This window comes from Sorangium sp. So ce367 (genome assembly GCF_051520455.1).
GTDB lineage: Bacteria > Myxococcota_A > Polyangia > Polyangiales > Polyangiaceae > Sorangium > Sorangium cellulosum_B.
In genome coordinates, this window is record NZ_CP150334.1 from 1,726,112 (window position 1) to 1,841,454 (window position 115,343).

Genomic DNA, 115,343 nt, shown 5'->3' on the forward strand with positions numbered 1-115,343 from the left:
CGAGCTCCGGCTCGAACCCCCGCGCGAACCCGTCCACCAGGGCCGACGCGGTCCGCTTCTCCTGGGGATCGAGGCGGGTCGCATCGACGTAGCGGCTCGGCAGGGACGCGGCGCCGCTGAACATCGGGATCTTCCTAACGATGTCGTCGGCGCGCTCCAGGTCCTGCGACGGAAGCCGCCGGAAGCGGACCTGGACGGCCGGGCCGCGGAGGCCCTGCGGCGTGCTCCTGGGCCCCACGCGCTCCGCGTAGGCGAGGAGCCGCCTCACGAGATCCGCGTTCTGCTCGCCCCCTTCGGGCATCTCGCTCTTGTACCGATCGAGCGCGCGCGCATAGAGCGCGTGCCTGGCGTCGTTGAACGTCTTGTCCAGGCCGTGCTTCGGGTAGCGCTCCGCGAACGCCAGCAGCGCCGCGAGCGTACCCACCTCCCGCGCCCGCTCGAGCTCCGCGGCGAGCGCGGCGCGGCGGGCCGCGTCGACCTCGGCCTGGATGCCCGTCCTGGGGTGGGCGCGGAGGAAGTCGTCGATGGCCTCGACCGAGCCCTTCGCCACCGCGAGGCGCAGCTCGGCCCGTGGCAGCAGCACCTGGGAGACGACCTCCGCGTGGCCGCGGCCGCGCGCGATGTAGCTCTGGTACGCGGCCACGTCGTCGCGCTCCCGCGCCGCGGCGTACATCCGCGCGTCGCTCATCCGGTTGCGGAGGAAGAAGAGCCCCAGGCCGAGGGCCACGCCGATCGCGGCCGCGAGGAGCCACGCATAGCTTTGCCACCCCGGGACCTCGCGCGAGAGCGGGATCGGCGACGCGAACGGGCTCTGGATGGCAGGCGGCTCGAAGGGATCGAGCCGGCGCAGCTCCGCGGCGTCGGGCTTCGCTTTCATGCGGCTACACGCCGCTTCGACCTCCCGGATCACGTCGTCCGAGCGCGACGGGTCCTCGAGGGGAAAGGCGTGCTGCGTGCCGCCGAACGTGAGGACCACGGCGCCGCGAGGGCCCGCCGAGACGCGCGAGAGCTCCGCGAGCGAGAAGACCCGGAGCTTGTGGTCGCGCGCGTCGACCAGGTTCGCGGGGAAGACGAACAGGCCGGGCGCGAACGGCAGCGTGACGAGGTCGGCGTTGTAGGCGAGCGCCCGGAGCACGCCGATGACGGTGGTCGCGGCGAGCAGCACGTACGCGGCGGCCGCCGACCTTGGGTGGAGCGCGAGAACGCTGTTCACGTCGCCCAGGCCGGCCGCACAGAGCGCCGCCAGCAGGAGGCCCGAGGCGGCGCTGACCGTGAGCCAGGCCACGATGGTGCGCCGAGTGCCGAAGCGGCTGACGATCGGCGCCGGCGCGAACCGCCCGCGGAACGCCTCGAGCACGCCGTCCTGGATGGTACGCGGAAGCTTGTAGAAATTGATCTCGTTCATCGCGCTGCTCCCACCCGGCGCCGGAGCTCGGCGCCCTTCCACGCCTCGACCTGCCGATCGACTCTAATGCATTTCGCCCCGACCTCCGAGACCGGAGATGGCAACTCCTTGCAGCAGGAGCGTGCGGCGATGCGTCGACTTCTGCTCCTCTGGCACTTATGCAGTCTCGTCGGCGCCGGCGCTGCGGTGGGCTGCCGCGATGACGAGCCCCGGAGGGACGGCTCGAGCGCGCCGGGGCTGCGGCTCCGGCGGTCCGGCGGCTCGAGCTCGGGCAGGCCTCCCCATGACCCTGCGACGTCGCAGAGTCCGAACCCCGCTGTCCGCCGGCGACGCTGCCGGCGAGGCCGCGGCACCGGCGCACACGGCCACGGGCCCTCTTGCCCGCCGAAGCTCGGGTTTGCGTCGGCGATGCGAGGCCCGCGAGGGACGACGGCCGAGCTGGGCCATCCGACCCTCGCGTACCCGACCCGCTGGCGCGTGGGGCTGCGACCCGCACGCCGGCGTCCTCGCGTTCGAACAGGCGTAATGACCGGACCAACGCATGGGACGCGAGACATCAGCCGACCAACAGCACATTTTCGACGCTTCCAAACAAGGAATGAAGAGTCTAGCTTGAACGCTTAAGGCGAACGCTCCTAGCGAAGGAGGAAGAGCCGGAGCTTCCGACGTGTTCGTATGAGGCAAGGTGAACGCGCAGCGTGCGTTCACGACAAGAGACCACTTCAGTAGACCACGCATCACCGCGGCAAAACGCCGTTTCTTACAGACCACACGCATGACGCGTAAAAGGAGAGGTAACCCAGCATGAAGATCGTCATCAAGAGCGCGGGCTCGGTTCGCAACGCGGGCTCGGTTCGCAACGCGGGCTCGGTTCGCAACGCGGGCTCGGTTCGCAACGCGGGCTCGGTTCGCAACGCGGGCTCGGTGCGGAACGCGGGCTCGGTTCGCAACGCGGGCTCGGTTCGCAACGCGGGCTCGGTTCGCAACGCGGGCTCGGTGCGGAACGCGGGCTCGGTGCGCAACGCGGGCTCGGTGCGCAACGCGGGCTCGGTGCGCAACGCCGGCTCGGTGAGGAACGCGGGCTCGGTGAGGAACGCGGGCTCGGTGCGCAACGCCGGCTCGGTCCGTAACTAGCGACCGCGACTACAGGGACATTGGTCGCGCCGCGGCGGCGATGAACTCGCCTCCGCGGCGCGCCGCCGTCACCAGGACAATCACGACCAGGCGCGATGACGTCCCTCGTAGCGCAGCCCATCATTGACCACCTGTCTTCCATGGCGGATCGACGTGCACCGTGAGGGCGAGTTGCCGTCCATTTTGCGCTTGAATCGACCTCGATGGATTGATAGTGTCGACACGTCCCAATAGGAACTCCATGTCCACCGTGTCAGAGCACATCGACATCCCCCTCGCCCCTGCGCCGCCGCCGAGGATGGGCCGATTTCTCGCTCTCGACATGCTCTTCGAGGGCGGACGAATGTTCGTCGGCGCAACGTCGGTGCTCTACCTCCTGTCCCGGGGCTTCCAGCTGCAGGACATCGCGACGTTGAAGTCGGTCCAAGCGGCCGTGATTCTCGTCGGCGAGTTTCCTACTGGTCTCGTGGCAGACGTGGTCGGGCGGCGGCTTAGCCTTGCGCTCGCGCTGCTGCTCGGCGGCGCAGGGTTCTTGCTCTTTTTCACTTGCGATACCTGGGCGTGGTTCTGCGTCGCTGAATGCCTGACCGCCCTGTCGCTCTGCTTCTGGTCCGGCTGCTACGAGGCCTACGCCATCGACTCGTCGGGGCTCGCGAGCTCACCGCAGCACCTCGATCGCTTCTTTTACCTCAACCAGACGTGCAACAGCGTTGCGGTCATGGCGTTCGGCTTCGCTGGCGGGCTCATCGCAGCCCGCGGCGTGGGGCTGCCATACCTGGGCGCGGCGCTCACCTTCGGTGCCGCGATGGCATGGCTCGTGTTCGCGCTCCCTCGCGACGTGCAGGGTTCTCGCGTCGCGGCGGAGCACACGCCGCTCCGTGTGCACCTGCGCAACGCCTTCGCCGACGGCATCCTGCGGCCGGCCGTGCTGCCGCTGTTCCTCGCGAGCCTGCTGGTGCAGCTCGTGATCCAGCCGATCCTCCACTACTGGCAGCCGCTCTTCCAGGAGCTCGATCCTTCCGTCGAGACCACTGCCCTGGGCACGACCTTCATCGCTTATGCCGGCGCCTCCGCCGTGTTCGGGTCCGTTTACGCTGCCATCGCCAAGAGAGCGTGGGTACGCAGCGCGTCGTTCATGCTGACGCTCTTCATGAGCTTCTCCGTCCTGTACATGCTCGTCGGCCAGATGCGCGCCTGGCTTCCCGCGCTCGTCGTGTTCTGCTTGCTCCAGGGCAGCCTTGCCTCGGTGCGGAGCTTCCTGAGCGCCCGCATCAACGAGCGCATCACCTCCTCGTCGCGCGCATCGGTCCTGAGCTCGTTGAGCCTGTTCTCTCGCGTCGGCATGATGGGCGCCCTCGCCATCATCCACTGGCAGCTCTCGGGCCGGGACGGCGAGCGTCTATCTGTCGTGAACCTCTACAACCTCTTCTCGACCGTATCCATCGGGTTGTGCGTGCTCATGGTGATCTTCCTGCTCGTGGTGAAGAATGACAAGAAGCGTACATGAACTGGATGTCTCACTGCGTCCGCTCTGCGCGGGTGATCTGGACGCATTCATGACGTGGGCGTCCGACCCTGAGGTGACTCGCTCATTGTTCTGGGACAGCTACCAGGACCGTGAGCTTGCCCGCCGCTTCCTCGCAGACGTCGCTGAATCACACCCGTGGTTCATGGCCATCTGCCTGGACGCTACGCCGGTCGGCGCCATCACCCTCGACCGCCGGTCCGGAGCGGCGTCCTGCAGGGCGGAGCTGGGGTATGTCCTCGCCCGCAGACACTGGGGGCGGGGTATCACGACGAGGGCGGCCTCGCTCGCGCTCGAACGAGGCTTCTCCGATCTGGGCGTGGCGCGTATCGAGGCCTATGTCGATCCGGACAACGTCGCCTCGATGCGCGTCCTCGAGAAGGCCGGCATGGTCCGGGAAGGGCACCTGCGATGTTATCTGATGCACCGGGGAGCGGTGCGGGATAGGTATCTCTATGCAAAATGCAACCAAAGCACGCAGTGAGCGCGCATCGAGGCTTCAGATCCCACGCTACCTCGGGCTGGAGCGCGCTGAAGCGACGCGAGACGGAGCTGTTCAGCTCACGCTGGGTCACACGGATCGGCTGCGAAAGGAGCTCACGCTCGACAGCGAGGGGCTCGACTTCCTGCTCGGCTTTCTGAAGCCCACCACGCTCTCCTCAGCGGCTCGGCGCGTGCGCGAGCGCCCCGCCAAGGCGCAGCGGCTCGGACGAGACCTGAAGTCCGCGGGCATCCTGCGCCCGGCCAAGCCCGTTCCAGAGCGCTTTCGCCGGTACGATCGCCATCTTCTGTTCTACGATCTCGCGGGCGCCGACCCGGTCGCCGTGCAGGCCAACCTCGCGCGGCGGCGCGTCGCGCTGGTGGGCATGGGCGGAATCGGCAACTGGGTCTCGATGGCGCTCATCGGAGCCGGCTTCGGCGAGCTGCGGCTCATCGATTTCGACGACATCGAGCTCAGCAACCTGACCCGTCAGGTGCTGTTCACGGAGAAGGACGTCGGGCGACCCAAGATCGACGTGGCAGCGGAGCGGCTGGCCGAGCGAAACCGGGGCACGCTCGTCCGTCCGGTCCCGCTCAAGGTGAGCAGCGCGCGAGAGCTGAGCGCCGCGCTGAAGGGCGTTCACTTCGTCGTGCTCTCTGCGGACCAGCCAGCCACCATCCACGAGTGGGTCGATCTCGCCTGCGTGAAGCGACGCATCCCCTATGTGAACCTGGGATACCGCGACGCCACGGGCGTCATCGGGCCGATGACCGTGGCGGGGCGGACGTCGTGCTACCACTGCTTCAAGCCGCGCTCCGAGAAGCGCCGGGCCAAGGGCGGCGCGCGCGACATGGCGGAGCTGCACGAGGCGCTCAACCGTCGCTATCAGGCGCCGTCCTTCGGTCCCGTCAACGCGCTCGTGAGCTCGATCGGCGCGCTCGAGATCATCAAATATCTGGGCGGCTTCGCCGAGTGTGCTTCGATGGGCACCGAGCTCACGGTGGATCCGTTCACGCTCGAGATCGACCGCCGCGCCTACCGCCGTGATCGCTCGTGCTGGAACTGTGGCCACATCGAAGCATGAAGCGTTCGGTCCATCGCATCCAGGCGCGGAGCGTGAGGGACTTCCGCTGGCAGCGCGGTCGTCTCATGTTGACGCGAGCGAGGTTGGAGGCGAACTTCTGGCAACGGACGGCTTCCGGGCACGTTCGCAGCGGGACGGCGGACGCCCCGTCTGCCGGCGGGCTGAGGGCTCCTGCGCTTTATGAGGTGGCCAGCGACCTCGCCCGCTCCTTCGACGCCGTGCGCCTGGAGCTGCGTGACGAGGTGCGCGAGCTCCGCCGGCCCGCCCGACCGCCGCTGCGGCGCAGGAGCGCGTACCTCGATGTCTCTCGCGACGGCGAGAGCTACTCGTTCCTGAGCGTGTGGGACCGCGGCAGTGCCCAGCGCGTGCGGCGCTGGGCGCAGGCGCTCGTGGAGCACCTGGACCTGCCCGCCGCGAACGCAGGCGAGCTCGACGCGGAGGTGCTCGAGCTGCGGCCTCCCGCGTTCGGCTACCTGCTGCATGAGGCGCTGGGCCACCGCCTCGAGGGGGACGACCATGTCGGGCCGATCGTCTGGCGCCGGTTCAAGGCGCTGAGCTTCGATGTCTGGGATACGCCAGGTCATCCGGAGTGGATCGGCTTCACGCCCTGGGATGACGAGGGCACGTCGGGCCGGCCCGTCCGGCTGCTCGCGGGTCGCGACGGGCGCCAGGAGCTCCTCCGTGCGGGGACTGGCAATCTGCGGGCGGTCGACGCCTCATGGCATCCCCTGGTCCGCCAGCGCTGCCTGGAGGTGCGGCCTCTCTGCCCTGGCAGGCCGCCGCCTCGGCGCTCGGCGCTCGTGATCGGAGACATCGCCGAGGGTTCTTTCCACGGCGATCACGTCGTGCTGCGCTCGAGCCGCCAGCTCCTGCGCCAGCGTGATGGCCGCGTCCTCCGCCTACCGCCGCTGCGGCTCACCCTGCCGCTCGACGTCGTGCTCGGCTTCTCCCACGACGGCGACGTCGAGGTGTGGAACCCCGGCGCAGGTTGCCACAAAGGGTTGCAGCGCGGGCTGCCGGTGACGTTCTCCTGCCCGTCCGCCTGGCGAGCGATCTCGGACGATCATGAAATGCAAGTCGAGGTGCTCGGTGAAACCTAGCCTTCGCGCGGCGTGGGGCTCGCTGCTATTCCTGGGGATCGTGGCCTTGCAGACCGGGGCCAGCGCGACGCGCGAGAGCCTTTACCCGCTCAACGCCTATCGCATGTTCGATCGACACTGGCCCGACGGGATCGTGATGGAGCGCGTCCTCTACGTCGACGAGCACGGACGCCGTCATCGGCCGTGGGACGTGGTGCACGTGCCGTTCTTCCAGGCAAACCACGCATCCTACGCCACGTTCCTGGATCCGGCCCCGCCGGAGCAGCGCGCGGATCTCTGCCGTTCGGTCCTGGCGGGTCGCTTCCGCCGGCTCTCGATCGTGGCCGAAGAGGTAGAGTTTGTCCGGTCTCCGAGCGGCGCCATGACCGAGAGGGTCGTGCGCTCCGAGGAAAAGTACGTTTGCGCCGTCGAGGGCTCGGCGCCGTGAGCGCCGCGGAGCACCTCTGGCGGCGGTGGCAGGAGTTCCTGCTCCACGCCCCGGCGTCGCGGTTCCTGGACCGGTTCCGGTTCGTCCTTTATCCGTACGGCCTGTGGGAGGTCTGGCGGTGGGACTGGTCGTTCTACACCGCGATGAGCCCGCACCTCTATCGACCTATCGGCCTCGCTGCGGTCCTCGGCCTCCCGTTCCCCTCCCACGGGGTGCTGCTCGGCGTCAAGCTCATCGCGACGCTCTGCGCGGCCGCGGCGCTCTTCAATGTGGCGTTCCGGCTGGCTGCGTTCGGGTTCTTCGCCAGCATGCTCCTCCTGGACGCGTGGCATAACATGTTCGGGTTCGTCGACGCGCGCATCCATGTGGTGTGGCTCTGCGGGCTCATGGTGCTGCATCGGCCTGGCGCGCGGTCCGACGCGTGGGCGTCCAGCGCGTCGTTCCGCTGCATGGAGCTCGTCGTGGTTCTCGTGTACTTCCAGTCGGCTGTCGCGAAGCTCATGCGATCGGGCTGGGACTGGGCGCTCGAGGGGACCACCATGCAGATCGCCATGCTGAGGCAGGGAGAGCCGCTCGGTCTCCTTCTGGCCCGGTCAGCGGAGATATCACGCGTGTTCTCCTGCGCTGCCCTGCTGATGGAGCTCGCGTTCATCCTCTATTTCCCGGTGCGCGGCGCGCGCAAGTACCTCCTCGGCGTGGCGCTGCTGTTCCACATGGGCACCCTCGCGACGCTGAGCATCGACTTCAGCCACCTGTGGGTGTTCCACGCCGCGGTTCTGATGCTTGGACGGGAGCTCATCATGGATGTCCGCCCGACCGCGCAGCCTGACGCTGGTGCCCCGGCTGCACAGGTCTCGCGGGCGTGACGGCACGCCACAGCGTGCAAATGACGGCGCCGTTCACGGCGGTGGACGCGCAGCGAACGGCCGAGCGAGCTCACGGGTTCGCGTAGAAGTAGTAGGTCGCGCTGTAATCGATGCGCGCTTCGGCGCCATCGTGCGCCTTGTCGCAGCCGTCCGCCGGAGCTTTGCCGCCCACGGTCTCGACGCGCTGAATCCACGCGACGTGGCTGAGCACGCCTTGCCCCTCGGTCGACTTGATCTCCAGGAGCAGCCAGGGGATCGCGGTGGCGTCGGGAGCATCGACCTTGGCCTTCATGGCACCGACGATCTTGCTGCCGTCTGCCGCTTCCCACGTCGGGCCGCCGTAATGCTTGCCGAGCGTCTTTCCTGCCTCGTCCGAGAGCGTCGCGTCGGGGGCTTTGAGCGTCCATTCGAATTTCGCCTTGGGCTCCTTCTTCTTGCCGCACACGTAGATCTGTGCGCCCTTGGCGTTCGCCTTCAATACGAGGTTGGCCGTGCTCGGCGCCTTGATTGCATCGGGTGTTTCGGGGGGCGCCAGCCTGGGGACGCTCGCAGTCGCTGCGGGCTCGGCCGCGGGCGTCGTTTGCAAAGGTGCCGGCGGCGCGGGCGCGGCGGGCGCGGGCGCTTCGGCGCTCGCGAGCGGTTCGCTCGGCGGCGCGCTCGAGGCGCTCGGCGTCGAGCCCGCGCAACCACAACCAACGACGATGAGTCCAATCGCATAACGCGCATTCATGATGAATTCCTCTCCGATCGCGGCGGCACAGGGGGCCAGGAAATCCAAACGCGATCCGAAAGTCAATCGCCTCGTGGTGGCAGTCCGACCGCACAGCCACGCTGCATGCGCTGGCGCAAATTTCTTGACAAGTTGAAATGGGTTTGCGCGGACTATCTTCCCAATCGCCGAGGAGGACGGCGGGTTCTCGCTGGTGGCGCCAAGGGGCTCTGTGCCATGACGGCCGCGGCACACTCCGCGACGCGGATGTCGCGGCTGCGGCCCTTCGAGCGCCGCTTCCGGTAGCGACCAGCGCGGCCGCCGGCCTGGCATCACGCTTGCTCGGCTCCGGCCACGTCGGGGAGGGAAACCCAATCGATGCAACCCAGGACCTCGGCGCGAGTATCGGTCTTGCTTTCGGCGGTCGCGTTGACCGCATGTGGCGATTCCTCGGCCGTGAACGCCGCCGGCGCGGGGGGAGCGCCGGGGGCTGACTCGGAGTATCTCACGGAGCTCGTCACGCGCGACGACTACACTTCCCTGGCAGGCGAGGGCGCGGAGGTGAAGTACCTGGCGATCGTCGACGGCCGCGGGCCTCCGGCGGTGTTCGCCGGCGCAGCGTGCCTGTTTCAGAATACCGACGACCACCCGTACCATTTGCAGTTCCTTCGTACCTTCCCGGAGTACGCGGCGCTCGCGCCGGAGCGTTATGCGGACATGGTGCTGCGCCGCGCCAGCCGCGTGATGTGGGGCGGCGGCCTGAAGCTCTACCCGGCCACGCCCCATCCTCTGACCGGAGCGGCGGGCGTGCTGGCGTACACGGTCTACAGCGAAGCCGCGCCCGATGAGCTCCTGACGGTCGACGACATCGTGCAAGCCGACCGGCGGCTCAAGGGGTGTAGCCCGTTCGCCGAGCGCTTCCTGGTGTTCTCACCGGATGGATCTGCCCAGACCGCGGCGGTGCAAGCCATCGCCGACGAGCTCGTGGCAGCAGGCGTCGCGCTGGTCGACCCGGATGCGCTGTTGAGCGGGCTGTCCGCCGAGACGTACAGCGAGGGCGAGGCGTACGGTTACCTGAAGATCGTGGACGGCGTCGCCGCAGGCAGCGCCGGACCGCGCGACGTGCTGGTGATCGACGCGGCGCCGAGCGATCTGGGGCTGGTCGCCGGCCTCGTCACGCGGCAGCCGCAGAGCCTGGCCAGCCACGTGAACCTGCGCCTGCGCGAGAAGGGGATCCCGAGCGCCGCGGTGCCGGGCGTGTTCGACAACAGCGTGCTCCGCGCGCTGGCCCATGGCCTGGTCCACCTCACGGCCCGGGGAGCCCACGTGGAGATCGAGCCCGCGCGCCTGGAGGACGCCGAGGCGTTCTGGAGCGCCCGCCGGCCGCCGCTCGGCGATCCAGCCGCGGACCTGGAGGTCGCCTCGCCGGCAGCCCTGGCCTCGCTCGGCTCGGCGGATGTCGCGGCGTTCGGCACCAAGGCCGCGAACCTCGGAGAGCTGTCCCGGATCCTGCCCGAGCAGAACCGCGTGGACGGCTTTGCGATTCCGTTCCGCGCCTATGCAGATTTCATGGAGCGGCGCGGGTTCAACGCCGAAGTCGCGGCGCTGCTGGCCGATCCCCGGGTGTTCACGGACGCCGATACCAAGCAGCGCCGCCTGTCGGAGCTCCGGGGCCGCATGCGCGCCGCCGAGCACTTGCCCGAATTCGGCGAGGCGCTCGAAGCGGCCGTTCGCCAGGCCCATGGCGCCGCGGGGCTGGTCACCCGGCTGCGTTTTCGCAGCAGCACCAACGCCGAGGACCTGCCGGGTCTGTCGGGAGCTGGTCTCTACGACTCCCGGAGCGGCTGCCTGGCCGACGACCTCGACTCGGACACGCTGGGACCGTCGGCCTGCTTGAGCCCGGAGCACGAGGCCTACCTGCGCGCCGAGCTCGAGCGGCGAGAGCTCGAGCTCGCCGAGCACCCTGACCGGAGCCATCTGCTGCCGATCATCGAGGATCTGGAGCAGGACTTGACCGAAGAAAAGAGCGCCTTGCTCGCGGTGCGCCGGGTCTGGGCCAGCTTGTGGAACGAACGCGCGTTCGACGATCGCGAGTACTATGGCATCGATCACACCAAGGTGTTCATGGGCGTCGCGGTCCACCCCACGTTCGTCGGTGAACGCCTGGAAGCCGTCGCGCTCACGGGGCTCGAACCCGACGCGCCGGAGCCTCTGTATCGTGTGGTCAGCCAGGTGGGAGAGGTCGGCGTCGCCGAGCCGCTGGATCCTACCGCCAGCCCTGAGATCCTGACGTTCCGGCGCGCTGCCGGCGGGTCGCCGAGCGAGGTCACGCTCGTGTCACCGTCCTCGCTGGCGGCGGGCGGCGCTCGGCTCTGGTCCGATACCGCGTTGAACGAGCTGGCGGGGCTGTTGTTCGTGGTGCAGGACCATTTCGCGGCCAGCGTGTATCCGAGCCTCGCCCCGCTGTCGCTCGACGTGGAAGTGGACGTCACGATGGACGGGCGCACGGTGATCAAGCAAGCCAGACCCTACACGCCATGATGGAGCCAGACATGACCTTGAAAACGATCCTGTACGGCCTCGGGTTCTCGCTGGCGTGCGCCGGCTGTCCCAGCTCCGAGCCGGGGAACGGAGCGAGCGCGGGCGGAGCCGGCGGAGCACCGCCGGACTCGAGCGACGCGCTGTGCGGCGAACGTCCCGGCGGCCGGCTCGGCGCGACTCACGTGCTGCGCTTCGAGACCTCTGACGGGCGCGCGGTGGTCCAGCTCAGGCGGACCTGGGAAGACTTCGGTGCCGGCGAATCCTCCTTGTATCGATTGGACGGTTTCAGCGTATCGCTCGACGGAACGACGGCGTGCGTCACCGAACCGAGCCGCCTCGAGTACGTCAACAGCCATCATAACTGGGCAGACGTCGCGCGAGCCGACGCGGGCACGGCTCGCTACGAGCTCAAGTTCGATCTCGGCGCTCCGTTCACGTTCAGCGCCTTCGCCGCCGACGGCTCCGTGCTCGTCGACGCCGTCCCGATGATCTCGACCGGCAGCCCGGCGTTCTGTTGGGGGTGTCCTGCGCCGCTGGCCGTGTCGATCTCGGAGGTCATGCTCAACAACACGAGCACGCTGGCGGATGAATCCGGCGAGTACGAGCCGTGGATCGAGCTGTTCAATCCGTCGGCGGAGGACGTCGATCTGACGGGCTGGACGCTGTCCGACGACTTCACCGAGCGCGGCAAGTGGCCGCTGCCCGCCGTCACCCTTCCGCGTCACGAGGTGCTCGTCCTGTTTGCCGACGGCGACACGGACCAGGGCGAGCTCCACACGAGCTTTGCGCTCGATCCGAGCGGCGGCGAGCTCGTGCTGACGGCACCCGGCGGGGTGAGCGATGGCGGCCTCGTGCTCGAAGCTCAGGCACCCGGCGTGAGCCTGGCCTACCAATGGGCCGCGAACGGCTACGTCGTCGGGCAGCCGACCCCCGGCGTGAAGCCGCCGGAGGAATGATCGCGCCTTCACGCCGGACCGTGCTGGCCCTGCGCGCGCGGCCACGCGCTCGCTCCCGGGACCCTGCCCGCCGGCCGAGCTGGGGCATGGCTCGGCGTCAGCGAGGCGAGGATCGCAGGATGAGCAGGCGGCCGTCCGCCGTCCCAGCTCCGCCAGCGTCGTCGAACTCGGTGAGCAGCAGCGCCTCTCCGTATCGCATTGCGGCGTGCGGCGACCTCAAGCCCTCGGGGGCGGCGAGGACCGCGCGGACGGTCAGGTCCTCCGGGTCGAGCAGCCACGTGCGACCCGATTGGCCCACGGCGATGACCTCGTCCCCCGTCTGCCGGAGCACGGAGACGGGCTCGCCGAGCGCGACCTCGTGCGTGGCTCTGCCGCTCGCCGGATCCAGACGGACGACCCCGGAGCGCACATCCGTGAACACCGCGCCCGGGCCGGCGGCGATGCGCCGGTGGAGGTCGCCGATGTGGAGATCGTCGCGCGGCTCCAGCGAGGTCTGGTCGACGACGCTCACGTCTCCATGGCCGTGCGCCACCCAGATCCGGCCGTGCCCGACGGCGAGCGCGAACGCGTCCCGGCCGAGCGCGGGCGAGCGGCGTTGAGCTCCCGTGGCCGGATCGATCCGCACGACCGAGGAGTCCGTCGAGCTCCCCTTGCTCCAGAGCAGCACCCAGAGCGCGTCGTCCGCAACCACCATGTCCTGGGGGGAGTCGGGCAAGCGCGCCAGCGCGCGGGCACGCGCCGTCTGCCCGTCGATCACCCGGACCGCCTGATCGGTGTGGCTCAGCGTGTAGACCACCCCCGCGGGGGACGCGACCACCTGCACCGGGAGCCGGCCAACCGCCACGTGCGCCGTCACCTCTCCTCGCTTCAGGTCGACGCGCGCGACGCGCCGGTTCCCGCTCTCCGCGACCCACGCCGTGTCGCCGACGACCGCGACGCCTTCAGGCCACTTGCCGATCGGGATCGCCTTGTCGACGGTGAGCTGCGCGGCGACGGGCGCCGTTGCGCGCGGCGGCTCCTCCGGGGCGGCGGCGGGCGCGCCCTGCGCTGCAGAAGCCGCCGGCGCGACCGCCGGCGACGCCGGCGGCTGGGCTTCCTGGGATGCAGCGGCCGCCGGCGGAGGCGCCGTCACGGGCGCCGCGCCCGAGCAGCCCGCCAGCGTCACGGCCATGATCGCGAGGGCCCCTGGCCATCGGTGGAACGGGCGGCGAGCCGCGCGTGTACGCTCCATGGACTGGCGCTCTCCTTAGCTCTCGGATGTAAATGCGGTACGGCGATCTCGACGACCTGTACTGGGCCTGTCAGCTCTCTAGTGGCAATTGCGGCGTTCGCAACCAGCAACGTCGCAAGCGCGAGCACGAGGGCCACGCCGCGAGAGCTCTCGGGCACCCGAGCGTCCACTCTGGCACGACGGACGAGCTGCACGGCCACGCGGAGGGGCTGCACCACCGCCGGCGGGTGCCGCGTTTGCCCCGCCGAGCGCTGCCCGCCGGGGCTGTTCTCTACGCCCGCGCGCCGCTCTTGAGCTCTGCACGCGCGGCGCTGACCACGGACATGAACTCACGCGCGCGCTCCGTGAGGACCTCGTCCTTGCCCGCCGCCAGCGCCGCGGCGTCCACGAGCTCGCCGCCGACCCCGAGCGCCACGGCGCCGGCCTCGATGAAATCCCTGGCTGTCGTCAGGTTGACCCCGCCGGTCGGCATCATCTTCACCTCCGGGAGCGGCGCGCGCAGGGCGCGCAGGTACTTCGCGCCCCCCATCGCGGAGCACGGGAACACCTTCACCGTGTCGGCGCCGGCGTTCCACGCGGTGATCACCTCGGTCGGCGTGAGCGCCCCCGGGAAGACCGCCCTCCCGAGATCGTGCGCCGCGCGGATGACCTCCAGGTCGAGCCCCGGGCTCACGATGAACTCGGCGCCGGCCTCGATGCACGCGCGGGCCGCGTCCGCGGTGAGCACGGTGCCGGCGCCGACGAGGACGTGGTCCCCCATCCGCGAGGCGATCTCGCGCATCACGGACAGGGCGCCGGGGACGGTCATCGTGATCTCGACGACCTCGATGCCGCCCGCGCAGAGCGCGCGAGCGGCCCGCACGGCGAGCTCTCCGCTCGGCGCGCGCACGACGGGGACGATGCCGATGTCCTCGATGCGGCGGACGACTTGCTCCCTGTTCATCGCTCGATCCTCGCGCCGGCTCCGCTCATGGCCCTCCGTACCTCGGCGAGCGACGCCATGGAGGTGTCCCCCGGGGTCGACATCGCCAGCGCGCCGTGCGCGACGCCGCACTCGAGCGCCCACTGCGGGCTCTGCTCGGCCAGGAGGCCATAGATGATCCCCGAAGCGAACGAGTCGCCGCCGCCCACGCGGTCCAGGATCTCGATGTCTCGCTGCGGGACCTCGTGGAACTCGCCCTTGTAGTACAGGACGCCACCCCAGCCGTTCACGCTGGCGGTCCTGGCCGTCCGGAGGCTCGTGGCGACGACCGAGATGTTGGGGTACGCCGCGACGACCTCGGAGATCATCCGGCGGAAGCCGCTCGTGTCGAGCTGGCTGTAGCTGCTGTCCACGCCGGAGACCTCGAAGCCGAGGCCGGCGACGAAGTCCTCCTCGTTGCCGAACACGCAGTCGACGTACGGCATGAGGGCGCGATTGACCTCGCGCGCCCGCCGCTGGCCGCCGAAGTTCTTCCACAGCGAGGGCCGGTAGTTGAGGTCGTAGGAGATCCGCACGTCATGCGCGCGCGCGACCTCCATGGCCTCGTGCGCCACGCCGGCCGTGGTCTCCGATAGAGCGCAGAAGATGCCGCCGGTGTGGAACCAGCGCGCGCCGCGCTCGCCGAAGAGGGCCTTCCACGGCACGTCGCCGGGCCTGAGCTTGGACGCCGCGCTGTGGCCGCGGTCCGAGCAGCCGGCGGCCGCGCGGGGCCCGAAGCCGCGCTCGGTGAAGTTGAGGCCGTTGCGCACGTCCCGGCCCACGCCGTCGTAGTCGACCCAGCGCAGGAAGGACGTGTCGACCCCGCCCTGGAGCATCAGGTCCTCGATGAGGCGCCCGACGGCGTTGTCCGCGAGCGCCGTGACGATGGCGGTGCGGAGCCCGAAGCAGCGCCGGAGCCCCCGCGCCACGTTGTACTCGCCCCCGCCTTCCCAGACGTCGAACGTCCGCGCCGTGTGGACGCGGCGCTCACCCGGGTCGAGGCGCAGCATCACCTCGCCGAGGCTCAGCTGGTCCCACTGGCAACCCTTTGCACTGCGAATCTGCATCTTCTTCTCCTCGACGGCTCATCCAGCCGCCGTCGATGGATAAGTTGTTGAACTGGTGGGGCTGTTCGGCAAGGCTCTCAACACAGCCTCCGATGCCCCGTGCCGTGCGCGTGGGAAGCGAGCCGGCAGCGTGAGGCGCCGGGCTGCGACTACGTTGGAAAACTTGTCGAACAGTTCTCCAGCGTCGCTTCTCCAGGGTTGGTGATCGATCCCGAGCCCAGGGATGAAGGGCCGCCGCGCAGGATGGCCTGTTCAGGGGAGAGCGAAAAAAAACCCCAAGGCAAATTGTGAACGTTCACATACCGGGTGTCAACCAAATTGGATCGGCGCGACGCCATGCTCGATCCCGATGGGCGCGCAGCGGCGGCCGGCCGCGGTGCCCATGACCCGGGTCGAGGAGATGGCGGGTCGCCGTCGCGCCGTCGCGTTGGTCGACGGCGACCACCGGGACCGAATCGTCCAGCCCGCCCGCGACAGCCGTGATCCCAGATGCTCCTTACAGGGATAGGCCCTTGACCGGGGGCAAGCGGATTGGAAATTGGAATCTACATCGAACATCACCGGGGCCCGGTGTCTGCCTCTCTCGCCGCGGCGCTCCGGAGGAGGCTTGCCCGCCACCCGAGTCCGAGCTCGGCCTCAGCGGCGGATTGGTGTTGACATCGTTCATGTGAACGTTCACATTAAAGGCCTCCTTATTCCGCTTTGCCATGAGGGGGTCGTCATGCGCAGCGACACCTTCGCTATCGGGATCGCGTTCGGCACCGACTCCAAAAAGACTCCACCATGAAAATACTCACGAGTATTCCGACGACTTTCGCCAAGTTGTGCCTGATGATGACGCTCTCGCCGCTCGCGGCGTGTGCGTCGTCCTCCGCGACCACCGCGACGCCACCCGAGACGGCGGGCGACACGAGCAAAGCGGCGGCACCGCTGGCCGTGCCGGCGGAGCAGCGGCGGCCGATCCTCGACACGCACATCCATCTCTACCAGGTCACGCGTCCGGGCGGCGTCGTTTGGCCGGAAGCCAAGCAGAAGCCGATCTACCGCGACGTGTTGCCCCCGGAGTATGAAGCCGTCGCCAAGCAGAATGGCATCATCGGCACCGGCATCGTCGAAGCCAGCCCCGCCGTCGACGACAACTTCAAGGTCCTCGAGATGACGAAGGGCAACGACTTCTTCAAGTTCCTCGTCGCGCAGCTCGAGATCGGCTCGCCGAGCTTCAGCGCCGATCTGGCGCGCCTCGCCGCGGACCCGCGCGTGGTCGGCATTCGCGGCTTCCTCTGGAGTCCGAAGCTGACGCTCGACGCCAAGCAGCTCGCCTCGCTGGAGGAGCTCTCGGCCAAGGGCATGACGCTCGACATCATCAGCCGCGGCGCCCTCAACCCGAAGGACAAGGTCGAGGCGCTCGCGACCGCGGTGCCCAAGCTCCGTATCATCATCGACCACCTGGCGGGCGCGAAAGGGCCGACGCCGGATCCGGCCTGGGTCGATGCGATGCAGCGGCTGGCCAGGCACCCGAACATCTACATCAAGTTCTCGTCGTTCTTCGACATGTACAACCCGGCCGCCACCGAGGACGATCCCTGGAAGGCGCCGACCGATCTCGCGGCGTACAAGGCGCACTTCGATGTGCTGATGAAGGCCTTCGGCGAAGACCGGCTGATCTGGGGCAGCAACTGGCCCGTTGTCGACATGGGCGGCAGCCTCGCTTCGGAGATCGAGGTCGCCGAGCGCTACCTCAAGGAGTTTGGTCAGGAAGCACGTGACAAGGTCATGTACAAGAATGCGCAAAAGTTCTACGCGCGTCACCCCTGAACAGCGGCGTCCCGAGCGCCACGGCGAAGGCGGCGCCCGCCGCCCCGCTCACGGATCGTGAAGCAACGCCACGTCGCTTCGGCTTCGGCCCTTCGACATGGCGCTCTGTCCCTTGGCAGAACGAAGCGGCCCCGGCTGCGGAGCGCGCCGTGAAAGCCGCGAGTGAACGAAGTCGCTCAGTGAGGCAATGACAGCATGAAAGCCCTGACGATCACGGGTCCGTCGGTTGCACAGGTGAGCCAGATCCGCGAGCCCAAACCCGCGCACGATGAGGTGTTGATCCGCGTGCAGCGGGTCGGTCTGTGCGGCTCTGACTTGAACACGTTCTTGGGCAAGAACCCGATGGTGACGTACCCTCGGGTGCTGGGGCACGAGGTGGCCGGCACCATCGTGGAGCTCGGCTCGGGCGTCGAGGCGGACTGGCGCGTCGGTGCCGACGTCACGTTCACGCCGTACACGGCGTGCGGCGGGTGTCCCTCGTGCCGCGCGGGACGGCGCAACGCCTGCCGCGACAACAAGACGATGGGCGTACAGCGCGACGGCGCGCTGACCGAGCTCGTGGCCGTGCCGTACCAGAAGCTCTTCACGTCACGGAAGTTGAGCCTCACGGAGCTCGCGCTCGTCGAGCCGTTCTCGGTAGGCTTTCACGCGGCGGCGCGAGGGCGCGTCGAGGCCGAGGAGACGGTGCTGGTGATGGGCTGCGGCGGCGTGGGGCTCGGGGCCATCGCCGGCGCGGTGAGCCGCGGCGCGCGCGTGATCGCGCTCGACACGCAGGAAGAAAAGTTCGCGCTCGCCAGGGCGCTCGGCGCGCGGGAGGCGGTGCTCGGGGACGCCGATGCACGCCAACGCGTGATGGACCTGACGAACGGCGACGGGCCGGATGTCGTGATCGAAGCCGTGGGCGCGACCGCGACGTACCGCAACGCGGTGGAGTGGGTGAAGTTTTGCGGCCGAGTCGTGTACATCGGGTACGGCAAAGAGCCGGTGAGCTACGAGACAAGGCTGTTCGTGATGAAGGAGCTTGACATCCTCGGCTCGCGCAACTGCCTGAACGAGTTCTCGGACGTGATCGCCTTCTTCGAGCGACGCACGTTCGACCCGAACATCCTGATCTCGAAATCGATCCCCATCGAAGGCGTTCCCGAGGCGCTCGCCGACTGGGCTGCCCACCCCGGTCGAACGTCCAAGATCATGGTGGGCATGTCGTGAGCGCACACGAGCCTCGCGCGGGTACGCGCCCGCTGAGCCACCGGAGCACTGACATGGGCAATCCGATTCTTCAGTTCGGCACGAGCCGGTTCCTGCAGGCTCACGCGGACCTTTTCATCTCGGAGGCGCTCCTCGCCGGCCGCGCGCTCGGGACGATCACCGTGGTGCAGACCACGTCGAACCCCGAGAGCCGCGCGCGCATCGACGCGCTGCGCGCGCAGGGGCGTTACCCCGTGCGGATCCGCGGGCTGCGCCGCGAAGGGGTCGTCGACACGACGACCGAATGCGGCTCGATCACGGAGGCGCTCGACGCGAACACCGATTGGCCGCTCGTGCGCGAGCGCTTCGCGAAAGATGCGCGCGTCGTGATCTCGAACACGAGCGACAGCGGATACGTCTGCTCGCCCGAGGACACGGCGAGTTTGCTGGCGCCCGGCGCGGGCGTGCCGCGCGGGTTCGCCGCGAAGCTCGTCGTCCTGCTGCGCGCGCGCTTCGAGGCGGGCGCCGCGCCGCTCACGCTGCTGCCTTGCGAGCTCGTCTCGAACAACGGTGACACGCTGCGTGCGCTCGTCGCCGGCGTCGCGCGCCAGTGGGGCGCCGACGCCGCCTTCCTGCGCTACATCGAGCACACGTGCATCTGGGTGAATTCGCTCGTCGACCGGATCGTCTCCGAGCCGATCCGCCCCGTCGGCGCGATCGCCGAGCCGTACGCGCTCTGGGCGATCGAGCGGCGCGAGGGAATGGTGCTGCCGTGCCAGCATGAAGCGATGATCGTGACGGACGACCTGCTCCATTACGAACGCTTGAAGCTGCTGTTGCTGAACCTCGGGCACACCTACCTCGCCGAGCGCTGGCAGCTCGACGGGCGCCCTGCGGATGAGAACACGCTGCGCGCGATGCGCAATCCGGCCTTGCGCGTCGATCTCGAGGCGCTCTGGCGCGACGAGGTGGTGCCCGTCTTCGATGCGCTCAACAAGGGGGCTGCGGCGCGCGCCTACCTCGACGAGGTGCGCCAGCGCTTCCAGAACCCATTCCTCGATCACCGGCTCTCCGACATCGCGCGCAACCATGGCGAAAAGAAGCGACGCCGCTTCGGGCCCGTGGTCGAGCTCGCGCGCGAGCTCGGCCTGAACCTCGATCAGCCCCGGCTGCGCGCGGCGCTCCGCACGGCCGTGCCCGCATGAGCATGTGCGGCTGCCCAAAGGAGGCATGCAGATGAGAAAGATGCGTTGGGTCGTGCTTTTTCTGTGCTTTCTCGCCGTCGCCATCAACTACATCGATCGCGCCAATCTGGCGGTCGCGGCGCCCCAGATCGAGAAGGAGCTCGGCATCGGCCCCGCCCAGATGGGGTTTATCATGAGCGGCTTCTTCTGGACCTACGCGCTCATGCAGATGCCGTTCGGCTGGTTCGTCGATCGCGTGGGCGCGCGCATCGCGCTGCCGATCGCCGTCGGCTGGTGGTCGCTCTTCACCGCGGCGACCGCCGGCGCGTCGAGCGTCGCGGCCATGTTCGGCTACCGGTTGCTGCTCGGCGTGGGCGAAGCCGGCGCCTACCCGGCCTGCGCCAAGCTCGTGAGCCAGTGGTTCAAGCCGCGCGAGCGCGCGCTCGCGACGGGCATCTTCGACAGCGGTGCGCGCGTCGGCTCGGCGCTGTCGATTCCCCTCGTCGCGCTCATCATCGACACGCTCGGATGGAAGGCGGCCTTCATCATCACGGGCCTGTTCGGCGCGGTGTGGATCCTCGGCTGGGTCGTCATCTACCGCAGCCCCGCACATGGCGACATGACGGGCGAGAAGGACGTCGTGCACGCAGCGCCCGCAGAGGACGCGCAGAACAGCGTGACGTGGGCGTCGCTCTTCCGCCATCGCACGCTCTGGGGCATGATGCTCGGCTTCTTCTGCCTCAACTTCACCAACTACTTCTTCATCACGTGGTTCCCGAGCTACCTCGTGCAGACGCGCGGCTTCTCGCTCAAGTCGCTCGGCACGCTCGGCATGATCCCCGCGCTGATGGCGATCCCGGGCGGCTGGATCGGCGGCTTCGTCTCCGACACGCTCTATCGCCGTGGCTGGAGCCTCACCGCCGCACGCAAGACCTGCATGGTCGGCGGCATGCTGGTGTCGTCGGCGATCACGTTGTCGGCGTTGACCTCCAACATCTATCTGATGCTCGCCTTCTTCGGCATCTCCTACGCGAGCCTCGCGTTCGCCGGCGCCAGCATCTGGTCCCTTCCCGGCGACGTCGCGCCCACGCCGCGCCATGTGGCTTCGATCAGCGGCATCCAGAACTTTGCGTCGAACCTGGCCGGCATCGTCATCACGACGTTCACCGGCGTGATGCTCTCGCTGACCAAGGGATCATTCACGATCCCGCTCGTCGTGGCGGGCGGCTTCTGCCTGCTCGGCGCGTTCAGCTACCTCGTCATCGTCGGCAAGATCGAGCCGCTCCAGGTCGGGTCGGCGCCGATCGCCGCGAGGTACCCCAGCCTGGATATCGACCGAGATAGTTCGCCTACCAGCGCAGGATGAGATCGTCCATCCGGCTCGGTCACCGGAGGCGGCCAGGCGGACCGTTCGACGTGCGGCGGAACGAGGCCGAGCCCTGGCCTCCGACAGGCGCTTTCGGCTCAGAGGGTGACGCCCCGCTTCCAGAGTGCGATCTCGCGCTCGCCGTTCTCCTCGGCGCGGGTTGGACGGCCCGAGGCGGTGGCCAGCACCAGGTCCATCAGGGCGTCGGCGGCCGTGTCCATGGATTCGCCCGAAGCGATGCGGCCGGCGTCGAAGTCGATCCAGCGCTGCTTGCGCTGGGCCAGGCTGGAGTTGGTGGCGAGCTTGAGGGTCGGCGCGGGGAAGCCGAGGGGCGTGCCCCGGCCGGTGGTGAAGAGGATGACCGTCGCGCCGGCGGCCGTGAGCGCTGTGGACGAGACCGCGTCGTTGCCGGGGGCCTCCAGCAGAGCCACGCCCGGCGTGCCGCGGATCTGCCCGCCGTAGTGGACCACCTCGGTCACCGGGGCGCGGCCGGCCTTCTGCACCGCGCCAAGGGACTTCTCCTCCAGCGTCGTGATGCCGCCGGCGATGTTGCCGGGCGAGGGGTTCTCCGACACGGGCTCGCCGTGGGTGATGAAGTAACCCTTGAAGTCGTTCACCACGCCGACGATGCCCTCGTAGACCGCCTCGCTCTCGGCGCGGGTCATGAGCAGGCGCTCGGCGCCGAAGATCTCCGGGATCTCGGTCAGGATGGCCGAGCCACCGGCGGCGCAGACCTTGTCGGCGATGCGGCCCACCAGCGGGTTGGCGGTCAGCCCCGAGAAGCCGTCCGAGCCGCCGCACTTGAGGCCGATCACCAGGTCGGAGACGGGGCAGGGCTCGCGGCGGTCCTGCTCGACGATCCTCACCAGCTCCTCGACGGCCTCGAGGCCTGCCTCGAGCTCGTCCTCGGCCGTCTGGGCGGTGAAGGACCGCAGGCGATCGGGATCGATGTGCGCGGCGCTCTCGAGGAGCGGGCCGAGCTGGTTGTTCTCGCAGCCAAGGCCGATGATCAGCACTCCGCCCGCGTTCGGGTGGCCGGCCAGGGCCACGGTCATCCGGCGGGTGGCCTCGAGGTCGCCCCCCAGCTGGGAGCAGCCGAAGGGGTGGGTGAGGGCATAGACCCCGTCCACCCGGCCCTTGAAGCGTTTGTCCGCCTCGGCGGCCACCTTCTGGGCGGTGCGCGAGACGCAGCCCACCGTCGAGAGGATCCAGATCTCGTTGCGGGTGCCCACCCGCCCGTCCTTCCGACGGTATCCCATGAAGGTGCGGTCTTCGATGGCGGGGAGGGGCTCAGGGTTCGTGGGCTCGTAGGCGTAGGTGTCGAGGCCGGAGAGCGCGGTGGCCAGGTTGTGCGTGTGCACGTGATCGCCCGGCTGGATCTCCACTGTCGCCCGCCCGATTGGCCAGCCGTACTTCCGCACCAGCTCGCCAGCGGCCATCGCGCGCAGCGCCACCTTGTGCCCGGCCGGGATGTCGACGCGGGCGGTGATCGCGTGGGCCACCGAATCGCCGGCGGCCAAGCCGCGCACGGCGACGGCCACATCATCTCGAGGATCGATCTGCAACAGGGAGGCTGCCAAGCTCATTTCATTCATGGTAACCAGTGTCGTTTGGTACGGCAAGCCTGCGTGACGCCGCAAGGACGCATGTCGCGAAGAACCACCATGGCCAGTCCGCTGAACCTGCACAAAGACCGCCTGTCCCCGCCCGAGCTCGCGGCGCGGGGCATCGCGCGGCGGCTCCGAGCTCCCCACCTCGCTGCCCGTGCTCGATTCCTCCGCGAGACAGTCAGTCGCCGATCGTATTCGCGCCGTTCAGGAGCGGTACGCCGAAGTTCGGCGTTCCGTCTGCATTCCATTCCAGCCGCTGGACGCGCGTGTGACGGTTCGGGTCGTAGAGCGGGTCCCCCGTGATCTTCTCGTAGTTCCGCGCGTGGTACACGAGCACGTCGATCGATCCATCCGCCGAGGTCGTGAACGAGTTGTGGCCCGGGCCATACAGCCCGTTTGCGCTGACGAACACTGGATCCTCGTTCTTCGTCCACGAGCTGGCGCTCAGCAGGTCGTCCGTCGCGCTCGCCGTGAGCAGGCCGAGGCAGTAGCGGTCGTCCGTCGCGCTCGCCGAGTAGCTGATGAAGACCCGCCCATTCCGCTCGAGCACGGCAGCACCTTCGTTGACCGCGAACCCCGCCGTCTCCCAGGCGTGCTCGGGTCTGGCGATCCGCACGCTGGGCCTGGCCAGCGTCCACGGGTTCACCATGGCCGCGATGAACAAGCTGCTGTTGTCGCCCGCGACGCTCGGGTCCTCCTGCGCCCACACGAGATAGCGCTTGCCGTCGCGCTCGAACGTCGTCGCGTCGAGCGCGAAGGTGTCCGAGTCCGTCACGATCCGCCCTCGCTCGGTCCACGTCCCCTCCATCGGGTTGGCCGATGAGCTCTCGAGCACATACATGCGAATGGCCCAGATGTCGGTCGAGCTCCCGGCGGCGAAGTAGATGTACCACTTGCCGTCGATGAAATGTAGCTCGGGCGCCCAGATGTGCGCCGCCATCGGGCCGGTCGCGTGCTTCGTCCAGACGACCTTCGGGGTCGCGCTGGCCAGGCCTCGTATCGTGGTCGCGCGCCTGATCTCGATGTGATCGTACGTCGGCACGCTCGCGGTGAAGTAGTAGTACCCGTCCGTATGCCGCTTGATGTGGGGATCGGCGCGCTGCGAGATCAGATAGCCGAGCGGTTCGAGCGCGAACGACGCCTCCGCGCTCTCGACCGCCGTACCGTCGAGCACGTGCGCATGGATCTGGTAGTTCAGGTGCCGGAGATAACGTGTCGCGTCCGAGTACCACTGCAGCGAGACCATCGTTGGATCCCCGTTCAGCGCGGGCACGATCCGGAACGTGGCGTCCCTCCGGAACGCGGTGGACTCCGTGAACACGTCGATCCACAGAAGGTGACTCCTCTCTTCGGGTGGGGTCTCCCAGAGCCCGCTGGCCCGGTTGGACGTCTCATCCTGCAGCGGGTACCGGGTCGAGTTCATGCTGTCGACGTGCAGGTAGCGACCGCCGAAACCCACAGGCTCGAACGACACCAGCGTCGGATCATCCGGGTTCGCCAGGCCGGGCACCACTCTCCACTGGAAGTCGGCAGGAAGCTGGTTGTTCGCCCTGTCGTCGAGGTCGGTGATCATCGCGTGATAATAGGAGTGCGCGACGTAGAGCGGAGCGTCCGCCTTGTGCGTCGTGCGAAGCTGGTAACCCCCTCCGGCGTCGTCATCGAGATTGGAGAGCTCGAGAACAGCGGGGGCGGCGAGGGCCGCATACTCCGGGTCCTCGCTGGCCGGTGCGTCGAAGACGACGCGTACGGGCTGAGCTCCGTCGGCCTGCCAGTCATCGACGCTGCTCAAGGTCACGGTCTGCGCCGTGCTCCAGTTCGCCTCCGTGAACGTCAGGTCCGCATGGCTCAGCGTCGCCTCGGTCGTGTCGCTGACGCCGAGAGTGATCGTCACGGGCGCGCTCGGCTGCGATGCGAGGAGTACGGTGAATGTCACGGGCGCGCCGCGCTCGGCGAGGGTCCCCGACGGGTCGCTGACGACGATCGCTGCCGTCCCTGGAGCGTCGTCGTCCGTGTTCGTGATGTCAGCGGACTCCGCGACGAGGCCGTCGCACGCTGGGTCTGCAGAGACCGAGGGCCCGAGGCGGACGCGGAAGATCTGATCCCCGTCGCTCTCCGCGTCGTCCACCCCCGTGACCGTGATCTCCCGAGGGACGCTCCAATCCTCCACCGTGAAGGAGAGGGTCGCCGGTGAGACGGCGCCTTCGGTCGCATCCGAGCTCGAGACCGGCACCGTGATCGGCGCGCCCGGCGCGCCGTCGAGCGCCACGCTCACGGTCACCCGCCCGCCGGACTCCGAGGTGCTGAGCGCTGTGCCCGCCGTCATGATCCGCAATGAATTGGTCGACGCGTCCGGCGCATCGGTCGAGGGCCCCTCCGAGCACCCGACCACCACGAGCAGCGCGGCGAAGGCGAAGGCTGCCGCCGTGAGCGCGACGCGCGGCGCAGAGAGGGAAGTGCACTCTGGAGGGGAAGATCTCGGTGCGCGCATGATAAGGGGAAACTCCACCCGTCAGTGGGTCCGGTAGGATGTTCAGTAGTGGGCGATGATCGCGTCGAGCTCCGCCTGCGTGACCCGGACCGCGTTCGCGTGGCGCACGCCGGACGGAAAGCGGTACTGCGCGCTCGGGAGCTCCGTCCAGGAGCCAGGATCCGCGTCGAGATCCGTCGTGCTCCAGCACCCGAACACACCGCCGTTCAGGTAGTAGTCGGCGAACAGGTACCATCGATCCTCCCGCGGATCCTTGATGACAAACGGCCCCTCCGTCGCTCGTCTACTGCTCTGGGTCGACCCGCGCGTGATGTAGTCCGGGCTCCACCGCGTGAACGTCGCCGGATCGAGCGCGAGCGTCGGGGAGCGCGCGATCTGGATGTCCTTGCCCGATCCGGTGAGCGCGCTCCCGCTGCTGTCCGTCTCGTCCTTGAAGAAGAGGTAGTTGCGGTCATTCCATTGCGTGATCGTCGCGTCGATGACGCTGTAACCCGGATCGAAGAGCACGTCGGGTGTCGGGTTGACGATGGTGACGAAGTCCTCGGTGTAGCTGACGTAGATGCGGTTCGCGCCCGTGGTGTCGTTCCCGGACCAGATGATCGCATAGAGCTCGCGATCGGGGTCGTAGTAAGCCTCCGGGGCCCACGCGTGCATCGGGGTGTTCCCGGGGCCCGGGAGGTTCGTGAGCGTGATCAACCGGGGATTCGTGAAGGTGATGAGATCGGTCGAGTCCGCCACGAAGACCTTGGAGCTCGGACGGTTCCAGTAGTTCGCGTCGTTCTCCGAGAGCGTCCAGTCCGTGGCGATATAGATGTACGTTCCATCGTTCTTGCGGAACAGGAACGGATCGCGGATGTGATTCGTGCCCATCCAGGTGAGCCGGTACGCAGGCTGTCCATTGGCGAGGGTCGACCAGCGAAGCCCGTCGGTGCTGTAGGCGAGGTGCAGCGAATCGCTCGCCACGTCCTGATTCGGCCCGAAGTAGCTCAGCACCCAGGCACCCGGGGAGCAGCTGGTTGCGTTCATCGTGGCCGTGTGCTCGCCGTTCGTACACTTGACGCAGCTGCGGTCCGTGGTGCTGCTTCCCTCCGTGCCGACGAGCTCCCCTGGCACGCAGTCGGTCCACGCGACGCATGTCGTCACGGGATCGGCGTCGTCGTCCCAGGTGCCGTCCGCGCAATCGACAGGCGCGGCGGTCCCGCCAGCGCAGTACGTGCCCGGCGAGCAGCCGTCACACTGCGCGGGCGTGGTGCTCGTCCCCGGCGCGGTCTGCCTCGTCCCAGGCGCGCAGGGCGTGTGCATCCTGCAGCTCGGCGCGTTCATCGTGTCGCTGAAGGTGTCCTCCGGGCACGCCGTGCACCGCCGGTCCGCGGTAGGCGAGCCCTCGGCGCTCGCGAAGGTGCCTGCGGTGCAGCCTGTCCATGCGACGCAGCTCGTCGTGCTGTCGCCATCGTGATCCCAGGTGCCCTCGGAGCACGCGGAGGGCTCGGCATCGGGTCCTGCGTCGCCGCCGGGCGTCGTCACCGGGTCGCTGCACCCGGAGGTCCACAAGAGCGCCACGAGGAATCGTGCGCTCGATCTGCTTCCCAAACGTGCCATCTCGCTCCTCTGTCTCCCGCGTGGTTGCTGCGCCGTTGGACGCCGGCGCCCGCCCGGTCCGATGTCCGGAGCTCGGGATCACATCCTGGTCCACTGCTGGTTCAGCTGGCCGTCACGGGCTTTCGTGCGACGATGTCGGACCGCGGAGAGCCCACCCCTGTTGCGCGGCGCAGTGAATCACGCGCCTCTGTCCGCGATGACCGAGCGAGCGGAGCCGTGCCGGGATCGATCCCGAGGACGAGCGCCCTGCGCGCCCGACGGCCTGTCCTGAACAAAGCGAAGGGGATGGTTCGCGAGCGATTGTGAGCGCTCACATCATCGGCGTCAACCGAAATGGCCCGGCGACGGCCGGTCGATTGGAATTGACGTTGCTAATGTGAACGTTCACAATAAGCGCGATCGGTATCCTTTGGCTTCGCCATGGGAGGCCATCAAGCAATGCATCGACCGGTGTTTCTGGCGGGATTCCTGGCACGCGGCGCTACACGGCCACGTGGAGGGGCTGCACCACGGCCGCGAACACCGGGAGCGCCTCGCAGCGCGCCGCGTGCGCGGCCAGCGCCGGCCGCCTCGCGGCGTCGGTGAGGGCCGGGTGGGCCTCTCCGACGAAGCGCAGCGCGCAGGCGACCGCGATGTCGGCGTGGCTGAAGGCGCCCAGCCACCAGGTGTCGCCGCGCCGGGCGGCGCGCTCCCGCTCCAGCAGGTCGAGCGTCTCGCCGATCTGCGCGGTGCAGCGCTCCACCCAGACAGGGCTCCGGCGCTCGCCCGTGCGCAGCACGTGCTCGTAGAGCAGGCTCACCGCCTTGTCCGCGAGCCCCGTGGCGAGCGCGGAGACCCGCAGCCCGGCGCGGCGCGCCTCGCCCGAGCGCGGCAGGAGCGCGCGATCGGGCCCCACCAGGTCGTCGAGGGCGTCGAGGATCGCCGCGCTCTCCACGAGCGGCTCCCCGCCGTCCGTCACGAGCACGGGGACCCGCCGGAGCGGGTTGTACTTCGCGATGGACTCCGCGTCGGCCCACACCGACCACGGGCGGTGCTCGTACGCGAGCCCGTAATGCTGGAGCGCCACGGCGACGCGGCGCACGAAGGGAGAGTCGTACTGGCCAATCAGGATCATGGAGGCTCGTTTAACCGAGCCCGCCGCGCGCGGCTACCAGACAGCGCACGTCTTGGTCGGCCGCATCGGCGTGCCCGGCGCGCACTTGAACGCCTCGCCGAACTCCGGGAGGTTCGCGAGCGGCCCGTTGACGCGGAACCGCGGCGGGGAGTGCGGGTTCACCTGGACCATCAGCCGCAGCGCCTCGTCGCGCAGCTTGCCGCACCAGGACTGGCCGTGCGCGAGGAAGAACTGCTGATCTTCCGTGAAGCCGCTCGCGACCGTCTGCTCGGCCGCGCCCTTGCGCATCGCGCGGTACGCCATGAAGGCGAGCTTCACGCCCCCGAGATCCGCGATGTTCTCGCCCAGCGTCAGCTTGCCGTTCAGCTTCAGCCCCGGCAGCGCCTCGAAGGCCGAGTACTGCGCCTCGACGCAGCCGGTCTTCTCCTTGAACGCCGCCCCGACCTCCTTCGACCACCAGTCCTCCAGGTTGCCCTTCTGGTCGAACTGCGAGCCCTCGTCGTCGAACCCGTGCGTGAGCTCGTGCCCGACCACCATGCCGATGCCGCCGAGGTTCACCGCCGCGGCCGAGCTCACGCTGTAGAACGGCGGCTGCAGGATGCCGGCCGGGAAGACCATGTGGTTGCGCTGCGGGTCGTAATAGGCGTTCACCGTGGGCGGGCTCATCTGCCACTCGTCGCGATCGAGCGGCTTGTCGATCTTCCCGAGGTCCCACTGCGTGTGGAAGGCGCGCGCGGCGAGCGCGTTCTTCGCGTACGATCTCGGATCGACCTCGAAATCGTAGGTCCTCCACTTGTCGGGATATCCGATGAGGTACGCCATCGCGGCGAGCTTGGCGAGCGCGCGCTGCCGCGTGCCCTCATCCATCCAGTCGAGCGCCCGGACGTCGCGCGCGAAGGCGTCGCTGATCTGGTGCACCATCGCCTCGGCCGCGGGCTTGCTCGCGCCGGGGAAGCTCGTCTTGACGAACGGCTGTGCGAGCAGCTCGCCGAGCGCGTCATCGGTCGCGTCCACGCAGCGCTTCCAGCGCGGCCGCACCTCCTTCTGCCCGGTGAGCGCGGCCTGCAGCGTGAAGCTCTCGTCGACGAACGCCTTGGGCAGCGCGGGCGTCATGGAGCGCACCACGTGCCACGACAGGTAGCTCTGCCACGCGGCGGGCTTCACCGACGTGAGCAGCCGGGAGAGCCCCTCGAAGAACCGGACGGAGGTCACGTTGACCTCCTTGACGTCCTGGAGGCCGAGCCCCTGGAAATACGCGTCCCACGAGAACGCCGGCGCGGCCTTCGCGAGCGCCGTCCGGTCGAGCTTGTTGTAGAGGCCCGCCGGGTCTCGCCGCTCGACCCGCGTCTTCGAGATCTTCGCGAGCTCGGTCTCGATCTGCACGACGTCGAGCGCCGCCGCCTTCACCGCCGCCTCCTGCGCCCCGGCGAGCCGCATCATCCGCGCGACGTGCTCCTCGTAGGTCTTGCGGAGCGCCTTCGATTTGTCGTCCTCGTTGAGGTAGTAGTCGCGGTCTGGCAGGCCGAGGCCGCTCTGGTCGAGCTGCGCGATGACGCGCGTCGCGTCCTTCATGTCCTGCGCGGATGCGATGTCGAACAGCGCCCAGATGCGGCGGCGGTGGAGCTCGGTGACGAGCGTCCCGAGGCCCTTCGGGTCGCGCACCCGCCGCGCCTTCGCGAGGAGGTCCGCGACGGGCTTCGCGCCGGCGGCCTCGACAGCGGGCTCGTCCATGCATGCGCCGTAGTAGGCGCCGATCTTCTTGGTCACCGGATCCCGGTCGCCGGCGCTCGCGGCGTCCTCGAGGATGCGCCGGAGCTCCGCCTCGTTGCGCTTCTCGATCTCGTGGAAGCTCCGCATCCAGACGGACTCGTCCCCCGGTATCTCGGTCTTCGCCAGCCATCCGCCGCACGCGAACTGATAGAAGTCCTCGCAGGGGTTCGCCGATCGGTCGAGCGCGGCCTCGTCGAGCCCGACGCTCTCGAGCTTCGTCTCGACGACAGGGAGGCCCTGCGGCGCCGGCGGCATCAGCGCCTTCACGGTGGGGGGCGGGGGCGCCGGCGGCGGGCTCGCGGCGGGGCCGCAGGCCGCCAGCGCGGAGAGGGCCACGGTGAGCGCGAGGGGAGCGGCAGGCTGTCGGAGCGTGCGCATACAGCGCTCTACCACAGGCCGGCCGTCGCGCGGGCGCGCGATGGCCGCCCGCCGCGGGATTGCGCGCTCGCGCCGGCATCCGCCCGGAGCGGGGCCAGCCTCACTCCCTGTCGAGCTTGCCCATCAGGCTCAGCGTGAAATAGGCCCCCATGTACTTGAGGTGCGGGCGCACCTCGAGGTGGACCCGGTACCAGCCCGCGCTCCCCTCGACCTCGGTCACCGAGGTCCGCCCCTTGCGGAGCGGCCTGCGCGAGCGCACGGCGGGCGACACGACATCCATGTCCGCGACATACTGGCTGAGCCAGCTGTTCAGCTCGCGCTCGAGGTCGCCGCGCTCCTTCCAGGTGCCGATCTGCTCGCGCTGCATGACCTTGAGGTAGTGGGCGAGCCGGCTGACGAGGAAGACATAAGGCAGCTGTGTGCCGAGCCGGTAGTTGACCTCGGCGGCGCGCCCCTCCTCGCTCTGGCCGAAGTACTTGGGCTTTTGCGCCGAGTTCGCGGAGAAGAAGCAGGCGTTGTCCGTGTCCTTGCGGAACGTGAGCCCGATGAAGCCCTCCTCGCTGAGCTCGAACTCGCGGCGCTCGGTCAGCATGATCTCGGTCGGGATCTTCGTCTGGATGGCGCCGAGCGCCTCGTACTCGTGGAGCGTGAGCCCCTCGACCGTGCCGCCGGATTGCGGCCCGATGATGTGCAGGCACCAGCGGTGGCGCGCGAAGCTCTCGGCGAGCCGGGTCGCCATCGCGTAGGTGGGCGCCCCCCAGAGGTACGCCGCGTGGTTGCCCACGACGTCCTCCTCGTAGGAGAACGCCCGGATGGGCGAGGTGCTCGCCCCGTAGGGCAGGCGCAGGAGGAAGCGGGGGAGGAGCAGGCCGACGTAGCGCGCGTCCTCGGACTCGCGGAACGCTGTGTACTTCACGTACTGTGGCCCCTCGAAGAGCGCCTTGATATCGCCGAGGTGCGGCACCTTCCGGTAGTCCTTGAGCCCGAAGAACTGCGGGCCCGCGACGGCCAGGAACGGCGCGTGCGCCATCGTCGCCACCGCCGCGCATTTCTGGAGGAGCGCGATGTCCTGGGGCACGGGGCCGAACTCGTAGTTCGAGATGATGGCGCCGAACGGCTTGCCGCCGAAATTGCCGAACTCCGACGAATAGGCGATCTTGTAGAGGCCGCTCCTCACGACCTCGGACGAGTCCTCGAAATCCGCGAGCAGATCGTCCTTCGAGCAGTTGAGGATCTCGACGCGGATGTTCTCCCGGAAGTCGATGTGATCGATGGCGAACTTCAGGCCGCGCCACGCGGCCTCGAGGCGCTGGAACACCGGGTGATGCAGGATCTCGTCGATCTGCCGCGACAGCCGCTGGTCGATCTCGGCGATCCACAGGTCGATGAGGGCGCTGTCCAGCGCCGCGCCGGCCTCCGGGCGGCCCGCGACCTTGCCGACCACCGCCTCCACGCCCCGCTTCACATCGTGGTAGGCGCCGTTGGTCGGGGCGACCCCCGTCTCCGCCAGGAGCTCCGCAAGGAGAGAGCCATTGCTCCCCATCACCGGCTCTTCGTGCTGCCCCTCTTGCATGTCCGGAATTTACCACGGTCGCTCGCCGGCTGGAAGCGATGGACACGCCGGCGCCCGCGCGCCCCGCCGCGCCCGGGCGGGACGAGCCCGCGGCGGCGCGGCATGGCGCGGCGCCGCCAGAGGAGAAACGCGCGCTCGGCGCGCCTCGGACGCCCGCGCGGAACGCTCCCTCAGCACGCGAGTCAGGTGTCGACCGGACATGAAAAGCCCATGGCGGTCGCGCGACTGCAGTGTTACAAATCACGTGTGGGTGCTCCCACGGAAGCCGAAGACATAAGGGCTTTCGTTCGAGTCTGCCCTCTCGCACTCCCGGATCAGGCGCCGACGCCCCCGCGGCGACGCCCGTCCTGGTCGTGGCCGCGCGGCGCCGCGCGGCGCCAGCGCCCCGAACGGCTCGGGGCCGAGTGAAATGGGCAGTGGGAGCACGGAGGGACAGCGGACATCGCCTGTCTCTGTCTATCTCTCCGTGTGCCCTGTGCCCGTGTGGTCCAGATTCTCTGTCTTTCGGCGCGCGTCTGCGCGTCGTCGGCATCCGGAGCGCCTTCGCGCGTCGTCGGCATTCGGCGCGCCAAGGCGCGCCTTGGGTCGTGGATTTCGAGGAGAGGAGTGGGGATGGAACGCCTCGGGCTCGGCATCATCATCGGTATGGGGCTCGCCAGCTTGACGAGGATCACCCGTCCGACCGTCAAGAGGGCCATGAAGCTCGGCTTCGTCGCCGTGGACGCGATCAGGGGCTCGCTCGGCGAGGGCAGGGAGAGGCTCGCCGACCTCGTCGCCGAGGTGAGGGAGGAGATGGCGCGCCAGGAGCAGCGCGCCGGCTCGGGCGGCGCGCAGGGGTGGTCGCGCGCGGAGATGGAGCCGCCCGGGCGCTGACGAGAGGGGTGTTCCGGTGACCCGGCCTCGCAGGCCGGGAGGTGAGCCATGCCGAGCGATCGAGGGGTCGTCATCATCCACTGGGTTCCAGGGCGCGTGCGCCTCGCCGTCCCCGCGCTGCGCCGGGACCCGGCGAGGGCCGAGGAGATCGCGGAGCTGGCGCGCGCGTGCCCCAGCGTCGTCGACGCGCGGGCGAGCGCGTGGGCCGGGAGCCTCACGGTCGAGCACGAGCCCGATGTCCCGCTGGAGGACGTCTTCTCCGAGCTCGCGCACATCCCCGAGCTCTCGGGTTGTAGCTGTCGCCCGATCGATGGGCTCACGCCCCCGCCCTGCGCGGCGCCCGCCGAGCCGCCGAGCCCGGGCCGGACGGCGCGCCTCGTCGTCCAGGCCGCGGACAGGCTGAACGCGGCGTCGCAGGTCGTCCCGCCGCCGCAGGTCGACCTCAAGCTCCTTGTCCCGGCGCTCCTCGTCGGGTCCGGGATGCTCCAGGTGCTGATGCGGCGCTCCCCGGCCATGCCCCACTGGATCACGCTCGTGAAGTACGGGGTCGACTTCTTCGTGGTGCTGAACCACGGCCGTATCCAGAGCTTCTTCGCGAGCGCGGGCGCGGGCGCACCCACCGGCGGCGAGGCGGGGTGACGATGGCCGCGCTCCTGTCGACCGCGACCGAGCCGGTCTCGGTGGTCCACGCGGTCCCGGGCAGGGTCCGCCTGCGGCTCCCGCGCATCGGGAAGGACGCGGCCTTCGGTCCGCTGCTCGAGGCGGGGCTCACCGCCGTGCCCGGGGTCCTGTCCGTGCGCATCGCCGAGGGCGCGTCGAGCGCCGTCGTCGAGCACGACCCGCGGCACGTCGACCTCGACGCCATCGTGCGCGCCGCCGCCTCGGCCTCCGCCGCGCCGGCCCCCCGGGGGGCGCTGCGCGCCGCGCGCGCCGCCCGGGAGGCGCGCCGCGCGGCCGCCCTCGCGAAGCGCCCGCTCTACCTGTCGAGCGTCGGCATGGTCCTCTCGCTCGGCAGCTTCGTCTCGCCGCTGCTCGCGTACCCGTTCATCGCCGCGACGTCCGCGCCCATCCTCAAGAGGGCGTGGGACTCGGTGGTGCGGGACCGCAAGCTCAACGTCGACCTGCTCGACAGCCTGGCGATCGCCTCGGCCGTGGCGACCGGAAACGCCATCAACGCGGCCGGCATCATCTGGCTGGTCACGCTCGGCGACCACATCCGCGATCGCACCCAGGCGCGCGCCCGGCGCGCGATCAGCGGCCTGCTCGAGTATCAACAGGACCTCGCGTGGGTGGTCCGCGGCGACGCGAAGGTGCAGATCCCGGTGGCCGAGCTCGCCGCCGGAGACGTCCTCGTCGTCTACACCGGCTCGGTCATCCCGGTCGACGGGACGGTCACGGACGGCGAGGGGCTCGTCGATCAGCAGACGCTGACCGGCGAGTCGATGCCGGTGCTCAAGGGCCCCGGCGACCGCTGCTTCGCCGCGACCGTCATCAAGGACGGCAAGCTGTACATCCGCGCCGAGCGGGTCGGCGGCGACACGACCGCCGCGAGCACGGCGCGGCTCATCGAGAACGCGCCCGCGCTGGAGACGCGCGCGCAGAACTACGCGGAGCTCGTGGCGAACCGGCTCGTCCCGCCGGCCCTCGCCTGCTCGGCGGTCGTGCTCGCCGCGACCAGGGACCTCGGCCGCGTGTCGGCGATCCTGACGATCGACTTCGGCACCGGCCCGCGGGTCTCGGCCCCGACGACGGTGCTCGCGTCGATGAACGCCGCGGCGCGACGCGGGATCCTCATCAAGGGCGGCGCGTACATCGAGAAGCTCGCGAAGGTGTCGACCGTGGTGTTCGACAAGACGGGCACGCTGACCTCCGGCATCCCCGAGGTGACGGACCTCCTCGTCCACGACGCCCTGTCCGAGCGCGAGGCGGCGACCCTCGCCGCCGCGGTGTCCGCGCGGCAGACCCACCCCGTATCGCAGGCCGTGCTCCGGCTCGCCGAGGCGTGGTGCCTGACGATCCCGGACCGGGAGGAGTCCCGCTACCTCGTCGGCCGGGGCGTGCAGGCCAGGGTGTTCGGCAAGGTCGTGCAGCTCGGCAGCCCCCGCTTCCTCGACGAGCTCGGCATCACCTGCCGCGCCGAGCCCGGCGCGAGGAAGGCGCTCGAGGCGGCGGCGAAATCGCTCCTCTTCCTCGCCGTCGACGGCCGGCACGTCGCCACGCTCGCCTGCCGCGACGCCATCCGGGCCGAGAGCCGCGCGACGATCCGCAGCCTGCGCGCGCGCGGGATCGAGGATATCGTCATGCTGACGGGCGACAGCCGCGAGGTGGCCAGGCAGGTCGCGCTCGAGCTCGGCATCACCCGGTACTTCGCGGAGATGCTGCCCGAGGACAAGGCGGAGATCACGCGCCGGCTGACGCAGGAGGGCCGCACGGTCGCGGTCGTCGGGGACGGCATCAACGACTCCCCGGCGCTGTCGTACGCCGACATCGGCATCAGCGTGTCCGCGGGCGCCGAGATCGCCCGGGAGACGGCGGGCGTCGTCCTCGTGGAGGACGACCTGTCGAAGCTCATCGAGGCGATCGACATCTCGCGCGCCGCGATGCGCCTCATCCACCAGAACTTCTCGATGATCCTCGCCGTGAACGCGGTCGCGTACGCGCTGTCGATCCCCGGGCTCCTCAACCCGGTCGCGGCGACGCTCATGAACAACGGCTCCGCGGTCCTCGCCTGCGTGAACGGACTCCGTCCGCTCATGGCGGCGCCGCGCAGGAAGGCCCGCGCCGGCGGCCCCTAGCGCGCTCGTCCGCGCGCCGCGCCTCAGCCCGGCACGCGCGCTGCACGAGGGATGGAATGGTTGGAATGCAGAGCGAACCGCGCGCCGGATCGAGATCGTCCGCCGCGGACCGGGCGCGCGCGGCGCGCCGGACTGTGCAGTGGCTGCCCGGCGCGGCGCTCCTGGCGTTGATCGGCTGTGCAGCCGTGGCACGGGCGCCTGCCTCGCCGCACGTCGCGGCGGGGAACCCGGAGGATGCCGGCCGGTACTTGATCCTCGTGGGCGGGTGCAACGACTGCCATACGCCCGGCTGGGATCGAGCGGGCGGCAGGCTCCCGACCTCGGAGTGGCTGACGGGCAGCGACGTCGGCTACCGAGGTCCGTGGGGGACGAGTTATGCGGCGAACCTCCGGATCTCCGCCCAGAACCTCAGCGAGGAGGCCTGGGTGCGGATGTTCCGCGAGGCCGCCGGCCGGCCGCCGATGCCATGGCTCAACTACGTGACGATGCACGAGCGCGATCTCGTCGCGATGTACCGCTTCATCCGGAGCCTCGGTGAGAAGGGCGTCCCCGCGCCCCGCGCGGTGTCGCCGGAGGAGGAGCCCGCGACGCCGTACATCCTCATGGTCCCGCAGCAGCCGAAGAGCAGGCCGTAGCCATCGCCTCGCGTCGGTTCGCGTCGGTTCGCGTCAGCTCGAGTCAGGCGTGCAAGCCGCCGAGCGTCGCCGACGCGGCGTGGCTCGCCGCCGGCCGCTCGCAGGGCAGCTCCACGGTGAACCGCGCCCCCTCGTCCGGGCGGCTGACGACGCGCACCGCGCCGCCTAGCGCCTCGACGATGCTCTTCACGACGTGGAGCCCGAGCCCGAGCCCGCCGAAATGGCGGCTCGACACCGCGCGCTCGAACCGGTCGAACACGTGCGGGAGCCTCCCCGCCGGGATCCCGATGCCCTGATCCTGCACCACGAGCTCTGCCGTGCCGTCCTTCCGCGCGACCGAGACCTCGATCGGCTTGCCCGCGCCGAACTTGAGGGCGTTGTCGAGCAGGTTCGAGACCACCTGCTCCAGCCTGCTCCTGTCCCACGAGCCCACGACGGACGGCTCGGCGCGCACGCTCACGGACGAGCCGGACTGCGCGATGCGCTCGGTGAGCCGCTCCAGGACGTCGTCCACGACCTCCGCGAGATCGACCGGCTCGACGTGCAGCTCCAGCCGGCCGGTGTGGAGCTGCGACACGTCCAGCACGTCGTCGATCAGCCGGACGAGCCGTTGCACCTGCCGATCCATCCTTTGCAGGGCGCGCGATAGGCGCTCGTCGGACGCGTGGTCTCCCCGGCGGAGCAACGCCTGGAGGCCGAGGCGCAGGGAGGTGACGGGCGTCCTGAGCTCGTGCGACGCGACGCTGAGGAACTCGTCGCGGACGCGCACCGCGTGCTGCGCCTCGCGGTAGAGGCGGGCGTTCTCGAGGGCGATCGCGATCTGGTCGGAGAGGAGCTCCAGCACGTGGACGCGAGCGCGCGTGAAGGCGTACGTGGTGAGGTTGTTCTCGAGGTAAACCACCCCGAGCCGCGCCTCGTTCCGCTGGATGGGCAGGACAAGGACCGACCGCGAGCCGCCCCCGGCGAAATGAGGATCGCGGTCGCGCGCCGGCGCGCTGTCGGCGTCGTCGAGCACGAGGAGCTCGCACGCCATGTGGGCGTGCTCGACGACCCGCCGGGGGACCTCGCGCGACCGGGAGAGCGGCGTGCGCTCGATGGAGACAGGGGTGGCGACGGACCCCTGGGCCCGCACGAAGAGCTCCCCCTCTTCCTCGAGCACGAGCGCGCCGCACTGCGCGCCGGCTGCCTCCAGGCAGACGCCCAGGAGCTTCTCGAGCAGCCGATCGAGCACGATCTCGCTCGAGAGGGTCTCGGCGGCCTTGAGCAGGCTGAGCGCGTCGAGGGCGACCGCCGGGAGCCGCTCCGCGAGCTCGGGCTCGTCGCCGGGCCCGCCGAGCCCGAACTCCTCCGCGAGCGCGTGGGCCTTCTCCGAGGCCCCCCAGCGGGCGAACCCCTGGTGCGCGGCGCGCAGGTACATGGCTGCGATCCGCGCCCGTCCGAGCCCGTGGTAGAAGCGCCCAGCCAGCTCGTTGCCGAGCGCAGCGATGTGGAGGAACCCCCCGCGCGTCGCCGCCTCGACCGCTTGGTCGTACAGCGCTCCGGCGAGCTCGAACCTGCGCTCGACGCGGGCGATCTCCGCGTCGACGAGGAGGCGCCGCGGGCGGAAGTTCTCAGGGCAGCCGAGCTCCCACCTTCGCAGGGCGCGCTGCAGGTCGGCCACGCGCGCGAGCAGCGCGGCCCTCTCCTGCTCGTCGGCCTCATCGCAGCGCCACAGCAGCGTGAGCGCGGTGAACAGCGCGCACTGGCACTCGGGGATGTAGCCGCCGAGAAAGTGAATGAACGGGACCGCCGCGTCGGCGTGAGCGATGGCCTCGGCCAGGTCCCGGAGCAGGTACGAGACCTGAAGGCGCCCGATGTGATACACGCACCTCGCCGGCGGCTCCCGCTGCGCCGCCTCGAGGAAGGCCCGCTCGTCGAACTCGGCGTCCTCGGCCGCGTTCTGGCCCCTCGTCAGCCCCTTGAGGCACCGGATGGTCTGCCGGTAGGCGAGCTGGTGGAAGAGCGTCGATTTGTTGCCTGTCTGCCGGCTGAACGCGAGCGCGTCGTTCAGATCGACAAGCACGCGATCGAGCTCCACCCCTGCGGCGAACGAGTGCGCCACGAGCCCCGTGCGCGCGTACGAGGAGAAGCGGAGCTCGCCGGACGACACGCCGAGCTCGATGATCCCCCGGAACGGCGCCCCGCTCGAGGCGAGCGGCGCGACCCACGGATGAACGAACTCGTTGTACATGTACCGGGCGATCGTCTCCTGGGCGCGATCCTCGAACCGCCGCGCGAGCTCCACGGCGAGCTGGCCGAAGCCCTGGGCGCTCGATAGGTCGCCCTCGGCCGCGAGGAGCATCGCGTGCCCTGCGTAGGAGAGGATCGACTCGCTCGAGTTGCCGTGCTCCAGCGCGAAGCGGACGCCGAGAGAGGTGAGGAGCACCAGCTGCTTCCGGTCCGCGAACCAGGCGGGGGCCACCATCTCGGCGAGGAGCCTCATGCGGGCCCGCTCTTCTGGGCTGGTCACGCGGGGCAAGTCGACGAGCGACTCGGGCGAGCGCGCCCCGAGGTGGCTGGCGATGGCCCGCCGCTGCGCCGCGATCTCCACGTCGAGATCCGCTGCGGACAGCTCGACCCCGAAGTCCGTGCGCAGCGTGTCGCGCCCCCAGCCGAGCGCCAGATCGTGCTCGCCGGTGATCGTCGTGCTCATGATCCGGAGCGCCTCCAGGTCGACCTTCTCCGGGATCGACGCCGCGTGGCGGAGCCCCTCTTCCACGAGCGCGCGGGCCATCGCGTGCTGATCGGTCAGCGCGGCGCACTCCGCCGCGTCGCGGTGGAGGGAGAACCAGAGCTCGTAGCGCGCGCGGAAGGCGCCGTCCGGCAGCAGGCGGAGGCCGCTGCGGAAGTACGCGAGCGCCGGGCCGAAGGCAGCGGCGCGGCGCGCCTTCACGCCGGCGCGGTGGTTGAGCTCGGCGAGGTGGTCCCGCTGCTCCGCGTCGAGCAGCGCGGCGCCGAGGTTCAGCTGGTCCGCGGCGTCGAACAGCGCCGCGTCCGTCCCGTTGGTGCAGGTGGCCTCGAGGAAGCGGCCGATCTCCAGGTGCAGCTGCATCCGGAGCTGCTCCGGCCCGAGCTCGTAGGCCGTCTGCTGGACCCGATCGTGGACGAACCGGATCGCGAGCCCCGCCTCGCGCTCGCACGTGCCGTCCGGCACGACGAGCCCCTCGCGGAGCGGCTGGACGAGCGACGCGGTCGTCTCGTCGACGGATCGGCCGAGCACCGCCGCGATGAGCCTGAGCTCCGCGCGCTTGCCGATGCACGCGGCGACCTGCAGGAGCTCCTGCGCCGCCTGGGGCAGCCTGCGGACGGACTCCGACATCAGCTGGACCACGTTGTCGGTGACCCCGACCCGCTGGATCCGACCGAGATCCCACATCCATGTCGAGCGGATCGCGTCGAAGAGGAGCAGGCCTTTCTCCTGGAGCGACCGGAGGAGCTGGCGGATGAAGAAGGGGTTGCCCGCCGTCTTGGCGACGAAGAGCTCTGCGAGAGGGCGCGCCCGCTCCGGCTCGCAGCGGAGCGCCTCGGCGAGCAGCGCGACGACCGCCTCGACGCCGAGCGGGCCGAGCGAGAGGTGCGTCAGCGGGGGGACCTGCGCGCCCCGGATCTCCTCGATGGTCTGGTGGAGCGGGTGCCCGGCGCCGACTTCCCTCGACCGGTACGCGCCGAGCAGGAGCACGTGCTTGCTGCCCGGATCCGCGGCCAGGGCGCGGAGGACGCGGAGCGACGCCGCGTCCGTCCACTGGAGGTCGTCGAGGAAGATCGCGAGCGGCGGCCGCTGGCTGGCCACCGCGCGCACGAAGTCCTGGATCGCGAGCAGGAAGCGGTTCTCCGCGCGCATCGGATCCGAGGCCGGCAGCGCGGGCGCGTCCCCGAGGAGCTCGGTGAGCTCCGGGCAGAGCTCGCCGAGGGCGCGGCTCCGCTCGCTGACTGCCTCCCTCAGCTGCGCGCGGCTCTCCTCCGGCTCGGCGCGGAGCGCGGCAGCGAGGGCGCGGAGCGCCTCTGCCAGGGACGCATAGGGGACGTTCGCCGCGCGCAGGTCGAACTTGCCCTGGATGAACCGCCCGCCCCGCTCGGCGACGGTGTCCTGCAGCGCCTCGACGAGGGCGGTCTTTCCGACGCCTGCCTCCCCGGTCACCAGCGCGAGCTCCGTCCCGCCGTTCGACACGCGGGCGAGCGCGCCGCGAAGCGCGGCGAGCTCGCGTTCGCGGTCGATCAGGCGCTCGGGCAGCGGGAGCCGCCGCGCCAGGTCCATGCGGCCGAGCTCGAACGGCGCGATGGTGCCTGCGGCGCGCCATCGCCTCCGCGCCTCGTGGAGGTCCTGGGCGAGGCACTCGGCGCTCTGGTATCGCAGGTCCGGCATCTTCGCGAGGAGCCGCTGCACGAGCTCGGAGAGGACCGCCGGGACGCTGGGGCTCGCGACGTGCGCGGGCACGGGGCTCCTCGCCATGTGGGCGTGCACGAGCGCGAGCGGATCGGCGTCCTTGAAGGGCGGCGCGCCGGTGAGCATGGCGTAGAAGGTCGCTCCCAGCGCGTACAGATCCGAGCGCGCGTCGATGAACCAGCAGGTGCGCCCCAGCTGCTCGGGCGACAGGAAGGGGAGCGCGTCGAGCTTCTCGAGCTCCACGGCTCGGGGCATGCTCGTCAGCTCGGCCGCGTCCGAGAAATGGACAAGGGTGACCTGCCCGTCCTCGCCGAGGACCACGCGGCCTGGGGCGATCGCGCGGTGGACGACGCCGCTCCCGTGGATGCGCGCGCACGTCTCCGCGAGCGCGATGGCGATGTCGAAGAACGCGTCCAGCGCCAGCGGCTCTCGCGCGAGCCGCCGCTCGAGGTCCTCGGGGCCTGCGTCCTCGAGGAACAGCGCCGGCATGCTCTCCGGGCCCTCCAGCGCGAGCGGCCGCACGACCCCCGGCACATCGAGCCGGCGCAGGAAGGCGTGCTCGCGCAGCAGGAGGGCCGCCGCGCCCGGGGCTGGATGACGCCCCCGAACGGTTTTCTGCACGACCATCCTCCCGGCAAGCCTCTGTCTGCGGAGCAGAAATCGGCTACAGCGGTGGACCTCAGTCGCTTCCGCCCGAGTCATACGCGTTCCCCCTCGCGCGTTGCCGCGAGAATATAAAGCAGGATGCGTGCTGGTGCGAGCCGGGAAGTCCCGGGTCTCGTGATATGGGAGAGACGTCGGGTTGTGCGCTTCGCGCCATCGCGCGGCGGCGCCGCCGCTTCCTTCCTCTCGGCACGACGACGCGCGCGCTGCGCTGCCTCACCCTCGTCGCGAGGGTTCCCCTCCAGCGGTCTTTTGCCAGGCCGTCGGGCCGCGCGGACAGGGGTGAAACCGGCAGGGGTGAGAGGGGAGCGCGGCGCTGGCCTCGAGCTCCGGCGACGACCGGCGACCGCCAATCCGGCGAGCGAAGGTGCTAGGATGAATCAGCGCATGTACGGGGGGCGGGCGGCTGCCCCCGCGCCGGTGCGCGCTGCGGGGAGCTTTGATGAACGCACCTGTCGTCGCAGGGGACGTGATCGCCGAGAAGTACCGGGTCGACAGGATCTCGGGCAGCGGCGAGCTGGGGACAGTGGCCTTCGCGAGCCACCTCGTGCTCCCGCAGCGGGTCGCGATCGAGCTCCTGCTCGCCGACGGCAGCCCGGAGCGTGTGGAGCGCTCGCTCCGGGAGGCGCGCGCGGCGGTGGCGCTCAAGGGGGAGCACGTCGCGCGGGTGCTCGACGTCGGCCAGCTCGCCTCGGGGGTCGCGTACATCGTCACGGAGCACCTCGACGGGCAGGACCTCTCCGAGCTGCTGCGCGGCCGCGGCCGGATCGAGCTCTCGGAGGCCATCGATTGGGTGCTGCAGGCCTGCGTGGCGGTGGCCGAGGCGCACGCCGCGGGGATCGTGCACCGCGACCTCGAGCCGGCGCGCCTGTTCCTCGCGACGAGCCCCGGCGGCGCGACGCTCCTCAAGGTGCTCGGCTTCGGCGCGTCCAGGGAGCTGCCCGGCGCGAGCGACGCCGGCGCGCCGGCGCGGACGCGGGAGGAGCTCGGCGCGCCGCTCTACATGGCGCCGGAGCGGATGCGATCCTCGGTCGCCGTCGACGCCCGCGCCGATGTCTGGTCGCTCGGCGCGATCCTGTACCGGCTCCTGACCGGGCGGCCGCCGTTCGAGGCGAGCTCGCTCGCGGATCTCGCGCCGCGCATCGCGAGCGCGGCGCCGGCGCTCCCGAGCGCGCTGCGGTCCGACATCCCCCCTGCCATCGACCGCGTGCTCCTCTGCTGCCTCGAGAAGGACCCTGCGCGGCGGCCCGCGAGCGTGGCCGAGCTGGCGATCGCGCTCGCCCCTCACGCGTCGGCGGAGGGCCAGGATCACGTGGAGCGGGCCGCGCGGCTCCTCGGCGCGACGCTCCCGCCGCGCCCCCGCGCCTCGCTCCCGACGATCGGACTCGGGCTCAGCGCGAGGCCCCGTCCGCCCGAGAGCGCCGGACCGAGCTCGGAGGCGGGCCCGGTGACCCAGCGGCACGGCGCGTACGGCGCGCAGGACACGGGGCGCAACAGGGCGCGCATCGCGCTGATCGCCGCCGTCGCGTCGCTGCTCGCGATCCTCGGCGTGGCCGCGACGCAGCTCAGGTGAGCCGGCGCCGGCCGAGCCGCCGCGGGCGCAGGAGCGCCGCCTCCAGCCCTCGCCGGAGGGGCATCGTCGCCGCGAGCGCGGCAGGATGGGAGAAGCCGGAGAGCCGTCCTGTCTCCCAGGGACGCGGTCGCAGATCCTCGCGGCTATGCCGAGAAAACGTGGCATCCGCGTAGACCGGCTGTCGTAGTATCCGCCGCATGCCGCATTCTCTCCCACATTCCGGGGGCGGTCTCGCTCCGCCCGCGCGCATCGGCAAGGTCGCATTCCTCGGGTATGGCCGCTTCGGTGCGGCGCTCGGGTCGCTGCTCCGCGATGCGGGGATCTCGGTGCGCGCGTTCGACCCTTCTGCGGAGGTCCGCGGCGCCGCGCGGGCCGCCTCGCTCCCGGAGCTCGTGGACGGCGCGGAGCTCGTCATCGTCGCCGTCCCGGTGCCGGCGGTGCGCGAAGCCCTGCTGTCGCTGCGGCCGCACCTTGCGCCGGGGCAGCTGGTGGCCGACGTGGGCAGCGTGAAGAGCGTGCCGGCGAGCGCCATGGCCGAGGTGCTCGGCGAAGGCCGGCCCTGGGTGGCGACGCACCCGCTGTTCGGTCCGGCGAGCCTCGCCCGCGGCGAGCGCCCGCTGCGCGTCGTCGTCTGCCCCAACCCTGCGCACCCGGACGCGGTGCGCCGCATCGTCGCGCTGTTCGAGCGGATCGGCTGTCAGGTGCTCGAGCAGGCGCCGGAGGAGCACGACCGCGTCATGGCCTTCACGCACGCGCTCGCGTTCTTCATCGCGAAGGGCATGATGGACGCGGGCGTGCCCGCTGGCGCGCCCTACGCGCCGCCCTCGTTCCAGGGCATCGCGCACACGATCGAGACGGTGCGCGTCGACGCGGGGCACCTGTTCGCCGCGCTGCACCGCGAGAACCCCTTCGCGGGCGAGGCGCGCCGCCGCCTCATCGACGCGCTCGTCGCCGTCGATCGAAGCCTCGACGTCCCGACCAAGGACGCCGCGCCCGAGGACCTCGCCGCGCTCGCGATCCCCGATCTCGGCGCCCTCTCTCCCGAGCTCCGCGAGACGCGGGAGCTCATCGACGACCTGGATCTGGAGCTCGTCGGCCTGCTCGCGCGGAGGGCCGAGCTCGTCCAGCGCGCCGGGCGCGCCAAGGCCACGATCGGGGCGGCGGTCCGGGATCCGTTGCGCGAGGCGCGGCTGATGGAGTCGCGCCGCCGCTGCGCCGTCGAGCTCGGCCTCGACCCCGACGGCGTCGCCGAGGTCTTCGAGGTGATCCTCCGGCACTCGCGCTCGCTCCAGGAGCGGCGCTCCGCCGTCTAGCGCGCGGCGCAGGCGACCGGCTCCTCACACCGAAACACGCGGCACACCGAGCGCGTCGAGCGGGTATCGACAGAGAGTCAGGAGAGCGTCGATGCCTCGCTCTCCGCGCCACGTGCGTCGGCTTTCTTCGTGTTTCTCCGATTCTCGCGCTGCTTCACGGCCTCTTCGAGGGGGCGCTCGGTGGCGCACGAATTCCTCTTTCCACCCTGGCGTGCTCCGGTGTAGGGTCTGCGTGCGGGGATCATGCAGCGGCGTCAGGCGCCCCCTTGTGGATACTGCAGGTGAGGCCTGGGTCGCAGATAAGACAGCACCTCGATTACGATACGAGCTCGTCGGCGCAGGGCAGCGCACGGGAGGGGCTGGAATGGATCTGCGGAGCGGCCATACCGGGCGGGCCGAGCGTCCCGGGGCTGAGCGTGGCCGGCTTGCGCTCCGCGCGCCGGCGCCCCCGCGCAGGGCTGCCTCCGGGAAGTCCCTCCGGCGCCCGGAGGGGCGCTCCGGCAGGTGGGCGGGCGTGCTCACCCTCCGCCGCGGGCGCGCGCTGCGTCCCTGCGGCGACATGGTTTCCCCGAGCCTCCTCGCACGGAGCGCTGGAGCGGGCTGGAGCGGATGCGGCAGACGCCGCCTGAAAGCGGTGGACACAGCCCCATTCCTGAGGATGCTGCGAGGCTGGCCGCGGCGCTGACAACGGAGCAAGGGGGGCAAGGAGACGCGGGATGAGGGCAGAAGTAGGCAGAGTCAACATCCTGATCGTTGACGACAGGCCTGAGCAGCTCCTCTCCCTGGAGGCAGTTCTCGCGCCGCTCGGCGAGAACATCGTCAAGGCGGCGTCCGGGAGGGAAGCGCTTCGCCATCTCCTTCAGGAGGAGTTCGCGGTCATCCTCCTCGACATCAAGATGCCTGAGATAGATGGGTTCGAGACGGCGACGCTCATCCGCAAGCGGAGGAGCACGCTGCACACGCCGATCATCTTCCTGACGGCGCACACCGAGCGCGTCTATGTCGAGCGCAGCTATTCGCTCGGGGCGGTCGATTACATCATGACCCCGTTCGCCCCCGAGGTCCTCCGCACCAAGGTGTCAGTCTTCGTCGATCTCTTCAAGAAGACACAGAAGATCAAGCTCCAGGCGGAGTCGCTGCGCGCGCACGCGGAGCAGCTCCAGCGGCTCAACCGCGCCGCGCTCACGATCAACTCGGCCCTGTCGCTCGACGCCATGGTCGCGGCGATCACGGAGGCGGCCCGCGACGTCGGCGGCGCCCATCAGGCGATGACCCTCGTGAAGCTGGAGCGGCCCGGTGAGCGGGCGCGGACCGCGGTGTCGCTCTCGGAGCGGTACACGACGTTCCAGAAGGAGGCGCCTCCCCCCATCGCCGGCAAGCTGTGCGCGCTCGTCTGCGCCAGGAACAGGCCTCTCCGGCTGACCCAGCGAGAGCTCTCGCTGCACCCGGAGTGGCTGGACAACGGCGGGCAGAGGCCGCCGCCGCGGGGGTACCTCGCGGCGCCCCTCACCGCGGCCGACGGCCAGAACATCGGGACGATCCAGCTCTCGGATCGGAACGACGGCGAGTTCTCCGACGACGACGAGACCGTCCTCGTGCAGCTCGCGCAGCTCGCTTCCATCGCCATCCAGAACTGCGTGCACGCCGAGGCGCGCGAGGCGAACCGCCTGAAGGACGAGTTCCTCGCCACGCTTTCCCACGAGCTGCGCAGCCCGCTGAACGCGATCCTCGGCTGGACGCACCTCCTGCGGTCCGAGCCGTTCGATGAGCAGCGGGTGTCCCACGGGCTCGAGGTGATCGAGCGCAACGTGGCCGCGCAGACGAAGCTCATCGAGGATCTCCTCGACGTCTCGCGGGTCACGACGGGCAAGCTGAGCATCAGCGCCGCGCCGATGGCGCTCGCGCCCGTCGTGGAGACCGCCATCGACGCGATCCGCCCCGCCGCCGAGGCGAAGGGCCTCACGATCGACGTCTCGCTCGACCCCGACATCGAGGTGAACGGCGACGCGGATCGGCTGCAGCAGGTCGTCTCGAACCTCACGTCCAACGCGCTCAAGTTCACCCGTCCCGGGGACCATATCCTCGTCTCCCTCCGGCGGGCCGGCGCGACGGCGGAGCTCACGGTGCGCGACACGGGGGAGGGGATCGCGCCGGATTTCCTCCCGCTCGTCTTCGAGCGCTTTCGCCAGGCCGACAGCACGAGCCGCAGGACGCACGCGGGCCTCGGCATCGGGCTGTCCCTTGTGCGCCATATCGTCGAGATCCACGGCGGCTCGGTCGTGGCCGACAGCCCTGGGTTGCACAAGGGGTCGACGTTCGTGGTCCGGCTCCCGCTCCTCGGGGTCGGGCGCAGCTCGCTCCCGGCGCTCACGAGGGAGGGGCGGTCGCGCTCGCTCGCTTGCTCGGAGTCCGCGTCCAATCTCGGCGGGCTCCGTGTCCTGCTCGTCGAGGACGACGCGGACGCCAGGGAGCTCCTTCAGGAGGTGCTGTCGCAGCACCACGCCGAGGTGACGGCCGTGGCTTCGGCCCGCGAGGCGCTCGCGGCGTTCTGCGCGGATCTCCCGCACGTGCTCGTGAGCGATATCGCCATGCCGGGCGAGGACGGCTATGAGCTCATCCGCGCCATCCGCCAGCGCCCGCCGCAGGCCGGCGGCGATCTGCCCGCGCTGGCCCTGACGGCCTATGCTCGCAAGGAGGACCAGAAGCGCGCGCTCGACGCCGGCTTCCACATGCACGCCACGAAGCCGATCGAGCCCGCCGCCCTCGTGGCCGCCGTGGCCAGCCTCGCGGCCCGGGCCCGCGCAGGCGACCTCCCCTGCGCCCGGGAGCGAGGGTCGAGCGAGGAGATCAACCCGTGAAGAGCGCGCGGAGACGAGGGGCCGCGGGCGCTCCATAGCGGCGCGCCTCCGCGTTCTCCGTCGCTTGCACATCCAACCTGAGCTCGCTCGCTACCTCGCCCGCCCCGCCAGCGATATCGGGTCTCTCCCCAGCGTGCCTGCGCTCATGAGCAGGGACGAGGACCATGGCCGATGGGCATCGGGCCTGGGACTTGCACTTCTTGCACTTGATGACGCGAACGTGTCCTCATGACCAGACCGGGAGCCGACCCATCGGGGCCAGACGAGGCGCGTCCGCGCTGCAGTCGGGCTCTGTTCGCGTGTGGCGCGGCGCCGGCGCCGCTCCTCCAGGCCGCTCACGCGAGGAGGCTTTGGCTCATGGGGCCCTCACCTCTGGAGGTCAATCCGTTATGGCGGATGAGCTGTCAGGCGCAGTCGCTTTTCACGCGTCATGTTCGCCCCGCGTCGATGTAGGCGAATGTGCTTGACCAGCGGGAGCTCACGGGGGGGCACCCACATGCAACGATGATGCAGTGAGACAAAAAGCTTGCGTAATCCAGTATGGTGGCTTATCGTCCACCATAACGGAATCCCCACGGAGTTGACACCGGCCCATCGAATGCAGCGTGCTCATAGCGCTTTTTAGGGCGCACATTTTGCGCGAATTTGCGTGGATTGAGTCGCTTGGCGGTGTGGAGCGGTGATCGGCGCGGGGTTCTGCCGAGTCATTCTTTGGGGGGGACAACCCAACGGAGAGAACGAACCATGAACGCTTCGAAGAGCATCTTTGCAAGCGCGCTGCTGCTAGGCGCGACCATGATGATGATCGGCGCCGGATGCGGCGATGACGATGGGACCACCACCTCCTCCACGACGACGAGCTCGGCGTCGGGCACGGGCGGCGAAGGCGGCGAAGGCGGCGCCGGCGGCGAGGGTGGCGCGGGTGAGGGCGGCGGCACCGGCGGCGAGGGTGGCGAGGGTGGCGCGGGCGGCGGCACCGGCGGCGCGGGTGGCGAGGGTGGCGCGGGCGGCGGCACCGGTGGTGCCGGCGGCGCTGGCGGCGCTGGCGGCGCTGGCGGCGCGGGCGGCGCGGGCGGCGCCTGAGACGAGCGCGTCGATAGCGGCCATCCCTCGCCGAGCCCGCGGTACGGCAGGCGGGGGATAGGCCGTTGGAGCGCCACTCATCACCTCCCGTCCCCATGCGTCTTCGCGGCTGCATGGCTCGGTCGGGCGTTGTTCGGCGCTCTATCGCGATGTGCAGGTTCGTGGGATGCTAGCTCGACCGCCAGGCCAGCGCGTTAGGCGTGCGAATGTGCGCTGAAGCGAGCCGAACGACGCGGATGAGCCCGTAGCGCACGAAGTTGCGCCGCGCTGTAGGCTCGGGAATCACGGGTAGGCTGGGAGACGGCAGGTGCTTTGTGTCTTCCCACCGTCCCGTGGTGTCCCGAGCATTTTGATTTCGGAAACTGTGTCTGTCAGCGCCGGCCTCGAGGGGCTGGGTGCAGGACGGCGTCTGCGCTGTTGCCGCGCGCTCTACCGCGCTGCCACGTGTCTTTCGCGCTGCGGCGCGCCTTGTTCGCACGGCCGCATTCCCCTTCGCGCTTGTACGCATCTCGGACGGAGCCATGGCGCAGACGCGCTCGCGCTATGCATGTTTTGCGGCCCCTCTGGTGCCAGCGTCATGGATTTTTCAGAGGGGATGGCCCTCCGCGATGTGAGCTTTGCCCGCGGCGCCCCCGCGAAGCCTCGCTGAAGCTCTCCCCTTCCTGCCGGGGAATCCTGTCGGGCGGGACGGACCCGGACGCACCCCGCTGCAGCGGGGCTAGCGCGCCTCGTTGCAGCGCCGCAGCTCGCTCGTGGGGCTAGCGTCGCGGTTGCACGCACGGAGCTCCTCGGTGAGGCGAGCGACCTCGTCGACGAGGGCTTCGTTGCAGCGACGGAGCTCGCGCGAGGTGCTCTGCGCGTCGCGGTGGCGCAACGCGTTGTGGACGGCCACCGCCGCCTGCGATGCGAGGAGGCCGCAGAGCTCGACCTGGCCGGCGCGGAACGCGCCAGCGGTCGCGCCGTTCTCCGCGTAGAGCACGCCGGTGAGGCGGCCCTGATGCGTCATGGCGAGGCACAGGATCGACCTGAGGCCGCCCTCGAGCAGGTAAGGGTCGTCCGCGAACCGCTCGTCCAGGGCCGCGCTGGTGAGGGCGATCGGTTGCTGTGTCTGGGCGACATGCTGGACGACGCTCGCGGCGAGATCGGAGGTGGAATCGAGCGGCGTCGCGGGTCCGAGGCGGACCCCTCCGCGGTCGCCGTCGAGCTCGGCCTCGATGGTCAGCGCGCCGTCGCGCGCGAGGACCAGCACGGCGCGCTGCGCCCCCGCGCTCTCGCTCAGGGCCCGGAGGAGCCGCTCGAAGAGGCGCTCCAGGACGAGCTCCCCGCAGAGCGCGCGCGAGACGCGGAGGAGGGCGAACGCGTCGAGCGACGTGGGGCGCTCCGTGCTCGCCGGGAGTGAGGACTCCGGCGGACGGCTCTGCTGCCCGACGAGCGCGGCGCGCGCCACGAGGTGCGGGTACTTTCGCGACAGCTGTCGCGCTTTGGCCTGCGCGCCCCACCGCAGATAGCCCTCGTGGGCGTCGGCCATGTAGACGTGGGCGATCCTCTCCCTGCCGCTCGCCAGGTGGAACTTCGCGCAGAGCTCGCTGGCGAGCGCCTCGTCCCGGACGAAACCGTTCACCTTCGCCGACTCGATCGCCTGATCGTAGAGCTTCATCGCCGCGAGCTCCTCGCCGGCGGCGCGCGCGGACTCCGCGCGGAGGAGGAGGTGCTTGTGACGGTAGTTGTCCGGGCACCGCTCGCCCCACTCCGAGAACCGATCCCGGTAGCTCGCCACCGAGACGGTGGTCAGCTGCCGGCCGCGCGCCAGCGCGGGCGAGAGCAGCGTCAGGCAGGTGTAGAAGAACACCTCTGTCGCGAGGTGATCGTCGACGCCGCCCTGCATCCTCGCCTCGGCCAGCGAGCCCATCCGCAGCGCCCCCTCGTAGTCCTCGTTGAGGAAGCAGATCTGCTGCCGCAGCGCGTAGTGGACGCGCGCGGCGGCGCCGTGCGCCGGCGCCGAGAGCTTCGCTTCATCCGCTGCGTCGTCGAGATCACCGTGGCTGGGCGGGCGGGACGCGCCGGCGCGCGTCGCGTCCATCAGGTCGTCGAGCGCGCGGCGCACCCCGGTCAGCGCGAGGGCGGCGAGCTCCTCCCGCGCGCGCCGCACCAGCGAGAGGAACCCGTCGACCTCGGCCCGCACCGCCTCGCACTCGTCGCCGAGCCCGAATCGAACGAGCGCCGTGTGGACGCACGCCTGGGACAGATAGGTGAGATCGCCCGTCCTGTGCCCCGCCTCGAGCGCGGCCTGGAAGAGATCGAGGCTGGAAAGGAGGTGATCGGTGAAGACGCTGACGTGGGCCCCGAGCACGACGCGCAGCCGGCACGAGAGCTCGGGCTGGCCGGACCTCTCGTTCATCTCGAGCGCGAGCTGGCCGAGCTCGTAGGCCTCGTCGTAGCGGCGGAGCACCCGCGCGGCGACCCAGGCGTAGGCCATGTAGCCGTACGAGGAGACTCCGCCGTGGCCGTGCTCCAGCGACAGGTTGACCTGCCTGGCCGCGATGAACGTGCAGAGCGGCGGGTTCACCGTTGCGGCGGGGAGCATCAGGGCCATGAGGAGCCGGAGCGCCGCGCGGGTCCGGGCGTCCGACGCCTCGGGCTCGTCGAGCAGATCCTTGAGCCGGCGCGTGCCGAGCGCGGCGCGCGCGGCCGCGAGCTCGGCGTCTGCGGCCGCCTTCCGCCCCGGCCCGTCCTCGGGGAGGGGGACGCCGAGCATCGCGAGGGCCGTCTTTCCGAGCGCCACCGCCTCGTCGAGCCGGCCCTGCGTTGTGTACACGGCGATGCGCAGCTCGTGCGCCCTGGCCCGCTCGAGATCCGAGCGCGCCTCCGCCGCGAGCACGTCGAGCAGCGCCTCCGCGCGCTCGAGCCGGCCGCCGAGGTGCGCGCACTCGGCCGCCTCCGCGTGCAGCGAGAAGGCGATCTCGTGGTCTCGCTTGAAGCTCCCGTCCGGCAGCGCCGCGATCCCGGCCTCGAAGAGATCGGCGGCCGCCGGGGTCGCGCCCCGCTCCCTCGCCTTGCGGCCCGCGGCGAGGTTCATCGCGGCGAGCGCCGCCCGCTCGCGCGGCTCGACGATCAAGGGCGCGCCGAGGTTCAGGTGGTGCGCGGCCTCGAAGAGCGCCTCGTCCGAGCGCTCGCGCTGTGATCGCGCCTCGGCCATACGCCCGAGGCGCAGGTGGACCGCGCGCCGCTCCGCGTCAGGGAGGGCGGCGTAGGCGTCGATGTCGACCTTCAGCACCTGCGCACGCGCAGTGCGCTCGTCAGCGGGCTTGCAGAGCAACTTCATCGCCATCTCCGAGGCGATCGCGTGGGGCGCCGGCGGCGAGGGCGGGGCTGGCGCGGGGGGGCCGCGCAGTCGCGCCTTCGCTCGCAGGGAGCTCCGTCGTGATCGTAGATGGGTAGGGGATCATGGAGCGGCCGGCGCCCGCGGTCGCGGGCTCCTCCAGCGGGAATACGTCCGCCGGAGTCGGGTGGCAGCATCCTACCTTAAGTGGGCGTGGGTGCGCTACGGTGGTAGACGCCCGTCTTTCCGTTCTGCGCGCGCCGACGGCCACCCGCGGAGCCGGGGGAGGGCGGCCTCGGGGTCCGCGCGGGCGCCCCGCCCGGGGCTCGCGGCTCCCGACGCCCCGGCGTCAGGGCCGCCCCGGGCGTCAGGGCCTTGCGCGCGAGCAGCCTGCCCCATCGCCTGCGCCTCGCCGGACCAGGCGACGTTCAAGATGCCAGTCACCCGCGCCTCGACGGCAGCGGCGAGCGACTCGACCCTATTCGACCATCGATGATCTGGATACGGAACAGGCGGTGTCCAGGGCGAGAGATGCCCTATCCATCTCTGTCGGCGCGCGCGTGCCAGCGCGCGAGTCGAACGATCGCGCGACCGGGGTCGAATGGCCGGCTCGCCCTGGAGCGACGGTGCGAAGAGGACATGAGGCGGCGCCGAACGAACGCGTCCTCCTGCCCCGGATGAGCCCGCATCCAGCGAGAAAAGTTTGGAGTTTTCAACTTCGCGAGAAGCTTGAAAGGCGCGGGCCATGGTCCGCATCCTGCAATGTTTCCAGTGTGCCCGCGTCGAGGCGGGAGAGGAGATTCAGTATGTGGTCTGTCTTGAGAGCACGGAGCGCCCTCTGCGGCGTCATCTGCTGTGGCGCCGGGTGTATGTCCTCGGAGGCTGCGGACGCTGTGTCGGAGGGCGAACCCGGAGGCGACAGCGGCGGTGCGGCGCGGGCGAACGCCGAGCACGCCTCGCCTCCCGGGATGTGCGAGATGGGGGCAGTCGGCCCCGGGGGCGTGTGTCTGGGTGCCGCGGTCGCACCCAGCGGGCGGCTGGCCGGCGCGGCCGGGCTCGGCGACAGCGAGCGGGCCGAGCGGGCGTGCCGGCAGAGATCGTTCAGCCGGCAGTATCCTGGCAAGGGCGCGACCCTGCGCGGCTTCACGGTCGACGGCGCCGGCCGCGCGCTGCTCGCCGGCTCCTTCGAAGGGGAGCTGACCTTCGGCAGCACCCGGCTGCGGAGCGCGGGCGCGACGGACGCCTTCGTGGCCGAGCTCGACGCGTGCGGCGCTCCGCTCTGGAGCAAGCAGTTCGGCGACGGCACGGCGCAGAGCGCCATCGACGTGGCCGCGAGCAGCGGGGGTCAGTCGCTCGTGCTCGGCGATTTCTCCGGCACGGTCCGCTTCGGCGCGCACCGGCTCACGGCGGCGTCGCCCTCGGGCGCGGACCTGTTCCTCGCGAAGCTCGGCCCGCGCGGCGCGGCGAGCTGGGCGGCGCAGATCTCCGCGGAGGAGGACGCGATCCTGAGCGGCACGGCGCTCGCCGCCGATGGCCGCGGCGGCGCGCTCGTGCTCGGCAGGCTGGAGGGGGCCGCGAAGGTCGCCGGCGCGCGGATCGAGCGGCGGGCGATCGGCGCCTTCGTCGTCCGGCTCGACGCCTCGGGTCGCTTCGCGTGGGTCAGCCTGCCGCCGAGCGGCTCCGACAGCGACGAGATCGGCATCGAGGTCGACCGCGACGGGAACGCGATCCTCGCGAGCCAGGACGGGCGGGGCACGGCGACGTTCGTGACCAAGCTGGACCGGAACGGAGAGCTCGTGTGGCACAAGCGGTTCGGTGGCTCGCCGGATCAGCTCGAGGAGGCGTACGACCTCGCCGTGGATCCAGAAGGCGCCGCGTTGCTCTCCGGCAGCGGCGTCTTCGGCGAGCCCGACCTGCCGGGCGGCCCGCGGCCGTTCGTCGCCAAGATCGGCCCGGATGGCCGTGTGATCTGGGTGAAGCGCTTCGACGCGCGGAGCCCCCGCCGCATCACGGCGAGCGGCGAGCGCGTGGTGCTGGCAGGCGATGCGCTGTGCGCGTCGGCGGATGAGCCGGCGTCGTGCAGCGCGTGGGCGGCCGAGCTCAGCTCCAGCGGAGAGGAGCAGTGGACCCGGCGCATCGGCGCGGACGTCCACGTCTCCGGGCTGGAGATGGACCCGTGGGAGAGCCCGATGCTGGCCGGGTCCTTCCAGGGCACGATGGCGCTCGGGGACGAACGCCTCTCCAGCGACCAGGGCGCGCTCTTCCTGACCCGCTTGCCGGACCCGGGCTGACCGCGCGCGGGCGCTCGGGTCCTGCCGGAGAGATCGCCTGGAAAGCGCCCGGCGCCGGCAGGCGGCGCGGCGCTGGCCCGGCTCACGCGCCGAGCGCGCGGCGGACGGCGGCGACGATCTCCTCGGGGGTGCCGCCGACGTCGACGCGGATCGCGTCCTCGGGCGGCTCCAGCGCGGCGAGCTGCGTCGAGAGGAGGCCGGGGGGCATGAAGTGATCCTTGCGCGCCGAGAGGCGCGCGGCGATCAGCGCTGGATCGCCGGTCAGGTGCACGAGGCGCATCCGCGCGGGGTCGACGAGCAGCTGCGCGCGGTGCGCCGCCTTGAGCGCCGAGCAGGCGATCACGGCGCCGCGCCCCTCGTCGAGGAGCTGGCGGATGCGCGCGGTGAGCGCCGCGATCCACGGCGCGCGATCTCGATCGTCGAGCGGCTTGCCGGCACGCATCTTCTCGATGTTGGCGGCGGGGTGGAAGTCGTCGGCGTCGACGAGCTCCCATCCGAGCTCGCGCGCAAGGCGCGCCCCGACCGTCGTCTTCCCGGCGCCGCTCACGCCCATCACGAGCACGATCACGGGCGCCGCGCCTCTCCGATGGCTGTCTCTCGCGCTCTCCGCATGGTGGGAGCCATCCTATCATGGGCGGTTCGGCACGCCCCCTGCTGCGCCGGGCGCATGCGTAGGCCTCCGATCCCTGTGGTCCTGTTGCCATTTTCCCTGCTCTGCGCCGGTTGCTCCTCTGGCGGCGCCGAGCCGGAGCCGCGGCCCTCGCCGTCCGGGTGCGCCGATCCGGGCACCGCGGGCTGCGTCGTCGCCTCGGACAGGCAGCGGGCCCGCGCGCCTCGGGTGCCGGAGGCCGACGCCAGGGAGCTCGCCCTCGGCAACACGGCGTTCGCGCTCGAGCTCTACCGCCGGATCGGCGCCGCGCCGGGCAACCTCTTCTGCTCGCCGTACAGCGTGTCGAGCGCGCTGGCGATGACGTACGCCGGCGCGCGCGGGGAAACGGCGGAGCAGATGGCGCGCGCGCTGCGCTTCACGCTGCCGCAAGCGCGGCTCCACCCGGCGTTCAACGCGCTCGACCTCGCGCTCGCGCGCCGCGGCGAGGGCGCCGAGGGGCGGGACGGCAAGGGGTTCCGGCTCCACATGGCCAACGCGATCTGGGGGCAGGTCGGCTCCGCGTTCGTGCCGTCGTTCCTCGACGTGCTGGCGGAGAGCTACGGGGCCGGGCTGCACGTCGTCGACTTCGTCCAGGCGCCCGACGAGGCGCGGGGGATCATCAATGGCTGGGTGGCCGAGCGCACCGAGGACCGCATCAAGGACATCCTGCCAGAAGGCGCGCTCGGGCCCTCGACCCGGCTCGTGCTGACGAACGCCATCTACTTCAACGCTGCCTGGCAGTTTCCGTTCGAGGAGGAGGAGACGACTCCGGGGAGCTTCACGCTGGCGGACGGCTCCGCGGTGTCCGTGCCGATGATGACCCACCACGCGCAGGTCCGTTATGGCGAGGGCGACGGCTACGAGGCGCTGGAGCTGCCCTACGACGGCGGTGAGCTGTCGATGGTGCTCGTGCTCCCGTCGGAGCTCGGCGGCTTCGAGGCGGGGCTCGATCCGGAGCGGCTGGATGGCGTCCTCGCCTCCCTCGGGTCGCGGAGCGTCACGATGGCGCTGCCGCGGTTCAAGATCGCCTCGACCCTGGATCTCGCCCCGCCGCTCGAGGATCTGGGGATGCCCGCCGCCTTCTCCGATCACGCGGATTTCTCGGGGATAAGCGTCCAGGGCGGCCTGTTCATCACCGATGTGCTCCACGAAGCGTTCGTCTCCGTGAACGAGGCGGGCACCGAGGCGGCGGCGGCGACGGCGGTGGTGATCGGCGAGACGTCGGCGCCCGAGCCCGCCACCATCCGCTTCGACCGCCCGTTCCTCTTCGTCATCCGGGATCGCGCGACGGGCGCGATCCTGTTCGTCGGCCGCGTCGCCGACCCGTCCAGGTAAGAGCGCCGGGTCCGGACGAGCGAGGCATCCTGCGACAGGCGTTGCATCCTGCCTCATGGCGCCGCGTGCCCGCCTCTGAGTGAGGGGGCACGCGTCGCGCGAGCCCTCCTCAGTAGAGGCGGGGGACGAGCCGCGCGGACGTCCGGCGCGCGTAGTCGTCGTATTCCGGAAAGGTGTCGCGCAGCACGCGCTCCTCGTATCCCATGCGGATGACCTGCAGGATCATCTCGACCGTGTAGATCAGGACCGCGGCGATGGACGGATAGATCAAGATGATTCCCGTCCCCTGGATCAGGGTGGCGAGATAGACAGGGTGGCGCACGAGCCGGTAGGGGCCGCTCGTGATGAGGCGTCGCGCCTCGGGCATGACGCTGAACGACTTGCCCAGCCACCCGATGCTGACCACGGCGAGCGCCATTCCACCGATGATGAACAGCGTGCCAATCACCAGACGGCCGGGCATCGGCGGGGTCTTGGGCAGCCATGCGATGCTCGCCGGCAGCAGGCCGGCGGCGAGCGCGGTGATGCGAGGTACGACGCCGCTCAGCTTGCGTACAGGGCGGAGGCGAACGAGCGTGAACGCCGCGACGAGCAGCAGGTAGACCTCGGTGGCCACGAGCGAGGCCACCGTCGTCCCGTAGGTGAGCCCCCTGGGCCCGCTCCAGAGAAACAGGTGAGCATAGAGTTCGCGCCCGACGAACAGGGCGTTATAGAGCATGAGGACGGCGAGCGGCAGCCGCATCGCGAGGTCGTAGATCACCGCGCCATTCATTGTATCCCCCCTTACTTCGCATCGTGAGAGGGGGCGCGAGCGAGGTCAAGCCAGCGGGGCTTTCGTCGCGTCGGATCCATCATCCATCCACCGCGGGCGCAGCGCGCTTCGACGGCGGCGGGGCCGCGGGACGATCGATGTCTGTCGGAGACAGCGCCTGCGGGGGAGAAGGAGAGTTCAGCCGTATCGGAGCTTGAGGAGGAACACGGTGCCCGAGAGCACGAGGGTGATCGCGTTCGCGACGACGATGGGCACGTCCTGCGTGAGCACGCCGTAAACGAGCCACAGGCCCACGCCGGCGACGAACGCCGCGTACATGCCGACGGAGATCGAGCGTGTGTCGCGCGTGCGCAGGGTGCGCAGCACCTGAGGAAGAAAGGAGATCGTGGTGAGGGTGGCCGCGACGAGCCCGAGCGTGGTCACTGCTGCTGGCGTCATCTGTTCTGTCGTGTCCCTTCGGTTCGCCCGAGGTGCATAGGGGAGGCGTATCCGGAGAGACAGGGAGATAGGGATGTTTTGTCGACGCCTCCACGCTTCCACGTGGCGCGGCGTCCACCTTCGGGAGGGCCGCGGCGCTCAGCTGGTCCGCCCGCCGGGGCGCTCACACCGCCTCGACCATCCTCTCCACCGCATCGCTGATCTCCTGCTCATCCAGCGCCGCGAACCCGAGCCGCAGGAAGGGGCGCTTCTTGCCGTCGAACGCGAACCGCCGCCCCGCGGAGAACGCCACCTTCCGCGCGAGCGCGCGCTCGGCCCAGGCGTCCGCATCGATCGCGGCGTCCACCTTGGCCCACAGGGCCATACCGCCGGCAGGCACGGCGAAGTCGAGCGCGCCGGGGAGCCGCGCGCGCAGCGACGCGACGAGCCGATCGCGCCGCGCCCGGTAGGCGCGGCGCGCGCGCTGCGCATGGCGCTGCACCTCGCCGTCATCGAGGAGCTCGGCGACGGCGCGCTCCACGGCGTGGTCGCCCTGCCGGTCGACGAAGGTGCGGTGGAGGGAGAGGCGCTCGATCAGCGGCTCGGGGGCGACCACGAAGCCGATCCGGAGCCCGGGGGCGAGGATCTTGGACAGGGTGCCGATGTAGACGACGACGCCGGCCGTGTCCGCGCTGGCGAGCGGCAGCACCGGGCGGCCGTCGTAGTGGAACTCGTGATCGTAGTCGTCCTCGAGGACCGCGATCCGGCGGGCCCGGCAGAGCTCGAGGAGCGCGATGCGCCTGCCGGGCGCGAGCACCGCGGTCGTGGGGTACTGGTGGTGCGGGGTGACGTAGACGGCGCGCAGGCGCTCCCGCTCTGCGAGCTCCGAGAGCGCGTCGACGGAGAGGCCCGCGGCGTCGACCGGCAGCGGGAGGAGCCGCGCGCCTGCGAGGCGGAGCGCCTCCCACGCGGGGCGGTAGCCGTAGGACTCGACGGCGACCGCGTCGCCCGGCGCGATCAGGGCGCGGGCGACGAGGTCGAGCGCCATCTGGCTGCCGCGCGTGACGATTACCGACTCCGGCCCGGCGGCGAGGCCGCGCACCGCCGAGAGCATCGCGGCGAGGGCGGCGCGGAGGCGCTCGTCGCCGCGCGGATCGGCGTAGTCGAGCAGCTGCTTCGACCCGGCGTGCAGCGCGCGGCGGTAGGCGCGCGCAAGCGCCGCGGTCGGGACGAGGCGCATGTCGGGGAGGCCGCCGCTCATGCGGAGCGTGCCGGGCGGGATGATGGGCACGTGCCGGAGCGAGGTCGCGCCGAGATCGAAGCCGAGCCGCGCCGGCACCTCCGCCCGCGCGGCCGCGCGCCGGGCGAAGCCGCGGGGCGCCGGCGCCGGCAGCTCCGCCGAGACGAAGGTGCCGCGCGCGGCGCTGGCCTCGATCCAGCCCTCGGCGGCGAGCTCGCGGTACGCGGCGAGGACGGTGTTGCGATGGACCGACAGGGACCGCGCGAGCGCGCGGCTGCCCGGCAGCTCGGCGCCGGCGCGGAGCCGGCCGCGGCGGATGTCGTCGGCGAGGGCGCGCGCGATCTGCAGGAAGATCGGCTGCGGCGCGGCGGGATCGACCGCGAGGGCGAGCTCCCAGGGCATGCCAGCTGGTCTAGCAGAAATCGGCGAACCGGATCTTTCGAGAGTACCAGGTGCGCGCCAACCTCGGTCCATGCGCAGGGAGATTTTTCGCATGGAGAGGGCGGAGGCCGAGGCGTTCCTCGGTCTCGCGGAGGTGGTCCACCTGGCGTCGACGACGGCGGAGGGCGAGCCGGTCTTGAGGACGGTGCACGGCGTCGTGGTCCGGGGCGCGATCGCGTTCCACGGCGCGCCCGTGGGCGAGAAGACCGAGGCTGTCGGCCGGCCCGTGGTGGTGTCGTGCGAGCAGGTCGTCGCGTCGATCCCGAGCTACTTCACCGATCCGGAGCGGGCGTGCCCGGCGACGACGCTCTACCGGAGCGCGCAGGTCCACGGGGTGATCGAGCGCGTGGACGATCCGGATCACAAGGCCGAGGTGCTGGAGGCGCTGATGCAGAAGTACCAGCCCGAGGGCGGGTACACGCCGCTCGACGCGTCGAGCCCGCTCTACCGCAAGGCGATCGCCGGGATCCTCGTGCTCGCGGTCCCGCTGTCGCGGCTCGACGGCAAGGCGAAGCTCGCGCAGAACCGGACGCCCGAGGAGCGGGCGCGGATCCTCACGAAGCTCTGGGAGCGGGGTGCGCCGGGCGATGCCGCGGCGATCGATCTGCTCCGCGGCGCTTGCCTGGACACGCCGGTGCCCGAGTTCCTGCAGGCGCCGGCGGGCTGCGTGCTCGCGTGCGCGCTGGGCCAGCGCGACGTGGCAGCGGCCGTCGATCTGCTGGAGGGCGGCTACTGGAACCAGGGCGTGTCGCGCGAGGCGATCGCGCGGGCGCTGCTCGGCTCGTCGGCGTGGGTGGGCGCGCGCGACGCGGCGGGCCGGCTCGTGGCGACGGCGCGGGCGATCAGCGACGGGAGCAGGCGCGCGTGGATGTACGACGTGATGGTCGCCCCCTCGCTGCGGGGCCGCGGCGTGGGCGAGGCGGTGGTGCGGCTGCTGCTCGGGCACCCGGCGGTCCGCGGCGCGAGCCACGTCCACCTGGGCACCCAGGACGCGCACACGTTCTACGCGCGGTTCGGTTTCCGTGACCGCGCGGCGCTGCCGCCGCGGCCGTTCACGTCGACGGAGATGCAGCTCGTCCGCGCGTGAAGCGGCGCTCGGGCGGCCGACGCGGTCGTGCGGCCGTGCGGCGACGGCTCGCGGGATGCATGGCGCATTCCGTAACAAACCATGACGATGTGTGCCACGCACGTTGGTGTGCACGACGCGAGATCCAGCGGTTTTATCGGTGTTCGTGCCGGCACACGCGTTGCGTATTCGCCGTCGCATGGGACACACATTCTCGACGTTTGCTCTTGCGCTCATGTCTCTCGCACCGCTCTGCACGACACTCGCGTGCGGTCCTGCGGCTATGCCGTTCAACGACGACTACCTCGGGGGCAACGACGACGATCCCGGGGGCAGCAGCGACGACGACCCGACGAACCCAGAGCAGGCGTCCGTCTGCGAGCCTCGACAGGCTGCGATCTCGGCTGATTTTGAGCTCGTTGTGGAAGATTGGCCGAGCGATCCGTCCGATTCCTATGATTACAATATCGTCGCGCCCTGCCAGGTGGAGGCGGCCAGCGCAGCATCGCGCGACTTCGCATGTACGGACGAAGACGGCGCGGTGCACGGCCTGACGCTCACCCTTTCCAATCTCCACATCGTCGGTGCCATTCCGGCGAGCGGTCCCGTGTTCCTTCGGGCGGCGCGATATGATGATCTCGGCGAGGACTATCAGTGGTTCGAGGTGCGCGCCGGCTCCGATGTCACGGGCGCGCTGCTCGCGGGAGGCGTACGCGCTTCCAGCTGGATCCCCGATTCGTCAAGTGAAGCCTATTTCGCGCCGATCTCGATGTTGCCGGCCGCCGAAGAGGGATGTCCCGAAGAGATCCGACGTGAATGCCTGAACAGCCGCAGATCCCGGATCCAGTTCTGGGTCGACCATGTGCCCGGCGCCTCGATTCTCGACGGTCACGAAGGGGATATCGACGCGAGCGGGGCATACCGTGCGATCGTGGGCACGAGCGTGGACAACTACCTGAGCGACCCTGTCGCCTGCCACCCGGGCGACGATCCGAGCTACGCTGATGAGTGGCGTGTCTTGATCGGCGCAAAAGCGATCGATGGCCTCTAGAACTTCGCTAGGAGCGCGCGGCCACACCGCCGACACGACCGCCGAGGAGTCGGCCGGCCACCGTCGCGCCCTCGCGGGCGCTCCCTCGATCGGCGAGCAACGCGCGGAGGCCCGGAGCACCAGCTCCCCACCTTGCGCTCACGCGGGTTCCGGGCGAAGCGCAGCCGAGCCAGCCGCGAACGTTGCGGAAAGGTAGAGGACCCAGCGCGCCACAGTGGATTCGAACCACTGGCCTTCGGCTCCGGAGGCCGACGCTCTATCCAGCTGAGCTAGTGGCGCACTCTCGCGGGTTTCGCGAGGGCCCGGAACCTACCCAAGACCTGGCTCTCGCGCAACCCCTTTCCTGCACCTTTGCGTGCCGCCGCCGCCCCGCCCACGCTGTCACCCGTCGCTCGCCGAGGGCCCGCGCCGGCCGTGGCGCCCGCCGCCGTCCGTCCGCCCGCGAGGGCGGCGTGGCGATGGCCAAAATTTGGCCACCGGCCCGTCTGTCCGGCATTCCCGGGGCATGGATGCCCGTCAGCGAAGCTCCGCGATCCCGGCCCCCGCGCGCGGACCCCTCCCGCTCGCCCTGGCCGTCGCCGCCCTCGCCCTGCCGGCCTGCACCGGCGGGGAGAACGCCACGCCCGAGGGCATCATCAGCCTCTCCGCGGGCGCGGCCCAGAAGGCCGCCGAGAACGACCCCGCCACCCTGCCGCGCCCGGACGGGCCCCGCATCGGCGCCGTGCAGATGGTCGCGCCCATCTACGAGAAGGCGGACCGGCGCTCGGCCAAGCTCGGCTACCTCCGCGCGGGCGGGACGGCGCCCCGCGGGGAGAAGCCCGCCGCGTTCGACGACTGCCAGGGCGGCTACTACCGCGTGCTGCCCGCCGGGTTCATGTGCGCGGACAGCGACGCCACGATCGACACGCAGCACCCGATCCTCCGGGCGCTCACGCGGCGGCCCGACCTGTCCAAGCCGATGCCGTACCCGTACGCCTTCGTCCGGGCCATCGCGCCGAATTACTACCGGATGCCGTCCACGAAGGAGCAACTCCAGTACGAGATGAGCCTGGAGCGGCACCTCCGCAGCTACAAGAAGCTCAAGAAGAAGTGGGACGAGGTCAAGGTCGGCGCCAACGACGTGCCGCTCGACCCCGCGGGCAACGCCGTCGCCGACCCGCCCGCGGAGCCGCCCGAGCTCGGCGACAGCGAGCTCTTCGGCGGCAACGGCAGCGACGAGATCCCCTGGTTCTTCAAGGGCGGCCGGCAGCTCCCGAACATCTCGTCGTTCAAGGTCCCGGGCTACGCGATCATCACCAACCGGATCGCGCGCAAGGCAGGGCTCGCCCTCATCGACACCTTCATGGGCGACGGCGGGCGGCGCTTCGCCCTGACGACCGACGCGCGGCTCGTGCCCACCTCGAAGCTCAAGCCCGCCCGCGGCTCCACGTTCCACGGCGTCGACATGACCAAGGGGTGGGAGCTGCCGCTCGCGTTCGTGCACCGGCAGGACGCGAAGCGCTACGACATCTCCGGCGGCGAGATGGAGAAGGCGGGCGAGCTGCCCTGGCACACGGCCGTGCAGCTCACGGGGCGCTCGAAGAAGGTCGGCGGCGCCCGCCTCGTCGAGGCGAAGGACGGGACGTGGGTGCGCGACTCCGACGTCGCCATCGCGGTGAAGCCCTCGGAGCTGCCGTCGTTCGCGCAGGGGAACGTGAAGTGGATCGACATCTCGATCCTGAGCCAGACGCTCATCCTCTACGAGGGCAGGAAGCCCGTCTACGCCACCGCGGCGGCGACGGGCCGCGACGGGCTCGGCGACCCCAAGAAGACCTTCTCGACCGTGCGCGGGACGTTCCGGATCCGCGACAAGCACGTCACGACGACCATGGACGCGCACGAGGTCGACAACAAGTTCGAGCTCCGCGACGTGCCGTGGGTGCAGTACTTCGAGGCCGGCTACGCGATCCACGCGGCGCCGTGGCACGACGACTACGGCAAGCCGCGCAGCCACGGGTGCATCAACCTGTCGCCGATCGACGCGCGCCGGGTGTTCCTCTGGACCGATCCCCCGGTGCCCGAGGGATGGCACGGGGTCAGCGCGGGGAAGGCCACGGGCGAGGGGACCATCGTCCACATCCATCCCTAGAGCGGGGCTCAGGAAGCGGCGGGGATCAGTCCTCGTCGGCCTCGGCCTTGAAGCCGCTCTCCTTGATCACCTTGTCCTGCACCATCGGCGGGCAGACCTCCAGGTGCTCGACGTTCATCGTGAACGTGCCTTTGCCCTGGGTCATGCTCTTCAGCTTCGACTCGTACTCGAGCACCTCGGCGAGCGGGACGAACGCGTTCACGATCGTCTGGCTCTCGACCGAGTCCGTGCCGATGATCCTCCCGCGGCGGCTGTTGATGTCGCCGATGATGTCGCCCATCGCGACGCTCGGCACCGTCACCGAGAGCCGCACGATGGGCTCGAGCAGCACCGGCGCGCACTGCGCGGCGGCGGCCTTGAAGGCCTTGCTGCCCGCCATCTGGAACGCCGCGTCCGAGGAGTCGACGTCGTGGTACTTGCCGTCGAAGAGCCGGACCTTGACGTCGATCATCGGGTAGCCCGCCAGGACGCCCTTCGACATCGACTTGACGATGCCCTTCTCGACCGAGGGGATGAACTGCCGCGGCACGGCGCCGCCCACGACCGCGTCCTCGAAGACGAAGCCGCCGCCGCGCGGCAAAGGCTCCATGTCGATGTAGCAGACGCCGAACTGGCCATGTCCGCCCGTCTGCTTCTTGTGCTTGCCCTCGATGTTCGTGGCCTTCTTCGAGATCGTCTCCTTGTAGGCGATGTGCGGCGGGCCGAGCCGACAGTCGACCCCGACGCGCCGGCGGATGCGCTCCACCGTGATCTCGAGGTGCAGGGCGCCGAGGCCCGAGACGACGAGCTCGCGGGTCGACGCGTCCTGGTGCACGCTGAGCCCCGGGTCCTCCTCGGTCAGCCGGTAGAGCGCGTTGCCGACCTTGTCCTCGCCGCCCTTGGCGTCGAACCGCACGCCGCGCGAGAAGAGGGCCGGCGGCAGCTCCGGCGCGGAGAGCAAGAACGGGTGCTTCTCGTCCGAGAGCGTGTGCCCGCTCAGCGTCGCCTTCAGCTTGTGCAGCGCCACGATGTCCCCGGCGCGCGCCTCGTCCACCTGCTTGTGGTCCTTGCCCACCACGCTGTGGATCTTCCCGAGCCGCTCCGAGCCGCCCGTGCTCGCGTTGAGCATCGTGGCGTCGGGCCGGAGCACGCCGGAGAGCACGCGCACGAACGAGGTGCGGCCGGCGTGCGGATCGATCGAGGTCTTGAAGACGAACGCCGCGGCCGGGGCCTCCGCCGCCGACGGCCGCTCCGCGGCCTGCGGCGCGGCGCCGGGCTTGCCGGTCGGGACGACGCCGCTCCAGGCCGGGTGCTCGGCCGGCGGCGGCACGAGCTCGACGATGCCGTCGAGCAGCGCGGCGACGCCGCTCGGGCGGACCCCGGAGGCGAAGTAGACAGGGATCAGCGCCCCCCGGCGGACCGCGGCGCGGAGCCCTTGGTCGAGCTCCTCCTGCGTGAGATCACCCTCGGTCAGGTACCGCTCGGTGAGCTCGTCGTCGCTGCCGGCGACGTCGTCGACGAGCTTCCCCCGGGCCTTCTCGACGGCGCCCGCGGCGTCGGCCGGCACGGGAGAGCCCGCGGCCGTGGCGGGCGCCTCGGGCTTGTCGAGCCAGGCCTTCTTCGTCCGGATGGCGACGACCCCCCGGTGCTGGAGCCCCTCGCCGACGCGCTCCTCCATCACCGCGAGCGGCGCCTTGAGGCGCGCGCGCACCTCGGCGAGCACCTCGTCGGGCCGGGCGTTCTCGGCGTCGACCTTCGTGACGACGATCATGCACGGTAGCTTTGCGTCCCTCACCCAGCCGAAGACGCGCTCGGTGATCGGCTGCACGCCGTCCTTGCCGCTCACGACGAGGACGGCCGCGTCGACCGCCGCGAGGGCGAGCCGCGTCTCGGCGAGGAAGCTCCCCTCGCCCGGCGTGTCGACGAGGTTGACCTTCTTCCCCGCCCAGGAGAGGTGCGCGACGCTCGCCTCGAACGAGCAAACGTGCTCTTTTTCCTCGGCGGTCTCGTCGAGGACACTCGACTTGTCGTCCACCTTGCCGAGCTTGGCCGTCGCCTTGGCGACGTACAGCATGGCCTCGGCAAGCGATGTCTTCCCAGCCCCCTTGTGTCCGATGATTGCAACGTTCCTGATGTCCCCTGCCTCAGTCGTTGTCATCCCTCGTTCGTACCAATCCCCGTCGAGATCGAGAAGGCCGGCACGCGATTTTTGCGGCGCTTTCCTCGAGGCACGAGGTCAGCGAAGCCGGGCAGCGAGTCGCTCACCCGAGCTCTGCCGCGACGCGCTGCGGCGTGCTCTGGCGATCTGCGCTTGTCCGGCGCTGCCTGAATGGAGCGCTCGCCCGGGAGCTCGGCGCACGAAATGAGCACTCTCCGCCTCGCGCTCCAGATGGTCCTCGGTATAGCGCTACCGTTCGCGCTGCAGCGCTGGGACCGACGGCGGCTCACGCCCGAGCAGCGCGCCGCTTGCTGGAACGGAGCGACCTGGGGCGCGGCCCTCTATGCGTTCGGCCCGCTGTCCATGCTCGGGTGGTGCTGGGTCACGCGCGGCGTCCAGCACGGGCGGCCGGGGGCGCGTGGAACACACGGAACAGCGCGCTTCCGCGCGCTGAAGGCGCTCGGGCTCGGCGCGGCGTCCGCCGCAGCGCTCGTCCTGATCCTGAGCGGCGTCGATTACCTGGTCGCGCTCGCATTGGGGCTCCCGCCGTGAGCCGCGTGGCTGGCACGTGGCACGCATGGAAGCGATGTCCATGGCTCGATGGCGCATGACAGTAGCCGCGGATGCCGCTGATGGAGATGGCTGCAGGCCGGCCGGCCGGCCAGCTGGCCGGCCAGTCAGCCGCGCCCAAATGCGTGAAGAACGGACATTTTCGTGCCCGCGTGTCACTAGACGACACGTCATGGACGCGATAGCAGCACTCTGAATCTGTTATTCATGGGACAGGCTTTGACTCTGTCCGCGGAGCTCGCGGACACACACCGAGGCAGTGCGTTGACGTCGCTGAAGCCCAGAGAAGAGGATCGCGCGGCCGCACGGGAGCGGACCGACGCGTGGACCGACGCTGGACGTGCGCCGCGGGCGGCCGAGGGCGGCCCGGGGTGGCAAGAGATCGTCGCCGGCAGGTACGCGGTGGAGACCCGGATCGGCGCCGGCGGCGTGGGCGTCGTCCAGCTCGCCACCGATCGCCTGTCGGGCCAGCGCGTCGCGCTCAAGCGCGTCGATCCGAGGCTCGTCGAGAACAGGCACGCCGTCGATCGGCTGCTCCGGGGCGCCCGCGCCGCGCGCGCGCTCAAGGGCAGGTACGTCGCGCGGATCCTCGACGTCGGGGTCGAAGGTGGCGCGCCGTTCGTGGTCAGCGAGTACCTGGAGGGCTCCGACGTCACGAGCTACCTGCGGCGCCGCGGGCCGATCCGGGTCAGGGAGGCAGTGAAGTACCTCCTGCAGATCTGCGAGGCGGTCGCCGAGGCGCACGGCATCGGGATCCTCCACCGGGACATCAAGCCCGAGAACCTCTTTCTCAGCTTCGGCGACGGCGCCCCGAGCGTGAAGGTCCTCGACTTCGGGGTGTCGGCCGTCGCCTGCGGCGTCGAGAGCGAGGGGCCGAACGCCGCCTCGGGCGCCATGCGGACGTCGCTGCTCTTCATGGCGCCGGAGCAGATGCGGTCGGCGGGCGGCATCGACGAGCGCGCCGACATCTGGTCGATCGGCGCGGTCGCCTACGCGCTGCTCTGCGGGGCGAGCCCGTTCGATGCGCCGACCGAGCTCGAGATCTGCACCAAGGTCCTGACCGAGCCGCCCGCGCCCTTTCCGGCGGGCGTCGAGCCCCCGGAGCTGCGGGCCCTCCTGCTGCGCTGCCTCGCCAAGGACCCGGAGGCGCGCCCCTCGGACGTCGCGAAGCTCGCGTTCGCGCTCGCGCGCTTCGGGGGCGAGGGCGCGGAGGACGCGGCCGAGCGCGTGTGGGAGGCGCTCCGGGCGGACGAGACCGTCCGCATGGCGACGCCTGCTCCGGTCGCCGCGGACGAGTGGGAGGCCGACACGCTGGCGGACCTGCCGAGGATGTCGCCCGACGATCTCATGAGCGACCTCGAGACGACGGCCAAGTGGGAATCTCCCGCAGGCCGTCTGTCCGACGTCACGCTGGTGTCGCACGCGGGGGCGGCGTGGGACGGCGGCGATCAGCTCCGGGCGAGCCGGACTCCGCCCCCGCCGGTCCTGACGCTGAGCCCGCCGGAGCGCCGCTCCGATCTTCAGGCGGGCGGGCCAGGGAAGCCGCCGACCGCCGAGGACACGCCCGTTCCGCTCGGCCGCAAGGTCGTGCACCGCGTCAGCGACGGCGCGGCGCCTCGCGTCACGCCGGTGCTCGCGGCGCGTGCGCTGGCCGAGTCCGATGCGGAGCGGCTCACGGTGGTGCGCCGGGGGCCGTCGCCGTGGCCCCGGCGGCTCGCGATCGCGTTCGCGCTGTTCGGGATGCTCGCGGGGATCGGGGGCGTGTGGCTCGTGCAGATGCGCACGCTCGACGGCGGCGGGAGCGCGCTGCCTGCGGCGAAGGGGCTGGCGAAGCGCGCGGTCCAGGAGGCGCGCTCGTCGGTGGTGGAGAGGCGATCGAGCGCGGCCGCACCTGCCGCGCCGGAGCCCTCGCCCGAGCCCCCGGCGGCCGAGCCCCCGGCGGCCGAGCTGGTTCCCGCGAGCGCCGTGGGCCCGGACAGCGAGGCGCCGCGGGTGGCGCAAGCGCGAGGGGCCCGTCTCGACGCGCGGCGCCCCGAGGTCATCTACGACGAGGTCGAGCGCGAGCGGCGGCGGCGGCGCGAGAAGCTCGAGCGCGAGCGGGCGTGGCGTGAGGCGACCACCCGCGCCCGGCAAGAGCGCGACGCGTCCCGGCGCGAGCCGCCGCGGCCCGAGGAGGGCGCGGTCGGGCCGGCGCAGCCCGCCGAGGGCGCGCGCGCGCCGCAGCAACCCGCGGAGGGCGACGGCGCGCAGCGACCTCAGGCGAGCGACGGCGGGTGACGTCCGCGGCCCGGCGGTCCGCCTGCCTGGTATAAGGCGGCCCGTGTCAGGGATGAGTCGAGCAGGTTACGCGCTCGCCCGCGCGGCGGGCGCCGCGCTTGCCGTGTCGGCGGCGGCGGTCGGCGCTCCTCTGCGCCCTGCGAGCGCCGCGCCGCAGGCCGCGCAGCAGGCGCCGCGGATCGCGCCGGAGCACCTGCCGTACGGCGCGGCGGGGTGGGCCGTGTCGGGCTGGGGCGGCGTGCGCGGCGTGACGATCGGGCCGATCGAGAACCTGCGGCACCCGGGCCGCGGCTACGGCACCGCGGCGAGCGGGCGGGCGATGGATGAGGCGGTCGCCATGGGCGCGACGTGGGTCAGCCTGACCCCGTTCGGCCGCGTGTGGGACGGCAAGGGCACGGGCGTCGATCTCGTCTTCGAGGCGCCGTTCGAGGAGAACCGGCGCAACGTGCTCGCGGCGATCGCGCAGGCGCACGCGCGCGGGCTCAAGGTGCTGCTCGTCCCGCACCTCTGGGTCGAGAGCGGCGAGTGGCGGGCCCTGATCGACCCCGGGGACGACGCCGGCTGGGCGCGCTGGGCCGAGTCGTACCGCCGGTTCCTGCTCACGTGGGCCGCGGTCGCGCGCGAGGGAGGCGCGGAGATGCTCAGCGTGGGCGTCGAGCTGCGGAGCTGGGTGACGACGCCGCGGGCGGCGAGCTTCCTGCCGATCATCGAGGCGGTGCGCCGCGTGTACCCGGGGCTGCTCACCTACTCGGCGAACTGGGACGACGTCGAGCACACGCTGATCTTCGACGCGCTCGACCTCATCGGCATCAACGCGTTCTACCCGCTGGCGGAGCGCGAGGGCGCGTCGTTCGAGGAGCTCCTGCGCGGCGGGCGCAAGGTGGCGGCCGGGGTGGACGCCGTGGCGCGCGCGTGGGGCAAGCCGATCCTGCTGACGGAGATCGGCTACACCACGCGGCGCGATCCCGCCGTGCGCCCGTGGGAGTGGCCCGACCGCATGAAGGGCGTGGTGGTCGACCAGCGCTCGCAAGCCGAGGCCTACGCCGCGGTGATCGCGCCGTTCCTCGACGCGCGCACGTGCGCCGGCTTCTTCGTCTGGCGGCTCTACGCCGATCCGGACGACGTCTCGCAGGAGGCCGAGTGGGGCTTCTCGCCGAGGGGCAAGCTCGCGGAGCTCGTGCTGCGCGACGCCTTCGCCGCCCGCTGGGCCGCCGACGGCCCCCGGCTGCCCGGCGACGCGCTCGGCAGACACCGCGCCCGCACCCCGGGGCTCTTCGGCTGGGAGCTCGATCCCGACGAGCCCGGGGGCCTGTTCCCGTAGCCGGACAAGCGGACGAGCCGCTCCTTGCGGGACGATGCGCTCATGACGGCAGGCGGAGGGTGAAGGTCGAGCCCCTGCCTGCGGTGCTCGTCACCTCGATGCGCCCGCCGTGCGCCTCGGCGATGCGGAGCGCGGCCCACAGGCCGAGGCCGACGCCCGGGGCCACGCCGCTCGACGACGGGGCGCGGAAGTAGCGCTCGAACAGCCGTCGCTGATCGTCGGCCGCGATCCCCACCCCGCGGTCCGAGACAGCGATGGAGACCTCGGCGCCTACCCGCGCGACGGTCACCTGCACGGCGCCGCCCGCAGGTGAGTACTTGATGGCGTTCGCGACCAGGTTGTTGAGCACCTGCTCGATCCGGATCGGGTCGCAGCACAGCGGGACGGGCTCGTCGGGGAGCGACAGCCCGAGCTCGTGCGCGGTCGCGGTCGGGCGATAGAGCTCCACGACGTCGCGGGCGAGCTCGCGCGCGTCCCGGGTCTCGCGGCGCAGCTCGAGCTCGCCGCCCTCGATCCGCGCGATGTCCATGAGGTCCGTGAGCATCCGATCGCAGCGCGCGGCCTCCTTCCCGATGCGGGTGAGCATCGACCGGAGCCGCTCCTCGTGGGGGAGGGGCCGATCCGGCCGGAGGCCGTCGACGGTGAGCTTCAGCGCGGCGAGCGGGTTGCGCAGGTCGTGCGCGACGCTCGCGAGGATCCCGAGCTGCCTCTTGCGCTGCTCGGCCAGCGCGGCGGCCATCTCGTTGAACGCGACGGCGATCTCGCGCAGCTCGTCGAGCCCGCCCTGGGGCGCGCGGGCGTCGTGCGAGCCGGCCCCGTAGCGGTCGATCGCGGCGCGGATCGAGAGGAGCGGGCGATAGACGCACCTGCGCAGCTGCCAGAGCGCGAGCAGGACGCCGGCGAGCAGCATCCCGGCGGCCCCGAGGCTCACGATCTCCGAGAGCCTGTGCACCTCGTCGACGCGCTGCCGGGCGATCCGCGCCTCGGCGAGCCGGGTGGCGAGCAGCCGCTCGAGCGCGGCGAACGTACGGTCGACCTCATCGTGGGACGCCCCGGCCTGCCGGTGCTCCTGCGTGTGCGTGGCGAGGTAGCGCTCGATCTCCCGCTCGGCCTCCTCGAAGACGCTGGCGCTCTCCGCGGTGACCGGTTGCTCGCGGGCGTCCTCGAGCCACCTGGAGAGCTCGCGCCTGGCCGCGTCGCGCGCGCCGACGTGCTCGGGGAGATGGGCCAGCGCGACGCGGGCGCTCTCGCGCTCGTGGGAGAGAAGGTGGACCTCCAGCTGCGTGATGGACCGCACCTCCCGGACGATGTTGAAGAGGCACGTGACCTCGCGGGTCATGTACGTGGCGCTGAGCGTGAACCCGCTCGCCGTCAGCAGCGCGAGGGCGGCGAGCCATGCGGTGCTCGCTGCCGCGAGCGTCTTCAGCTTCATCGTCGTCCCCCGGTTCCGGCCCAGGTCGCGCCGGGAACGAGCGGAAGCGTAGCGCCGCGAGCGCGCGCGGCCCGTCCGCCGGGCAATCCGGAGCTCCCGGAGCCGCCGGGGAGGCGGACGAATGCGGCGCTTCAGGCGCGGCGCGGCTCCCGTCGAGGCTGCGCAGCGCGCAGCCTCAGGCGCGCGTGTTTTCCAGGCCGTTCGGGATCGACAGCGCCGTCCGCGCGATGGCCATCTGCCGCTCGATCTCCGCGGGCGACGCCGGGGCCTCCAGGATCAGCGCCGCGTCATCGGGCACCTGGGCCGCGATCCGCTGGAACGCGTGCGCCGCGCTCTGGCTCAGGCCGCCGTGGCGGCTCCCCGCGTTCACCTCGCTCACGTGGAGCTGCTTCAGCCGTGTCCTGTGCTCCCGCACGAGGAAATGGGCCTCGGTCATCGTGCGATCGACCTGGTGCGCATGGCCGATATCGAAACAGAACGACGCGTCCGGCAGCGCGTCGAAGAAGGGCCCGAGCTCCTCCACGGTGCGGCCTGTCCGCTTTCGCTTATCCATGTTCTCGATCGCGAGGAAGCCGCCGAGCTGCCGGAAGGCGCCGAGATCATGGAGGGTGTCGGGGTGGAGGACGATCAGCCATCCAAGCGCGGCCACCTCCGCCATGGCGTCGGCGACGGCGCGCTCCTCCGCCGCGTCGAAGCGGCTCGGAGCGTGGAACGAGACGTGGTCGTACCGCGACAGATCGAGCGAGCCGAGGAGCCGGAGCAGCGGCTTGAGCTCCGAGATCCGCAGCGCGGAGAGCTCCACGGCGGTCGCCGAGCTCCCCTCGAGCATCGAGAGCGCCCGCTCGACGTCGCTGAGGGCGAGCGCCCCTGTCGAGTAGCCCACGGGTCGCATCAGAACACCCCATAGGTCTGGAGGAGCATCAGAACACCCCATAGGTCTGGAGGAGCTTGCGGAGCTCGTCGTCTTCCTTGAAGAAGAGCCGGTCGAGCCCGCCCTGGAACTCACGCGCGATGTCCCGCACCCGCTTGAAGGTCGGGTCGCTGCCCAGCTGATCGTCCAGCGGCAGCTGCTTCAGTCGGCCGCGCTCCTCCTCGTTCGAGAGGAGCGCGAGGAACGCGTCGTAGCTGTCGAACAGCGTGCGCGCCGTCTCCGCCGAGATCGAGGGCCGGAGCAGCACCTCGGCCAGGCTCTCCAGGGGCGTCACCCGGATGCGCTCTCGCAGGAAGCGCACGAGCGCGGGCGTCGAGAGCCGCTCACCGTCGTCGGTCAACGTCGTCCGATCCTTGCAGAACAGCTCGAAGCCGAAGCAAGTGAGGAGCCCGCTCACGAAGATGAGCTTCCGCGACATCCTGAGCTTCGCGTTGCGGAGCGCCCAGCCCGAGCTGCGCTCCCGCTGCTTGTAGACGAAATCGACGGCGACCGTGCGCCAGTACCGGACGATGTCGTTGAGGAGGAACATCGGGAGGATCTCGCGCTTGCTGCCGTAGCGCAGCCCGCGGTCGTCCTCGACGTACCGCGAGAGCACGAGCCTGAGCACCCGCTCGTGGGCGTCCGGCTGGCCGATCGCGAGCGACTCCAGGAGCAGCAGGATGCGCTGGGTCGTGTTCTTGTTCGTGTCCTCCTGCCCGCCGATCTGGTGGAGGATCGGGTGGCTGAAGGCCACGTTGCCGAACACGCCCGTCGGGCCCGGCTCATGGAACTTCGCTTCCTTCAGGATCCTCGTGATGGCCTGGACCTGGCTGAAATGCCCCTCGTCGGCCTGACCGTCGATGAGCAGCGTCCAGTCGAGATCGCTGCCGGTCGTGTACTCGCCCCGCGCCAGCGAGCCGAAGACCACGACGCTCGTATCGCAGGGGATCTGCTCGCGGAGCAGCGCCGCGAGCCGCGCCCGGGTCTCCGTCGAGAGCCGCGCGGCCGCCTCGATGCTCGGCCACGATCGCCCCGCCTTCTCGCCGATCCGCTCGATGGCGCTCCGCGGCGCCGCGCCTTCATCTCTCGTCATCGATACACCCTCGATCGCGGGAGCCGTTCATCGAGCCCACCGCAGCGGATGGCAGCGCGCCGCGTCGCGCCGCTCGCCTCACGCCCCGCCGTCGCCGGAGAGCGCGAGCCCGAACCACCGGTTCACGAGGTCATGGTGCTCGTCGAGGCGATCGCGGTAGCGGGGGGTGCCCTCGAGCGCGGCTCGCTCGAAATCGATCCAGTACAGGGCGCCCGTCTTCTCGCCGATGAGCACGTTGCCGAGCTTGACGTCGAGCGGCGCGACGCCGCGCGCGTTCATCGCCCGGACGATCTCCTCGATCCGGCCGCGGTAGGCGGCGCCGCCGCCGCTCGCGAACGCCTCGATCTCCCGCCGGTCGCGGTCTGGATCGAACAGCTGCCCGAGCGGCGCGAGGTCGATGTCGAGCACCTTCTCCCCGCGCTCGGCGACCTGATGTTGCAGCGTCCGTCCGCGCACGTAGTCGAGGTAAAGGGTGCGCGTGGCGAGGCTGAGATCGCGAATCCTCGGGACGCTGGGGAGGTCGCGCAGGCGGAAGAGCGCGGCTGCTTCGTTGTAGAAGAAGAGACCGAGCAGGGCGAAGAGGTGCGCCTGGAGCGGCGCGTTCTGCGGCTGTCCGACGAAGCGCTTGCGGACGCAGACGTAGCCGCCGCGCAGCACGATGTGCAGCCGGTAACGCAGGCGCGGCATCTTCTGGCTCCGCCGGTTGAAGAAGGCGACGTCGGCCGGGTGGACCGCGAAGGCGAAGCCGTCCTGATCGAGCTCCGCGAGCACCCTGTCCCCCGGGCCAAGCTCGGCGACGGATGGGATGTCGCTCGGGGTCACGGCGTCGGGCACGGGGAGCGGGTTCTCTGCGAGCCGGCGCGCGAGGAGCGCTTTGACCGTCTCGAGCCGCACGGCGAGCAGCCTCGTCGCGGCGTCCATGCCGGGCACGCGGCGCATGCCTTCGTCAAGGGCGCGCCGAAGCTCAGGGTTCATGCCCGTCTAGTAGCCGCTTCCGTTCGGCAAATCAAAAGGTGAGGTGACGGCGAGGCGAGGTGGTACGCTGATCCAGCGACCTTGGGCGCGTGCGTCGACGCGCGTCGGCGAGCGGCGACGCGCGCCAACGCGCGTGGACGAACGTGGACGCGCGCCAGACGCCACGGCCGCCTGCGTTTCGGGTGGGCGTTTGGCAGCGCGGGTGATGCTGGGTGCGGTTTGCGCTTCAACAGGGGACCCGATTCGGGTAGCAAGCCTTCATGGGGAATTCGTCGCTGCGGATCGTCCATGTCGTGAGCAGCCTCAACGGCGGTGGTATGGAGCATTTCGTGCTGCGCCTCGCCGAGGCGCAGCGGCGCCACGGCCACGACGCCTCCATCGTCGCGCTGCGCGGCGGGCCGCTCGCGGAGCTGGCGCGGCAGCGGGCGCTGCCGACCACGGTGCTGGGCGGGCGCCTCCCCACGCGGCTCGCGCACGCGGCCCTCTCCTTCGCGCGCTCCCGCCCGCACGTCGTCCACGCGCACAACCCCACTGCGCTCCATTACGCCACGATCGGAAAGCTCCTTACGCGCGCGCGGCTCGTCTTCACCGATCATGCCCAGACGCGCGGGATCATCCGCGTTCCGTCGCGCTTCGAGTGGCGTGAAACGGACGCTGTCGTCGGCTGCTCGCAGGACACGGCCGACAAGAGCGGCGCGGTCGGCGTGGCCAGCAGCATCTCTGTCATCCACAACGGGATCGACATCACCCCGGCCAAGCGGACGCGCGACGAGGTGCGCGCCGAGCTCGGCTTCGGCCCGGACGTGTTCCTCGGCATCATGCCCGCCGCGTTCCACCCGGTGAAGGCGCACGACGTGCTGCTGCGGGCGCTCGCGCGGCTCCGGGAGCGGGGCGTCTCGGTCGCGGTGCTCGTCGTCGGCGACGGCGACGAGCGCGATCGCATCCATGGGCTCGCGAGGGAGCTCGGGGTCCACGGCGCCGAGGCGCGCTTCCTCGGCTTCCGCAAGGACGTGCCCGATCTGCTCGTCGCCGCCGATTTCTTCACGCTGCCCTCGCGCGACGAGGGGCTGCCGCTCGCCGTCCTCGAGGCCATGGCGCGCAGCCTGCCTGTCGTGGTGACGCCGGTCGGCGGGGTCCCGGAGGTGGTGCGGCACGAGGAGCACGGCCTGATCGTCCCGGTGGACGGGCACGACGCGCTCGCGGACGCGATCGAGCGGCTCGCGAGCGATCCGGCGCTGAGGCGGCGGCTCGGCGAGGCGGGGCACGCGCGGGTGCGCGACGACTTCTCGTTCGAGAAGATGACGCGCAAATACGAGCAACTCTATTTCCGCCTCACGTGACAGGCGAGCGCGCGATGAAGATACTCGTCTTCACCCATCATTACCCTTCCACGCGGCTGCCGACGATGGCGCCGTACAGCTATCACACGTACAGGGCGCTCGCGCGCCGCTGCGAGCTCCGACTCGTGGCCCCGATCCCCTGGTGGACGCGCGCGCGCGGGGCGTCGGGGGAGCTCTTCGGCGGCACGCGCGAGGCGCACACCGGCATCGACGCGCTGTTCCCCACGTACTGGTCGGTGCCGGGGCTGCCGAGCCTGCACGCGCGGGCGCTCCGGGCATCGCTCGGGCGCACAATGGCGGGGCTGCGGCGCGAGTTTCCGTACGACGCGATCCTGGCCGCCTGGGCTTATCCCGATACCGTCGCCGCGGAGGCGTTCGCGCGGGAGGCGGGGGTGCCGGTCGTCACGACGGTGCTCGGCAGCGACATCAACGAGCAGCCGAGGAACGCCGCGCTGCGGGCGCAGATCGCGCCGGCGCTCCAGCGCTGCGCCCGGGTGGTCGCGGTGAGCGGGGCGCTCGGGGAGCGCCTGGTGGAGCTCGGGGTGCCGCGGGAGCGCGTCGTGGTGCAGCTCAACGCGGTCGACGGCGCGCGGTTCGCGATCCGGGATCGGGCCGAGCCGCGGCGGCGCTTCGGCGTCCCGGCGGACGCGAAGGTGGTGCTGTACGCCGGTTATCACGTGCCCGAGAAGGGCGTGGACGTCCTCGTGGAGGCGATGGCGCACCTCGACCGGGCGGGCCGCCGCGACATTCACCTGATGATGGTGGGCGGTGGCGAGCTGCTCGAGCCGCTGCGCGCGAAGGTGAGCGCGCTCGGCCTGGGCGATCGCGTGCGGCTGTTCGGCTGGGCGCTGCCCGTGGAGATCCCGGACTACATGGCCGCGTGCGACGTGTTCTGCCTGCCGAGCCGCCGCGAGGGCTGCCCGAACGTCGTCCTGGAGGCGCTCGCCTCGGGCCGCCCCGTCGTCGGAACCCGGGTCGGCGGAGTGCCGGAGCTCGTCCGCGACGGGAACGGGGGCAATGGCCTCCTCGTCCCCCCAGGCGATCCCGGGGCGCTCGGGGCCGCGCTGGCGCGAGCGCTGGATACGGCGTGGGAGCCGGAGGCGCTGCGGGGCAGCGTGGGGGCGCTGTCATGGGACGTCGTGGGGGAGCGCTATCACGCGCTCCTGAAAGAGGTCCTCGGCGAGCACCGCAGTCGCGGGCCGGGCTGATTCAACGGGGGAATTGAACAGGGAGGCGGGGAGACGGGGAGTATTCGAAAATTTCCCTCCCCGTCTCCCCGTCTCCCTGTGAATTTCCCGAAGAACTTGAGGGGAGGCCTCAGGGATGAACGGTCAGCTCGCGCAGGGCGGCGGCTTCAGGCGGTGATCCCTGTAGTCACCGGGATTGCCTGTCTTCCCCTCGAGCGCGGCGATCGCGATATTGTACATCTCCCGGGCGGTCACGTAGTGGAGCACCCACTCCTTGCCATCGTTGTAACGGGTGGTGAGCTCCCGGTGCAGCTCGTGGCCCCCGGCGCCGAGCAGCGACGCCGCCTGGTCCTCGGGGGCGCCGTGCGTGTAGACCTTCACGAACACCCACTCGGGCCTCCCCTCGATATGGATGTTCTGATCCACCCACGTCTTCACCCGGTCCGGCGTCGGCGGATCGACCGCCTGGAGCGCGCCGTACTCCATCCGCATCCGCACCCGGCTTCCCCGGCGCGTCAGCGCGAGCGCGAGCGGGCCCTCGATCATCAGGATCCGGTCCTCCAGCACCTCGCCGACCTTGGCTCGCGCGCCCACGGCGTGGGCGCTCCGGCGCGCCAGGTTGCCCGTCGGCCAGTAGATCTGGTTCACGATGGAGTGCTGCGACTCGTCGGGGGCCGACGGGAACGTGTAGTCAGCATAGCAGCCCGTCTCGAAGAGGAGCGGGAGCTCCGCGTCGACTCCGCAGTTCCGCGAGTCCCGCCCGGAGTTCGCCAGACACCAGTTGCCGTGGATGAACCCGTAACGCATGCGCCCGTCCGGGTCGCGCGAGAAATGCCCGTGCTTCCCCAGGATGTCCAGGTACCTGAGGATGTCCGCGCGCAGGTTCTCCTCCGTGTCATTGTGGTGGTGCAGGTGCAGCTCCACCTCGCCGAAGCCGCGGCGCGTGAGGTCCGCCAGCGCGTCGAGCCACCCGGGCGTGTACTGCTCCCCCGGAAAGAAGAAGCTGTGACGCGGATGGTGGCCGTCCGCGTCGCGGTACGCGCCGGCCATCTCGGGATACCCCTTCGACCACGCCCTCACCCGCGCGTCGCCGACCTCCGGTGTGGCGTTCTCCCACCCTGGCTCCCAGTGATCGCAGACCGCGAAGAGCAGGTGCCGCGGGCCGAGTGGGCGCGGAGCACGGGCGTTCTCGATCCTCTGCCGGGCGTAGCCGCCGAGCCAGTTGTGAAGGTTCTTGTTCTTGAGATACTGGATCTTCGCCTGGAGTGTTCCGATCATGAGCTCTCTCGACCGCGACGCGTTGGACCGGCGGCCGCCGCGGCGGGACGGATACTAACCTGGCCCCCCCGGGCGTAGCCATAGCCGCCTCGGGGCCGCGCAGCGATCAAGATCTCCTCGCGGTCTCACGCGACGCCGCGCGGAGCGCCGCCCACCTGCCTCCCGGACGGCGCGCGTGACAAGGCGGGCGTCGTGATCGTGCTCGCTACGCTCGTCCCCCGCGAGGCGCGCGCGACGCCGTCCTCGCCCCGCAAGCAGCGAGCGCCCGCGGCCCGGCTCGCCCGCCCTCGGCAAGGGGGCGCAGAGGCCATGGAAGCTCGAGCACACCCCAGCAGAGCCCGAACGGCCGTCCCGAACAGCCACCGTGCAGCGAACCCTTACGGCATGCATCGTGTCTTCAATTTTTGCGCCTGGCTGTTCGGTGCGCCGCCTTGCTTTGCCGAGCGACGGTCGCCGTGAGGGGGACAAATCGCCCCACCTGTGGCGGTTTGTGCCGCCCAGTCTGTCGGCGGAGCACCTACCGTTGTGTCTGCGGTGAGCATCCCTACGGGAAGCGCGCTGGCACGACGCCTGCTCTGGGGGGTTCGAACCGTAGCCATCACCGACAAGGAGCCAGGCATGATGTCAACCGCGATGACGCCGAGCGAAGAGATGGTCTCCCTCCCGCGGAGGGCCTCCGTCGAGTCACCAGCTTCGATGGCCGAAGCGTGCGAGCTAGCCCGGCGGCTCGTGGACATGATCGAGCGCCTCAGGATGTGCACTCCGGAGGGCGATCAGGCCCAGGCGCTCCGCATCGCGGAGGGGATGGCACGGAGCGTCGCGGACGTCGTGACCGACGCCATGGGCAGCCGGCGCGCTCACGTCGCCTAGCCGCGCGAGCACGCCGGCCGGGGCGACGAGGCCCCGAAGGGGGCGCCGCGCCCCGGCCGTGGATCGGCAAATCGAGACCAGCATGAGCTACAAGCGCAAAGGAATGCGCCCCGGGGATCCGTACCCCCTCGGCGCGACATGGGACGGCGCTGGAACGCAGTTCGCCCTCTTCTCGGAGAACGCCGAGGCGGTGGACCTGTGCCTCGTCGACGACGAGGGGAACGAGCAACGCCTGCCGGTCCGTCACCGCACCTCCCTCGTCTGGCACGTCTACGTGCCGGAGGTCGGGCCGGGGCAGAAATACGCGTATCGCGTGCACGGCCCGTGGGCGCCGGAGCGGGGGTTGCGCTTCAACCCGCGGGTGCGCCTGCTCGATCCGTACGCGAAGGCGCTCGCCTCGCGGGTCCAGTGGGACGCGGGCGCGTTCGCCCACCGGAGCGGTGAGCCCGACGGCGACCTCGCCATGGCCGAGGGGGAGGCGCTCGGCGCCCCGCTCGGCGTCGTCATCGACCCGTCCTTCGACTGGGGTGGAGATCGGCGCCCGTACGTGCCGTTCCACCGCAGCGTCATCTACGAGGCGCACGTCCGCGGCATGACGATGCAGCACCCGGAGATCCCGGAGGATCTCCGCGGGACCTACCTTGGCATCGCCCACCCGGCCATGATCGGATACCTGCGGTATCTCGGCATCACGGCCATCGAGCTCCTGCCCGTGCACGCCTTCGTGCACGAGAAATTCCTGCTCGACAAGGGGCTCCGGAACTACTGGGGATACCACTCGATAGGCTTCTTCGCGCCGGACGTCGGGTACCGCGCCGGCGCCGAGGTGGCGTCGGAGGTGAGGCAGTTCAAGGAGATGGTGAAGGCGCTCCACGCCGCCGGCATCGAGGTCATCCTCGATGTCGTCTACAACCACACGGCGGAGGGCAACCACCTGGGCCCGACGCTGAGCCTGCGCGGCATCGACAACCCGACCTACTACCGCCTCGTCCCTGGCAACGAGCGCTATTATTTCGACTACACGGGCACGGGGAACACCCTCAACGTGCGTCACCCGCAGACGCTCCAGCTGATCATGGACTCCTTGCGGTACTGGGTCCTCGAGATGCACGTGGACGGGTTCCGCTTCGACCTCGCGGCGGCGCTGGCGCGCGGCCTCCACGACGTCGACCAGCTCTCGAGCTTCTTCACGATCATCCACCAGGACCCGGTGCTCAGCCAGGTGAAGCTCATCGCCGAGCCCTGGGACGTGGGCCCCGGCGGCTACCAGGTGGGCAATTTTCCGGTGCGCTGGGCCGAGTGGAACGGTCGTTATCGGGACACGCTGCGCGACTTCTGGCGCGGCTCGGGCGGCATCGCCTCCGATCTCGGGTTCCGGCTCACGGGGAGCAGCGATCTCTACGAGAACAGCGGGCGAAAGCCGTACACGAGCATCAACTTCGTCACCGCACACGACGGCTTCACCCTGGCGGATCTCGTCTCGTACAACGAAAAGCACAACGAGGCGAACGGGGAGGGGGGCTGCGACGGCGCCGACGACAACCGCTCGTGGAACTGCGGCGTCGAGGGGCCGACCGACGACCCCGAGATCCTGAAGCTGCGGGCACGGCAAACGCGGAACATCATGGCGTCGCTCCTGTTCTCGCAGGGGACTCCGATGCTCCTCCACGGGGACGAGCGGGGGCGCACGCAGGAGGGGAACAACAACGGGTACTGCCAGGACAGCCCGCTCACGTGGCAGCCGTGGGGCTGGGACGAGGCGTCGCGGGCGATGCTGGAGTTCACGCGCAAATGCCTCCGCATCCGGCACGAGCATCCGGCGCTCAGGCGCTCGATCTTCTTCAAGGGGCGCCCGATCCGCGGCGGCAAGACCTACGATATCCAGTGGTATCGCCCGGACGGAGAGCTCATGACCGACGAGGACTGGTCGAACCCGTTCACGCAGTGCCTCGGCGTGTTCCTGTCGGGGGAGGGGCTCGACGACGTGGACGAGGAGGGCGATCGGCTGATCGACGACGACTTCGTCCTGCTGCTCAACGCGTCGCCGTGCGACCTGAGCTTCCTCCTCCCCTTCTCCGATGATCCCAGGCCGTGGCAGCTCCTCGTGGACACCCAGGACGACGCCGCCGTCGAGACGCGGAGAGGCGGCGAAGAGACGGCGCTGGCGTCGCGCTCGCTCAAGCTCTTCCTCCGCGGTCGGCGCGGCGCCTGAGCGGGGCGCTCAGAAGGCGTTGAAGGCGCCGAGGAAGAGCGGGGGGCCGGCGAAGGCGGCGTCGAGGAGGGCGGCCGCCTTGGCGCTGCCCACCACGAAGCCCTGGCTCAGGAGATCGCGCGCCGAGGAGGCGCCGAAATAGATCTGCGTGAGCCGCTCGATGGAGAGCGAGAGGCGATCGCCCGCGGTGCTGCCGGGGGCCGTCTGGACGCCGCGCGCCGCGAAGGTGACGTCGAAGGCGCGCGGCGCGTCCGTGAACACCGGGTCCTCGACGTCGACGCCGATGGCGCCGCGGACGCCGTGCTTCCGCGGCGACGGGTGAAGCGCGAGCGCGGCGGCGACGTCGACGATGCGCCCCATCGCGCCCGCCGCCGTCAGGCCGAGGACGCTGCGGCGCTGCGCCGTGTGCGCGGGCGGGCACAGGCCGGGGTGCCGGGCCGCCGTCTCGTACACGATCGGCTCGTCGCGGACGCCGGGCTCGTCGAGCAGCGGCGCGCCCTGACCGCGCGGGAGCGCCAGCTCCACGACCTCGTACTGATCGCCGAGCGCGCCGAGGAAGCCGATGAGCCCGCGGTAAGCGCCCGGCGTCGGCGCGTGGAGCTCGCGGACGAGCAGCTGCTGGGCGCCGTAGGCGCCGCCCTCCGGGACGTCGAAGAACAGGTAGCCGGCGATCGCCTTGGAGCCCGGATCCACGTAGACGGCGCCGCTCGGAGAGCGCTTGAAGACGCGCACGTCCCACCAGTAGTCGCTCCGCTTCAGCTGCCCCGTCGTCTCGGCCCGCGCGACGTCGTAGGCCTGCTTGATGAGCGGCTCGTCCCGCGGGCGGGAGAAGGCCCGCACGTGGCGGCGCAGCACCGAGTCCGGGAGCCGATCGGGGGAGGTGCGCACGACGTCCCGGAGCTCGCAGACGCCGAAGCCGAACCGCCGGTAGAACGAGAGCCGGAAAGGGTGGAGCAGCGTGAGCGCCTCGCCCCGGCGGCGCATGCGGCGGAGGCTCTCGCGGACGAGCCGATCCGCGATGCCCCGGCGGCGAAACTCCGGCAGCACCGCCACGGACGAGAGGCCCTGGAACGGCACGTCCGCGCCCGCGAAGCTCATCGTCAGGTCGAGCGAGGCGACGTACCCGACGAGCTGGCCGTCGGTCTCCGCGACGATCACGTTGTCGAGGGCGAGGTGCGCGTGCTCGGTGAAATACCGCAGCCACGCCTCTGGATCACCCGCCTGGAACGCGCGGTAGGCGACCGTCGCGAGGGTGCCCTCCTCGCCCTTGCGGGCGCTGCGAAACACGAGCTCATGGTTGGAACGGCTCGGGGTGCGGGTGCGCGCCATGCCGGTCAATCTACCCTGGGAAGCGCGCTCCCTGGGCCCGGCGGCCCGGCGGCGGCCCGGCGAAGCGCTTCGGACATCTCCTCGGCCGATCCGAAGCGGCCGGACGGCTCACGGGCAAGCGCCCTGACGAACCACGCGTCGAGGGCGGGCGTGATCTCGGCGCAACGCTGGCTCGGAGGCGAGAAGGTGCCGAGCCGGATGGCGCCGAGGAGGGCCTCGATCCCCTTCTGCTCGAACGGCGGCGCGCCGGTGAGCGCGTGGTACGCCATGATGCCCACGGACCAGAGATCCGAGCGGCCGTCGACCAGCTTCGGGTTGAAGAACTGCTCCGGGCTCATATAAACGAGGCTGCCGACCACCGCGCCCGTGTTCGTCAGCGTGGTCCCATCCGGGTCGACATCCCCCCTGGCCACCCCGAAATCGAGCAGCTTGACGCAGATGCCTCCGCCGGTGTCGGCGAGGAAGACGTGCTCTGGCGTGATGTCCCGGTGAATGACGCCGAGCTTGTGCGCCGCGGTGAGCCCCGTGCAGAGCTGCGAGACGAGCGCGAGCGTCTCCTCCAGGGGGAGGCGCCCGGCGCGCGCTAGCCGGTCGGACAGCTCCTCGCCCCGCAGCAGCTCCATCACGATGTACGAGAGGCCGTTGGCGGCGACGCCGTGCTCGTACACCTCGGCCACGTGAGGGCTCTTGATCCTCACCATGAGCGCGCCTTCGCGGTGGAACCGGGCGACCGCGGTCGCGTCGGTCGCGAGCGACGCAGAGATGAACTTGACGGCGACCTCCTTGCCGAGCCCGAGGTGATGCGCCGTCCAGATGCTGCCGACGCCTCCCATCCGGAGGAGGGTGTCGAGCGTCAGGTGCGGCGCTACATGGGATCCAGGCTCAAGCCGCATAGACAGTCAGTATGAATGATGCTCGCACCAGTGCACGTCTCTCTGGTCTCTGTCGACCGGGCGGGCGGGCGGGCGGGCGGCTCAATACAGCCCATCGGGTGGTCGCCCATCGGACATGAACTTCTTGGCCACAGCCGCGATCCGGCGCGCGGAGAGCTCCCGCCGGACGGGGACGACGTGGGTGAGCAGCGCCGCGAGGTACGCGCCGTCGGGCTGAGGATCGGACGACTCGAGCCGCTCCAGCGCCTCGAGCGTCTTGACGGCGTGCGCCGTGAAGATGGGCCTCACCGCGGCGTCGAACGCGGCGAAGGGGGCGAGCTCGGCGAACGCGCGCCGGCGACCCGCGGCGTCGAGCTCCCGCGCGATCGCGAGCGCCGCGCCGACGTCGCGCGCCTCCACCGCCTGGAGCAGCCCGCCGCCTCGCGCGCGGGTAGTAGCCGTAGCGGACGCGTGCGGCGCGGCGGCGTCCGCCTTGCGGAGCTTGCCGACGAAGCCGGCCGCGAGCACCGCGAGCTGCGCGGCCTCGCGCGGGAGGGCCTCGCGCCCGAGCGCCGCCGCCGCCTCCGCGAAGGTGACGGCGTGGGTGACGTCGAGCACCCCGACCTCGGCGTCGAGGCGCGCTTCCCAGGCCGAGTCGAAGCGCGCGAGGCGGACGGCGGCGGCGTGGCCGATCGCGCCGAGCAGCGCGAGCGGCCCGGCGCCGCGCGCGAGCCAGCGCACGGTCGCCTCGACGGCCGGCTGCTCTCCCGCGAGCACCTCGGCCTCGAAGGCGGCGCGCTCTGCGCCCTCGAGCGGCGCGGCGTCCTGGCGCGTGGCCTCTGCGGCGCCGTCGGGGCCGGGCAGGGGCAGATCGGCGAGGCGCGCGAGCGCGGCGCGCGTCGCGGTGAAGGGGGGCAGGCTGGTGTCGGCGGTCGCCCAGGCGAGCTGCACCGTGGAGGCGGCGAGGACCTCGTCGGCGGCGGACGAGAACCGCTCGGCCAGCTCGAGCGCCTTCGAGAGGAAGATGGCGCCGTGCCCGTAGTCGTACAGGTGCTGCGCGACGAAGGGCATGAGCGCGCGGCGCGCGCCGGCGGTGCCGCGGATCTCGACGAGCTCGCGCATCCGCGCCTCGGCCTCGTCGCGGCGCTCCGCCGCGAGCGCCTCGCTCACCTTCGCCGGCTCGTCGAGCTCGAAGTCGGCGATGCGCGCGAGGGGCGAGCGGGCCCCCACCTTGCCGGGGCCCTTGCCGCGGGGGCCCAGCCGAGCCGACGCCTCGCCGATCGCGTGGGCGGCGACCACGAACGCCTCCTCGGCCGGGATCCTGCCGCGCTCGACCCAGGCGCAGAGATCCGCGAGCAGGGCGAGGCCGTGGTCGAAGCCGTACTCGGCGCGCTCCGCCCCGTCCCTGGCGAGCACCTCGAACGCGAGGTGCAGGCTGCCCAGGCCGGTCTCGCCCCGGTGGAGCCCGAGCGCGCCCAGCCGGAGGCCCTCGCGCAGCGCGCGCGCCGGCTCGTCGCGCAGGATCGCCTCGCGCAGGCCGGCGACGAGGCGCCGCACCTCGGCCGCTGTGTCGACGGCCCGGTTGAGCTGCACGCGCCCGCCGTCGATGCGGGTGGCGTAGCGCCGCACGGGCTCGCCGCCGAACATGCAGGCGCCCGAGGCGAGCTCGAACTTCCAGTTGTGCCACGCGCAGGTCAGCACGCCGCCGCGCAGCGCGCCCTGCGACAGCGGGTAGCCCTGGTGCGGGCAGCGATCGTCGAGCGCGTGGACCTCGCCGCCACGGAGGACGCAGGCGAAGCGCCGCCCCGTGTCGTCCTTGCGCAGCACGGGCGCCTCCGCCGGAAATTCGGAGAGGGGGCCCAGATCGATCCAGTCCGACTTCATGGCTTCTTTGCGCCGCGGCGCGCGCCGCGGTGGGTACGCGGCGCGCGTCGTGAGAGCGACGCGCATCGTAGCCGAGGGCGGGGCGGGGAGGGGCCACGAACGGGGCCGCCGCGAGAAGTTCCCTGTCCGGACCCGCGCCGGCCGCTCACCCTTTCACGCAGAGGACCTGCCGCAGCTCGGCGACGACCTCCACGAGATCGCGCTGGTCTTCCATGACGCGCTCGATCGGCTTGTAGGCGGAGGGGATCTCGTCGAGGACGCCGCCGTCCTTGCGGCACTCGACCCCGGCCGTCTGCGCGGCCAGGTCGTTGACCGTGAAGCGCCGCTTCGCCTCGCCGCGGCTCATCTTGCGCCCCGCGCCATGCGAGGCGCTCTCGAACGCCTCGGGGTTGCCGAGGCCGCGCACGATGTACGAGCGCGTGCCCATCGAGCCGGGGATGATGCCAAGCTCGCCCTTGCCCGCTCGGATCGCGCCCTTGCGCGTCACCAGCACGTCTTCACCGAAATGACACTCTTCTGCCACGTAGTTGTGATGGCAAGTGATGGCTTCCTGGATCGCGAGCTCGGGGAAGTGCCGGCGCAGGACGCCTTCGGCGAGGTGGAACATGGCCTCGCGGTTCGTCCGCGCGTACCGCTGCGCCCAGAAGAGGTCGTGCCGGTAGGCCTTCATCTCCGGGGTGCCGGCGAGGAACACCGCGAGATCCCGATCGGGCAGGTCGCGGTTGTGGGCGAGCTTCTTCGCCGTGGCGATGTGGATCTCGGCGAGCTCCTTGCCGATGTTGCGAGAGCCGGAGTGGAGCATCAGCCACACGCCGCCGTCCGTGTCGAGGCAGAGCTCGATGAAGTGGTTGCCGCCCCCCAGCGTGCCGAGCTGACAGCGCGCCCGCGTGAACAGCCCCTGGACCTTCGGGCTCAGGCTCGCGAACTCGTCCCAGAGCGCGAGGCGCTCGAACCCCGCCGGCGGGGCGTCGTGGGAGGCGAACCCGACGGGGATCGCCCGCTCGAGGTCGCTGCGGATCCGCCGGAGGTCGTCGGGCAGATCGGCCGCGGTCAGGTTCGTGCGGAGCGCGCCCATCCCGCAGCCGATGTCGACGCCGACGGCGGCCGGCGCGACAGCGTCCCGCATCGCGATGACCGAGCCGACGGTCGCGCCCTTGCCGAAGTGGACGTCGGGCATGGCGGCGACGTGGTGGAACACCCAGGGCAGGGCGCTGATGTTCCGCAGCTGCTCCAGCGCGATGGCCTCGACCTCGTCCGGCCGGGTCCACAGCTTGATGTCCACGTTCTTGCCCTTGATCTGCGCGGGTCCCATGCGGGCACAATAGCGCGGGGCGCACGCAGGCGAACAGCGAGGGGCGCGTGCGGGCGAATCGCGAGGGGCGCGTGCGGGCGAGCGCGAGGCGGGCGGCTACCCCGTTCGGCCTTGCGGGGCTTCTGGGTTCTTGATACGCGTCGAAATCGCTGCTTCCGGGGTCCTTGTTCATGCCGTCTGCTCGCGCGCTCTCCATCGCAACCCTGGCGGCCTTCGCTCTGTCGTGTGGGGTCACGAGCGGCTGTGACGGCTGCAAGCCGAGCGAGGACCCTGCGGCCGGGAAGCCCGCCGCCGCGGCGTCCGCGACGGCCAGCGTCGCGGAAGGGGGGGAAGGTGCGGAAGGTGCGGAACGTCGACCGCGCGCCCTGCCCGCTGGCGACGACCGCTTCGCGGCCCAGATCGCGGCGAACCTACCCCGGGTGCCCGATCCGGCGATCCAGGCCCCGGAGGGCGACGGCGCGGGCGCCGAGCTCGACAATGGCACCTTCCGCGATCGCGCCATGGCCTTCGTCCGTCAGGTGGCAGCGGGTGGTGACAAGGTGACGTGCGATCTCGCCCTCTCGTCCAAACGCCCCTTCCGCGCTGTCGTGATGGGCTTTCAGGAGGGGAAGCAGATCGCCCGAGGGGAGGCGTCGGACGCGGGGCTCTGCGTCGCGCTGAAGGACGCCGCGCGCAGGGCGGTGGCCGCGGCGGGCGGCGCGGCGGCGATGACGAGCGCGCTCGCGGGCGCGCGGCTGGTCGTGGAGCTTCCGGATCATCACGAGTCGATGGTGGAGAGCGTCGAGCGCCCGGGGAAGGGCGTCGAGCTCGTCGAGGGGCTCGTGCCGGTGCGCGTCCTCGACAAGCCCCTCCTCGCGCGGCGCATCGAGGAGGGCAAAGGTTATCTCCTGCGCGTCATCGATCCGCAGCACAAGGGGGTTCACAAGTACTACCACGCCCCCGCGGACCGGTTCGAGCGCGAGCTGCACACGATCTACACCGCGTCCACGGCGCTGACGCTGCTGAAGCTGCACGCCTACAAGCCCGACGAGCGCCTGCTGCGGCTGGCGACGGAGGCCGCCGGCTTCATGATGGGCATGCAGAGCCGCGAGGCGCGCGATCGCACGGCCGGCGGCTTCTTCTATGCGTTCGACCTGGAGCGCGAGCGGCCCGAGCGCCGGCTGGTCGTCGGCACGGCGTCCAAGTCGATCTTCACGCTCCTCGAGCTCCACGGCGTCACGAAGGACAAGAGGTACCTCGAGTCCGCCGTGCTCGCGGCCGAGTGGCTGATCTCGATGCAGCGGCCGGACGGCAGCGTGCGCTCGGCCCTGACCGGGCAGGAGGGCGGGGCGTGGAAGGTCCAGGGCAAGGACTCGACGCTCTACACGGGGCAGGTCCTCTCCGCGCTGTCGCGCACCTACCGCGCCACGAACAACAAGAAGTACCTCGACGCCGCGGCCCGGACCGCGGACTACCTGCTCGCCAGGATCGCGGAGAAGGGGTGTTTCCTCGGCGACGATTACAGGAAGCCCAACCCGATCTCGAGCTCGTGGGCGGTCCAGTCGCTCCTCGACTTCGCGAAGGCCGGCGGCGGCCAGCGCGCCGAGCAGACCGTCTTCCGCTGCGCCGACGACCTCGTGAAGCGGCAGTGGCGCAGGCCCGAGGACGCCTACCGCTACGGCCGCTGGCAGCGCTCGCTGTCGAGCAGCGGGAGCGGCTGGCTCGCCGAGGTGATGTCGGAGGTGTACCACCATTGCCGGAAGAAGGGCACGGAGGGCTGCGATCGGTACAAGGACGCGGTGGTCGCCGCGATCCGGTTGCTCTTGCAGTACACCTACGGTCCGGAGAGCTCGTTCGTGGTGAAGAACCCGCAGGCGGCCGCGGGCGGGGTGTTCTGGAGCGTCAGGGATCGTTATGTGCGCACCGACTCGGTGTGCCACGCGATGAACGCGTACCTCAACATGATCGGCGAGCTCGGCGACGGCCCGCTGCTCACGCTGCCCGAGCGGCCCCTCGCCGAGCGGATGGCGCTCGCGGCGGAGGCGCCGGGCGCGGCGGACGCGGGGCTCCCCGAGGACGAGGGCGAGGAGGCCGCCGCGGGGCAGTCCGGGCCGAAGGGCGAGGACGCGGACGACTGAAGCGAATTGACGTTGTTCCAGGAGAACTCCCCATGGCTCAGGTGAAGATCTACGGAATCAAGGAGAAGCTCAATCCGGTGAAGGAGGCCCTGTCCAGGGTGATCCACGCCTGCGTCATGGAGGCGCTGCAGATGCCGCAGGACAAGCGGGCGCATCGCTTCTTCCCGATGGAGCGCGAGGACATGCTGGCGCCGGGCGGGCGCACCGACGCCTATACGATCATCGAGATCTCGATGATCACCGGGCGCAGCGTCGAGACGAAGAAGAAGCTCGTGCGGCTCCTGTTCGACAAGATCCGGGACGAGGTCGGGATCGACCACCAGGACATCGAGATCTGTATCTCGGAGTCGCCCGCCCACGACTGGGGGTTTCGCGGGATGCACGGCGACGAGGTCAAGCTGAACTACAAGATCAACCTCTAGGTCCGGCGCCGGCGCGGCTCCGGCGGTCAGGGCGGCAGCACGGCGACGATGCGCAGCGGCCCGCCGGAGCCGGCGCGAATCTTCATCGGGAGCGCGATGACGAGCGCACCTCGCAGGGGCAGCGACTCCATCGAGGCGACGTTCTCGAACGCCGGGATATCCGCCCCGAGCAGCGCCCGATGCGCCATGAAGCTCCTCGATGGGCCGTGGTCGATGCTCGCCGTGTCGATGCCCACCGCCCCCACGTTCCGCGCGATGAGCGCCCGCGCGGCGTCCTCGCCGATACCCGGAAAATGCAGCGCCTCGGCGTGGCCAGGCCGATCGTCGCCGAGGTAACGCTTCTTGTCAGGCCAGCGCGCGCCCCAGCCCGTCCGGATCATCACGATGGTGCGCGGCTCGATGGCGCCGTGCGCCCGCTCGAACGCCTCGATGTCCGCCAGGGTCACGAGGTAGTCGCTGTCCCTGGCCGCGGCGGCCGACACGTCCACCACCACCGCGGGGCCCACGAGGCGGGAGAGGGGCACGGCGTCTGCGGTCGATTTGCCCTCGGCGAAGTGGATGGGCGCGTCGAGGTGCGTGCCGCCATGCTCGGGCGCGCAGAGCGTGTACGCCGAGTAGAAGTAGCCGCCCTCGGTCTTGCCGTGGTGCACCGTACCGTGGGTGAAGCCTGTCGTCGCCGTGGGCCAGTAGATGGTCTTGTCGTCGAAGGGATAGGTCAGGTCGACGAGCCGCGCGCCCTCGGGCAGGTGGATGTCGCGCGCGCCCGCGCCTCCAGGGGTGTTGCCCCGCGCTCCCGCCTGCTCCGCCGCGCAGCCCGCCGAGAGCGCGGCGAGCACGAGTATCGTCGTGATCAACGTTCGCATCGAGCCCCTCCTGGCCGGCCATGCGGCCGGCCGCCGGAGATGATTCTGTCACCGGCCTCGGGCCCGGGGCATCGATCCTGACATCGCGCGCGGGAGAGCAACGCGGGCAGGAGCGGAGGGAACGACGAGGACAGGAGCGCGGCGAGCGGCAGGCGGGGGAAGCGGCCTGTCCAGTTCCGCTTCCGACGAACGTTCCGTGGGCCGGTTGCTCGAACACGATCTTGGCCGGAGCCCCGCAGCTCGTGCGGCCGCCACCCGCACCCGCCATGGCGCCGCCACCTGCCTGACGCCGCGCTACACCCTGAATTCCCCTGATTTCGGCCGCCTGCGCTCCTGGTACGCGCGCTGCCATGGACACCGCGCATGGGAGACGCCGACATCACGCTTCGCCACCTCGCCCGGAGGCGCCCCGAGGACCTGGTGCGCGCCCTCGTCCCGGAGGGCCGTCCCGTCGAGGTCCTCGGCTGGGTCGACAGCCAGGTCACGAACATCGAGCGTCGCCTGGACAAGGCGATTGGCGGCGCTGAGGCAGATCGTCGCGGAGATCCATGCGGGGGCGGCCACCGCCGAGGAGCGGGCCGAGCTGTACACGGCGCTCCTGGTGATGGCGACCATCGATCCCTGGGGGCATAATCTGCTGAAGGAGCTCGTCATGATGGTGGAGGACAAGGAAGAGGGGCTGCTACGGCGAACGCCGATCATCGGGGAGATGATCATCGAGGCCGAGAGACGCGGCGAGGAGCGCGGGGAGAGACGCGGTGAGGAGCGCGGGGAGCGACGCGGCGAGGAGCGGGGGGAGCGACGCGGCGAGGAGCGCGGTGAGCGACGCGGCGAGGAGCGAGGCAAGCAGCAGGCGATCGCGGAGCTGCTCGGTCGGCTCTTCGCCCGGCGGCTCGGGCGGCGACCGACGGCCGAAGAAGAGCGCTCGATCATCGAGCGAGCCCGCGCCATCGGTCCGGGCGAGGTCGAGGATGCCTTGCTCGATCTGGAGGCCGACGCGCTGGTGCGCTGGCTCGCGGAGCCGCTCCGCACGTCGTGAGCTCGGCGGGAGGATGGTTCTCCGCGCGCGTGGCGCGTGATCGCAGCGATTCGACCCAGGTAGGCGCAGCCGCCGCACAGCAGCGGCTGCGGCGCGGCCCAGGTCGGGAACGACCATCGGTCCGAGCGGGCGCGGCCATCCGCGCGGGCGGCGGTCAGTCGCTCCGGCGGGGCGCCCGCTTCTTGGCTCCGGCGCGCGAGCTCCTGGACTCCCCCGGTCGCGGCGCCCCTTCGAGCTCCGCTTCAAGCCCCTTGAGGATCAGCGCCAGTCCATACCGGAACCGCGCGCCCGTGTCGGTGCTCAGGAGGTGCGGGAGCGCCGCCGCGAGGTGCGGGTAAGCTCCTCGCTCCACCGCCTCGCGGAAGAGCGCTGGATCGGCCTTGCCAGGGTCCGCTCCCGGGCGGACCACCAGGGCCTGCTCCTCGAGGGTGAAGCCGATCACGTAGTACACGATCGACCAGCACCCCCACGCCGCGGCGCGCGGGGAGAGACCGGCGTCGCTCAGCGCGCCGAGCAGCACCTCCGAGACCCGCAGCGTGTTGTCCTGAGCGACGTAGGTACCCGCGAACACCCGCGCCCCGTCGCGGTGCGCGAGGAGCGCCCTGCGGAGCCGCTCGGCCATGTCCGCCGCGAGCTCCAGCCCCGAGAGCGCTGCCGGCACGCTGTCCGCGCAGCCCGCCAGCATGGCCTCCGCCATCGCGTCGAGCAGCTCCTCCTTGTTCTTGATGTGCCAGTAGAGCGTCGCCGCCTGGACATCCAGCTCCTGCCCGAGCCGGCGCATCGTCAGCGCGTCGAGCCCGACGTCGTTCAGGAGACGCAGCGCCGTCGCGACGACCTGCTCACGCCGTAGCCGCATCGCCGGTCCTTCCCTCGTCCGCGCCCGGAAGTCGAAGCACGGCCTTGACTCTAACATCGTTCAATTTACTCTAACGTTGTTAGAGTTTGGGACCTGGAGGTTTCAATGTTGGTGAAAAATGATGTTGTGGTGGTTGGCGGTGGCCCGGTAGGGATGTTGCTGGCCTCGGAGCTCGCGCTCGCGAAGGTCCGGGTCCGTGTGCTGGAGCAGCGGCCGACGCGCACCGAGCAATCGCGCGCGCTCACGGTGCACCCGAGGACGCTGGAGATCCTCGATCAGCGCGGGATCGTGGATCGCTTCCAGCGCCGGGGCGTGCCGGTGCCGGCAGGGCATTTCGCGTGGCTCGACACGCCGCTCGATTTCTCGCGCCTCGACACGCGGCACCCGTACACGCTGTGGCTGGCCCAGGCCCAGACAGAGGCGCTCCTGGAGGAGCGGGCCCGCGAGCTGGGCGTCGATATCCAGCGCGGTCGCTCGGTCGTCGAGGTCGCGGAGAGGGAAGGCGAGGTCGCGCTGCGGGTCGAAGGCCCCGCGGGGCAGGCCGAGGAGCGCGCGCGTTACGTGGTGGGGTGCGACGGGGCGAGGAGCGTCGTACGACGATCGATCGGCGTCGGGTTTCCGGGCACGGAGACGACGGTGACGGCCATCCTGGGCGACGTGGAGCTCGACGAGCCTCCGGCCAGGCCGTTCAGGCACACGTGCTCGCGCGGCTCCGTGCTGGCGGCCCCGCTTCCGCCCGGCGATCACGAGGGCGTCTATCGCTTCGTCGTGTTCGATCCGCAAAGGGTGCACGTGAGCACGTCCGAGCCGGTCACGCTCGAGGAGCTGCAGAGCGGCGTCGCGCGGATCGTCGGAAGGGACTTCCGGATGCGCAATCCACGGTGGCTGTCGCGCTTTGGCAATGCGACGCGGGTCGCCGAGCGGTACCGGCGCGGGCGAGTCCTCCTCGCGGGCGACGCGGCGCACATCCACTTTCCCGCCGGCGGCCAAGGGCTCAATGTCGGGCTGCAAGACGCGATGAACCTCGGCTGGAAGCTCGCGGCCGAGGTGAACGGCTGGGCGCCGCCCCACCTCTTGGACAGCTATCATGCCGAGCGTCACCCGGTGGGCGTGGCCCTGGGGCGCAACACGGAGGTTCAGACCAAGCTCGGCGACTTCTCGGAAGCGGGGTTGGCGCTCCGTCAGATGATGAGCGAGCTGCTCGCCATGGATCCCGTCAATCGGCGGATCTCCGAGATGATCAGCGCGCTCGACGTCGCGTATCCGACCGGCGGGGCAGCGGAGGCGCACCCCTGGGTCGGCAGGCGGGCGCCCGATCGCGCGCTCGTGACGGACTCCGGTGCTTCGCGGCTGTACGAGCTGCTCCACGCGGCCCGGTTCGTCCTGCTCGACCTCGCCGGCGCGGTCGATCTCCGGGAGGCAGGCGCGGCGTGGGGCGATCGCGTCGACGTCGTCCGCGCGACGGCCGCCCCCGAGGGCGATCTCGCCGCCGTCGATGCGGTCCTGGTGAGGCCGGACGGGCACGTCGCGTGGGCGAGCGACGCCGCCCGACGCGCGACGCGCCTCGCCGATCTGAGGAGCGCGCTCGCGTCCTGGTGCGGGCCCGCGTGAGGCCGCGAGGGTGCGCTCACACCTTCGGCTCGGAAGAGGTGGAGAAGGTGGAGCGCCGGCGCCCGACAAGGATCGCGGCCCACCTCGGTGCTGCCCAGCGAGCTCCGCGGCCCGCGGTGACGCTGCCAGTCGCGCCGCGACCCGGCGGCTGCGCAGCACGACAGCAGTACATCCAGGGAGACGCGGCGTCCCCTCGTGGGGACTCCTTGCCTCCTCCTCGGGTGAAGTGAGCTCGAACGGCCTGAGCTCGAGGTGCGCGCCCCAGGAAGGCGTTCTGGCGTCGAAGGAACAATGACGCTCCTCCGTTCACCAAGACCAGGGCTTCCGCAAGGCAAGGTCCATTGGGCGGCGGCGCGTGGGATTGCGATGATTGCGCCCGGTGCATCGCGCGGATAACGTGGGTGCATGAGGAGCTGGGAGCAGCAAGTCCAGGCCGTGGCCGCGACGCTCGGCCTCGACGCGCAGGGCGGCGAAGCGAAGGGCCTCGTCGCGGGGCGTCCCGTCTCCGTGGAGCTCAGCGACTCAGAAGATCGTCCGCACGTCCTCGTCCATGGCTCGCTCCGACCACCCCTCGATCTGGGCCTCGAGATGGAGCGCAGGCAGACGACCCTGGGCTTCGTGAACGCGGTCTTGACCGGCAGCGACGACCTCGACAGCGAGTTCTCGATCGCAGCGGATGACCCCTCCCGGACAGGGGATCTCTTCACCGTGGCGCTCCGCGAGCACCTCGTCGTGCTGCACCGCGCGTCCTACGAGCTCCGCATCCACGACGGCGGCTGCACGCTCTCCGAGCCGTACGGATCCACCGATGAGGCGTGGATCGTGCGCGCCGCCCACAGCGCCGCGCAGACCGTCGAGCTCCTCGACGATGCGCGCGCTGGCCTCCGCGCCGCCGCGTCGCTCGCCGCGCACGCCGAGGCGCTCCGCGCGCTCGCCTCGGCGCGCGGCCTCGCCTTCGCGTGCGTGCCGCTCTCGATCACGGGCCGGATCGAGGGGGGCCCCATCGAGGTCGGCTCGGCGCGCGCGGCGCGCGGCCGCCACCGGATCACCGCGCGCGCGAGCTTCGAGACCGAGCTCGGCCTTGGCCTCGCCGTCCGGCGCGAACGACTCCTCGACGGCCTCGTCACGATGCTGGGCGGGCAGGACATCGTCGTTGATGACGAGGCGTTCGATCGCCGCTTCCACGTGCGTGTGGATCCGCGGCAGACCGACCGGACCCCCGCGCTGCTCGACCCTGGCGCCCGTATGGCCCTCCTCGCCCTCGACGAGCGCGCCGGCCCGGTTACCATCGACGATCGCGGCGTGACCTTGGGACCGATCGCCCCCTCGATCGCGCCGGACACGATGGTGTGGGCCATCGACACGCTCGACGAGGTGCGCGCAAGGATCGAGCGCAACCTCCTGCGTGGCCCCGGGGGCGGGCCCTACCGCTAGCGATGGGCGGGTCGAGGCGCACGCTGCGACCTTATCCCCCTCGCTCGGCAGCGAACGCCTTCGCGGGTCGAGCGCCTTGCACCGCGCTTCTTTGATATACAGGCCAGGACGGAACCGAGGTGCGGATGAACGGTGACGCGAATTACATGGCTGTCGTTGCGGAGAACCAGCGGCTGAAGCAGCGCATCCGGGAGCTGGAGGAGGCCGAGGAGGCACGGGATCGCCTCCAGGCGGAGCTGCGCCAGAGCGAGGAGCATGCGCGTGTCTTTGTCACCTACAGCCCGGCTGCTGTGGCCATGTTCGACAAGGACATGCGCTACATCCTGGCCAGTCACCGCTGGCGGGAAGATTTCGGCATGAAGGAGCAGGACATCATCGGCCGATGTCATTACGACCTCTTCCCCGAGATCCCCGAGCACTGGAGGGAGATCCACCGGCGCTGCATCGCAGGGGCCTCGGAATCGAACGATGAAGAGCCCTTCCCGCGGGCCGACGGGAGCGTCGACTGGGTGCGCTGGAAGATCTTTCCCTGGTACAAGTCGACCGGCGAGATCGGCGGGATCATCCTGTTCACCGAGGTGATCACCGACCGGAAGCGGCTCGAGGATACGCTCCGGTTGCAGGCGAAGACGCTCCTGGAGCTGTCGACGCCCATCGTGCCCATCAGCCAGGGCGTCCTCGTGCTGCCGCTCGTGGGCGTGCTGGACGCGGCGCGGGCGCAGCAGATGATGGAGAACCTGCTGAGCAAGGTGGTCGAGCGGCAGGCGCGGGTGGCGATCATCGACGTCACCGGCGTGCCGCACATCGACGCGACCTCGGCGAGCGCCCTCCTGCAGGTGGCGCGGGCGGTCCGGCTGCTCGGGGCGCAGGTCGTTTTGACGGGCATCCGGCCGGAGGTGTCCCATGCCATCGTCAGCCTCGACATCGATCTCGCCGGCGTCGTGACCCGCCGCGACCTGCAGAGCGCGATCTCGTTCGCGACCGGGATGAGCCTTTCGCCCGCGTCGCCGTCCCGGCCTTGACGCACCTTGCCCGGGGGCTGCTGCTGCAGCAGCACCCGCGCAGCACGCGCCTGCTGCTCCAGCAGCAAGGGCTTATCCGGTATAACGGATCCGTGTCTTTTGAAGCGGACGTAAGGCTGGTACGCCGCATGCAGAATGCAGAACGCAACCTGCAGCGGCGCAACGAGCGTCGAGCTGCTTTCCTGACAGAGTGCGCGGCGTGTGCCGCGTGCGGCTGAGTTTCCTTCGTTGCCGGGAGGCGTCGGGGCGTTCGAGCCCTCTCTGAACTCTCCCCCGGGACGGCGCGCTGGAGCGTGCGGGCGCGGTCACAGGGCCGAGCGCATCGATGGTGCTTCCGCCCGACCTGCCCTGCTGGCCACGGTGAAGGCTTGGTCCGCACAGTGCAATGCGTCAGGGCGATAGTCGATCTGAAGAAAGCCATGAAAGATCCAGTGATCGCGCTCCGCGCGGTCTCATCCACCCTCGCGATCACGACCCTGACGAACGCCCTCCCGGGCGCGCCGGCCGTCGTGTGGCGTCGGGTCGCGACGCGCTCTGCGCTCTGCGCACGGGCGCGCTCCGCGGCGTCCCCCCGGCGCTCGCGGCGGCTCGCGCCCCGCCGGATCGGCGCTGACGTCGAGCGATGGACCGCCACGCGCTGTAGGGGCGCCGCGCTCGCGGCGCTCTAGCTCGAAGGCCTCTCACATTCTCAGCACAGGAGCGGGCGCCTGGTCGGCGCGCGGCCTCGTGCGCCCTGGGCGCGGCAGCCCGGCGCCGATGGCCGCCGCGCGACCGCGCGATCGCGCCATGGAGTCATCGTCATGAGCGTCTCATCCTCTCACCTCTCGCTGAAAGACGGCAAGAAGACCTCTCGCTCGCGGGTGGTGCGCGACAAGCTCGATTACCCGGTGATCGACACCGATCTGCACACGATCGAGTTCGCGCCGATCCTCGAGGATTACATCGCGAAGTACGGCGGCGCGAAGTCCGTCGACGAGTTCCGCGACGCGATCAACCGGGGCTTCGGCTACCTGAGCAACGAGTGGTACGAGCTCACGCCCGAGCAGCGCGCGGCGCAGCGCTCGGTCCGCCCGCCGTGGTGGGCGCTGCCGACGAAGAACACCCTCGATCTCGCCACGGTGTCGCTGCCCAGGCTGCTTCACGAGCGGCTCGGCGAGTCGGGGACGGACTACGCGGTTCTCTTCCCGAACGTCTCCACGTTCGCCACCCACGTCGGCAAGGAGGACCTGCGCCGGGTGCTCATCCGCGCGGTCAACGCCTATCACGCCGACGTGTACCGGCCGTACGCCGACCGCCTCACGCCTGTCGCGGCCATCCCGCTGCACACGCCGGAGGAGGGCGTCGAGGAGCTGGAGTTCGCCGTGCGCGAGCTCGGCCTCAAGGTCGCCCTCATCCCGGGCAACCTCCGGCGGCCGATCCGGTCGGTGGCCGAGAAGTACCCGTCGCGGCACCACCCGGACGTCGCGCGGCACGCGAACTGGCTCGACACGTTCGGCGTGGACAGCGAGCACAACTACGACCCGTTCTGGGCCAAGGCGGTCGAGCTCAGGACGGTGCTGACCACCCACTCCGCCGGGATGGGGTGGACCAGCCGCAGCTCGGTGTCGAGCTACATGTACAACCACATCGGCCACTTCGCCTCCGCCTCCGAGGCGCTCGCGAAGTCGCTCTTCTTCAGCGGCGTGACGCGCCGGTTCCCCGATCTCCGCGTCGGCTTCCTCGAGGGAGGGGCGGCGTGGGGCGCGACGCTGTTCGCGGATCTGGTGGGGCACTGGGAGAAGCGCAATGGCAGGGCGGTCCAGAACTACAACCCCGATCTGATCGACGCGAAGCTGCTGTACGCGCTCTACCAGCAGTACGGCGGCGAGGAGGTCGGGGCGCGGCTCGGCGACATCCACGCTGTCCTCGGCGGGGCGCTCGGCGTCTCGAACAACTCGCGGAGACAGCCCCAGGACCCGGGCGCGCTCGACGACTTCGCGTTGGCGGGCATCGAGCGGATCGAGGACATCCGCGACAGGTACGTGCCGAACTTCTACTTCGGCTCGGAGGCGGACGACCCGACGATCGCGTACGCGTTCAACACGAAGGTCAACCCGCTCGGCGTCCAGCTCAACGCCTTCTGGGCGTCGGACAGCGGCCACTGGGACGTGCCGGACCTGACCGAGGTCCTCGCGGACACCTGGAGCCTCGTCGAGCGCGGGGCGCTCACGGAGGCGAACTTCCGCGATCTGGTGTTCACCCATCCCTACAACTTCTTTGCCGGCAAGAACCCCGGCTTCTTCGCCGGGACCGCGGTCGAGCAGAAGCTGCGGAAGAGCAAGGCGGCCTGAACGTGGAGCGTCGGGCGGGGCGACGGAAGCGGCCCCGCCCGACGGTAGCTGTGAATCAACGAACCCCTCTGGATCCATTCATGCGTTTGCTCGACCGCTCAAGAACCGCCATCTCATCGATCCTCGCGACGACCGTCGTCCTTTGCGTGACGCAGGCGAGCGCGCAGAACCCGCCCGGCAGAGCCCAGGGCGAACGCCCCGCGCCTGCGCCTGTCGGCGCGGCCCCTACGCCCGCCGGTGCGGCTCAGGCGCCTGCCGGCGCGGCCCCTGCGCCCGCTGGCGCGGCCCGTACGCCGGCCGCCGTGCCTCCCGCGGGCCCTGCGCCCGCTGGCGCGGCCCCTGCGCCCGCTGGCGCGGCAGCGGCGCCCGCTGGGGCAGCCCCCGGCGCGGGCGTCGCGACCGCCGCCCAGGCTGCTCCCGGCGCCACCCCCGGCGCGCCGGACCCCGGCGCCCCGCCCGCGGGCGACGCAGCCGCGGAGGCCTTCGTCGAGCCGGATCCCAACGCCGTCACGCGCGACGACCTGCAAGGGCTCGTCACCGACCTCGAGAACTTCAAGTTCCAGTGGCAGCGAGAGCGCGACCTCCACACCGCCCTCTCGACCCGCTCCCTCCTCGTCGGCGGCGTCATCCAGGCGCGCATCGGATGGACGGAGCAGCCGGTGAACACGGCGACCTCGAAGGATCGCAAGGTGACGTTCGACACGGGCGCCGCGACCCTCACGTTCAATGGCATCCTCTACAAGGACTACGAGGAAGGCCGCAACCTGACCTACTCGGTGCGCTTCGGCGCCTCGCCCCAGCAGGCGAGCAACAACAGCTTCCTCAACCTGCTGGACGCCCAGCTGGCGTACTCCGTGCTCCCCACCCTCGCCCCCGAGGACTGGGTCCTGCAGGTCACCCTGGGCCAGCAGCTCCTGCCCTTCGGGCTGGAGGTCCCCGCGAGCGAGGAGCTGAAGCCGGTGATCACCAACGCGCAGTTCACGACGAAGCTCGGGCTGAACCGGCGTGACCTCGGGCTCATCGTCCGCGGCGACGTGCTGCCGCAGGTGGACTACGGCTACAACTACCGGGCGCCCCTCCTCGCCTACGCGATCGGCATCGTCAACGGGAGCGGGCCGAACACGCCCGACGACAACAGCGAGAAGGACATCATCGGCCGCCTCGCGTTCACCGTGCCGTCCGACTACAACTCCCTCCTCCGCCAGATCACGCTCGGCGGCAGCGCGTACATCGGCTGGCAGAACACGTTCCTCAAGGACGAGAAGAAGACGCTGTCCGGCAAGGGCGTCAAGCGCCGCTTCGGCGGCGACATCTACTACAACCACTATCCGATCGGCGTCACCTACGAGTTCATCTACGGCCAGGACGACGTGACGCTCGGGACGACGGCGGAGGACCCCCGGAAGACGAGGCAAACCAGCCTGTCGCACGTGGCGACCTTCTTCTACAACTGGGGCGAGCAGTTCCTGAGGGGCTACCGCAACCAGGGCCGCTACGACGACTGGTGGCCGAAGACCTACCAGCCGTTCCTCCGCGTCGACCTCTTCGACCCCAGCACCGAGGTGCAAGAGAACCGGGTCGACGTCTACACGCTCGGCTTCAACGTCTTCTTCGCGGAGACGACGAAGTTCCAGCTCAACGTCAACCGCCGAGACGACCGCACGAGCACCGAGGGGGCCAAACACGAGGTCCTGGCCCAGCTCCAAGGCGCCTTCTGAGCGATGCTCGCCCGCTTCGGATACGGGCCCACCTCGACGTTTTCGGTGCTCGGCGTACCGGAGTACGCCTGTGCGCCGAAAACGCCGATCTGGGCCCGTCTCCTGTGCGGGCGAGCATCGCTCTGGCGGCGGTATACAGCGAATTAGGAGAAGAGATTCATGAGACGAGCTTTGATTTTTGTGCAGATGTTGATCGCGGCGATTTTGACGCTGTCGGCGCATGTTGCGCGGGCGGAGGCGCCTGGCGTTATCCGGGTGGCATTTGCGGGGGTGGGGATCGGGAACCGGCCTTTTGTGGGCGGTAGCAGCTTGAGCGTGGTTCACGCGCGGGGGCTCCTGGAGGAGGAGTTCAAGAAGGACAATATCAAGATCGAGTGGTCCTTCTTCAAGGGGGCCGGGCCCGCGGTCAACGAGGCGTACGCGAACCGGCTGCTCGACTTCGCGCTCCAGGGAGATCTGCCGTCGAGCATCGGCAGGGCAGGGGGGCTCAAGACGAAGCTCCTCGCGGGGGTGTCGACGAGGCAGCATACGTACCTCGCCGTCCCGTCGGACTCGTCGATCGCGTCGCTCGCGGACCTCAAGGGGAAGAAGGTCGCCCTCTTCAAGGGCACGAACCTGCAGCTCGCCGTCAACAAGATCCTCGCGGGCAGCGGGCTGTCGGAGCGCGATCTCCGGATCCTCAACATGGACAGCGCGACCGCGAAGGCGGCGCTGGCGACGAGGGACATCGACGCCGCCTTCGGCGGGTACGACCTGCTCACGCTCCAGGATCAGGGGGTCGCCAAGATCGTCTACTCGACGAAGAACGACTCGCCGGCCTACCTGCGGCACGCCCACCTGATCGTCACCGAGGACTTCGCGAACAAGTATCCCGACATCACGAGGCGCGTCGTCAAGGTCGTCGTGCAGGCCGCCCACTGGATCGCGCAGAACGAGGCCAACCCGGCGCCGATCTACCAGCTCTGGTCCAAGTCGGGGGTGCCGTACTCGAACTTCAAGGCGGACCAGACGGGCGACTCGCTCAAGGTGCGCGCGAGCCCGCTGTTCGATGAATACCTGATCTCCCGCTACAAGGCGGCCGCCGCCGACGCGAAGCGGTTCGGCCTGATCAGGAGCACGTTCGACGTCGACTCCTGGATCGATCTGCGGTTCCTGAACGCGGCGCTGAAGGAGCTGAACCTCGAGGGCTACTGGCCCGAGTTCGACGTGAACGGGAAGGTCAAGCACCCCGGGAGGTCATGAGAGGAGAGCGCGCGGCGAAGGGGCCTAGCGCAGGGCGGAACGCCACGAGAGAAAGGCAACCAAGATGACGCAGCAGGGAATTCAAGAAAGCCAGACCCAGGCCGGCTACAAGCTCGCGGCGCCCGACGTGGCGCTGCCCGCGGGCGGCGCCTCCCGGCTCCTGTCGCGGAAGGTGGGCAACGTCGCCGTGGGGCTCGTCTTCCCGGCGGCGCTCCTCCTCGCGTGGAGCTACGCCTCGCAGCGCGAGCTGATACCGGCGCAGATCCTGCCCGCGCCAGGGCTCGTCGTGCAGACGCTGACCGAGCTCGCGAGCTCGGGCGATCTGCACACGAACATCGCCATCAGCCTCGGTCGCGTCCTCGGCGGCTTCGCCGCGGGCGGCGCGGCGGGCCTCGCGCTCGGCATCGCCATGGGGCTCTCACGGCGGATCGAGGAGCACGTCCACCCGCTCTTCAAGGCGCTCGCGCAGGTCCCCGCGCTCGCGTGGCTGCCGCTCGTCATGATGGTGGCGGGGATCGGCGAGTCGCTCAAGCTGATCCTCATCGCGCAGGCGAGCCTCATCCCCGTGGCGATCAACACGTTCGAGGGCATCAAGAACGTGCCGAGATCGTACATCGAGGTGGCCCGGGTCTTCCGCTTCAGCCATGCTCAGCTGCTCCGGAAGGTCGTGCTCCCCGCCGCGGTGCCGTCCATCGCCGTCGGCGTCCGTTACGGCCTGACGCAAGCGTGGCTGTCGCTCGTCACGGTCGAGCTCCTGGCCTCGTCCGAGGGCGTCGGGTTCCTGATCGTCTGGGGCCGCCAGCTGTTCCAGCTCGACGTGGTGCTCGCAGCGATCCTCGTCGTGGGGATCGTCGGGCTCGCGCTCGACAAGGGGCTCGAGGCGATCGAGGCCCGCCTCCTCCGCTGGCGGCGCGCCGCCCTCTAACACCTCACAGAAGAACCCACACGATGAGCGCCATCACCCATGCTCTGATCCAGCCGCGGCTGCGGCGCGGCCTGGTCCTGCCCGTCCTGCTGTTCGTCGCGTGGCTCGTGGTCTGCCGCTACGAGCTCGCCAATACCCGCATCCTGGTCCCGCCGCTCGCGGTCTGGAAGGCCGCGAGCGCGCTGCACGAGAGCGGCGATCTCTGGACACACCTGCGCGCCAGCCTCGTCCGGGATCTCCTGGGGCTCGCGCTCGGGATCGTCGCGGGCGGCGCCGCCGGCGGTCTGCTCGCCGTCTCGCGCACCGCCGACAAGCTGTTCTCACCGAGCTTCCACGCGGCGAAGCAGGTCGCGCTGTTCGCGTGGATCCCGCTCATGTCGGTGTGGCTCGGCGTGGGCGAGCAGGCGAAGATCGCCTTCATCGCGCTCTCCGCCTTCTACCCGGTCGTCGTGAACACCTATGAAGGCGTGCGCAGCGTCGGTGTCGAGCACATCGAGGTGGCGCGGGTGCTCCGCTTCTCGCGGTGGCAGACCCTCCGCAAGGTCATCCTGCCGTCCGCCGCGCCGTCGCTCTTCGCGGGCGTGCACCAGGGCCTGATCTACGCGTGGCTCGGCACGCTCGGGGCCGAGTACCTGCTCGAGCCCGCCCCCGGGATCGGCAGCCTGATGGTGGACGGGCGCGAGCGCTTCGCCATGGATGTCGTGCTGGTCGGGCTGATCGTGTCCGGCCTCGTGGGCTTCGGCCTGAACGCGCTGGCCAAGGCCGCGGAAGACCGCCTGTTGCGATGGCGCGTCCGCGGCGTGTGAACGTCGTCAACGTCGCCAACGTCTGATTCCGTCTGCTTCATCTGCTTCGAGGAGGAACTCATGGGCTCGCCTGGAGTCATCAACATTCGTGATGTCAGCAAGAAGTACGTGGTCAAGGACAAGCCCCTGGAGGTCCTCCGGGGGATCGGCCTGACCATTCACCCCGGCGAGTTCATCAGCGTCGTGGGCACGAGCGGTTGCGGCAAATCGACGCTCCTGCGGCTCCTCGTCGGGCTGGACGGCGACTACGAGGGCGACATCCTCGTCGGCGGCGCGCGCGTCGAGGGGACGAGCCTCGATCGGGGCATCGTCTTCCAGGAGCACCGGCTCTTCCCCTGGCTCACCATCGAGCAGAACGTCGCGCTCGGGCTCGAGAGCTCGGCGTGGACGCACGCCGAGAAGGCCCGCGCGGTCGACGAGCACCTCGAGCTCGTGGGCCTGTCCGGGTTCAAGCGGGCGTACCCGCACCAGCTCTCCGGCGGGATGGCCCAGCGGGCGGCGATCGCGCGAGGGCTGGTCAACCGGCCGGGCATCCTGCTGCTCGACGAGCCGTTCGGCGCGCTCGACGCGCTGACCCGCGCGAAGCTGCAGCAGGAGCTCCAGCGCATCTGGCAGGAGGAGAAGATCACCATGATCCTCGTCACGCACGACGTCGAGGAGGCGGTGTTCCTCGGCGATCGCGTCGTCGTGCTCGAGCCCCGGCCCGGGAGGATCAAGCAGGTCGTCCCCGTCAGCGCGCCGCGCCCGAGGTCCCGCACCGATCACGAGATCAAGGCCCTCGTCGACGAGGTGCGCGGCCACCTCCTCGAGGCCTAGCGCGACGGATCGAGGCGCAGCGTGACGGAAGGCCCGAAGCCATCTGGGACAACCGGCGGGGCCGCGCCAGAGAAAGATCTCTGGCGCATGGCAGGGCCATCCGTTATAATGGACGAACCATCCGCTATCATGGTGAGTTAAGCCCGATGACGATGCCCTTGCTCACGCTTCCCAACACGAGCTCGTTGGCCCTTTCTGTGCGCGCCAAGGCGCTTGTCTTCGAGGATCCGCGCTCGCAGGCGATCCTCGATCGGATCCGGCAGCTCTCGCCGAGCGACGCGACGTTGCTCGTGACGGGGGAGACCGGCACGGGCAAGGAGATCGTGGCCCGTCACATCCACACGCTGAGCCACCGGCGGGGGCGGCCCTTCGTGGCGGTGAATTGCGGCGCCTGGTCGGAGTCCCTCGTCGAGAGCGAGCTGTTCGGCCACGAGAAGGGCGCCTTCACGGGGGCGACGACCTCGAAGGCCGGGTGGTTCGAGGCCGCGGACGGCGGGACGCTGTTCCTCGACGAGATCGGGGATCTGTCGCTGCCGCTCCAGGTCAAGCTGCTCCGCGTGCTGCAGGAGCGCGAGGTGGTGCGGCTCGGCTCGCGCCAGCCGATCCCGATCGACGTGCGGCTCATCGCGGCGACCAACGTGAACCTGGAGGAGGCGGTGATCGCGCGGAAGTTCCGCGAGGATCTCTTCTACCGGCTCAACGTGGCGACGCTCGCGCTCCCGCCGCTGCGCGAGCGGCCGGGCGACATCCTCCCGCTGGCGCGCTACTTCCTCGAGCTCTACGCCCACCGGCTCGGCTCGGGGCCGGCCGTGCTCACGGCGGAGGCGACGGCGCGGCTCCTCGGGCACCCGTGGCCCGGGAACATCCGGGAGATCGAGAACGCGATGCACCACGCGCTCCTGGTCTGCAAAGGCCAGGAGGTCACCCCGGCGGATCTGCGCCTCACGGCGCTCCTGCCGAAGGCCGGGGCCAGCGTTCCTCCGCCGGAGGAGGGGGCGACGGGCGCCGTGTCCCAGGTCAGGCCGACGCCGCAGGCGACGGCGCTGGAGGGCGCGCTGCTCGCGCTGTTCGAGCAGAACCTGCCGAACCTGCACGAGCAGATCGAGGAGACGATCATCCGGACGGCGTACCGCTACTGCGATCGCAACCAGCTCCAGACGGCCAGGCTGCTCGGCATCAGCAGGAACATCGTGCGCGCGCGGCTCGCGCAGTTCGGGGAGCTGGCGCGCTACCGGGCGTCGCGCGGCGGGGCGGCGGCCGCCGCGTTCGGGCGAGGGGAGGCGAGCACCGCGCCGCGCGCCCCGGGGACGACCTGAGCGAACGCTGAGCGCGCGCCAGCTCGGCTGTGCGGGGCACGCTGGCCCGGCGGACGCGGTGAGGCGAGCGAGGCCGGCGGGGGCGCCTCAGGAGCGCGACGGGGAGGCCGGCCGGGGGCGACCCGGCGTGCGGGGGCGAGCCTTGACGGCCGGGGTTCTGAGCCCGAGGGCCTCTCGCACCGTCTTGGCCGTGGCCGCCTGCGCGATCCACCGATCGAGCTTTGCCGCGTCCGCGCAGGCCCGGATGCGCGTCTCGTCGTCCTGCGAGGGGGAGAGCCCGCGCGCCCGCAGCAGCGTGAGCAGCGCGTCTTGCCGGCCCTTGGCCTCGCCCTCGGCCCGGCCCTTGGCCTCGCCCTCGGCCCGGCCCTTCTTGCGTCCCTGTGCTTCGAGGAAGAGGCGGAGCTTCCGGGCAGCGGGGGTCTCCGGGATCTTGTCGGGGTTCATCGATGCCTCCCTGAGGAGCTCCAGCATCCGCTCGCTGAGCACGGAGAGGATCGCACGCTGCTGGGCCCGTCGCAACGCGCGTGGCAACCGCTCGGTCAGCTCGAATGCCCGCTCGACGACGGCGCGTGCCCGAGGCCCATGGCGGTGCTGCATGGCCCAGGCCGCGAAGAGCGCGAGCTCCGGGTGGCGCTCGTCGAGCAGCGCCTTGCCCTCGGCGTGGCCGAGGTGGAGCACGACCGGCTTGAGCTGGAGCAAGGTCCCGAGGCGCGTCCGCACGCCGGGCTGCTCACGCAATGCGACGATCAGGACCTCATGCGGTGTGCTCGGCACGGCGCGTGACTACGCCGAAAGAGGCGTGACCGGTCAAGTTCTGTTCGCCCTCCCGCGCCCACTCCACTGCAGCGCTCGGGGGCACGCAGAAATCCAAATGGGCGCATCGACCGGCGCGTAATCAAACAATCCGCCAACGGCGCGCCTGCCTCGCTGGACTCGCAACACAACCTGATGGATCGCGCCGCACTGGCCGCAACGGCAAATAGCCATGCTCCTTTTTCCTGCCGTCGTCGGGCGCCGCGGCATTGCGAGGAACCTGGGCCCGGCGCCTGTCTCGGCAACCAACGGGTCGCATGCGCGCCGTGCGGCGGACGCGGCGGTCGGCGAGCGGGCTACCGCGGCGGGGCTTCGCAGGCCCGTCGCGTCACCTCGTGGCGGTAGTCGAACATTCGCTCCAGCTTGCGCCGGACGAAGAGGCCGCCGCCGAGCTGGCCGAGCGCGCCGAGCGGGAGCTCGTACTCCACGCGGTCCGTGAGGTAGCAGCCGCCCGAGCCGTCGGGGTCCATGCGGTGTGTGTGCACCCAGCGCTTGAACGGCCCGCTGCGCTGCGTGTCCTGGAACATCCGCCCCCGCTCGTACTGCGTGTGCTCCGCGACCCAGCGCAGCGGGACGGGGCCGACGCGCGTCTCCACGACCACGCGCGCGCCGACGAGGATGCCGCCGGTCTTCTCCAGCACGCGCGCGTGCTCCCAAGGGGGCGTGAGGCGCTCGAGGGCGTCGGGCTGCTCGTGGAAGGCGAAGACCCGCTCGGGGGGCGCGGCGATGCGCGTGCGCTTCTCGAAGATGGGCATGGCGCGAGGATGGATCGCGGCGCGCAGTCGCGCCCGCGCGGCGTGCAGCGCTCGTCATGGGCTCGTGCCTGCATCCCGGAAGAGAGCGATCTCCACCGCTCCCAGACCGAGAGCCAGTGCGAGCGAGTCGCTTGACCTTCATGAACCCCCATGATTTCATGGCATCTCATGCGAGCTGGTGCGAAAGGTGGAGTTCATCGAGCCGGTGCGGTGGCGATGGTCGCCATCGGCCTGGTCACCGGCTGCGGCCAGATTCTGGGCCTCGATGAGTTCGTCGATATCGCCGGCCGCGGCGGCGACGCGGGAGCGGGCGGCAGCGGATCGACGTCGTCCGTCGGGGGTGACGGCGGCTCCGGAGAGCCGCCGTCGGTGCCCGTCCTGCGCCTCCCGAAGAACGATGCCTATCTCGGCGCCCTGCGCAAGAGCGGCTCGAAGCGACCCCGGTTCGTGTGGGAGGCCTCCGTGTCGCCCACCGACGCGCCCATCGAGTACGAGCTACAGTACAGCGCCGATCCAGATATGACGGACGCGATCTCGGCCACCACGGAACACACCGAGTTCCAGCCGGAGGAGGATCTGCCGATAGCGCTCCTGCCGCCCGTCGGGCGGCGCTATTACTGGCGCGTGCGCGCCTGCTCGCGAGACTCCTGCTCGGAGTTCTCGCGGGCGCGATGGATCAACGTCGGCCGAGCCAGGTGCGATTACAACGCCGATGGCTATGACGATATCGCTATAAGTGCATACAGCTTCGTGGCCGAGAATGCGATCTACTTCTACTATGGGGCGCCTCTTGAGCAGCTCGGCATGGACGACGATGGCCTGGTGTTCAGCCCGAACGGCCGGAACGATGGTTTCGGGATGTCCCTGTCGTGCGCGGGCGACGTGGACGGCGACGGCTATGCCGATGCGCTGACGGGAGCAACCTATAACGATAAGGCATACATTTACCGCGGTGGTGGCGGCGATCGGTTCAGGGCAGACTACGAGACACTCGAAGGGATCTCGGCGCTGGGTGAGCTAGGTCCCTACGTCGCTTCTGCCGGTGATGTCAACGGAGATGGGTTCGGCGATGTGCTCGTCTCGGGAACCGGCTTTTCTGAGCCGACCGCTTACGTGTACCTGGGAGGCTCGGCAGAGCTCGACGGGCCGATTGCGCTAGAGTTTGGTCAGAGCGTGGAGAGCGCAGGCAGCGTTGGTACGATGGTGTCGTCGGCCGGCGACGTCAATGGCGACGGATTCTCGGATGTCATGGTGTTGTTCTACTCGTCCAACGGCGACGTCGTGCGCATTTACCATGGGAACCCCGGCAAAGGGTTCGATACCACACCCAAAGTAGAGCTGGTCGATCCGTCCGGTGGCTCGAGGTTCGCAAGGTCGCTCGACGCCGCTGGCGACGTCAATGGCGACGGCTTCGGCGACGTCATCCTCGGGTCGTACGAGACGAGCCACGCGTACCTCTACCTCGGCGGACCTCAGGGGTTGAGCTCCGCGCCGGACGTCACGCTCGCAGGCGACGACGCGTTCGGCATCACCGTTGCTGGGGTGGGCGATCTCAACAACGACGGGTTCGACGATTTCGCCGTCGCGGACCGCTCCCCGAAGGTGCTTGTCTACCTCGGTGGCAATGAGTCGGAGCTGGACGAACCGGATACGGCCATATACAGAGACGCCATCGAAGACAGGACTGGACAGCGCCTTGGCTCTCCCGGTGATATCAACGGCGACGGGTACTCGGATCTCACGATCGCCATCACGGAGGAGAACATCGTCTATTTGTATCTCGGTGGTTCGGTCATCGCAGATCCCAAGGTCGAGGACACCTCGATCTCACAGCCGCCGGGGGACAGAGAGTTCGGCTTCGCCGTGGCGCACCGCTGACGCGAGCCTGGGCGCCTCTCCGCTGGAGCTCACCCGCCGCCCGCGCGGGGCGCGCTCGCGGGCGCACGATCAGAACGCCCACGACCAAGTAACGATCGCCGGCTCCGCCCCCGGCTCCTGCGGCAGCGCGCCCGCCGCAAACCGCGTCCTGGTCGGCTGGATCGGGTGAATCGCTGCGAGCGCGAAGCCCGTCACGTGGCCCAGGATCATGCCGGCGCCGACGTCCTGCCACGAGTGCGCGCCGGCGCCGATCCGCAGCGCCATCGTCACCACCGTCGCCGCCTCGGCGAGGGCGAGCGCGCCCAGGCGCGGCGCGGCGTCGCCGGTCGTGCGCAGCGCGAGGTTGAGGCGCACGCCCGCGATGGCCGCGACCGGCGTCGTGTGGCCCGACGGGAAGGCGTCGAAGTCGAGATCGGTGTCCCCGCATCGGTCCGTCCGCCACGAGCGCGGCCGGCACCGGCCCGACAGCCGCTTGACCATGCTCGAGAGGCCTGTCGACAGCGCCGCCGCCTCGAGCTCGATCAGCGACGTCCTGAGCGCCCGGGAGAAGGGGTGGGGGACGCCGGCGCCCGCGAGGTAGCTGCCCTCGAGGGCGTACCCGCTGCCGAGCTGGAGCAGCGTGCCCGCGGCGGCGCCGGTGATGTCGCTGGCGAGGCCGAGTGTCTCGTTGCGCTCCTCGCTGGAGGCTGCGCCCCACGCGGAGCGGCGCTGAGGCAACAAGTACGTCGCCAGCGAGGCGGTGCAGGCCGCGATGACGGCCACCTCGCCCGCCGGCGCCCCGAACGCCCAGTCCGGGGCCGCCGGCCCCGCCTGCGCGGCGGCGGGCGCGCTCCACGCCAGCGCGCACACGCAGGCGAGCGGCGCGGCGTACCTCACGGCTTCTTCGCTGCGGGGGGCGCCGTGGGCTGCGCGGGCGCCGCGGGCTTCGCAGCCTGGGGCGCGGCGGGCGCCGACGGCTTGCCGGGCGCCGACGGCTTGCTGGCCGCCGCCGCCGGTCCGGCCGCCACGCCTGGCGCCTTCTGCACGATGACCTCACCGAGCTGCAACGCCGAGAGCTGCTCTCCGACAGCGCCGGCGTCGCCCACCAGGACGACCCGGAGCTGCTCGGGCACGAGGTACTTCTGCGCGACCCGCTGCACGTCCGCGGGCGTGATGCGCTGGAGCCTCGCCGGTCGCGTCGCGTACTCGTCGAGCGGCAGATCGTAGACCGCGAGGCCCGCGATCGTCGACGCGGTCGCGTCCGCCGTCTCGAAGCGCGCCGGCAGCTGGCGGATGAGGTTCGCCTTGGCGTCCGCGAGCTCCTCGTTCGTGACGGGCTCCCTCCGCATCCGGTCGATCTCCGCGAAGATCTCCCTCACGGCGGGGCCCGTGTTCTCCCGCACGATGGCGCCGCCCGCGGAGAACGGGCCCGCTCCGTGGCGCATGTCGAAGCCGGAGCGCGCGCCGTAGGTGTAGGCGTGCTTCTCGCGCAGGTTCAGGTTGAGCCGGCTCGAGAACTGCCCGCCGAGGAGCGTGTTCATCACGAGCAGCGCGTCGTAGTCCGCCGTCGCGCGCGGCACGCCCGGCAGTGCCACCGTCACGGTCGACTGCGTGAGCCCCGGCCTGTCGACGACGACGACGCGCGGCGCGCCCGCGGCGAGCGCCGGCGGATCGGCGGGGATCGCCGCCTTGGCGGGGGCGGGCGGCGCGGAGGCCGGGCCCTTCCAGGCGCCGAAGACCCGCTCCACCTCCTTCACCGCGTCGGCCTTCGTGATGTCCCCGGCGATGGCGACGGTCGTCAGCTCCGGCCGGAACTGCGCGGCGTGGAACTTCGCCAGGGCGCCCGCCGTGATCTTCTTCAGCGCCGCCTCGGTGCCGATCAGCGGCGCGTTGTACGGGTGGCCCTCGGGGTAGAGGACCCGGGCCTGGGCGATGGAGAGGAGCGACGCGGGGCGATCGTTCATCTCGGCGAGCTGGGTGATGCGGCGCGACCGCTCGCGCTCGATCTCCGCCGGCGCGAAGGCCGGGTTCATGTACGCGTCGCCGAGCAGCGTGAGCATCTCGCCGAACCGCGGCGTCACGCTCTGGCCCTGCACGCCGCCGCCGTCGAAGCCGACCGCGGACGAGAAGCTCGCGCCGAGCTTGCCGAGCGCGTCGCTGAGCGCGAGCGCGCTGCGGGTCTTGGTGCCCTGCATGAGCATCGCGCCCGCGAACGCGCCGACGCCCGGCTCGGCCTGATCGGCGCCGCGGACGGTCGTCACGTCCACGGCGACGATCGGCAGCTCGTGCCGCTCCACGACGAGGACGCGGATCCCGTTCGCGAGCTTCGCCTCCTCGATCTGCGGCGGCCGGAAGACCACGTCCGGCCCCGGGGGAGGCGGCGATTTGCGGAAGTCGTCCGCCGCCGCGGCGGCGGGCGGCGCCGCCGCGGGGGGCTGCGCGCCGGGGGGCGCGGGGGGCGGCGTCGACGTGACCGGAGCGCAGGCGGCGAGCGCCACGGCTGCGAGCGAGGCGGAGACGGTTCGTTTCATGCGCATGGGCTCAACCCCCCTTCGGCGCGGCCGGGCCGGCCGCAGGCTTGTCGACCGCGGGCTTGTCGCCAGCGGGCTTCATGAGGGCCGGCGCGGCCGCCGGCTTGTCGGTCGCCGGCGCGGCCGCGGGCTTCGCGCCCGCCGGCGCGGCCGCGGGCGCCGCGACCGCGGGCTGCACGCTCGCCGCTGCCGACGGCGCCGCGGTGGTGGGCTTCGCGCCCGCCGCCGCGGGCGTCGCCGCCCCGGTCTGCTTCACGAGGCGCCCGGCCTTCGGAGCGCCCGGCTTCGGCGTGACGAGGGCGATCACGCGCCTGCCCTGGGGCAGGAGATCCGCGGTCGCCTTCTGCAGGTCGGCGGCGGTGGCCTTCTCGTACCTGGCCACGTCCCTCGGGAAGTACCCCGGATCGCCGGTGAGCTGGTTGTAGTTGTTGATGGCGTTCGCGCGGGCCGTCACCTGCTCCATGCTGAAGACCAGCTCCGAGAGCACCTTGGCCTGGGCCCGGTCGTGCTCGTCCTGCGTCGGCGGCGCCTTGCGCAGCCGCTCGAGCTCGGCGTCGATGAGCTTCAGGGCCTGCTCGGGCGACTTGCCCTTCTTCAGCGTCGCCGTGATCTGGAAGGTGCTGGCGAGCTGGCTCGATTGCTGGAACGCGAAGACGTCCTGCGCGATCTGGAGATCGTACACGAGCTTCTTGTAGAGGCGGCTCGTCTTGCCCGAGGCGAGGACGTTGGCGACGAGGTCGAGCTCGGCGTCGCCGGGCGCGAAGCTCGGCGGCGTCACCCAGCTGATCGTCACGCGGGGCAGCTCGACGTCCGCCTCGATGTCGAGGCGCTTCTCGGTCGCGAGGTCGCCGGGGTCGGGCTTCGTTGCCACGGGCGGCGGGGCGCCCTTCGCGATGGGGCCGAAGTACTTCTGGATGAGCTCCTTCGCCTTGTTCCGGTCGATGTCGCCCGCCACGACGAGGGTCGCGTTGTTGGGCACGTAGAACGTCCGGAAGAAGGCCTTCACGTCGTCCATCTGCGCCGCGTCGAGATCCTCGGGCGTGCCGATGGTCAGCAGGTGGTAGGGGTGGCTCTCCGGGAACAGGGCCGCGCGGACGAACTGCGGCACGAGGCCGTAGGGCGCGTTCTCGTAGTTCTGGCGGCGCTCGTTCTTCACGACGTTGCGCTGGCTCGTGAAGGTCGCGTCGTTCGCGTGGTCGAGCAGCCACCCCATCCGGTCGCTCTCCAGCCAGAGCACCAGCGCGAGCTCGTTGGCGGGGACGGTCTCGAAGTAGTTGGTGCGGTCGCTGTTCGTCGTCCCGTTGCGCTCGCTCGCGCCGGCCCGCTCCAGGTACTTGAAGAACATGTCCTCGCCCACGTGCTTCGAGCCCTGGAACATGACGTGCTCGAACAGGTGCGCGAAGCCGTTCTTCCCCCGCGGCTCGTCCTTGGAGCCGACGTGGTACCACACGTTGACGGCCACGACGGGCGTGCGGTGATCCTCGTGCAGGACCACCTCGAGCCCGTTCTCCAGCGTGTACTTCTCGACCGGGATCGCGACGCTCACGCTGGTCGCCGCCGCCGCGGGCTGCGCCTTCGTCGCGATCGGCGCCGCCGCCGCGGGCGTGGGCTTGGCCGCAGCTTGAGCCGCCGCAGGCTGCGCCGGCGCTGCGGCCGGGGGCGCGGCGTAGGCGGGCAACGTCAGGCCGAGCGCGGCGACGAGCGCGCTGGACAGGGACGAGAGCGCCCGGAGGCGCGTCCGTTCGGACCGGTGGTGGGCTCGCATGGGCGCGGTTTTAGCGCAGATTGCCCGAGGTCGAGCGCAAACTTCGCTCGTGGAATGGGGGCGCGGCGCTGTGTGTTCACGCCCCGCGGCGCGCCCCTGTCACTGGAATGGCGTGACGAAGATCTGGTACGGCCCGAAATCCACCGGAGTACGCCCCTTCACGGTGATGGCGCCGAGGCTCCCTCCCGGTCGTGCCCCGTAAATCCGGGAGTTCACGCCCTCCCTCTCGCCCGCGCATGCGCTGAGCGGGCCGAAGCACTCGATATTGATGGGATTGCATGCGTCGTCCGCGGTCTTGATCGTCATCGGGAAGTCGGTCAGGCCGCACGAGGACACCACGGTGGACATCCCCGGGCAGACGGGGACATAGAACGTCTGCTCAGGGCTGCTCGCGCCGCACAGGGAGCTGGGAGGGATCGGCGCCCCGGTGGTGTCGCCGCTGACGAGGCCGCTGCCCGAGATGACCCCGGCCCTCTCGCCGAGGCACGACGCGCGCTGGAACCTGAGGCGGACCGTGCCGAGCGCCTCGGGGTGCGCTGCCTTGACCACGACCGTGTACGTCCCGGCCGGGAGCCTGGCCGCGAAGTGCGCGCCCGGCGCGGCGTCGCCGCAGCTGCTGGCCGCGCAGCCGACGGGGGGGCCGCTGCACCCGTCGCCCTCGAGCACCGCGAGCGCCGTGTCGACGTCCGACGCCAGGGTGCCGAGGTACACGACCTCGTCGGACGGGAGCGTGAACCGGAAGAACACCTCGCCGCCGCTGCCGCCGCACGGCAGCGCGACGTCGGAGGTGTTCCCGGCCGTGATCTCCGCCGCGTAATCCATCGAGCCCGCCAGCTCCCCCGGCGTCTCGCAGCTGTCGGCGCCCGGGATCGGCGCGCAGCCGTCGTCCGGGACGCCGTTGCAGTTCTCGTCGACCGCGTTGCCGCACACCTCGGGCACCGGCGAGGCGCACCCCTGGCCCTCGCAGCCGTCGTCGGGCAGCCCATCGCAGTCCTGGTCCACCGCGTCCCCGCAGATCTCCGGCTCGGGCTCGCAGGGCGCGAACGCCGGGACGTGGACGGGCACCTCGACCACGTTGTTCTCGATCGCCTGCTCGGCGATCGCGCCGACCGGGTTGACGGTGACGCGGAGGGTGTAGTCCCCCTCGGGCACGTCCGTCACGTCGACCCACTGGCACGGCGTGCCGACGTCGTAGGTGTCGGCCCAGCCCGCGCTCAGGAAGTTGCACCCCATGCCCCCCGAGGTCGGGTAGCCGCGCGGCGCGGGGGACGAAGGATCGAGGGGCTCCATGTCGACGAGGCAAAACGCCTGCTTGTGCCCCAGGGAGACGACCTCGCCCTCCGCGTCCACCAGCCTGTAATCGGTGAAGTCCAGGAAATGAAAGTGCTGGTGGCACTGCGCATACTCGAAGAGCGGGCTGTTGAACTCGGGGCCGGGGTCGAGGTGGCCGGGCCCTGCGTTCTCGACGCGCCCCTCGAACTCGAGGAGATGCCGCCGGCCGGGGCCGCCGATGCACCTTTCCATGAGCTCGCAGGCGTCTCTGGGGAACGTCTGGTACGAGAACCGGATCGTGTCGACGATGCGCTGCCTGTCCGGGCGCAGGTCGGGCACGATGCAGACGCCGGCCTCGCACGCGTGGCCGCTGGGACAGCACGCGCCGCCGCAGATCGCGCCGTCGCAGGCGGGGTAATCGACCGGGAGGACGATCGTGTTGTTGTCGAAGCGCGCCTCGGCGACGGTCCTGTTCGGGTTCACGGTGATCTCGAGCTCGTAGAGCCCGGCCGGGACGCCGGTCACGTCGAGGGCGTTGCACGCCACGGTGCCGGGCTGCTCGACGTGCTCTCCCGGGCCGAGGCCCTGCGCGCCGCAGCCGTACTGGCCGCCTGGCATCGCGACGCAGCGCGCGTCGAGCTCGGCCTCGGCGACAACCGCGCCGCCCTGGCTGAGGCGCGCGCGGAAGAAGCGCGGGACGACGTAGCTGCCCTCGCAGAAATTCGGCTCGAAGACGTCGCTCTCCGAGGGCACGCCGAGGTCGAGCGGAACGTCGCCGGCGTTCTCGAGCGAGACGTGGAAGCGCATGAGCGCCCGCCGGCCGCTCGCGCCGAAGCACCCATGCAGCAGCTCGCACGCGTCCTCGTCCACGCGGACCGTGGCGAACGTGACCGGCTCTCCTCGCTCCGGGGGCCCGAGCACGAGGTCCGCCGCCTCGCAGCCGCCGCGCACGCACGTGGCGCCGGGGCTGCAGCACGCCGCGTCGCCGCAGGCGCGCGCCTCGTCGCACGCGGCGGCGCAGCCCGACGGCTTGCCCTCGGCGTCGATCTGACACCGCGCGCCCCCGGGACACACGATGTCCGAGCCGGGGCAACGGACGCTCCCGGACACACCGCCGTTGCCGGAACCGCCGTCTCCCGCGCTGCCGCCTCCCGCCCCGCCCGAGGGCGGTCCGCCATCGCCGCAGGCGGCGGCCGTCAGGAGGGTTCCCACCAACAGCGTTCTGACAAGCTTCTTCATGGTCACCGGGCGAGGACGATTGAGGAGCGGCGTGGATCGGGCGGTGTCGCGTCGCCGCTGCGCACAGCGAAGCAAGGCCCGCATCGTAGGCGCGCGGGCGGTCGAAAGCAGCTCGAGCGCGAGGCCACGCAACATTCCGACCGTCCCTTTGCGGGATCTCTCGGTGCCTGGCGCGCCCGGGTCGGGCGCGAACAGCGTATTTCGCTCGGTTCACCGGCGGAGCGTGTACTCTCGCCGACATGGCTCCCGTCGTCGTCATCACCGGTGCATCCAGCGGAATCGGTCGATCGCTCGCGTTCTCCTGGGCGAAGCGCGGCGCGCGCGTGGTGCTGAGCGCGCGCGGGCGGGACGCGCTCGAGGGCGTCGCCTCGGAGGTGCGCGCGGCGGGCGGTGACGCCCTCGCGGTGGCCGGCGACGTGACCGTCGAGGAGGACCGCAAGGCGCTCTGCGAGCGGGCGCTCGGCGCGTACGGCCGGCTGGACGTGCTGGTGAACAACGCCGGGCGCGGCTATTACACGCCGTCGATCGAGATCGATCCCGCCGAGCTCGAGGCGCTCTACCGGCTGAACGTCGTCGCCCCCGTGCGCCTCGCGCAGCTGGCGATCGAGCCCCTCGCGGCCACGAAAGGCACCCTCGTCATGGTCTCCTCGATCGCGGGGCTCGTCGCGGCGCCGCGGATGGGCCCGTACGCCTCGTCGAAGTTCGCGCTGGAGGCGCTCGCGATGTCGCTCCGCGCGGAGCTCTCGTCGCGCGGGGTGCGCGTGCTCGTGGTGCGGCCGGGGCCGGTCGAGACCCCGTTCCACGCGAACGCCGTCGTGACCGACGACAACGTCGGCTACCGCCCGCCCGGCCACAAGAAGCAGAGCCCGGACGAGGTCGCCGAGATGATCGTGCGCGCCGTCGATGCGGGCCGCGACGTCCTGGAGACGAGCCTGTTCGTGAAGACCGCGAGCCTCGCCGCCCGCGTGGCACCCGGCCCCATGCGCTGGCTCTCGAAGCGGATGGCGCGCCGGTCGGGGTTCTGAGCCGAGGGCGCCCCTCCCGCGCCGGGACGCCGAGCGGGCCGAGCACCCGAGCCAGCCGAAGGGAGGTGGGGGC

General features: G+C 70.8%; 84 protein-coding genes and 1 tRNA gene (1 of these 85 cut by a window edge). 48 read left to right on the forward strand and 37 right to left on the reverse strand.

What is annotated here, in order from left to right; translation table 11 throughout:
• Both WME97_RS06690 and WME97_RS06695 read right to left on the reverse strand, forming a co-directional pair.
• Nucleotides 1-1,405, reverse strand: the 5' portion of a protein-coding gene (locus WME97_RS06690) for a hypothetical protein (protein ID WP_437550367.1). 377 nt of this gene lie to the left of the window's left edge; 1,405 of the gene's 1,782 nt are visible here — the first part of the coding sequence; it begins with the start codon at nt 1,403-1,405; its stop codon lies beyond the left edge, outside the window.
• A gap of 737 nt (nt 1,406-2,142) precedes the next feature.
• The gene (locus WME97_RS06695) at nt 2,143-2,517 is read right to left on the reverse strand and encodes a hypothetical protein (RefSeq protein ID WP_437550369.1); all 375 of its coding nucleotides are present in this window, start codon (nt 2,515-2,517) and stop codon (nt 2,143-2,145) included.
• A gap of 263 nt (nt 2,518-2,780) precedes the next feature.
• Here WME97_RS06695 and WME97_RS06700 point away from each other — a divergent pair, with 263 nt between their 5' ends.
• The 6 genes from WME97_RS06700 (at nt 2,781) to WME97_RS06725 (ending at nt 8,022) form a co-directional block, all read left to right on the forward strand.
• Nucleotides 2,781-4,046, forward strand: coding sequence for an MFS transporter (locus WME97_RS06700; RefSeq protein WP_437550371.1), 1,266 nt, complete (start codon nt 2,781-2,783; stop codon nt 4,044-4,046).
• Nucleotides 4,027-4,548, forward strand: coding sequence for a GNAT family N-acetyltransferase (locus WME97_RS06705; RefSeq protein WP_437550373.1), 522 nt, complete (start codon nt 4,027-4,029; stop codon nt 4,546-4,548). The genes WME97_RS06700 and WME97_RS06705 overlap by 20 nt, the downstream gene beginning before the upstream one ends.
• Nucleotides 4,520-5,629, forward strand: a complete 1,110-nt coding sequence (locus WME97_RS06710; protein ID WP_437550375.1) for a TOMM precursor leader peptide-binding protein — start codon at nt 4,520-4,522, stop codon at nt 5,627-5,629. Before WME97_RS06705 ends, WME97_RS06710 begins: the two co-directional genes overlap by 29 nt.
• A 185-nt stretch (nt 5,630-5,814) precedes the next feature.
• A complete protein-coding gene (locus WME97_RS06715; RefSeq protein ID WP_437550377.1) occupies nt 5,815-6,729 on the forward strand; it encodes a hypothetical protein in 915 nt (304 codons plus the stop codon).
• Nucleotides 6,719-7,156: a hypothetical protein gene (locus WME97_RS06720; RefSeq protein WP_437550379.1), complete on the forward strand. Its 438-nt coding sequence runs from the start codon at nt 6,719-6,721 to the stop codon at nt 7,154-7,156. The genes WME97_RS06715 and WME97_RS06720 overlap by 11 nt, the downstream gene beginning before the upstream one ends.
• Entirely contained in the window at nt 7,153-8,022 is an 870-nt protein-coding gene (locus WME97_RS06725) for a hypothetical protein (protein ID WP_437550381.1), read from the forward strand. Before WME97_RS06720 ends, WME97_RS06725 begins: the two co-directional genes overlap by 4 nt.
• Nucleotides 8,023-8,092: 70 nt before the next feature.
• Here WME97_RS06725 and WME97_RS06730 read toward each other — a convergent pair whose 3' ends face one another.
• Entirely contained in the window at nt 8,093-8,800 is a 708-nt protein-coding gene (locus tag WME97_RS06730; protein ID WP_437550383.1) for a DUF3455 domain-containing protein, read from the reverse strand.
• 387 nt (nt 8,801-9,187) lie between these two features.
• On the opposite strand from WME97_RS06730, the gene WME97_RS06735 reads away from it, so the two are divergent.
• Together WME97_RS06735 and WME97_RS06740 are read left to right on the forward strand one after the other, a co-directional pair.
• Complete coding sequence (locus WME97_RS06735; RefSeq protein WP_437550385.1) at nt 9,188-11,272, forward strand: PEP/pyruvate-binding domain-containing protein; 2,085 nt, start codon at nt 9,188-9,190, stop codon at nt 11,270-11,272.
• Nucleotides 11,273-11,283: 11 nt separating this feature from the next.
• Nucleotides 11,284-12,228, forward strand: a complete 945-nt coding sequence (locus WME97_RS06740; protein ID WP_437550387.1) for a lamin tail domain-containing protein — start codon at nt 11,284-11,286, stop codon at nt 12,226-12,228.
• Nucleotides 12,229-12,325: 97 nt separating this feature from the next.
• Here WME97_RS06740 and WME97_RS06745 read toward each other — a convergent pair whose 3' ends face one another.
• The 3 genes from WME97_RS06745 to WME97_RS06755 form a co-directional block, all read right to left on the reverse strand.
• A complete protein-coding gene (locus WME97_RS06745; protein ID WP_437550389.1) occupies nt 12,326-13,459 on the reverse strand; it encodes a YncE family protein in 1,134 nt (377 codons plus the stop codon).
• A 271-nt stretch (nt 13,460-13,730) separates the two neighbouring features.
• Entirely contained in the window at nt 13,731-14,402 is a 672-nt protein-coding gene (locus WME97_RS06750; RefSeq protein ID WP_437550391.1) for a bifunctional 4-hydroxy-2-oxoglutarate aldolase/2-dehydro-3-deoxy-phosphogluconate aldolase, read from the reverse strand.
• Nucleotides 14,399-15,487, reverse strand: coding sequence for a PfkB family carbohydrate kinase (locus WME97_RS06755; RefSeq protein WP_437550393.1), 1,089 nt, complete (start codon nt 15,485-15,487; stop codon nt 14,399-14,401). Before WME97_RS06755 ends, WME97_RS06750 begins: the two co-directional genes overlap by 4 nt.
• A gap of 831 nt (nt 15,488-16,318) precedes the next feature.
• Here WME97_RS06755 and WME97_RS06760 point away from each other — a divergent pair.
• The 4 genes from WME97_RS06760 to WME97_RS06775 all read left to right on the forward strand — a co-directional run bounded on the left by WME97_RS06760 (nt 16,319) and on the right by WME97_RS06775 (nt 21,040).
• A complete protein-coding gene (locus WME97_RS06760; protein ID WP_437550395.1) occupies nt 16,319-17,302 on the forward strand; it encodes an amidohydrolase family protein in 984 nt (327 codons plus the stop codon).
• Nucleotides 17,303-17,497: 195 nt separating this feature from the next.
• Complete coding sequence (locus tag WME97_RS06765) at nt 17,498-18,511, forward strand: zinc-binding alcohol dehydrogenase family protein (RefSeq protein WP_437550396.1); 1,014 nt, start codon at nt 17,498-17,500, stop codon at nt 18,509-18,511.
• Between the two features lie 53 nt (nt 18,512-18,564).
• Nucleotides 18,565-19,695 (forward strand): mannitol dehydrogenase family protein, encoded by a 1,131-nt coding sequence (locus tag WME97_RS06770; protein WP_437550398.1) that lies wholly within the window; start codon nt 18,565-18,567, stop codon nt 19,693-19,695.
• 31 nt (nt 19,696-19,726) lie between these two features.
• Nucleotides 19,727-21,040: an MFS transporter gene (locus WME97_RS06775; protein ID WP_437550400.1), complete on the forward strand. Its 1,314-nt coding sequence runs from the start codon at nt 19,727-19,729 to the stop codon at nt 21,038-21,040.
• A 98-nt stretch (nt 21,041-21,138) separates the two neighbouring features.
• Here WME97_RS06775 and WME97_RS06780 read toward each other — a convergent pair whose 3' ends face one another.
• The 6 genes from WME97_RS06780 to tssC form a co-directional block, all read right to left on the reverse strand.
• On the reverse strand, nt 21,139-22,626 hold the full coding sequence (locus WME97_RS06780) for a UxaA family hydrolase (RefSeq protein ID WP_437555330.1): 1,488 nt from the start codon (nt 22,624-22,626) through the stop codon (nt 21,139-21,141).
• Between the two features lie 202 nt (nt 22,627-22,828).
• A complete protein-coding gene (locus WME97_RS06785) occupies nt 22,829-25,138 on the reverse strand; it encodes a family 43 glycosylhydrolase (RefSeq protein ID WP_437550402.1) in 2,310 nt (769 codons plus the stop codon).
• Nucleotides 25,139-25,180: 42 nt separating this feature from the next.
• Nucleotides 25,181-26,737, reverse strand: a complete 1,557-nt coding sequence (locus tag WME97_RS06790) for a hypothetical protein (protein WP_437550404.1) — start codon at nt 26,735-26,737, stop codon at nt 25,181-25,183.
• Between the two features lie 481 nt (nt 26,738-27,218).
• Entirely contained in the window at nt 27,219-27,851 is a 633-nt protein-coding gene (locus WME97_RS06795) for a glutathione S-transferase family protein (protein ID WP_437550406.1), read from the reverse strand.
• Between the two features lie 33 nt (nt 27,852-27,884).
• On the reverse strand, nt 27,885-29,999 hold the full coding sequence (locus WME97_RS06800) for a M13 family metallopeptidase (protein ID WP_437550408.1): 2,115 nt from the start codon (nt 29,997-29,999) through the stop codon (nt 27,885-27,887).
• 100 nt (nt 30,000-30,099) lie between these two features.
• On the reverse strand, nt 30,100-31,572 hold the full coding sequence (gene tssC, locus WME97_RS06805) for a type VI secretion system contractile sheath large subunit (protein WP_437550410.1): 1,473 nt from the start codon (nt 31,570-31,572) through the stop codon (nt 30,100-30,102).
• A gap of 612 nt (nt 31,573-32,184) precedes the next feature.
• Between tssC and WME97_RS06810 the strand changes: the two genes are divergently transcribed.
• The 4 genes from WME97_RS06810 (at nt 32,185) to WME97_RS06825 (ending at nt 35,875) form a co-directional block, all read left to right on the forward strand.
• On the forward strand, nt 32,185-32,445 hold the full coding sequence (locus WME97_RS06810; protein ID WP_437550412.1) for a hypothetical protein: 261 nt from the start codon (nt 32,185-32,187) through the stop codon (nt 32,443-32,445).
• Nucleotides 32,446-32,493: 48 nt separating this feature from the next.
• Entirely contained in the window at nt 32,494-33,084 is a 591-nt protein-coding gene (locus tag WME97_RS06815) for a hypothetical protein (protein ID WP_437550413.1), read from the forward strand.
• 2 nt (nt 33,085-33,086) lie between these two features.
• Nucleotides 33,087-35,240 carry a heavy metal translocating P-type ATPase gene (locus WME97_RS06820; RefSeq protein ID WP_437550415.1) on the forward strand — a complete coding sequence of 718 codons (2,154 nt, stop codon included), beginning with the start codon at nt 33,087-33,089 and terminating at the stop codon, nt 35,238-35,240.
• Between the two features lie 65 nt (nt 35,241-35,305).
• Complete coding sequence (locus tag WME97_RS06825) at nt 35,306-35,875, forward strand: cytochrome C (RefSeq protein WP_437550417.1); 570 nt, start codon at nt 35,306-35,308, stop codon at nt 35,873-35,875.
• A 43-nt stretch (nt 35,876-35,918) separates the two neighbouring features.
• On the opposite strand, the gene WME97_RS06830 is transcribed toward WME97_RS06825, so the two are convergent.
• Entirely contained in the window at nt 35,919-41,000 is a 5,082-nt protein-coding gene (locus tag WME97_RS06830) for an AAA family ATPase (RefSeq protein WP_437550418.1), read from the reverse strand.
• 403 nt (nt 41,001-41,403) lie between these two features.
• On the opposite strand from WME97_RS06830, the gene WME97_RS06835 reads away from it, so the two are divergent.
• The 4 genes from WME97_RS06835 (at nt 41,404) to WME97_RS06850 (ending at nt 47,788) form a co-directional block, all read left to right on the forward strand.
• Nucleotides 41,404-42,534 (forward strand): serine/threonine-protein kinase, encoded by a 1,131-nt coding sequence (locus WME97_RS06835; protein ID WP_437550420.1) that lies wholly within the window; start codon nt 41,404-41,406, stop codon nt 42,532-42,534.
• Between the two features lie 197 nt (nt 42,535-42,731).
• Nucleotides 42,732-43,847 (forward strand): prephenate dehydrogenase/arogenate dehydrogenase family protein, encoded by a 1,116-nt coding sequence (locus WME97_RS06840; RefSeq protein WP_437550421.1) that lies wholly within the window; start codon nt 42,732-42,734, stop codon nt 43,845-43,847.
• Between the two features lie 716 nt (nt 43,848-44,563).
• The gene (locus WME97_RS06845; RefSeq protein ID WP_437550423.1) at nt 44,564-46,705 is read left to right on the forward strand and encodes a response regulator; all 2,142 of its coding nucleotides are present in this window, start codon (nt 44,564-44,566) and stop codon (nt 46,703-46,705) included.
• A 744-nt stretch (nt 46,706-47,449) separates the two neighbouring features.
• Nucleotides 47,450-47,788, forward strand: coding sequence for a hypothetical protein (locus WME97_RS06850; protein ID WP_437550425.1), 339 nt, complete (start codon nt 47,450-47,452; stop codon nt 47,786-47,788).
• Nucleotides 47,789-48,506: 718 nt separating this feature from the next.
• Here the strand turns inward: WME97_RS06850 and WME97_RS06855 are convergent.
• Complete coding sequence (locus tag WME97_RS06855) at nt 48,507-51,110, reverse strand: GAF domain-containing protein (protein ID WP_437550427.1); 2,604 nt, start codon at nt 51,108-51,110, stop codon at nt 48,507-48,509.
• Between the two features lie 890 nt (nt 51,111-52,000).
• Between WME97_RS06855 and WME97_RS06860 the strand changes: the two genes are divergently transcribed.
• Nucleotides 52,001-53,398, forward strand: a complete 1,398-nt coding sequence (locus tag WME97_RS06860; RefSeq protein WP_437550429.1) for a hypothetical protein — start codon at nt 52,001-52,003, stop codon at nt 53,396-53,398.
• Between the two features lie 82 nt (nt 53,399-53,480).
• On the opposite strand, the gene WME97_RS06865 is transcribed toward WME97_RS06860, so the two are convergent.
• The gene (locus tag WME97_RS06865; RefSeq protein WP_437550431.1) at nt 53,481-53,966 is read right to left on the reverse strand and encodes a gluconokinase; all 486 of its coding nucleotides are present in this window, start codon (nt 53,964-53,966) and stop codon (nt 53,481-53,483) included.
• 99 nt (nt 53,967-54,065) lie between these two features.
• On the opposite strand from WME97_RS06865, the gene WME97_RS06870 reads away from it, so the two are divergent.
• Nucleotides 54,066-55,382: a serpin family protein gene (locus tag WME97_RS06870; RefSeq protein ID WP_437550433.1), complete on the forward strand. Its 1,317-nt coding sequence runs from the start codon at nt 54,066-54,068 to the stop codon at nt 55,380-55,382.
• A gap of 109 nt (nt 55,383-55,491) precedes the next feature.
• On the opposite strand, the gene WME97_RS06875 is transcribed toward WME97_RS06870, so the two are convergent.
• The 3 genes from WME97_RS06875 to WME97_RS06885 all read right to left on the reverse strand — a co-directional run bounded on the left by WME97_RS06875 (nt 55,492) and on the right by WME97_RS06885 (nt 58,213).
• Complete coding sequence (locus WME97_RS06875) at nt 55,492-56,154, reverse strand: methyltransferase family protein (RefSeq protein ID WP_437550435.1); 663 nt, start codon at nt 56,152-56,154, stop codon at nt 55,492-55,494.
• 177 nt (nt 56,155-56,331) lie between these two features.
• A complete protein-coding gene (locus WME97_RS06880) occupies nt 56,332-56,592 on the reverse strand; it encodes a SemiSWEET transporter (protein ID WP_437550437.1) in 261 nt (86 codons plus the stop codon).
• Between the two features lie 163 nt (nt 56,593-56,755).
• Nucleotides 56,756-58,213, reverse strand: a complete 1,458-nt coding sequence (locus WME97_RS06885; protein WP_437550439.1) for a PLP-dependent aminotransferase family protein — start codon at nt 58,211-58,213, stop codon at nt 56,756-56,758.
• A 91-nt stretch (nt 58,214-58,304) separates the two neighbouring features.
• Between WME97_RS06885 and WME97_RS06890 the strand changes: the two genes are divergently transcribed.
• Together WME97_RS06890 and WME97_RS06895 are read left to right on the forward strand one after the other, a co-directional pair.
• Nucleotides 58,305-59,339 (forward strand): GNAT family N-acetyltransferase, encoded by a 1,035-nt coding sequence (locus tag WME97_RS06890; RefSeq protein WP_437550441.1) that lies wholly within the window; start codon nt 58,305-58,307, stop codon nt 59,337-59,339.
• A gap of 262 nt (nt 59,340-59,601) precedes the next feature.
• Complete coding sequence (locus tag WME97_RS06895; RefSeq protein WP_437550443.1) at nt 59,602-60,369, forward strand: hypothetical protein; 768 nt, start codon at nt 59,602-59,604, stop codon at nt 60,367-60,369.
• 205 nt (nt 60,370-60,574) lie between these two features.
• On the opposite strand, the gene WME97_RS06900 is transcribed toward WME97_RS06895, so the two are convergent.
• Nucleotides 60,575-60,648 (reverse strand) — tRNA-Arg (locus WME97_RS06900).
• Nucleotides 60,649-60,874: 226 nt separating this feature from the next.
• Between WME97_RS06900 and WME97_RS06905 the strand changes: the two genes are divergently transcribed.
• A complete protein-coding gene (locus WME97_RS06905) occupies nt 60,875-62,497 on the forward strand; it encodes a L,D-transpeptidase (protein ID WP_437550444.1) in 1,623 nt (540 codons plus the stop codon).
• Nucleotides 62,498-62,522: 25 nt separating this feature from the next.
• On the opposite strand, the gene fusA is transcribed toward WME97_RS06905, so the two are convergent.
• The gene (gene fusA, locus WME97_RS06910; protein ID WP_437550446.1) at nt 62,523-64,634 is read right to left on the reverse strand and encodes an elongation factor G; all 2,112 of its coding nucleotides are present in this window, start codon (nt 64,632-64,634) and stop codon (nt 62,523-62,525) included.
• A gap of 231 nt (nt 64,635-64,865) precedes the next feature.
• On the opposite strand from fusA, the gene WME97_RS06915 reads away from it, so the two are divergent.
• The 3 genes from WME97_RS06915 (at nt 64,866) to WME97_RS06925 (ending at nt 68,802) form a co-directional block, all read left to right on the forward strand.
• Complete coding sequence (locus WME97_RS06915; RefSeq protein WP_437550448.1) at nt 64,866-65,186, forward strand: transcriptional regulator; 321 nt, start codon at nt 64,866-64,868, stop codon at nt 65,184-65,186.
• 282 nt (nt 65,187-65,468) lie between these two features.
• Nucleotides 65,469-67,481: a serine/threonine-protein kinase gene (locus WME97_RS06920; RefSeq protein WP_437550450.1), complete on the forward strand. Its 2,013-nt coding sequence runs from the start codon at nt 65,469-65,471 to the stop codon at nt 67,479-67,481.
• A 52-nt stretch (nt 67,482-67,533) separates the two neighbouring features.
• The gene (locus WME97_RS06925) at nt 67,534-68,802 is read left to right on the forward strand and encodes a glycoside hydrolase family 113 (RefSeq protein WP_437550452.1); all 1,269 of its coding nucleotides are present in this window, start codon (nt 67,534-67,536) and stop codon (nt 68,800-68,802) included.
• A gap of 40 nt (nt 68,803-68,842) precedes the next feature.
• Here the strand turns inward: WME97_RS06925 and WME97_RS06930 are convergent, their stop codons facing one another.
• From WME97_RS06930 to WME97_RS06945, 4 genes are all read right to left on the reverse strand, one after another.
• Entirely contained in the window at nt 68,843-70,234 is a 1,392-nt protein-coding gene (locus WME97_RS06930; RefSeq protein ID WP_437550454.1) for an ATP-binding protein, read from the reverse strand.
• A gap of 175 nt (nt 70,235-70,409) precedes the next feature.
• Nucleotides 70,410-71,126, reverse strand: a complete 717-nt coding sequence (locus WME97_RS06935; protein WP_437550456.1) for a hypothetical protein — start codon at nt 71,124-71,126, stop codon at nt 70,410-70,412.
• Between the two features lie 28 nt (nt 71,127-71,154).
• Entirely contained in the window at nt 71,155-72,237 is a 1,083-nt protein-coding gene (locus WME97_RS06940; protein WP_437550458.1) for a nucleotidyltransferase domain-containing protein, read from the reverse strand.
• Between the two features lie 78 nt (nt 72,238-72,315).
• The gene (locus WME97_RS06945; protein ID WP_437550460.1) at nt 72,316-73,212 is read right to left on the reverse strand and encodes a hypothetical protein; all 897 of its coding nucleotides are present in this window, start codon (nt 73,210-73,212) and stop codon (nt 72,316-72,318) included.
• Between the two features lie 260 nt (nt 73,213-73,472).
• On the opposite strand from WME97_RS06945, the gene WME97_RS06950 reads away from it, so the two are divergent.
• Together WME97_RS06950 and WME97_RS06955 are read left to right on the forward strand one after the other, a co-directional pair.
• Nucleotides 73,473-74,552, forward strand: coding sequence for a glycosyltransferase family 4 protein (locus WME97_RS06950; RefSeq protein WP_437550462.1), 1,080 nt, complete (start codon nt 73,473-73,475; stop codon nt 74,550-74,552).
• 14 nt (nt 74,553-74,566) lie between these two features.
• Nucleotides 74,567-75,760: a glycosyltransferase family 4 protein gene (locus WME97_RS06955; RefSeq protein ID WP_437550464.1), complete on the forward strand. Its 1,194-nt coding sequence runs from the start codon at nt 74,567-74,569 to the stop codon at nt 75,758-75,760.
• Between the two features lie 123 nt (nt 75,761-75,883).
• Here WME97_RS06955 and WME97_RS06960 read toward each other — a convergent pair whose 3' ends face one another.
• Nucleotides 75,884-77,017 (reverse strand): hypothetical protein, encoded by a 1,134-nt coding sequence (locus tag WME97_RS06960; RefSeq protein WP_437550466.1) that lies wholly within the window; start codon nt 77,015-77,017, stop codon nt 75,884-75,886.
• Between the two features lie 618 nt (nt 77,018-77,635).
• Here WME97_RS06960 and WME97_RS06965 point away from each other — a divergent pair.
• Both WME97_RS06965 and glgX read left to right on the forward strand, forming a co-directional pair.
• Nucleotides 77,636-77,887, forward strand: a complete 252-nt coding sequence (locus WME97_RS06965; RefSeq protein ID WP_437550468.1) for a hypothetical protein — start codon at nt 77,636-77,638, stop codon at nt 77,885-77,887.
• An 82-nt stretch (nt 77,888-77,969) separates the two neighbouring features.
• Nucleotides 77,970-80,099 carry a glycogen debranching protein GlgX gene (gene glgX / locus WME97_RS06970; RefSeq protein WP_437550470.1) on the forward strand — a complete coding sequence of 710 codons (2,130 nt, stop codon included), beginning with the start codon at nt 77,970-77,972 and terminating at the stop codon, nt 80,097-80,099.
• Nucleotides 80,100-80,108: 9 nt separating this feature from the next.
• Here the strand turns inward: glgX and WME97_RS06975 are convergent, their stop codons facing one another.
• The 4 genes from WME97_RS06975 to WME97_RS06990 all read right to left on the reverse strand — a co-directional run bounded on the left by WME97_RS06975 (nt 80,109) and on the right by WME97_RS06990 (nt 85,496).
• Entirely contained in the window at nt 80,109-81,428 is a 1,320-nt protein-coding gene (locus tag WME97_RS06975; protein WP_437550472.1) for a GNAT family N-acetyltransferase, read from the reverse strand.
• A 5-nt stretch (nt 81,429-81,433) separates the two neighbouring features.
• Nucleotides 81,434-82,321, reverse strand: coding sequence for a serine/threonine-protein kinase (locus tag WME97_RS06980; protein WP_437550474.1), 888 nt, complete (start codon nt 82,319-82,321; stop codon nt 81,434-81,436).
• 81 nt (nt 82,322-82,402) lie between these two features.
• Nucleotides 82,403-84,184 (reverse strand): Rieske 2Fe-2S domain-containing protein, encoded by a 1,782-nt coding sequence (locus tag WME97_RS06985; RefSeq protein ID WP_437550476.1) that lies wholly within the window; start codon nt 84,182-84,184, stop codon nt 82,403-82,405.
• A 145-nt stretch (nt 84,185-84,329) separates the two neighbouring features.
• On the reverse strand, nt 84,330-85,496 hold the full coding sequence (locus tag WME97_RS06990) for an RtcB family protein (RefSeq protein ID WP_437550478.1): 1,167 nt from the start codon (nt 85,494-85,496) through the stop codon (nt 84,330-84,332).
• A 170-nt stretch (nt 85,497-85,666) separates the two neighbouring features.
• Here WME97_RS06990 and WME97_RS06995 point away from each other — a divergent pair, with 170 nt between their 5' ends.
• Nucleotides 85,667-87,613, forward strand: coding sequence for a D-glucuronyl C5-epimerase family protein (locus WME97_RS06995; protein WP_437550480.1), 1,947 nt, complete (start codon nt 85,667-85,669; stop codon nt 87,611-87,613).
• A 32-nt stretch (nt 87,614-87,645) separates the two neighbouring features.
• The gene (locus WME97_RS07000) at nt 87,646-88,035 is read left to right on the forward strand and encodes a tautomerase family protein (protein ID WP_437550482.1); all 390 of its coding nucleotides are present in this window, start codon (nt 87,646-87,648) and stop codon (nt 88,033-88,035) included.
• Between the two features lie 26 nt (nt 88,036-88,061).
• Here the strand turns inward: WME97_RS07000 and WME97_RS07005 are convergent, their stop codons facing one another.
• Nucleotides 88,062-88,898 carry a cyclase family protein gene (locus WME97_RS07005; protein ID WP_437550484.1) on the reverse strand — a complete coding sequence of 279 codons (837 nt, stop codon included), beginning with the start codon at nt 88,896-88,898 and terminating at the stop codon, nt 88,062-88,064.
• 514 nt (nt 88,899-89,412) lie between these two features.
• Between WME97_RS07005 and WME97_RS07010 the strand changes: the two genes are divergently transcribed.
• Entirely contained in the window at nt 89,413-89,937 is a 525-nt protein-coding gene (locus WME97_RS07010; RefSeq protein ID WP_437550486.1) for a hypothetical protein, read from the forward strand.
• Nucleotides 89,938-90,091: 154 nt separating this feature from the next.
• On the opposite strand, the gene WME97_RS07015 is transcribed toward WME97_RS07010, so the two are convergent.
• The gene (locus tag WME97_RS07015) at nt 90,092-90,793 is read right to left on the reverse strand and encodes a TetR/AcrR family transcriptional regulator C-terminal domain-containing protein (RefSeq protein WP_437550488.1); all 702 of its coding nucleotides are present in this window, start codon (nt 90,791-90,793) and stop codon (nt 90,092-90,094) included.
• Between the two features lie 105 nt (nt 90,794-90,898).
• Here WME97_RS07015 and WME97_RS07020 point away from each other — a divergent pair, with 105 nt between their 5' ends.
• From WME97_RS07020 to WME97_RS07070, 11 genes are all read left to right on the forward strand, one after another.
• A complete protein-coding gene (locus tag WME97_RS07020) occupies nt 90,899-92,404 on the forward strand; it encodes an FAD-dependent monooxygenase (RefSeq protein WP_437550489.1) in 1,506 nt (501 codons plus the stop codon).
• 405 nt (nt 92,405-92,809) lie between these two features.
• The gene (locus WME97_RS07025; RefSeq protein WP_437550491.1) at nt 92,810-93,838 is read left to right on the forward strand and encodes a hypothetical protein; all 1,029 of its coding nucleotides are present in this window, start codon (nt 92,810-92,812) and stop codon (nt 93,836-93,838) included.
• Nucleotides 93,839-93,984: 146 nt separating this feature from the next.
• Nucleotides 93,985-94,860, forward strand: coding sequence for an STAS domain-containing protein (locus WME97_RS07030; protein ID WP_437550493.1), 876 nt, complete (start codon nt 93,985-93,987; stop codon nt 94,858-94,860).
• Between the two features lie 419 nt (nt 94,861-95,279).
• On the forward strand, nt 95,280-95,528 hold the full coding sequence (locus WME97_RS07035) for a hypothetical protein (protein WP_437550495.1): 249 nt from the start codon (nt 95,280-95,282) through the stop codon (nt 95,526-95,528).
• A 132-nt stretch (nt 95,529-95,660) separates the two neighbouring features.
• Nucleotides 95,661-97,190: an amidohydrolase family protein gene (locus WME97_RS07040; RefSeq protein ID WP_437550497.1), complete on the forward strand. Its 1,530-nt coding sequence runs from the start codon at nt 95,661-95,663 to the stop codon at nt 97,188-97,190.
• A gap of 302 nt (nt 97,191-97,492) precedes the next feature.
• Nucleotides 97,493-98,908: a hypothetical protein gene (locus WME97_RS07045; RefSeq protein ID WP_437550499.1), complete on the forward strand. Its 1,416-nt coding sequence runs from the start codon at nt 97,493-97,495 to the stop codon at nt 98,906-98,908.
• Nucleotides 98,909-99,067: 159 nt separating this feature from the next.
• Complete coding sequence (locus tag WME97_RS07050) at nt 99,068-100,150, forward strand: ABC transporter substrate-binding protein (RefSeq protein WP_437550501.1); 1,083 nt, start codon at nt 99,068-99,070, stop codon at nt 100,148-100,150.
• 64 nt (nt 100,151-100,214) lie between these two features.
• The gene (locus WME97_RS07055) at nt 100,215-101,075 is read left to right on the forward strand and encodes an ABC transporter permease (RefSeq protein ID WP_437550503.1); all 861 of its coding nucleotides are present in this window, start codon (nt 100,215-100,217) and stop codon (nt 101,073-101,075) included.
• A gap of 23 nt (nt 101,076-101,098) precedes the next feature.
• Nucleotides 101,099-101,881, forward strand: coding sequence for an ABC transporter permease (locus WME97_RS07060; RefSeq protein WP_437550505.1), 783 nt, complete (start codon nt 101,099-101,101; stop codon nt 101,879-101,881).
• A 60-nt stretch (nt 101,882-101,941) separates the two neighbouring features.
• The gene (locus WME97_RS07065; RefSeq protein WP_437550507.1) at nt 101,942-102,697 is read left to right on the forward strand and encodes an ABC transporter ATP-binding protein; all 756 of its coding nucleotides are present in this window, start codon (nt 101,942-101,944) and stop codon (nt 102,695-102,697) included.
• A 152-nt stretch (nt 102,698-102,849) separates the two neighbouring features.
• A complete protein-coding gene (locus tag WME97_RS07070) occupies nt 102,850-104,013 on the forward strand; it encodes a sigma-54 interaction domain-containing protein (RefSeq protein ID WP_437555332.1) in 1,164 nt (387 codons plus the stop codon).
• A gap of 87 nt (nt 104,014-104,100) precedes the next feature.
• Here WME97_RS07070 and WME97_RS07075 read toward each other — a convergent pair whose 3' ends face one another.
• Both WME97_RS07075 and WME97_RS07080 read right to left on the reverse strand, forming a co-directional pair.
• Nucleotides 104,101-104,787 carry a hypothetical protein gene (locus WME97_RS07075; RefSeq protein ID WP_437550509.1) on the reverse strand — a complete coding sequence of 229 codons (687 nt, stop codon included), beginning with the start codon at nt 104,785-104,787 and terminating at the stop codon, nt 104,101-104,103.
• A gap of 335 nt (nt 104,788-105,122) precedes the next feature.
• Complete coding sequence (locus WME97_RS07080) at nt 105,123-105,581, reverse strand: SRPBCC family protein (protein ID WP_437550511.1); 459 nt, start codon at nt 105,579-105,581, stop codon at nt 105,123-105,125.
• A gap of 216 nt (nt 105,582-105,797) precedes the next feature.
• Between WME97_RS07080 and WME97_RS07085 the strand changes: the two genes are divergently transcribed.
• Nucleotides 105,798-107,459 carry an FG-GAP repeat domain-containing protein gene (locus tag WME97_RS07085; RefSeq protein ID WP_437555334.1) on the forward strand — a complete coding sequence of 554 codons (1,662 nt, stop codon included), beginning with the start codon at nt 105,798-105,800 and terminating at the stop codon, nt 107,457-107,459.
• Between the two features lie 69 nt (nt 107,460-107,528).
• Here WME97_RS07085 and WME97_RS07090 read toward each other — a convergent pair whose 3' ends face one another.
• The 4 genes from WME97_RS07090 to WME97_RS07105 form a co-directional block, all read right to left on the reverse strand.
• Entirely contained in the window at nt 107,529-108,335 is an 807-nt protein-coding gene (locus WME97_RS07090) for a phosphatase PAP2 family protein (RefSeq protein ID WP_437550513.1), read from the reverse strand.
• Nucleotides 108,332-109,975 (reverse strand): M16 family metallopeptidase, encoded by a 1,644-nt coding sequence (locus WME97_RS07095; protein ID WP_437550515.1) that lies wholly within the window; start codon nt 109,973-109,975, stop codon nt 108,332-108,334. Before WME97_RS07095 ends, WME97_RS07090 begins: the two co-directional genes overlap by 4 nt.
• A 4-nt stretch (nt 109,976-109,979) precedes the next feature.
• Nucleotides 109,980-111,734: a M16 family metallopeptidase gene (locus WME97_RS07100; RefSeq protein ID WP_437550517.1), complete on the reverse strand. Its 1,755-nt coding sequence runs from the start codon at nt 111,732-111,734 to the stop codon at nt 109,980-109,982.
• Between the two features lie 99 nt (nt 111,735-111,833).
• On the reverse strand, nt 111,834-114,245 hold the full coding sequence (locus WME97_RS07105; RefSeq protein WP_437550519.1) for a lysyl oxidase family protein: 2,412 nt from the start codon (nt 114,243-114,245) through the stop codon (nt 111,834-111,836).
• A gap of 239 nt (nt 114,246-114,484) precedes the next feature.
• On the opposite strand from WME97_RS07105, the gene WME97_RS07110 reads away from it, so the two are divergent.
• A complete protein-coding gene (locus WME97_RS07110) occupies nt 114,485-115,270 on the forward strand; it encodes an SDR family NAD(P)-dependent oxidoreductase (protein WP_437550521.1) in 786 nt (261 codons plus the stop codon).
• The last annotated feature ends 73 nt before the right edge of the window (nt 115,271-115,343 follow it).

Excerpts from the sequence above, each read along its gene's own strand:
- WME97_RS06700 (WP_437550371.1), top strand. The coding sequence starts at position 2,781 with ATGTCCACCGTGTCAGAGCACATCGACATCCCCCTCGCCCCTGCGCCG.
- WME97_RS06705 (WP_437550373.1), top strand. The coding sequence starts at position 4,027 with ATGACAAGAAGCGTACATGAACTGGATGTCTCACTGCGTCCGCTCTGC.
- WME97_RS06710 (WP_437550375.1), top strand. The coding sequence starts at position 4,520 with ATGCAAAATGCAACCAAAGCACGCAGTGAGCGCGCATCGAGGCTTCAG.
- WME97_RS06740 (WP_437550387.1), top strand. The coding sequence starts at position 11,284 with ATGACCTTGAAAACGATCCTGTACGGCCTCGGGTTCTCGCTGGCGTGC.
- WME97_RS06745 (WP_437550389.1), bottom strand. The coding sequence starts at position 13,459 with ATGGAGCGTACACGCGCGGCTCGCCGCCCGTTCCACCGATGGCCAGGG.
- WME97_RS06750 (WP_437550391.1), bottom strand. The coding sequence starts at position 14,402 with ATGAACAGGGAGCAAGTCGTCCGCCGCATCGAGGACATCGGCATCGTC.
- WME97_RS06755 (WP_437550393.1), bottom strand. The coding sequence starts at position 15,487 with ATGCAGATTCGCAGTGCAAAGGGTTGCCAGTGGGACCAGCTGAGCCTC.
- WME97_RS06760 (WP_437550395.1), top strand. The coding sequence starts at position 16,319 with ATGATGACGCTCTCGCCGCTCGCGGCGTGTGCGTCGTCCTCCGCGACC.
- WME97_RS06765 (WP_437550396.1), top strand. The coding sequence starts at position 17,498 with ATGAAAGCCCTGACGATCACGGGTCCGTCGGTTGCACAGGTGAGCCAG.
- WME97_RS06770 (WP_437550398.1), top strand. The coding sequence starts at position 18,565 with ATGGGCAATCCGATTCTTCAGTTCGGCACGAGCCGGTTCCTGCAGGCT.
- WME97_RS06775 (WP_437550400.1), top strand. The coding sequence starts at position 19,727 with ATGAGAAAGATGCGTTGGGTCGTGCTTTTTCTGTGCTTTCTCGCCGTC.
- WME97_RS06780 (WP_437555330.1), bottom strand. The coding sequence starts at position 22,626 with ATGAGCTTGGCAGCCTCCCTGTTGCAGATCGATCCTCGAGATGATGTG.
- WME97_RS06785 (WP_437550402.1), bottom strand. The coding sequence starts at position 25,138 with ATGCGCGCACCGAGATCTTCCCCTCCAGAGTGCACTTCCCTCTCTGCG.
- WME97_RS06790 (WP_437550404.1), bottom strand. The coding sequence starts at position 26,737 with ATGGCACGTTTGGGAAGCAGATCGAGCGCACGATTCCTCGTGGCGCTC.
- WME97_RS06795 (WP_437550406.1), bottom strand. The coding sequence starts at position 27,851 with ATGATCCTGATTGGCCAGTACGACTCTCCCTTCGTGCGCCGCGTCGCC.
- WME97_RS06800 (WP_437550408.1), bottom strand. The coding sequence starts at position 29,999 with ATGCGCACGCTCCGACAGCCTGCCGCTCCCCTCGCGCTCACCGTGGCC.
- tssC (WP_437550410.1), bottom strand. The coding sequence starts at position 31,572 with ATGCAAGAGGGGCAGCACGAAGAGCCGGTGATGGGGAGCAATGGCTCT.
- WME97_RS06810 (WP_437550412.1), top strand. The coding sequence starts at position 32,185 with ATGGAACGCCTCGGGCTCGGCATCATCATCGGTATGGGGCTCGCCAGC.
- WME97_RS06815 (WP_437550413.1), top strand. The coding sequence starts at position 32,494 with ATGCCGAGCGATCGAGGGGTCGTCATCATCCACTGGGTTCCAGGGCGC.
- WME97_RS06820 (WP_437550415.1), top strand. The coding sequence starts at position 33,087 with ATGGCCGCGCTCCTGTCGACCGCGACCGAGCCGGTCTCGGTGGTCCAC.
- WME97_RS06825 (WP_437550417.1), top strand. The coding sequence starts at position 35,306 with ATGCAGAGCGAACCGCGCGCCGGATCGAGATCGTCCGCCGCGGACCGG.
- WME97_RS06830 (WP_437550418.1), bottom strand. The coding sequence starts at position 41,000 with ATGACTCGGGCGGAAGCGACTGAGGTCCACCGCTGTAGCCGATTTCTG.
- WME97_RS06835 (WP_437550420.1), top strand. The coding sequence starts at position 41,404 with ATGAACGCACCTGTCGTCGCAGGGGACGTGATCGCCGAGAAGTACCGG.
- WME97_RS06840 (WP_437550421.1), top strand. The coding sequence starts at position 42,732 with ATGCCGCATTCTCTCCCACATTCCGGGGGCGGTCTCGCTCCGCCCGCG.
- WME97_RS06845 (WP_437550423.1), top strand. The coding sequence starts at position 44,564 with ATGAGGGCAGAAGTAGGCAGAGTCAACATCCTGATCGTTGACGACAGG.
- WME97_RS06850 (WP_437550425.1), top strand. The coding sequence starts at position 47,450 with ATGAACGCTTCGAAGAGCATCTTTGCAAGCGCGCTGCTGCTAGGCGCG.
- WME97_RS06855 (WP_437550427.1), bottom strand. The coding sequence starts at position 51,110 with ATGAAGTTGCTCTGCAAGCCCGCTGACGAGCGCACTGCGCGTGCGCAG.
- WME97_RS06870 (WP_437550433.1), top strand. The coding sequence starts at position 54,066 with ATGCGTAGGCCTCCGATCCCTGTGGTCCTGTTGCCATTTTCCCTGCTC.
- WME97_RS06875 (WP_437550435.1), bottom strand. The coding sequence starts at position 56,154 with ATGAATGGCGCGGTGATCTACGACCTCGCGATGCGGCTGCCGCTCGCC.
- WME97_RS06880 (WP_437550437.1), bottom strand. The coding sequence starts at position 56,592 with ATGACGCCAGCAGCAGTGACCACGCTCGGGCTCGTCGCGGCCACCCTC.
- WME97_RS06885 (WP_437550439.1), bottom strand. The coding sequence starts at position 58,213 with ATGCCCTGGGAGCTCGCCCTCGCGGTCGATCCCGCCGCGCCGCAGCCG.
- WME97_RS06890 (WP_437550441.1), top strand. The coding sequence starts at position 58,305 with ATGGAGAGGGCGGAGGCCGAGGCGTTCCTCGGTCTCGCGGAGGTGGTC.
- WME97_RS06895 (WP_437550443.1), top strand. The coding sequence starts at position 59,602 with ATGCCGTTCAACGACGACTACCTCGGGGGCAACGACGACGATCCCGGG.
- WME97_RS06905 (WP_437550444.1), top strand. The coding sequence starts at position 60,875 with ATGGATGCCCGTCAGCGAAGCTCCGCGATCCCGGCCCCCGCGCGCGGA.
- fusA (WP_437550446.1), bottom strand. The coding sequence starts at position 64,634 with ATGACAACGACTGAGGCAGGGGACATCAGGAACGTTGCAATCATCGGA.
- WME97_RS06915 (WP_437550448.1), top strand. The coding sequence starts at position 64,866 with ATGGTCCTCGGTATAGCGCTACCGTTCGCGCTGCAGCGCTGGGACCGA.
- WME97_RS06925 (WP_437550452.1), top strand. The coding sequence starts at position 67,534 with ATGAGTCGAGCAGGTTACGCGCTCGCCCGCGCGGCGGGCGCCGCGCTT.
- WME97_RS06930 (WP_437550454.1), bottom strand. The coding sequence starts at position 70,234 with ATGAAGCTGAAGACGCTCGCGGCAGCGAGCACCGCATGGCTCGCCGCC.
- WME97_RS06935 (WP_437550456.1), bottom strand. The coding sequence starts at position 71,126 with ATGCGACCCGTGGGCTACTCGACAGGGGCGCTCGCCCTCAGCGACGTC.
- WME97_RS06940 (WP_437550458.1), bottom strand. The coding sequence starts at position 72,237 with ATGACGAGAGATGAAGGCGCGGCGCCGCGGAGCGCCATCGAGCGGATC.
- WME97_RS06945 (WP_437550460.1), bottom strand. The coding sequence starts at position 73,212 with ATGAACCCTGAGCTTCGGCGCGCCCTTGACGAAGGCATGCGCCGCGTG.
- WME97_RS06950 (WP_437550462.1), top strand. The coding sequence starts at position 73,473 with ATGGGGAATTCGTCGCTGCGGATCGTCCATGTCGTGAGCAGCCTCAAC.
- WME97_RS06955 (WP_437550464.1), top strand. The coding sequence starts at position 74,567 with ATGAAGATACTCGTCTTCACCCATCATTACCCTTCCACGCGGCTGCCG.
- WME97_RS06960 (WP_437550466.1), bottom strand. The coding sequence starts at position 77,017 with ATGATCGGAACACTCCAGGCGAAGATCCAGTATCTCAAGAACAAGAAC.
- WME97_RS06965 (WP_437550468.1), top strand. The coding sequence starts at position 77,636 with ATGATGTCAACCGCGATGACGCCGAGCGAAGAGATGGTCTCCCTCCCG.
- glgX (WP_437550470.1), top strand. The coding sequence starts at position 77,970 with ATGAGCTACAAGCGCAAAGGAATGCGCCCCGGGGATCCGTACCCCCTC.
- WME97_RS06975 (WP_437550472.1), bottom strand. The coding sequence starts at position 81,428 with ATGGCGCGCACCCGCACCCCGAGCCGTTCCAACCATGAGCTCGTGTTT.
- WME97_RS06980 (WP_437550474.1), bottom strand. The coding sequence starts at position 82,321 with ATGCGGCTTGAGCCTGGATCCCATGTAGCGCCGCACCTGACGCTCGAC.
- WME97_RS06985 (WP_437550476.1), bottom strand. The coding sequence starts at position 84,184 with ATGAAGTCGGACTGGATCGATCTGGGCCCCCTCTCCGAATTTCCGGCG.
- WME97_RS06990 (WP_437550478.1), bottom strand. The coding sequence starts at position 85,496 with ATGGGACCCGCGCAGATCAAGGGCAAGAACGTGGACATCAAGCTGTGG.
- WME97_RS06995 (WP_437550480.1), top strand. The coding sequence starts at position 85,667 with ATGCCGTCTGCTCGCGCGCTCTCCATCGCAACCCTGGCGGCCTTCGCT.
- WME97_RS07000 (WP_437550482.1), top strand. The coding sequence starts at position 87,646 with ATGGCTCAGGTGAAGATCTACGGAATCAAGGAGAAGCTCAATCCGGTG.
- WME97_RS07005 (WP_437550484.1), bottom strand. The coding sequence starts at position 88,898 with ATGCGAACGTTGATCACGACGATACTCGTGCTCGCCGCGCTCTCGGCG.
- WME97_RS07015 (WP_437550488.1), bottom strand. The coding sequence starts at position 90,793 with ATGCGGCTACGGCGTGAGCAGGTCGTCGCGACGGCGCTGCGTCTCCTG.
- WME97_RS07020 (WP_437550489.1), top strand. The coding sequence starts at position 90,899 with ATGTTGGTGAAAAATGATGTTGTGGTGGTTGGCGGTGGCCCGGTAGGG.
- WME97_RS07025 (WP_437550491.1), top strand. The coding sequence starts at position 92,810 with ATGAGGAGCTGGGAGCAGCAAGTCCAGGCCGTGGCCGCGACGCTCGGC.
- WME97_RS07030 (WP_437550493.1), top strand. The coding sequence starts at position 93,985 with ATGGCTGTCGTTGCGGAGAACCAGCGGCTGAAGCAGCGCATCCGGGAG.
- WME97_RS07035 (WP_437550495.1), top strand. The coding sequence starts at position 95,280 with ATGAAAGATCCAGTGATCGCGCTCCGCGCGGTCTCATCCACCCTCGCG.
- WME97_RS07040 (WP_437550497.1), top strand. The coding sequence starts at position 95,661 with ATGAGCGTCTCATCCTCTCACCTCTCGCTGAAAGACGGCAAGAAGACC.
- WME97_RS07050 (WP_437550501.1), top strand. The coding sequence starts at position 99,068 with ATGAGACGAGCTTTGATTTTTGTGCAGATGTTGATCGCGGCGATTTTG.
- WME97_RS07055 (WP_437550503.1), top strand. The coding sequence starts at position 100,215 with ATGACGCAGCAGGGAATTCAAGAAAGCCAGACCCAGGCCGGCTACAAG.
- WME97_RS07060 (WP_437550505.1), top strand. The coding sequence starts at position 101,099 with ATGAGCGCCATCACCCATGCTCTGATCCAGCCGCGGCTGCGGCGCGGC.
- WME97_RS07065 (WP_437550507.1), top strand. The coding sequence starts at position 101,942 with ATGGGCTCGCCTGGAGTCATCAACATTCGTGATGTCAGCAAGAAGTAC.
- WME97_RS07070 (WP_437555332.1), top strand. The coding sequence starts at position 102,850 with ATGCCCTTGCTCACGCTTCCCAACACGAGCTCGTTGGCCCTTTCTGTG.
- WME97_RS07080 (WP_437550511.1), bottom strand. The coding sequence starts at position 105,581 with ATGCCCATCTTCGAGAAGCGCACGCGCATCGCCGCGCCCCCCGAGCGG.
- WME97_RS07085 (WP_437555334.1), top strand. The coding sequence starts at position 105,798 with ATGGTCGCCATCGGCCTGGTCACCGGCTGCGGCCAGATTCTGGGCCTC.
- WME97_RS07095 (WP_437550515.1), bottom strand. The coding sequence starts at position 109,975 with ATGCGCATGAAACGAACCGTCTCCGCCTCGCTCGCAGCCGTGGCGCTC.
- WME97_RS07100 (WP_437550517.1), bottom strand. The coding sequence starts at position 111,734 with ATGCGAGCCCACCACCGGTCCGAACGGACGCGCCTCCGGGCGCTCTCG.
- WME97_RS07105 (WP_437550519.1), bottom strand. The coding sequence starts at position 114,245 with ATGAAGAAGCTTGTCAGAACGCTGTTGGTGGGAACCCTCCTGACGGCC.
- WME97_RS07110 (WP_437550521.1), top strand. The coding sequence starts at position 114,485 with ATGGCTCCCGTCGTCGTCATCACCGGTGCATCCAGCGGAATCGGTCGA.